The 115,343-nt window shown below is 54.9% G+C and carries 102 protein-coding genes (1 of these 102 cut by a window edge); 51 read left to right on the top strand and 51 right to left on the bottom strand.

Translation table 11 applies throughout. The annotated features are described in order from the left end of the window. Positions 1-61: 61 nt before the first annotated feature. From DBR37_RS13065 to DBR37_RS13035, 7 genes are all read left to right on the top strand, one after another. Complete coding sequence (locus DBR37_RS13065) at positions 62-3,931, top strand: translocation/assembly module TamB domain-containing protein (protein ID WP_233588374.1); 3,870 nt, start codon at positions 62-64, stop codon at positions 3,929-3,931. Between the two features lie 152 nt (positions 3,932-4,083). Then, entirely contained in the window at positions 4,084-5,454 is a 1,371-nt protein-coding gene (locus DBR37_RS13060) for an NAD(P)/FAD-dependent oxidoreductase (RefSeq protein ID WP_124574920.1), read from the top strand. Positions 5,455-5,860: 406 nt separating this feature from the next. Continuing rightward, on the top strand, positions 5,861-7,063 hold the full coding sequence (locus tag DBR37_RS13055; RefSeq protein ID WP_124574919.1) for a cation:proton antiporter: 1,203 nt from the start codon (positions 5,861-5,863) through the stop codon (positions 7,061-7,063). 17 nt (positions 7,064-7,080) lie between these two features. Next, positions 7,081-8,193: a YbdK family carboxylate-amine ligase gene (locus DBR37_RS13050; protein WP_124574918.1), complete on the top strand. Its 1,113-nt coding sequence runs from the start codon at positions 7,081-7,083 to the stop codon at positions 8,191-8,193. Positions 8,194-8,356: 163 nt separating this feature from the next. Beyond that, on the top strand, positions 8,357-9,472 hold the full coding sequence (locus DBR37_RS13045; protein WP_124574917.1) for a sigma-54-dependent Fis family transcriptional regulator: 1,116 nt from the start codon (positions 8,357-8,359) through the stop codon (positions 9,470-9,472). Positions 9,473-9,506: 34 nt separating this feature from the next. Then, complete coding sequence (locus DBR37_RS13040) at positions 9,507-10,139, top strand: response regulator transcription factor (protein ID WP_124574916.1); 633 nt, start codon at positions 9,507-9,509, stop codon at positions 10,137-10,139. A 77-nt stretch (positions 10,140-10,216) separates the two neighbouring features. Continuing rightward, entirely contained in the window at positions 10,217-10,639 is a 423-nt protein-coding gene (locus DBR37_RS13035) for a response regulator (RefSeq protein ID WP_233588373.1), read from the top strand. A 24-nt stretch (positions 10,640-10,663) separates the two neighbouring features. On the opposite strand, the gene DBR37_RS13030 is transcribed toward DBR37_RS13035, so the two are convergent. Beyond that, positions 10,664-12,700, bottom strand: coding sequence for a PAS domain-containing protein (locus DBR37_RS13030; RefSeq protein WP_124574914.1), 2,037 nt, complete (start codon positions 12,698-12,700; stop codon positions 10,664-10,666). A 494-nt stretch (positions 12,701-13,194) separates the two neighbouring features. Here DBR37_RS13030 and DBR37_RS13025 point away from each other — a divergent pair, with 494 nt between their 5' ends. Together DBR37_RS13025 and DBR37_RS13020 are read left to right on the top strand one after the other, a co-directional pair. Continuing rightward, complete coding sequence (locus tag DBR37_RS13025; protein ID WP_124574913.1) at positions 13,195-13,413, top strand: CsbD family protein; 219 nt, start codon at positions 13,195-13,197, stop codon at positions 13,411-13,413. Positions 13,414-13,481: 68 nt separating this feature from the next. Continuing rightward, a complete protein-coding gene (locus DBR37_RS13020; RefSeq protein ID WP_124574912.1) occupies positions 13,482-14,024 on the top strand; it encodes a hypothetical protein in 543 nt (180 codons plus the stop codon). A 118-nt stretch (positions 14,025-14,142) separates the two neighbouring features. Here the strand turns inward: DBR37_RS13020 and fumC are convergent, their stop codons facing one another. Then, complete coding sequence (gene fumC / locus DBR37_RS13015) at positions 14,143-15,531, bottom strand: class II fumarate hydratase (RefSeq protein WP_124574911.1); 1,389 nt, start codon at positions 15,529-15,531, stop codon at positions 14,143-14,145. An 84-nt stretch (positions 15,532-15,615) separates the two neighbouring features. After that, the gene (locus DBR37_RS13010; protein WP_124574910.1) at positions 15,616-16,284 is read right to left on the bottom strand and encodes a DUF599 domain-containing protein; all 669 of its coding nucleotides are present in this window, start codon (positions 16,282-16,284) and stop codon (positions 15,616-15,618) included. A gap of 230 nt (positions 16,285-16,514) precedes the next feature. Here DBR37_RS13010 and DBR37_RS13005 point away from each other — a divergent pair, with 230 nt between their 5' ends. The 6 genes from DBR37_RS13005 to DBR37_RS12980 all read left to right on the top strand — a co-directional run bounded on the left by DBR37_RS13005 (position 16,515) and on the right by DBR37_RS12980 (position 24,502). Further along, positions 16,515-19,247 (top strand): EAL domain-containing protein, encoded by a 2,733-nt coding sequence (locus DBR37_RS13005; protein WP_124574909.1) that lies wholly within the window; start codon positions 16,515-16,517, stop codon positions 19,245-19,247. Positions 19,248-19,547: 300 nt separating this feature from the next. Then, the gene (locus tag DBR37_RS13000) at positions 19,548-20,546 is read left to right on the top strand and encodes an aliphatic sulfonate ABC transporter substrate-binding protein (RefSeq protein ID WP_124574908.1); all 999 of its coding nucleotides are present in this window, start codon (positions 19,548-19,550) and stop codon (positions 20,544-20,546) included. A gap of 20 nt (positions 20,547-20,566) precedes the next feature. Next, positions 20,567-21,454 (top strand): ABC transporter permease, encoded by an 888-nt coding sequence (locus DBR37_RS12995; protein ID WP_124574907.1) that lies wholly within the window; start codon positions 20,567-20,569, stop codon positions 21,452-21,454. Positions 21,455-21,464: 10 nt separating this feature from the next. Beyond that, complete coding sequence (locus DBR37_RS12990; protein WP_124574906.1) at positions 21,465-22,229, top strand: ABC transporter ATP-binding protein; 765 nt, start codon at positions 21,465-21,467, stop codon at positions 22,227-22,229. A 32-nt stretch (positions 22,230-22,261) separates the two neighbouring features. Next, positions 22,262-23,215: an aliphatic sulfonate ABC transporter substrate-binding protein gene (locus DBR37_RS12985; RefSeq protein WP_124574905.1), complete on the top strand. Its 954-nt coding sequence runs from the start codon at positions 22,262-22,264 to the stop codon at positions 23,213-23,215. A gap of 33 nt (positions 23,216-23,248) precedes the next feature. Next, entirely contained in the window at positions 23,249-24,502 is a 1,254-nt protein-coding gene (locus DBR37_RS12980; protein WP_124574904.1) for an acyl-CoA dehydrogenase family protein, read from the top strand. Between the two features lie 10 nt (positions 24,503-24,512). Here the strand turns inward: DBR37_RS12980 and DBR37_RS12975 are convergent, their stop codons facing one another. From DBR37_RS12975 to DBR37_RS12945, 7 genes are all read right to left on the bottom strand, one after another. Then, entirely contained in the window at positions 24,513-25,307 is a 795-nt protein-coding gene (locus DBR37_RS12975; protein WP_233588372.1) for a hypothetical protein, read from the bottom strand. A 182-nt stretch (positions 25,308-25,489) separates the two neighbouring features. Further along, the gene (locus DBR37_RS12970) at positions 25,490-28,018 is read right to left on the bottom strand and encodes a bacteriophage N4 adsorption protein A (RefSeq protein WP_124574902.1); all 2,529 of its coding nucleotides are present in this window, start codon (positions 28,016-28,018) and stop codon (positions 25,490-25,492) included. Further along, on the bottom strand, positions 28,018-30,162 hold the full coding sequence (locus DBR37_RS12965) for a glycosyl transferase family protein (RefSeq protein WP_124574901.1): 2,145 nt from the start codon (positions 30,160-30,162) through the stop codon (positions 28,018-28,020). Before DBR37_RS12965 ends, DBR37_RS12970 begins: the two co-directional genes overlap by 1 nt. A 1-nt stretch (position 30,163) precedes the next feature. Beyond that, on the bottom strand, positions 30,164-31,288 hold the full coding sequence (locus DBR37_RS12960) for a hypothetical protein (protein WP_124574900.1): 1,125 nt from the start codon (positions 31,286-31,288) through the stop codon (positions 30,164-30,166). After that, positions 31,261-32,418: a cellulose biosynthesis cyclic di-GMP-binding regulatory protein BcsB gene (locus DBR37_RS12955; RefSeq protein ID WP_158610250.1), complete on the bottom strand. Its 1,158-nt coding sequence runs from the start codon at positions 32,416-32,418 to the stop codon at positions 31,261-31,263. Before DBR37_RS12955 ends, DBR37_RS12960 begins: the two co-directional genes overlap by 28 nt. Continuing rightward, positions 32,405-33,592, bottom strand: coding sequence for a non-hydrolyzing UDP-N-acetylglucosamine 2-epimerase (gene wecB / locus DBR37_RS12950; RefSeq protein ID WP_124574898.1), 1,188 nt, complete (start codon positions 33,590-33,592; stop codon positions 32,405-32,407). Before wecB ends, DBR37_RS12955 begins: the two co-directional genes overlap by 14 nt. A 432-nt stretch (positions 33,593-34,024) precedes the next feature. Continuing rightward, positions 34,025-34,924, bottom strand: coding sequence for a LysR family transcriptional regulator (locus DBR37_RS12945; protein WP_124574897.1), 900 nt, complete (start codon positions 34,922-34,924; stop codon positions 34,025-34,027). A gap of 102 nt (positions 34,925-35,026) precedes the next feature. Between DBR37_RS12945 and DBR37_RS12940 the strand changes: the two genes are divergently transcribed. Both DBR37_RS12940 and DBR37_RS12935 read left to right on the top strand, forming a co-directional pair. Beyond that, entirely contained in the window at positions 35,027-35,653 is a 627-nt protein-coding gene (locus DBR37_RS12940) for a glutathione S-transferase family protein (RefSeq protein ID WP_124574896.1), read from the top strand. Continuing rightward, positions 35,650-36,585 carry a pyridoxamine 5'-phosphate oxidase family protein gene (locus tag DBR37_RS12935; RefSeq protein ID WP_233588371.1) on the top strand — a complete coding sequence of 312 codons (936 nt, stop codon included), beginning with the start codon at positions 35,650-35,652 and terminating at the stop codon, positions 36,583-36,585. Before DBR37_RS12940 ends, DBR37_RS12935 begins: the two co-directional genes overlap by 4 nt. A 10-nt stretch (positions 36,586-36,595) precedes the next feature. Here the strand turns inward: DBR37_RS12935 and DBR37_RS12930 are convergent, their stop codons facing one another. From DBR37_RS12930 to cyoA, 9 genes are all read right to left on the bottom strand, one after another. After that, the gene (locus DBR37_RS12930; RefSeq protein ID WP_124574894.1) at positions 36,596-37,060 is read right to left on the bottom strand and encodes an acetyltransferase; all 465 of its coding nucleotides are present in this window, start codon (positions 37,058-37,060) and stop codon (positions 36,596-36,598) included. Then, positions 37,057-38,286 (bottom strand): MFS transporter, encoded by a 1,230-nt coding sequence (locus DBR37_RS12925; protein WP_124574893.1) that lies wholly within the window; start codon positions 38,284-38,286, stop codon positions 37,057-37,059. Before DBR37_RS12925 ends, DBR37_RS12930 begins: the two co-directional genes overlap by 4 nt. Before the next feature lie 102 nt (positions 38,287-38,388). Then, positions 38,389-38,928, bottom strand: coding sequence for a response regulator transcription factor (locus DBR37_RS12920; protein ID WP_124574892.1), 540 nt, complete (start codon positions 38,926-38,928; stop codon positions 38,389-38,391). After that, positions 38,918-40,270, bottom strand: a complete 1,353-nt coding sequence (locus DBR37_RS12915) for an ATP-binding protein (RefSeq protein ID WP_124574891.1) — start codon at positions 40,268-40,270, stop codon at positions 38,918-38,920. Before DBR37_RS12915 ends, DBR37_RS12920 begins: the two co-directional genes overlap by 11 nt. Then, positions 40,239-41,099 (bottom strand): SURF1 family protein, encoded by an 861-nt coding sequence (locus DBR37_RS12910; RefSeq protein ID WP_124574890.1) that lies wholly within the window; start codon positions 41,097-41,099, stop codon positions 40,239-40,241. Before DBR37_RS12910 ends, DBR37_RS12915 begins: the two co-directional genes overlap by 32 nt. Beyond that, complete coding sequence (gene cyoD / locus DBR37_RS12905) at positions 41,099-41,551, bottom strand: cytochrome o ubiquinol oxidase subunit IV (protein ID WP_124574889.1); 453 nt, start codon at positions 41,549-41,551, stop codon at positions 41,099-41,101. The genes DBR37_RS12910 and cyoD overlap by 1 nt, the downstream gene beginning before the upstream one ends. Then, on the bottom strand, positions 41,548-42,180 hold the full coding sequence (gene cyoC, locus DBR37_RS12900) for a cytochrome o ubiquinol oxidase subunit III (protein ID WP_124574888.1): 633 nt from the start codon (positions 42,178-42,180) through the stop codon (positions 41,548-41,550). Before cyoC ends, cyoD begins: the two co-directional genes overlap by 4 nt. Beyond that, on the bottom strand, positions 42,173-44,176 hold the full coding sequence (cyoB, locus tag DBR37_RS12895; RefSeq protein WP_124574887.1) for a cytochrome o ubiquinol oxidase subunit I: 2,004 nt from the start codon (positions 44,174-44,176) through the stop codon (positions 42,173-42,175). The genes cyoC and cyoB overlap by 8 nt, the downstream gene beginning before the upstream one ends. Then, positions 44,176-45,192: a ubiquinol oxidase subunit II gene (gene cyoA, locus DBR37_RS12890; protein WP_124574886.1), complete on the bottom strand. Its 1,017-nt coding sequence runs from the start codon at positions 45,190-45,192 to the stop codon at positions 44,176-44,178. The genes cyoB and cyoA overlap by 1 nt, the downstream gene beginning before the upstream one ends. 148 nt (positions 45,193-45,340) lie before the next feature. On the opposite strand from cyoA, the gene DBR37_RS12885 reads away from it, so the two are divergent. The 8 genes from DBR37_RS12885 to DBR37_RS12850 all read left to right on the top strand — a co-directional run bounded on the left by DBR37_RS12885 (position 45,341) and on the right by DBR37_RS12850 (position 54,263). Continuing rightward, on the top strand, positions 45,341-46,684 hold the full coding sequence (locus tag DBR37_RS12885; protein WP_124574885.1) for an MFS transporter: 1,344 nt from the start codon (positions 45,341-45,343) through the stop codon (positions 46,682-46,684). Between the two features lie 251 nt (positions 46,685-46,935). Next, positions 46,936-47,289 (top strand): hypothetical protein, encoded by a 354-nt coding sequence (locus DBR37_RS12880; protein WP_124574884.1) that lies wholly within the window; start codon positions 46,936-46,938, stop codon positions 47,287-47,289. 103 nt (positions 47,290-47,392) lie between these two features. Continuing rightward, a complete protein-coding gene (locus DBR37_RS12875) occupies positions 47,393-48,613 on the top strand; it encodes a TolC family protein (RefSeq protein WP_124574883.1) in 1,221 nt (406 codons plus the stop codon). Further along, complete coding sequence (locus tag DBR37_RS12870) at positions 48,610-49,179, top strand: hypothetical protein (protein WP_124574882.1); 570 nt, start codon at positions 48,610-48,612, stop codon at positions 49,177-49,179. The genes DBR37_RS12875 and DBR37_RS12870 overlap by 4 nt, the downstream gene beginning before the upstream one ends. 2 nt (positions 49,180-49,181) lie before the next feature. Then, positions 49,182-50,300 (top strand): efflux RND transporter periplasmic adaptor subunit, encoded by a 1,119-nt coding sequence (locus tag DBR37_RS12865; RefSeq protein ID WP_199739113.1) that lies wholly within the window; start codon positions 49,182-49,184, stop codon positions 50,298-50,300. 10 nt (positions 50,301-50,310) lie between these two features. Further along, entirely contained in the window at positions 50,311-53,415 is a 3,105-nt protein-coding gene (locus tag DBR37_RS12860) for an efflux RND transporter permease subunit (protein ID WP_124574881.1), read from the top strand. Positions 53,416-53,472: 57 nt separating this feature from the next. Further along, complete coding sequence (locus tag DBR37_RS12855; RefSeq protein WP_124574880.1) at positions 53,473-53,847, top strand: hypothetical protein; 375 nt, start codon at positions 53,473-53,475, stop codon at positions 53,845-53,847. A gap of 65 nt (positions 53,848-53,912) precedes the next feature. Then, entirely contained in the window at positions 53,913-54,263 is a 351-nt protein-coding gene (locus DBR37_RS12850; protein ID WP_124574879.1) for a DUF3147 family protein, read from the top strand. Positions 54,264-54,453: 190 nt separating this feature from the next. Here the strand turns inward: DBR37_RS12850 and DBR37_RS12845 are convergent, their stop codons facing one another. The 5 genes from DBR37_RS12845 to DBR37_RS12825 form a co-directional block, all read right to left on the bottom strand. After that, positions 54,454-55,419: a tripartite tricarboxylate transporter substrate binding protein gene (locus DBR37_RS12845; RefSeq protein WP_124574878.1), complete on the bottom strand. Its 966-nt coding sequence runs from the start codon at positions 55,417-55,419 to the stop codon at positions 54,454-54,456. A 288-nt stretch (positions 55,420-55,707) separates the two neighbouring features. Further along, positions 55,708-56,901 carry a PLP-dependent aminotransferase family protein gene (locus tag DBR37_RS12840; protein ID WP_124574877.1) on the bottom strand — a complete coding sequence of 398 codons (1,194 nt, stop codon included), beginning with the start codon at positions 56,899-56,901 and terminating at the stop codon, positions 55,708-55,710. A gap of 58 nt (positions 56,902-56,959) precedes the next feature. Continuing rightward, complete coding sequence (locus tag DBR37_RS12835) at positions 56,960-57,418, bottom strand: RidA family protein (RefSeq protein ID WP_124574876.1); 459 nt, start codon at positions 57,416-57,418, stop codon at positions 56,960-56,962. A 202-nt stretch (positions 57,419-57,620) separates the two neighbouring features. After that, positions 57,621-58,496, bottom strand: a complete 876-nt coding sequence (locus tag DBR37_RS12830; protein ID WP_233588370.1) for a DMT family transporter — start codon at positions 58,494-58,496, stop codon at positions 57,621-57,623. A gap of 35 nt (positions 58,497-58,531) precedes the next feature. After that, complete coding sequence (locus DBR37_RS12825; RefSeq protein WP_124574874.1) at positions 58,532-59,122, bottom strand: LysE family translocator; 591 nt, start codon at positions 59,120-59,122, stop codon at positions 58,532-58,534. 130 nt (positions 59,123-59,252) lie between these two features. Here DBR37_RS12825 and DBR37_RS12820 point away from each other — a divergent pair, with 130 nt between their 5' ends. The 5 genes from DBR37_RS12820 (at position 59,253) to DBR37_RS12800 (ending at position 65,067) form a co-directional block, all read left to right on the top strand. After that, positions 59,253-60,719: a PLP-dependent aminotransferase family protein gene (locus tag DBR37_RS12820; RefSeq protein ID WP_124574873.1), complete on the top strand. Its 1,467-nt coding sequence runs from the start codon at positions 59,253-59,255 to the stop codon at positions 60,717-60,719. A gap of 154 nt (positions 60,720-60,873) precedes the next feature. Then, on the top strand, positions 60,874-62,790 hold the full coding sequence (gene htpG / locus DBR37_RS12815; protein WP_124574872.1) for a molecular chaperone HtpG: 1,917 nt from the start codon (positions 60,874-60,876) through the stop codon (positions 62,788-62,790). 290 nt (positions 62,791-63,080) lie between these two features. Beyond that, positions 63,081-63,971: a CsgG/HfaB family protein gene (locus DBR37_RS12810; protein ID WP_124574871.1), complete on the top strand. Its 891-nt coding sequence runs from the start codon at positions 63,081-63,083 to the stop codon at positions 63,969-63,971. A 159-nt stretch (positions 63,972-64,130) separates the two neighbouring features. Then, positions 64,131-64,520 (top strand): DUF1090 domain-containing protein, encoded by a 390-nt coding sequence (locus DBR37_RS12805; protein ID WP_124574870.1) that lies wholly within the window; start codon positions 64,131-64,133, stop codon positions 64,518-64,520. A gap of 40 nt (positions 64,521-64,560) precedes the next feature. Beyond that, positions 64,561-65,067: an FUSC family protein gene (locus DBR37_RS12800; RefSeq protein WP_124574869.1), complete on the top strand. Its 507-nt coding sequence runs from the start codon at positions 64,561-64,563 to the stop codon at positions 65,065-65,067. Positions 65,068-65,181: 114 nt separating this feature from the next. Here the strand turns inward: DBR37_RS12800 and DBR37_RS12795 are convergent, their stop codons facing one another. The 3 genes from DBR37_RS12795 to DBR37_RS12785 all read right to left on the bottom strand — a co-directional run bounded on the left by DBR37_RS12795 (position 65,182) and on the right by DBR37_RS12785 (position 67,142). Then, positions 65,182-65,763 carry a hypothetical protein gene (locus tag DBR37_RS12795; RefSeq protein ID WP_124574868.1) on the bottom strand — a complete coding sequence of 194 codons (582 nt, stop codon included), beginning with the start codon at positions 65,761-65,763 and terminating at the stop codon, positions 65,182-65,184. A gap of 47 nt (positions 65,764-65,810) precedes the next feature. Beyond that, a complete protein-coding gene (locus DBR37_RS12790; protein ID WP_124574867.1) occupies positions 65,811-66,287 on the bottom strand; it encodes an ecotin in 477 nt (158 codons plus the stop codon). Positions 66,288-66,392: 105 nt separating this feature from the next. Further along, positions 66,393-67,142 carry an SDR family oxidoreductase gene (locus tag DBR37_RS12785; protein ID WP_124574866.1) on the bottom strand — a complete coding sequence of 250 codons (750 nt, stop codon included), beginning with the start codon at positions 67,140-67,142 and terminating at the stop codon, positions 66,393-66,395. 66 nt (positions 67,143-67,208) lie between these two features. Here DBR37_RS12785 and DBR37_RS12780 point away from each other — a divergent pair, with 66 nt between their 5' ends. The 4 genes from DBR37_RS12780 to DBR37_RS12765 are packed head-to-tail and all read left to right on the top strand — an operon-like array spanning position 67,209 to position 71,272. Next, positions 67,209-67,706 (top strand): DNA-deoxyinosine glycosylase, encoded by a 498-nt coding sequence (locus tag DBR37_RS12780; RefSeq protein WP_124574865.1) that lies wholly within the window; start codon positions 67,209-67,211, stop codon positions 67,704-67,706. 24 nt (positions 67,707-67,730) lie between these two features. After that, entirely contained in the window at positions 67,731-68,561 is an 831-nt protein-coding gene (locus tag DBR37_RS12775; protein WP_124574864.1) for a methyltransferase domain-containing protein, read from the top strand. A gap of 55 nt (positions 68,562-68,616) precedes the next feature. Beyond that, the gene (locus DBR37_RS12770) at positions 68,617-70,431 is read left to right on the top strand and encodes a GspE/PulE family protein (protein WP_124574863.1); all 1,815 of its coding nucleotides are present in this window, start codon (positions 68,617-68,619) and stop codon (positions 70,429-70,431) included. 49 nt (positions 70,432-70,480) lie between these two features. Next, positions 70,481-71,272, top strand: coding sequence for an alpha/beta hydrolase (locus DBR37_RS12765; protein WP_124574862.1), 792 nt, complete (start codon positions 70,481-70,483; stop codon positions 71,270-71,272). Between the two features lie 113 nt (positions 71,273-71,385). Here DBR37_RS12765 and DBR37_RS12760 read toward each other — a convergent pair whose 3' ends face one another. Then, on the bottom strand, positions 71,386-72,159 hold the full coding sequence (locus tag DBR37_RS12760) for a TerC family protein (protein ID WP_124574861.1): 774 nt from the start codon (positions 72,157-72,159) through the stop codon (positions 71,386-71,388). Between the two features lie 483 nt (positions 72,160-72,642). Further along, complete coding sequence (locus DBR37_RS12755; RefSeq protein ID WP_124574860.1) at positions 72,643-73,545, bottom strand: SDR family oxidoreductase; 903 nt, start codon at positions 73,543-73,545, stop codon at positions 72,643-72,645. Between the two features lie 12 nt (positions 73,546-73,557). Between DBR37_RS12755 and DBR37_RS12750 the strand changes: the two genes are divergently transcribed. The 4 genes from DBR37_RS12750 (at position 73,558) to DBR37_RS12735 (ending at position 77,217) form a co-directional block, all read left to right on the top strand. Then, positions 73,558-74,586 carry a CDP-6-deoxy-delta-3,4-glucoseen reductase gene (locus DBR37_RS12750; protein WP_124574859.1) on the top strand — a complete coding sequence of 343 codons (1,029 nt, stop codon included), beginning with the start codon at positions 73,558-73,560 and terminating at the stop codon, positions 74,584-74,586. A gap of 257 nt (positions 74,587-74,843) precedes the next feature. Beyond that, complete coding sequence (locus DBR37_RS12745) at positions 74,844-76,046, top strand: acetylornithine transaminase (RefSeq protein ID WP_124574858.1); 1,203 nt, start codon at positions 74,844-74,846, stop codon at positions 76,044-76,046. Positions 76,047-76,051: 5 nt separating this feature from the next. Beyond that, on the top strand, positions 76,052-76,582 hold the full coding sequence (locus DBR37_RS12740; protein WP_370454254.1) for a C40 family peptidase: 531 nt from the start codon (positions 76,052-76,054) through the stop codon (positions 76,580-76,582). Positions 76,583-76,602: 20 nt separating this feature from the next. Beyond that, the gene (locus tag DBR37_RS12735) at positions 76,603-77,217 is read left to right on the top strand and encodes a GDSL-type esterase/lipase family protein (RefSeq protein WP_124574857.1); all 615 of its coding nucleotides are present in this window, start codon (positions 76,603-76,605) and stop codon (positions 77,215-77,217) included. 76 nt (positions 77,218-77,293) lie between these two features. Here the strand turns inward: DBR37_RS12735 and DBR37_RS12730 are convergent, their stop codons facing one another. After that, a complete protein-coding gene (locus DBR37_RS12730; RefSeq protein WP_124574856.1) occupies positions 77,294-77,953 on the bottom strand; it encodes a hypothetical protein in 660 nt (219 codons plus the stop codon). Positions 77,954-78,293: 340 nt separating this feature from the next. Between DBR37_RS12730 and DBR37_RS12725 the strand changes: the two genes are divergently transcribed. Continuing rightward, positions 78,294-78,542, top strand: coding sequence for a DUF3297 family protein (locus DBR37_RS12725; protein WP_124574855.1), 249 nt, complete (start codon positions 78,294-78,296; stop codon positions 78,540-78,542). A 53-nt stretch (positions 78,543-78,595) separates the two neighbouring features. On the opposite strand, the gene DBR37_RS12720 is transcribed toward DBR37_RS12725, so the two are convergent. From DBR37_RS12720 to aceE, 5 genes are all read right to left on the bottom strand, one after another. Continuing rightward, a complete protein-coding gene (locus DBR37_RS12720; protein ID WP_124574854.1) occupies positions 78,596-79,144 on the bottom strand; it encodes a hypothetical protein in 549 nt (182 codons plus the stop codon). Positions 79,145-79,262: 118 nt separating this feature from the next. Further along, on the bottom strand, positions 79,263-81,044 hold the full coding sequence (gene lpdA / locus DBR37_RS12715; RefSeq protein WP_124574853.1) for a dihydrolipoyl dehydrogenase: 1,782 nt from the start codon (positions 81,042-81,044) through the stop codon (positions 79,263-79,265). Between the two features lie 83 nt (positions 81,045-81,127). Further along, positions 81,128-81,697 (bottom strand): MFS transporter, encoded by a 570-nt coding sequence (locus tag DBR37_RS12710; protein WP_124574852.1) that lies wholly within the window; start codon positions 81,695-81,697, stop codon positions 81,128-81,130. 16 nt (positions 81,698-81,713) lie between these two features. Beyond that, positions 81,714-83,087, bottom strand: a complete 1,374-nt coding sequence (aceF, locus tag DBR37_RS12705) for a dihydrolipoyllysine-residue acetyltransferase (protein WP_124574851.1) — start codon at positions 83,085-83,087, stop codon at positions 81,714-81,716. Positions 83,088-83,198: 111 nt separating this feature from the next. Continuing rightward, positions 83,199-85,895, bottom strand: a complete 2,697-nt coding sequence (gene aceE, locus DBR37_RS12700; protein WP_124574850.1) for a pyruvate dehydrogenase (acetyl-transferring), homodimeric type — start codon at positions 85,893-85,895, stop codon at positions 83,199-83,201. Positions 85,896-86,199: 304 nt separating this feature from the next. Between aceE and folD the strand changes: the two genes are divergently transcribed. The 6 genes from folD to DBR37_RS12670 all read left to right on the top strand — a co-directional run bounded on the left by folD (position 86,200) and on the right by DBR37_RS12670 (position 92,118). Then, positions 86,200-87,051 carry a bifunctional methylenetetrahydrofolate dehydrogenase/methenyltetrahydrofolate cyclohydrolase FolD gene (gene folD, locus DBR37_RS12695; RefSeq protein ID WP_124574849.1) on the top strand — a complete coding sequence of 284 codons (852 nt, stop codon included), beginning with the start codon at positions 86,200-86,202 and terminating at the stop codon, positions 87,049-87,051. Further along, positions 87,051-89,126 carry a M3 family metallopeptidase gene (locus DBR37_RS12690; protein ID WP_124574848.1) on the top strand — a complete coding sequence of 692 codons (2,076 nt, stop codon included), beginning with the start codon at positions 87,051-87,053 and terminating at the stop codon, positions 89,124-89,126. The genes folD and DBR37_RS12690 overlap by 1 nt, the downstream gene beginning before the upstream one ends. Before the next feature lie 40 nt (positions 89,127-89,166). Continuing rightward, positions 89,167-89,772, top strand: coding sequence for a glutaredoxin family protein (locus DBR37_RS12685; protein WP_124574847.1), 606 nt, complete (start codon positions 89,167-89,169; stop codon positions 89,770-89,772). A gap of 42 nt (positions 89,773-89,814) precedes the next feature. Further along, positions 89,815-90,240: a DNA polymerase III subunit chi gene (locus tag DBR37_RS12680; RefSeq protein ID WP_124574846.1), complete on the top strand. Its 426-nt coding sequence runs from the start codon at positions 89,815-89,817 to the stop codon at positions 90,238-90,240. Further along, the gene (locus DBR37_RS12675; RefSeq protein ID WP_124574845.1) at positions 90,237-90,662 is read left to right on the top strand and encodes a hypothetical protein; all 426 of its coding nucleotides are present in this window, start codon (positions 90,237-90,239) and stop codon (positions 90,660-90,662) included. Before DBR37_RS12680 ends, DBR37_RS12675 begins: the two co-directional genes overlap by 4 nt. 139 nt (positions 90,663-90,801) lie before the next feature. Beyond that, a complete protein-coding gene (locus DBR37_RS12670; protein ID WP_124574844.1) occupies positions 90,802-92,118 on the top strand; it encodes a D-amino acid dehydrogenase in 1,317 nt (438 codons plus the stop codon). 90 nt (positions 92,119-92,208) lie between these two features. Here the strand turns inward: DBR37_RS12670 and DBR37_RS12665 are convergent, their stop codons facing one another. Beyond that, positions 92,209-92,718, bottom strand: a complete 510-nt coding sequence (locus DBR37_RS12665; protein WP_012078530.1) for an Lrp/AsnC family transcriptional regulator — start codon at positions 92,716-92,718, stop codon at positions 92,209-92,211. A 140-nt stretch (positions 92,719-92,858) separates the two neighbouring features. Between DBR37_RS12665 and DBR37_RS12660 the strand changes: the two genes are divergently transcribed. Continuing rightward, the gene (locus DBR37_RS12660; protein WP_124574843.1) at positions 92,859-94,010 is read left to right on the top strand and encodes a branched-chain amino acid ABC transporter substrate-binding protein; all 1,152 of its coding nucleotides are present in this window, start codon (positions 92,859-92,861) and stop codon (positions 94,008-94,010) included. 66 nt (positions 94,011-94,076) lie between these two features. On the opposite strand, the gene DBR37_RS12655 is transcribed toward DBR37_RS12660, so the two are convergent. From DBR37_RS12655 to DBR37_RS12615, 9 genes are all read right to left on the bottom strand, one after another. Then, on the bottom strand, positions 94,077-94,673 hold the full coding sequence (locus DBR37_RS12655) for a helix-turn-helix domain-containing protein (protein ID WP_124574842.1): 597 nt from the start codon (positions 94,671-94,673) through the stop codon (positions 94,077-94,079). A 58-nt stretch (positions 94,674-94,731) separates the two neighbouring features. After that, on the bottom strand, positions 94,732-96,021 hold the full coding sequence (locus DBR37_RS12650; RefSeq protein ID WP_124574841.1) for a M20 family metallo-hydrolase: 1,290 nt from the start codon (positions 96,019-96,021) through the stop codon (positions 94,732-94,734). 14 nt (positions 96,022-96,035) lie between these two features. Then, positions 96,036-97,334: an amidase gene (locus DBR37_RS12645; protein ID WP_124574840.1), complete on the bottom strand. Its 1,299-nt coding sequence runs from the start codon at positions 97,332-97,334 to the stop codon at positions 96,036-96,038. A gap of 13 nt (positions 97,335-97,347) precedes the next feature. After that, positions 97,348-98,055 carry an ABC transporter ATP-binding protein gene (locus DBR37_RS12640; protein ID WP_124574839.1) on the bottom strand — a complete coding sequence of 236 codons (708 nt, stop codon included), beginning with the start codon at positions 98,053-98,055 and terminating at the stop codon, positions 97,348-97,350. After that, positions 98,052-98,876, bottom strand: a complete 825-nt coding sequence (locus DBR37_RS12635; RefSeq protein WP_370454253.1) for an ABC transporter ATP-binding protein — start codon at positions 98,874-98,876, stop codon at positions 98,052-98,054. The genes DBR37_RS12640 and DBR37_RS12635 overlap by 4 nt, the downstream gene beginning before the upstream one ends. Next, entirely contained in the window at positions 98,876-100,039 is a 1,164-nt protein-coding gene (locus DBR37_RS12630; RefSeq protein ID WP_199739112.1) for a branched-chain amino acid ABC transporter permease, read from the bottom strand. Before DBR37_RS12630 ends, DBR37_RS12635 begins: the two co-directional genes overlap by 1 nt. A 1-nt stretch (position 100,040) precedes the next feature. Then, positions 100,041-100,970, bottom strand: coding sequence for a branched-chain amino acid ABC transporter permease (locus DBR37_RS12625; protein ID WP_124574838.1), 930 nt, complete (start codon positions 100,968-100,970; stop codon positions 100,041-100,043). Between the two features lie 91 nt (positions 100,971-101,061). Then, a complete protein-coding gene (locus DBR37_RS12620; protein ID WP_124574837.1) occupies positions 101,062-102,237 on the bottom strand; it encodes a branched-chain amino acid ABC transporter substrate-binding protein in 1,176 nt (391 codons plus the stop codon). Positions 102,238-102,679: 442 nt separating this feature from the next. Beyond that, positions 102,680-102,988 carry a c-type cytochrome gene (locus DBR37_RS12615; RefSeq protein WP_124574836.1) on the bottom strand — a complete coding sequence of 103 codons (309 nt, stop codon included), beginning with the start codon at positions 102,986-102,988 and terminating at the stop codon, positions 102,680-102,682. 158 nt (positions 102,989-103,146) lie between these two features. Between DBR37_RS12615 and DBR37_RS12610 the strand changes: the two genes are divergently transcribed. After that, positions 103,147-103,362, top strand: coding sequence for a TIGR04438 family Trp-rich protein (locus tag DBR37_RS12610; RefSeq protein WP_124574835.1), 216 nt, complete (start codon positions 103,147-103,149; stop codon positions 103,360-103,362). A gap of 174 nt (positions 103,363-103,536) precedes the next feature. Next, a complete protein-coding gene (locus DBR37_RS12605) occupies positions 103,537-104,916 on the top strand; it encodes a sensor domain-containing diguanylate cyclase (RefSeq protein ID WP_124574834.1) in 1,380 nt (459 codons plus the stop codon). A gap of 201 nt (positions 104,917-105,117) precedes the next feature. On the opposite strand, the gene ilvD is transcribed toward DBR37_RS12605, so the two are convergent. Beyond that, a complete protein-coding gene (gene ilvD, locus DBR37_RS12600) occupies positions 105,118-106,791 on the bottom strand; it encodes a dihydroxy-acid dehydratase (RefSeq protein ID WP_124574833.1) in 1,674 nt (557 codons plus the stop codon). A 204-nt stretch (positions 106,792-106,995) separates the two neighbouring features. On the opposite strand from ilvD, the gene DBR37_RS12595 reads away from it, so the two are divergent. From DBR37_RS12595 to DBR37_RS12585, 3 genes are read left to right on the top strand one after another with little or no spacing between them, the layout of a single operon-like run. Next, positions 106,996-107,889: a LysR substrate-binding domain-containing protein gene (locus tag DBR37_RS12595; RefSeq protein WP_124574832.1), complete on the top strand. Its 894-nt coding sequence runs from the start codon at positions 106,996-106,998 to the stop codon at positions 107,887-107,889. A gap of 4 nt (positions 107,890-107,893) precedes the next feature. Beyond that, positions 107,894-108,691 carry a prolipoprotein diacylglyceryl transferase gene (gene lgt / locus DBR37_RS12590; RefSeq protein ID WP_124574831.1) on the top strand — a complete coding sequence of 266 codons (798 nt, stop codon included), beginning with the start codon at positions 107,894-107,896 and terminating at the stop codon, positions 108,689-108,691. A 34-nt stretch (positions 108,692-108,725) separates the two neighbouring features. Continuing rightward, positions 108,726-109,334 carry a phosphatase PAP2 family protein gene (locus DBR37_RS12585; protein WP_124574830.1) on the top strand — a complete coding sequence of 203 codons (609 nt, stop codon included), beginning with the start codon at positions 108,726-108,728 and terminating at the stop codon, positions 109,332-109,334. Here the strand turns inward: DBR37_RS12585 and DBR37_RS12580 are convergent. The 5 genes in view from DBR37_RS12580 to galE are tightly spaced (at most 44 nt apart) and all read right to left on the bottom strand, a layout consistent with a single transcriptional unit that may run on beyond the window. Next, complete coding sequence (locus tag DBR37_RS12580) at positions 109,331-110,779, bottom strand: lipopolysaccharide biosynthesis protein (protein WP_233588369.1); 1,449 nt, start codon at positions 110,777-110,779, stop codon at positions 109,331-109,333. The genes DBR37_RS12585 and DBR37_RS12580 overlap by 4 nt on opposite strands. Beyond that, on the bottom strand, positions 110,776-112,005 hold the full coding sequence (locus tag DBR37_RS12575; RefSeq protein ID WP_124574829.1) for a hypothetical protein: 1,230 nt from the start codon (positions 112,003-112,005) through the stop codon (positions 110,776-110,778). Before DBR37_RS12575 ends, DBR37_RS12580 begins: the two co-directional genes overlap by 4 nt. Continuing rightward, a complete protein-coding gene (locus tag DBR37_RS12570) occupies positions 112,005-113,423 on the bottom strand; it encodes a mannose-1-phosphate guanylyltransferase/mannose-6-phosphate isomerase (protein ID WP_124574828.1) in 1,419 nt (472 codons plus the stop codon). The genes DBR37_RS12575 and DBR37_RS12570 overlap by 1 nt, the downstream gene beginning before the upstream one ends. 11 nt (positions 113,424-113,434) lie before the next feature. Then, a complete protein-coding gene (locus tag DBR37_RS12565) occupies positions 113,435-114,622 on the bottom strand; it encodes a sugar phosphate nucleotidyltransferase (protein ID WP_199739111.1) in 1,188 nt (395 codons plus the stop codon). Positions 114,623-114,666: 44 nt separating this feature from the next. Next, positions 114,667-115,343: the 3' portion of a UDP-glucose 4-epimerase GalE gene (gene galE / locus DBR37_RS12560; RefSeq protein ID WP_124574827.1), read on the bottom strand. 355 nt of this gene lie beyond the right edge of the window; only the last 677 of its 1,032 coding nucleotides appear in the window; its start codon lies off the right edge, out of view; its stop codon occupies positions 114,667-114,669.

Genomic DNA, 115,343 nt, shown 5'->3' with positions numbered 1-115,343 from the left:
AACAACTCCGCCTCCACCACGCAGGCGCAGATGGCGCATATGGCTATTCTGTCTGCTTGCGTTGCTCATCACCGTGCTGGCGGCGGGTGGCTGGCTGCTGAAAACCGAAAGCGGTGCTCAGTTTGCCTTTGGTCTGGTCGACAAATTAAGTGCTGGCATAGTGCAAAGCCGTGACGTCAGCGGACAACTGAGCGGCTCCCTGCAACTCAAACAGCTCAATATCAAACTGGAAAATCAAACCATCACACTCGATGATGTGCTGATCGAAACCCGACTCTCCGCCTTGCTGGCTGGCAAAGTGCACATTCCGCTGCTGCAGGTCGGCAAACTGGGCATCATCAGCAAGATAGACCAGAGCAAGGAACCATCCACACTGCCGGACAGCATAGGCTTGCCAGTCAAACTGAAAGTAGACCAGCTACAAGTCAATGGCGGCAGCGTGGCCTGGGGTCCGGTCGATGTGGTGACGCTGGGTGCGTTCGCCGTCAAGCTGGATTTCGATGGCAAGCGTTATCTGCTCGACCTTGATCAGCTGGCAGCGCGATCGTCTTCCGGCACCAACAGCTACAGCGGCAAGATCAATGGCCATGCTTCGCTCTCCACGACCAAGCCCTATCCGTTGCAGGCCAGCCTGGTCAGCAGCACCGAAGCCATGCTCGATGAGCAGCATTTCGGCGCCAACGCGCGCATAGACCTGGATGGCTCGCTGGCAGAAATCGCAACCTCCATCGACGCCCAAGTGAACAAAGCCCTCATCAAGGGCCAGGTCGTGCTCAAGCCATTTTCCGACAACATGCTGGGTGCGGCTGACCTGGCTGCAACAGCACTCAACCTGAGCGAACTGGGCAAGGATTTACCGCAAACCAATATCAACCTGCAACTGCACGCCACTGAAGAAGGTGCCGGGACGCTGGACATCAACAACACTGCCGCCGGTACTTATGATGCAGGCCGGATTCCATTGACAGACCTGTCGCTCAGCTTCAAGCCCAAGGATGATGCTTTCCTGCTGGAGTCCCTGCTCATCAGGCTCGGCAGCGCACAACGCCCGGCTGGCAGCATCAAAGGCAGCGGTCGCTACGCTGATGGCGCATTGAATATCACACTCAATACCGATGCCCTCGACCTGAAAAAGCTCGATCAGCGCATGCGTGCCACCAGACTGGCGATCAAGCTGGATGTTGCACATACCGAAGGTCGGCAAGTCATCACACTGGCAGCCACCGAAGCCCTCAAGAAAGGCAAGCTCAGCCTGAATGCACACGGTGTCGTTGCGGACGAAGCACTGATCGTGGATAAGCTGGAGCTGCGTGCCGATGCCAGCGCCATCGATGCGAGTGCGCATATCGCCTTCAGCGGCAAACAGGCATTCAGCGCGAAAGGCGTGATCCGCCAATTCAATCCACGTGTACTCGGCGACTTTGCACAACTCCCGACACTCAACCTGAATGGTAATTTCTCCGTCAGTGGCACACGTCAACCACGTCTGGAAAGCGACCTCTCCTTCCGCATCCATGACAGCCAGCTTGCGGGCAATCCTTTGAGCGGCGAAGGTGAAGTACGTTTACGTGCACAAACACTGGACATCCCCAAGCTGCTGCTGGTCGCCGGCAAAAACCGCCTGAGCGCAAACGGCAGGCTGGATGAAAACAACTCACGCCTCAGCTTCGACCTGCAGGCACCGGCACTGGCGCAGCTGGGATCAGAGTTTGGCGGCGAACTGCAAGTTAATGGCGAAGTACGCGGCAAGCTGCAGCAACCACGCATTAGCGCTGACTGGAAAGGCAATCAGGTACGCGTACCCGGCCAGACCCGGATCGGTACTGTCACCGGCAAGGCCGACCTGACACTGAACCTGAATGACAAAGCCTTCCTGCTCAGCAATGTCACGCTGAATACGAATGCCACAGCCGTGCAATCCAGCGGCCAGCAATTCGCCAAACTGGATGCACAGGCGCAATTTGCCGCACAGGACAGCGCACCCCTCTCCATCCTCGTGCATGCGGAAAATCTGAGCGGACAACTGCGCGCGGATAACTTTGATCTCAAAGTCAGTGGCAGCACAGGTCAACATACGCTGGTCAGCAACCTCAACGAGCGTGAACAAAAATGGAAGCTGAACGCAACAGGCGGCTTGAAAGACCTGGCACGTGCACCGCGTTGGGAAGGCAGCATCAACAACCTCGACACCAGCGGTCGCTTCAACGCAAAACTGGAAGCACCTGCACCGCTATTAATTTCGCAAAAACAGGTACAACTGGATCAGTTCAAGATCACTGCCAACAACGCCAGCATCCAGATCGAACAGTTCCTGCGCACCGAGCGCAGCATCAGCACACGCGGTAATTTCAAACGCGTGCGACCGGGTGAAATCCTGCATGCGCTGAATCAGGCGCCTATCGCAACCGGCGACCTCACGCTGGGCGGCGAATGGAACCTGGTCATGAAGGATAAGCTCGATGGCAATCTCAGCATACGGCGTGAAAGCGGCGATATCGCAATCCACGGCAGCGCATCAACTGCGCTGGGCCTGAATACCTTCGAAGTGAACGCAACTGCCAATAAGGGCCAGCTCACAGCACAACTACTGGCTGACGGCAAACGTACCGGTCGTATCGAAGGCAGGCTAGCCACCACCATAGGCGGTGACGGACGCTTCTCGATCGCACCGAATGCGCCGCTGTCCGGCAACCTCAAAATGAATACGCCCACTCTCGCATGGCTGGGCCCATTGATTTCTCCGTCATTAGTCATGGAAGGGAATGTGCAGGCCGATATCGTACTGGATGGCAGCTTTGCCAAACCGCGCCTGCAAGGACCGGTCAATGCGGATGGTTTGCGCCTGTTATTTACCGATACCGGCATAGAACTGAAACAAGGCGTATTGCGCAGCAGCTTCCAGACTGATCAGCTGATGATCAACCAGCTCAGTTTTAAAAACGATGGCGACCTGCTGATCTCCGGGCCCATCAGTTTGCTGCGTGAGCAACTGGCGCTGGAACTGAAAGTCAAAGTAACGCGTTATAAATTGATAGATCGCAGCGACCGCAAGCTGGTTATCAGTGGTGACAGCGTGGTCGGCTGGCAAGCAGGTGTAGCCAAGGCGAACGGACAATTCGAAGTCAATTCCGGCCTGGTTGATATCGGCGTGTCCGGCACCCCAGAACTATCGGATGACGTCATCATCGTCGGTCAGAGTGAAGATGGCGGCAAGAAGACCGCCATCGCACTGGACGTCAGCATCAGCCTCGGTGATGGCATCAAACTGCAAGGTCGCGGTCTGGATGCGACGCTGGTCGGCCAGGTACGCTTGCAGGCAAATGCCGGTGATACCTTGCGCGCGCAAGGCACACTGCGCGTCTCATCCGGCACCTTCAAAGCCTATCAGCGTGAATTGAAAATCGAACAAGGTTCCGTCCTGTTCAGCGGTCCGCTCAACAATCCGGCACTGGATATACGCGCGATGCGACGCGGCCAGGAAGTCGAAGCCGGGGTATCGATACGCGGCACAGCCCTCGCGCCACGCATCACGCTGGTGTCGGAACCGAATGTCACCGACGCGGAAAAACTGTCGTGGCTGGTACTGGGACGCGGCTTGTCCGGCACCGGTGATGCAGACCGCGATGCGCTGCAAAGTGCTGCCACCTCGCTGCTGTCCGGTACGGCGGCAGCCGGTTTGCAGTCGCAAATTGCCAGTGCTTTCGGCTTTGACGACGTCAGCATAGGCAAAGGCGGCACAGATCTGCAGGATCGCATCATCACCCTGGGCAAACGTATCTCGTCGCGCCTTTATCTCAGCTTCAAGCAAAGCCTGGATACCGTCGGCAGCGTCCTGCTGCTGCGCTATACACTGACGCCACGCATTACGCTGGAAGGCGAAGCCGGTACCAGTAGCGCGCTATCTGTGTTCTATAACTTTGCTTTCGACTGACTATGCACGACGGGCCCGAACCTGATATAACAACACTATTGCGCATGATTTCTTGTTGAAACCGTGCTGAATACCCGCCGTTTCCAGGAAAGGCATGCATCGCGGGGCTGATCGCCCTGCCGCTCACGATTTTCAACAATTGGAGAGTAGCTATGTCTAACGATCTTGATGGAGAAGTAAACCAGAGCAGCCAGACCAACACTGAATTACAAACCTTGACCGACAACGCTGCGGCAATACACCGCATCGTTATCGTCGGTGGTGGTGCCGGCGGCCTTGAACTGGCCACCGCGCTCGGTGACAAGCTCGTCAAGAGCGGACGCATCAGTGTCGTGCTGGTCGACCGTTCGTCTACCCACATCTGGAAGCCTTTGCTGCATGAAGTTGCAGCTGGCAGCATGGATGCCAACTCACACCAACTCGAATACGCGGCGCAGGCACGCTGGCACCGCTTTGTCTATCAGCCGGGCGAACTGCAAGGACTGGATCGTGCACGCAAGACGATTACGATAGGCAGCGTGAACGACGATGACGGTGTCGAGTTACTGCCACGTCGCGATATTCCTTACGATACCCTGGTCTTGTCGATAGGTAGTGTGACCAACTTCTTTAATGTGCAGGGCGCGGAAAAGAATGCGATCTCGATCGATACCATGCATCAGGCCGAGCACTTCCGTCGTCGCATGATAGGACTGTGTGTGCGTGCCGACCAGGCACAAAGCAAACTGAATATCGCGATCATCGGCGGTGGTGCAACCGGCGTTGAGTTATCAGCAGAGCTACGCAATACCGCAGAGATACTCGGTGCTTACGGCTTGCATCACCTTGATCCGCACCGCGATATCCGCATCAGCGTGATCGAAGCCGCACCACGCATTCTGTCGGCACTGCCGGAACGTGTATCCAGCAAAACTACCGAACTGCTGAATCATATGGAAATCGATGTGCTCATCGACGCCAAGGTTTCTGAAGTACAGGAGCACGCAGTCATGCTCGCGAATGGCGAAAGTGTGCCGGCCGACCTGACCGTATGGGCAGCAGGCATACGTGCACCACAAATCCTCAGCGAACTCGGCTTACCGGTAAATCGTCTCGGCCAGGTAGTCGTGACGCAAAGCCTGCAAACTGAAGTCGATCCGAATATTTTTGCGTTCGGTGATTGCGCTGCGTGTCCATGGCCGGAGAAAAACAGTACAGTGCCACCGCGTGCACAGGCGGCCCATCAACAGGCCAGCTTCCTGTTCAATGCCATCAAGAAACGCCTCGACAATGAAGAGCTGCCGCTGTTCCAGTATCGTGATCTCGGCTCACTAGTGTCACTCGGTCGCTTCGATGCAGTCGGCAATCTGATGGGGCCATTGCTTGGTCGTGCGATGTTTATTGAAGGCGTGCTGGCACGCCTGCTTTACATCTCCTTGTACCGCATGCATCTGGTTGCATTACACGGTGTGATACGTACTTGCGCTGATACGGTGGGGCACTGGTTAAGGCGCAAAACATCACCCCGCGTAAAATTGCACTAAACACACCTTAATCGTGTCTTGATGTAGAAAAAAAAGAATTGCACTATAATTCGCCGCTGTCTGTATATCAGACATGCGGCGTATTTCGTAATATGCATCGCAGAAAAATGTATACGGCCTTTTGCTATAACTGCTGCTACACTTTCGCAGTCAAATTAATAAAACGGTATCTCCGTTAAGAACCTAACAGTCTTATTCGCTCACGTGTCGTTAGTATCACGGCACAACAAACCGGGTGACACCTGCAATGAGTGCAGGCAGTAGCATCCGAAAACAATCTGTGAGTAAAGTTGCTCGACCTAAACACATGGTCGCCGCTGTACTGTCTGCAGAATAGACAAGGCGTCCTGCTACACAAGTCGTTTCATCTTGCGTGAAACACTTACTTTAAATTGCCGGGAACAACATGACATCACATAGTTTTTTTCCGTCCATGCCGCACGCTTTGAATGTGCTTACCGCCACCGGCCTGATCCTCATCGTCGGCATACTCGGTTCGCATTTTCTGCGTCGTTTTTTTCCGCAAATACCTGCTATCACCTGTTACGTGTTGACTGGCTTATTAATAGGACCATCGGTACTGAACCTGATCGATGCACCGATGCTGGAAGAAATCAGCATCATGGTCGATCTTGCACTGGGACTGGTACTGTTTGAACTTGGCCGCCGGGTTGATTACAAATGGTTGCTGCGCGAACGCGGCTTGCTGATTACCGGCGTACTGCTGAGTCTGGTGACCTTCTTCGCACTGTTCCTGCTGCTGACGCAATTCGGCGTCAGCAAGCTGGTCGCCAGCATGGTCGCTGCACTCGGCATGGCCACCTCGCCTGCCGTCATCCTGAACGTGGTGCGTGAAGTCAAAGCCGAAGGACAACTGACCGAGCGGATGCTCAACATCGTCGTTATCGGCAATGCGCTGGCCTTTATTATTTTTTCAATGGGACTGGCTGCGGTGCACGTTGAATACGCGGCCGGCTGGCAGAGCTACATCCTGCATCCGCTCTACCTGCTGCTCGGTTCCGCTGCCCTCGGCTGGATCATCAGCCGCCTCCTGGTATGGATAGGGCAATGGCTGGGACGCGATACCCAGTCGCAACTGATAATGGTGCTGGCACTGATTGCAGCGACGGTAGGCATCTCGGTCATGTTCAATCTGTCCGCGCTGATTGCGCTGCTGGTATTCGGTATCGCCAGCCGCAGCTACGATGCGCGCCACGCAATTGTTGAGCCTGACCTGAGCCAGTTCAGCGGCCTGTTTTACGTCGCTCTGTTCGTTTTTGCCGGCGCCAAGCTGGAACTGTCACACCTGTTGACCTTGTGGCCGGCAGTACTTGCTTTCATCGTTTTGCGCCTCGCCATCGCGATGACTACCACCACGGCCATGGCACGCATCAATGGCGTGACCCTGCGCAAAGGTGCATTGCTCGGTATCGGCCTGATGCCGCTGTCCGGCTTCAACATCATCATGGTGCAGCATGCGGTCGGTTACTATCCGCAGTTCGGCTCGCAACTCGCGGCACTGGTCGTATCGATACTCGTCATCCTGGAAATCATAGGCCCGGTCTGCACCCGCTATGCACTTGTTGCATCCGGTGAAGCCAAGCAATAAGCAAACAAGGAAACCCTATGCTGGAATTCAATAATTCGACTCCGCTGACGATGGGCGTAGAGCTCGAGCTGCAAATCGTTAACCGCCGCGACTACAACCTCACACGCGGCTCCAGCGATTTGCTCGTCATCATCGACAAGACTGATCACGGCTATGACATCAAGCCGGAAATCACCGAGAGCATGATCGAGATTGCGACTTCCGTGCACACCGATCACAAGGAAATGCTGGCCGAGCTGACCGCCATGCGTACGCTGCTGGTCAGCGCTGCCGACAAACTCAACCTCGGCCTCGCCGGTGGCGGTGCGCATCCGTTCCAGCACTGGGAAGACCAGCGCATTTATCCGACTGATCGTTATCGCCTGGTCTCCGAGTTATACGGTTATCTGGCCAAGCAATTCACCGTGTACGGCCAACACATACACATAGGCTGTGCGACCGGCGATGAAGCGATACGCCTTGCGCATATGCTGGCGCGCTACATCCCGCACTTCATCACGCTGTCGGCGTCGTCGCCGTTTTACCAGGGCGTGGATACCACCTTCCAGTCATCACGCCTAACCAGCATCAACGCCTTCCCGCTGAGTGGCTACATGCCCTTCGTGACCGACTGGGATGCGTTCAATGCTTACTTCGACAAAATGTCCAGCCTCGGCATCGTCGCCAGCATGAAAGACTTTTACTGGGACATCCGGCCCAAGCCGGAATACGGCACAGTTGAAATCCGTGTCTGCGACACACCGCTGTCGATAGAAGTCGCCGTCGCACTGGCCGGTTACGCGCAAACGCTCAGCAAGTTCTTCTTTGCGCAGCAGGAACTGAAACCGGCGCAAGATACTTACCTGACCTACTCCTACAATCGCTTCCAGGCATGCCGCTTCGGCATGAACGGCACCATCATCAATCCTATCAACGGGACCCAGACTTCGATCAAGGAAGACATTCTGCAGACCTTCGATATGCTGGCCGATATTGCCCAGGAACTAGGTACCACTGAGGCCATAGAGTTGTTGCGTCAGCGCATACAGGCCGGACAATCCGACGCCGACTGGCTGCGTGCCTGCTACGAGAAATCAGGCTCACTTAGCGATGTCGTACGTCAACAAAGTGCAGTCTGGATGGCGCGCTAGACAAGTTTCCCTGCTGCACTGCACCGTAAACTCTCCCTCTATTGCTTGCAGATGTAAGCGCTTTCCCACAGCAGAATCGGATAAGCACCGATTCTGCGATGTTATCAACTACTTCACAATTCACTCTGTAAAAGTCGTAGCCGTCCTAACAGAGGAGAAGTGAATGTCGAACGGATTGAATGGTAGTGCTGAAATCGCAGATTTATCGATTCCCGGCGCCCATGACATGGCCGTATTGCAAGCCCGAAATAACTCCCACACCCATACGCTCAAGCAGCTTGCGCGTTGCGGCGACCTGTATGGTGCGTCCGCTCCGATGCAGCAGTTGTTCGAGATGATAGGCAAAGTGGCGCCGACCACTGCCAACGTCCTGATCGCAGGCGAAAGCGGCACCGGTAAGGAATTGGTCGCACAAGCCATCCATCAACTGAGCCGCGAACAGGATCAGCCTTTCGTCGCCCTGAACTGTAGTGCCGTATCGCCACAATTGATCGAGGCCGAATTGTTTGGCCATGAACGCGGCAGCTTTACCGGTGCGATCCGCATGCAAAAAGGCTGCTTCGAACGTGCGAATGGCGGCACGCTCTTCCTCGATGAAGTGACGGAAATGTCGCTCGATATGCAGGTCAAGCTGCTGCGCGTGCTGGAGAGTAGCCGCTTCTGCCGTATCGGCGCGGAAGAAGAAACCGAAGTCAAAGTCCGCGTCATCGCCGCAACCAATCGCGATCCGCTGGAGGCAATGAAGAGTGGCATCCTGCGCAGCGATCTCTTTTATCGCCTGGCAGTATTCCCACTGGACTTGCCGCCGCTGCGCGAGCGCAGCGAAGATATCCGCCTGCTGGCCAGCCTGTTCCTTGATCAGCTCAATGAGGAAGACGGTCGTGACCGGGTCTTTTCCAAAGCGTCGTGGCGCCTGTTGAATGAATACACCTGGCCGGGCAATGTGCGTGAATTGAAAAACGTTGTGCACCGTGCCTACATCATGGCCGACCATGAGCTGGAGCTGTTACCACTCGTAAACCCGAACAAAGGTATGGTCAGCGAGCAAATCGGCGATTGCGTCACCGTGCAGCTGGGCAGCAAGCTGGCCGATGCCGAACAACGCCTGATTTATGCCACTTTAGGGCACTGTGGCGGTAATAAGACTCTGACCGCCGAGGTGTTAGGTGTGAGCCTGAAAACCCTTTACAATCGTTTGAATGAATACCAGGCCAAGCTATTCCTGGGCGATGTCATTCCGCATGTGCGGCCCTATGGCGCGCAAAGCCGGAATCAGTGATCGGCGAGTACTCATTTAAACGCCCATACTCATAATGATAAAAATTTTAGTAGTCGATGACCATGCAGTAGTACGCGCCGGCGTGCAGTATTTCATTGCGCAAGTACCGGACATGAAAATCGAAGGTGAAGCCGCTACTGCGCAGGAAGCTATCCGCCTGGTGCGCTCCCAGGATTGGGACATCGTTTTGCTCGACATTAATATGCCGGATAAAAGCGGGGTCGAAGTACTGAAGCAAATCAAGCGCGAGAAGCCGGATCTGCCGGTACTGATCCTGAGCATGCACCCGGAAAGCCGCTATGCGGTACAGATATTACGCAGCGGTGCCAGTGGTTATGTGCAGAAGGAAGCGCTGGCAGAAGAATTGGTCAATGCGATTCAGACCATCCTGCGCGGCCACAAGTACATCAGCCATACCGTTGCGGAACTACTGACGACAGAACTCGATACCAGTACCGAAAAGCCTTTGCACGAAACCCTGTCGAAACGTGAGTACGAAATTTTCTACAAGCTGTGCCAGGGTCATGGCGTTACCAAGATCGCAGAAGAACTATGCCTGAGCGTGAAAACAGTCAGTACCTATCGGGCACGTGTATTGCAAAAGATGAATATGGAAAATAACGCCGGCATCATTTACTACGCAATCAAGCAAAACCTGATTGACTAATGGCAGCCGGAAGCAGCAACAGGTATGCAAGTTCAGTAATCGATATTCTTAACCGTGGTTGAAATATGACTCAAGCGATGACTTTTGAAAACACAGTGAGCCAGCCCTTACGGGTCTTCCTCGTAGAAGATTCGCTGGACGTACGTGAACTGATGATAGAAAACCTGGCGATGATTCCCGGCGTCGTGGTTGCTGGTGTGTCCGAGTCCGAAGGCGATGCACTGAACCAGCTGAATGCGCTGCCGTGCGATGTACTGATAGTTGATATCCAGCTCAAAAAAGGTAACGGCATCAACCTGCTGCGTCAGATATCTGAAAAAGCCAGGGCAGCAAATGCATTGAAAATCATCTGCAGCAATAACGCCACCGAAGTGTTCCGCCGCGTTGGCCGTCAATATGGCGTCAACCACTTCTTCGACAAGACGTCCGAGTTTCCACAGTTATTTGAATTGGTGAAAAGCCTGAGTTCCGCCAATCTGCAATACCATGCACGCGGTTAAACCCCAGCTTCCTCGCACTACAGGCTAACGCGCTTTCTCGGCTTCATTCCCCTCTTCGCTTTCGTCGTCCACTTCTATCCGCATATTCTCTGCCGTCTTCGGTATGCTGATCGCAATCGTCGTCCCGCTTCCCGCGCTGCTGCTCACCCGCACCGAACCACCCAGATAACCGGCACGCTCACGCATCCCACGCAAACCATGTGTAATCACGCCTGATTGTGCAATCGGTATGCCGACACCGTTGTCACGTATGGTCAGCATGATCTCGTCATCCGCATCATCCAGCACCACATCGACATGCGTCGCTTGCGCATGCTTGGCAATATTGTTCAGTGACTCCTGCACCATGCGGAACAAGGCGATATCCACGCGCGGCGCGTAAATCAACCTATCGTCAGGCAAGCTCGCATTACAGGTGACACCTGTGTACTTTTCAAACTCGGCTGCCTGCTCCGCTATCGCGATCTTGATGCCGAACACATCCAGCTTATCAGGCCGCAAACCATTCTGGATGCGGCGCGTGGCGTCGGTAATCGAACTCAGCAAAGCCTTGATTTTGAGCGAACGCTCGGTAAATTTCGGCTCCACCGGTATTTGCTGGAACAGCAGCGACAAATGCATATTCAGCGCGGTCAGTGCAGAACCGAGATCGTCATGCAACTCACGGGCGATCGCATGCTTCTCTTCTTCGCGCGTCGTTTCCAGATGGCCGATCAATTCACTGACTTCGGCGGTCCGCGCGGCGACCAGCGCTTCCAGCTGCGTTTCATGTGCTTTCAGTGAGTCTTCCATACGCTTGCGTTCGGTAATGTCGGTACTGATGCCGACCAGTCCCATTACCTCGCCATTCGCGTTCAGCCACGGTGCCTTGGTAGAGTGCATGGTGTGCACACCGTTGACGAACTGTATCGTCGTTTCAAATACCTTGGGAACACCATCATCAAGCACACTCTGATCTTCCAGCTGAACCTGCTCCGCATCTTCCCGCAGCGGATAGAGATCTATGCTGCGGTAGCCTATAACCTCATCACGCTGCTTGCCGAGCAGCCGCAGCTTGGCCGGATTTGCAAACACCATGCGACCACTGCTGTCCTTGACGAAGATCGCATCCGGCGTGTTATCGCTGACTGCCCGCAACAGGGCATTACTCTCTGCCAGCGCCGCCTCACCTTGTTGCCGTCCCTCGTATTCACGATTAAGCAAGGCAGCAGTTCGGCAAAACATAATGAAGAGCAGCGAACTGCTCAGCAGGATCAGCAAGGGCGACGCCTTATCTGCATCATAGTAGCGATTCTGCACCCCCCACTTGATGGCGAAATCAAGAATCACCAGCAGTATCAGGCTATTCGGCAACAAACGTCGCAATAACGGGCCGCCAGGCGAAGTACTGTTCCACAGGCTCATCAGCCTGTGTTCCGGACGCGCCGACAAAATACCGAGCGCCAGGATGAAGAAGATGATCGAAATGAATGGCGTCACAGTATGTGCCGCATTCAATTCATCGACCGACATCACGTTGTATAAGTGACCGATCAGCGGTATACCCATCACACCCGCGAGAATGAACGCACCGTACTCAGAAGGATAGTGATCGCGTGTGGTACGGTAATCCAGCATGAGCAAACTCAGCCCGGCCAGCGTGAAACCCAACGCCGGCAACGGTGCCATGCGTTCCAGATAGGCTTTGTATTCAGTTGTCGCCAGTGTCGGGAATACACGCTCGATACCGACATGCACACCGAACATGAATTGCAGCAGTGTCGACAGGCCGAGCAAGGCAACACAAAGTGCAACGATAGAAGCCAGTACGGAAAATACAGTGCGCGCACGCGGTGTAGAGATTTTGAAGGAACGCAGTATCAGCGCCAGGCCAGCCAGCACAAAAGCCAGTGCGGTATTCGCCAGGATAGGCACCAGGTCGAACAGGCGGTAATCCAATACCCACAGGTCTTGCCGCACATTGACCATGGCCAGCACGCCCACGCCCACCATCAGCAACGCAGCCAATAGCGGCGCCCACAAAGGTGTGAACGTGGTACGTACTGGCGGGCTAGTCAGCATAAAAATTCCTGTGTAAGTAATGGGTGAAGCAAGTTAAGCAAAGCCACTATCCAGACTAAGGCAACAAGCAACGCGACATAGCGACTGCAGGTGTTACGACTGTATACAGATGTGATCGAAATCAGAATAGCAGTATGCGTGGGCACTGCAAATGTCTGACAACTTATGCGGCTCTTTCCTGCGATTTTAGCAGCGCCCTGGCAAGCAGCTGTTCAGATGCTGCTCCAGTGAAATGGTTCCAAAAAGCCAACAAATTTTAACGCTCGATTTAACATTTCCCCGGCTTAGCCTGCTTGCCGCCAGACAAGGAAACTCCTCTTTTCCCACATGTAGCGGGTTCAAGCTACCCGGTAATTTTTACAAAAATATCAAAAAATAAACATAAGTCCTTGATTCGTATAGGCGCACAAGCTGGCCTGCGGCTTGCGTAGTAAAAGGCAGGCACTTTGCCTTACCGCGATTTACTCGCGAGCAACCTGAACAAGGAGAATGCTATGAATTGGGACGTTATTGAAGGTAACTGGAAACAACTCAAAGGCAATATCAAAGAGCAATGGGGCAAGCTCACCGATGATCATCTCGACACGATCGCGGGCAAGCGCGACCAGCTCGCCGGCAAGATACAGGAAGCTTACGGCGTCAACAAGGATGAAGCCGAGAAACAGATCAAGGCTTTCGAAGACCGCAACCGCAACGATAAGCGCTATCTGTAAGTGCTTTGTAGTGCGGGCCCAGGGCTCGCCGGCAGCAAGACATTCTAAATAAGCATAAAGGATACAAAATGAAAAAATCCCTCTCTATGATAGTCATGGCTGCAGCCAGCTTCGGTTTTATGAGCGCTTCTTACGCAGCACCATCTGAAGCCAAGGCTAACTACGACGCGGCCAAAACCCGCGCCGAAGCCGATTACAAAGTCGCACGTGCAGCCTGCGACAATATGAAAGGCAATGCCAAGGATATCTGCCAGGAAGAAGCCAAGGCTGGCGAAGTAAAAGCCAAGGCCGAAGCGGAAGCCGCCTATAAAGGCACTCCTGCCGCACAGAAGAAAGCACGCACCGACATTGCCGATGCCAACTATAAAGTGGCCAAGGAAAAATGCGATGACTTTAGCGGCAACAAAAAAGATGTCTGCGTAAAAGAAGCGAAAGCGACGCACGACTCCGCTGTTGCTGACGCCAAAGCGTCAAAAGAAGTGAGCGATGCACGTAAAGATGCACGCGACGAAAAGAAAGATGCACACGTAGCAGTGCAAAAAGAGAAGTGTGAAGCATTGGCCGGCGATGAAAAATCGCGTTGTATCGCCGCTGCTAACGCTGGCAAATAAGCACTGATAGCAAATAAGGCGGTATAGCCTTTTCTATCCTGACTCCTGGCAAGACAACGGCCCCGGTATCACTACCGGGGCCGTTTTTATATTCCTGCCTGATGACTGTGGAGCGTTTTCAGCCCGGATGTATCATGTCCTGCGGCTGAACCCACAAGTCAAATTCCTCACTCGTCACATAGCCGAGCGCCACCGCCGTTTCCTTCAGATTGGCACCCTGCTGATGTGCCTGCTTGGCTATCTTCGCCGCCTTGTCGTAACCGATATGCGGCGCCAGCGCTGTCACCAGCATGAGTGAACGTTCCATCAAATCCGAGATGCGATCACGATTGGCCACGATGCCGTGCGCACAATGTTCATCGAAGCTATGGATGCCGTCGGCCAGCAAGCGCACGCTTTGCAGGAAGTTATGTGCCAGCAGCGGCTTGAACACATTCAATTCAAAGTTGCCGGACGCGCCACCGAAATTGAGTGCGACATCGTTGCCAAACACCTGGCAACACAACATCGTCACCGCTTCGCTCTGCGTCGGATTGACCTTACCCGGCATGATGGAACTGCCCGGTTCGTTTTCCGGAATGCTGATTTCACCGAGGCCGGAACGCGGACCGGAAGCCAGCCAGCGCACATCATTGGCGATCTTCATCATGCTGGCGGCCAGCGTCTTCAGACCACCATGTACGCTCACCATCGCATCATGTGCGGCCAGCGCGGCGAACTTATTATTTGCGCTTTTAAACGTCACACCAGTGCGACGCGTCAGCTCGGCTGCTACGCGGACGCCGAATTCCGGATGCGTATTCAGGCCGGTACCCACTGCAGTACCGCCCACTGCGAGGTCTTGCAGCGGCGGCAGCAAGCTCGTGATGGCAGCGGCAGACTGCGCCAGTTGTGCGACATAGCCCGAGAACTCCTGACCCAGCGTCAGCGGCGTCGCATCCTGCAAATGGGTACGGCCTATCTTGACGATGTCGGCAAACTCTTCGGCTTTGCCGTTCAATGTTGTTTGCAATGCCTGCGTCGCCGGCAGCAGCGTCTGCACCACGGCCACGGCGGCAGCCACATACATCGCGGTCGGGAAGATATCGTTGGAGGACTGGCCGAGGTTAACATCGTCATTCGGATGCACCAGACGCTTCTCGCCGCGTTCGCCGCCGAGCAATTCAGAAGCGCGATTTGCCAGCACCTCATTCATATTCATATTGCTTTGCGTGCCGGAGCCGGTCTGCCACACCGCCAGCGGAAATTCATGCGGATGCTGACCACCGATCACTTCCTCGGCAGCCTGGGCGATGGCTTGCGCCTTGTCTTTGGCCAACTTGCCGAGATCCTGGTTGACGATGGCAGCGGCACGTTTGACTTCAGCCAGTGCCACAATCAATTCCTGCGGCATCTTTTCGGTAGATATCTTGAAATGCTCAAGCGAGCGCTGCGTTTGCGCGCCCCACAAGCGTTCACTATTCACTTCTATCGGGCCGAATGTGTCGCGTTCTGTACGGGTCGTCATGGGCTGATCCTGATTGAGCTGTGAGAAGTAAAGACTACTGCAAAGCGCGCTTATTTGCAGGAGACTGCTCCGAAAGCAGCATGCCTAATTGTTTTCCGCCAGCGGACTGCGATCCAGGTGATACAGCGCCACGATCAGGCCCAGGGTCGATAAAAACAGGAACAGCGGGCCAAACAACCAGAAGGTCAACGGCACCGCTACGAAGAATGCGCGCATACCCAGCGTATAAAAAACCCCGGCGCTGTTCAGGCGCTGCCCGACCCGCTCGGGTGACAGCGAACCCTGTGCATCGGTTTGCGACAGATTGACCATAAACACCACATGGTTCAGCAGGCGCAGCGACATCGCGAAGGCAAAGAACGCCACCAGCAATACAGTTAGCAGGCAAATAATCTTGATTACCCACCATTCGGCCGCACGCGAACCGCCGGCAAAGTCGAGCACATGCCAGGTGCGCGCCAGACTCTCGGCCTGACCGGACAGGGTCAAGGTGCCGAGAATAAGCAGAATGGAAGAAGAAGCCTTGAAGGTTGCGGTCATGCCAAAGTTGCGCAGCGTCTGTACCGCCATCACATCTTTCTTGCCGCCGCTGGCCATCACATCCTTGACCCATAATGCGCGGGCGCGATGATTAACCGAGTGCACGGAAAAATCAGGATTACGCCGCACCCGCATCATCAGGTACACGTAATAAGCCATTAACAACACACCACTCGCGCATAGCGCCATGACATCGACGTCGATCACGCCCATATTCCCCTCTATATAAATAATCCAGGCAGACTTGTCCTGCCCCCGGTAGCTACGATAGCAGACCTCAGCAAACGTATATTGATATTCAGAAAAATTAGACTGAATTCATTTTTACTTATCTTAGAATCCTATTGCAGTAAATCAACTCTCAACTACCCGCTGCAGTCACTACCTGCCCCCCGCATGCAGCATCTCTTGCCTGCCTACCAGGCAAGGAAAATCGAATACGTATGGAACGCATTATCCGTAAAGAGCCTGGCACCAACCTGAACTTTCTGCAAGGCTGCGTGTACGCATTCGCCTCGCTGTTGAAGAAGAGCTGGCGTCGTTATACGGTACGCAAGCATGCAGGCTATCTGGTCGATCCGGCCACCGAAAGCCTGCTAGCGACCGACAAGATAGTCTGGGTCTTGCGCATCCCGGATGGCCAGGTGATCTATGCCAGCAAAACGGTAGAAGCGCTATACGGCAGCTCACCGGAGCGCTTTTATGCCAACTCACGCCTGTGGCTGGAGAATATCGCCCCGGCAGATCGCGAGCAGGCACGTGATCTCTTGCATAGCATCCAGCACGAACCACAGCAAACACTGCGCCTGCGCATCAATCGTCCTGACGGCAGTCCGCGCTGGATCGAATATCAGGCGCGCTTTATCCCGGATAGCGACGAGCATAGCGGCCATATCAAATTAATCGGTACCGACATCACGACCCGGCACCATCTGGAAATCGCCCTCGCGCGTAGCAATCGTGCGCTGCGCGCGATCCATGATTGCGAGGACGTCATCTCCGAAGCAACAGATGAAAACGCACTGCTGCAAGGCATATGTGATGTGGTGACTGCGACCGGCTATCGGATGGCCTGGGTCGGCCTGATGGCAGCCGACGGTGCGATCATCCCGGTCGGCCTGACGCAGGAACACCAGGGTTATCTGGATGCATTGAAAGTACCGCTGCAGGCTGGTGGCGTCGGCACCCGGGCCATCAATACGGCTTTGCAAACCAGACGTCCGGCGGTCGCCAATTACTTCGCGAATGATATGAGCCCGACACCGTGGCGCGAAGAAGCGATGCGACGCGGCTTTTACTCCAAGCTGGTCTTGCCTATGGGCGATGACCAGGAAATCATCGGCGTCTTCAATGTCTATGCTTCCGAACCGGATGCCTTCGACGCGCAGGAAGTCGCATTGCTGGTCAGCCTGGCGCAAAGGGTGACCGTAGAAATACGCGCACACCGTGACCGCAATGGCCGCCAGGCGGCAGAGGCAGCACTGCGCCTGCGCGAACGTGCGATTGAATGCAGCGCGAATGCGGTCATTATCTCCAGCGCGCAGGCACCGGATTTCGCCATCGAATATGTAAATCCTGCGTTTGAACGTATCACCGGTTACACCGCTGCCGAAGCCATCGGTCGCAGCAGCAGCTTCCTGCTCGGCAACGACCATGACCAGGCGGACTTGTATGAAATCCGCGCAGCCTTGTCTGAAAAACGTGAAGGCAAAGGCGTGCTGCGCAACTATCGCAAGGACGGCTCGCTGTTCTGGAACGATCTCTACATCGCACCGGTCAAGGACGACCAGGGTAAAACCACACACTTCGTAGCGGCGATGAGCGACATCACGCCGATGAAGCAATACGAAACCACACTGCACCGCATGGCCAGCCATGACGTGCTGACCGGTTTGCCAAATCGTGCACTACTGCAGGACAGGCTGGAAAACGCCATCGCCTACTCCTCCCGTAACGGACACGCTGTCTGGGTCGTGCTGGTCGATCTCGACCGCTTTAAATTCGTCAACGACACGATGGGACATCAGGCCGGCGACGTCTTGCTGAAAATTATTTCGGATCGCTTGCAGGCATCGGTACGTGAATCCGATACCGTGGCGCGCCTCGGTGGCGATGAATTCGTGCTGGTCTTGCCGGAGTGCGGTGACGGTCCTTCCGGTTACTCATCCGATGTCATCCAGCGCATCATGGAAGCAGTAGTGAAACCACTGACCATACAAGGCAGTGAATTCTTCCTCAGCTGCAGCATGGGCATCGCGGTTTATCCCAACGACGGCGCCGATCCGACCACGCTGCTGGCACATGCCGACGTGGCGATGTATCGCTCCAAGGAATTGGGCCGCAACAATTTCCAGTTCTATACAGCGGCAATGAATGATCAGGCACTTGCCCGCCTGCGCATAGAAGGCGAGCTGCGCCATGCGGTCGAACTGAATGAACTGGTGCTGCACTACCAGCCGCAGGTCGATTTGCATACCGGCGCCATCGTCGGCCTGGAAGCATTGGTGCGCTGGAATCATCCTATACTCGGCATGGTGCAACCGGGCAGCTTCATCAGCCTGGCAGAAGAAACCGGCCTCATCATTCCTATCGGTGCCTGGGTCCTGCAAACCGCCTGCCGCCAGGCCAGGGCCTGGCAAGACATGGGTTGCACGCAACTGCGAATCGCAGTCAATCTGTCGGCACGCCAATTCACGCAAGCCAGCCTGCTGGCATCCATCCAGCAAACCTTGCAAGAAACCGGACTTGAAGCGCACTTCCTTGAAATCGAACTGACCGAGAGTTCGGTCATGGCTGATATAGAACGCAACATCATGACCTTGCGTGATCTCAAGTCATTAGGCGTGCAACTCTCGGTGGATGATTTCGGTACCGGCCATTCCAGTCTCGCCTATCTGAAGCGCTTTCCTATCGATACACTGAAGATAGATCGCTCCTTCGTGCGCGACATTGCAATCAACCAGGATGACGCCTCCATCGTCTCATCCATCATCTCGCTCGCACATAATCTCAAGCTGAATGTGATTGCAGAAGGCGTGGAAACGGCCAGCCAGATGGAAATCCTGCGTCATCAGGGTTGCGATGAAATGCAGGGTTATTACTTCTGCAAACCATTGCCATCTGATCAGATAGAAACACTGCTATTGAATGAACGCAGCGCAGCACTGGTTGATTAAGTACACATCGTCTGCAATCCAGCTTGCACATTCATCCGCAGTTTTCGCATGTGCTTATGACTAAAACGGCTTATGCGAAAACCGATGATGCATCAACGAAGAGATTCGTTCCGTTAATTTGCACCTGTCGTTAATCTTATTCCCAACAACGATAACGATTGAGTGAAAACTGATTTGGCCTTCCTCCTGCATAGCAAACGCAGGTAACCATTCCAGCAGCCGTCTCCGGCGATCTCACATCCGACACGATACGATAAACCGGGCACTGGCTAGTGCCTGCCTCACTATTCAAGGTAGAACATGGATCGCAGATTTTTTATCAAAAATACCGCATTGCTGACCCTGGCTGGCCTGGGTTCAGGTCTTACACTTTCGGCACGCGCTGCTGCAACCCCCGATGAAATTCGTCTCGACTATGCTTACTACTCACCGACCAGTCTGGTACTGAAACACTTCGGCTGGCTCGAAGAACAAGTTAAATCCAGCGGCATCAAAGTCAAATGGACGCTGTCGCAAGGCAGTAACCGCGCGCTGGAGTATCTGAGCGCCAACAGCATCGACTTCGGCAGCACTGCTGGCCTCGCCGCTGTCCTGTCGCGCGCCAATGGCAATCCTATCAAGAGCGTGTACGTGTACTCGCGTCCGGAATGGACCGCGCTGCTGGTACCCAAAGATTCACCGATCAAAACCGTGGCCGACCTCAAAGGTAAAAAAATCGCCGCCACCAAAGGTACCGATCCTTACCTCTTCCTGTTGCGCACACTGAAAGTCAACGGGCTGAAAAAATCCGATGTCGAAATCGTCCACCTGCAACACGCGGATGGCCGTGCAGCACTGGAAAGTGGTCGCATCGATGCGTGGGCTGGCCTCGATCCGCACATGGCTTCCAGTGAATTGCAAGCCGGTTCGCGCCTGCTGTATCGCAATGTTGCCTTCAACACCTATGGCTTCCTGAACGTAACCGAAGATTTCGCGAAGAAGTATCCGGATCAGGTAAAACAAGTATTGCAAGCGTACGAACGCGCACGTCTGTGGATACTCGCCAATCCGCGTGAAGCATCGCAGATCCAGGCCGATGAAGCAAAGATCTCGCTGGCCGTGGCCAAAGTGCAATTGAACCGCACCGATTTCTCGAATCCGTACATCGGTCGTGAACATCGTGAAGCCTTGCAGGCTGCCGCACCTATCCTGCTGCAGGAAGACCTGGTCAAGAAAGGTACTGACCTGAATAAAGTCATTAATGATCTGATCGACCCGAGCTTCGTGCAAACACTGGCACCGAAGAAATCGGCGACCTGATCGCAACGGATACCGACCTCATGGACAACAGTCGCAGCGCCAGCTTTATACCTGTCAACACCAGCCCGATCCGGCCGTCGCATGCGCCTGTGAACAAGCACGCTGCGGTAAAGGATGTGCCGGTTGCCAGTAGCAAGCCAGCCAGCCGCAGTCTCGGCTGGCTGGGGTGGATACTGCCGCTGGCGGCGCTGGGCCTGATCGAAGTCTCGGCACACCTGGGCTGGATCCAGGCACGCCTGCTGCCGCCGCCATCCGAAGTCGTGCAAACCCTCTCTGCGTTGCTCGAACAAGGCTTGCTGACACACATCAGTGCCAGCGTTGCGCGCGTGTTCTCCGGTTATGCCATCGGTGCCGGACTGGCCGTCCTGTTCGGTTTATTCGTCGGCCTCAGCAAGCATGCGGAAGCTTTCTTTGAACCGACCTTCCAGGCTTTGCGTGCCATACCCAGCCTGGCCTGGGTACCGCTGCTCCTGCTGTGGTTCGGCATAGATGAAACACCGAAGATCACGCTGATTGCTATCGGCGCTTTCTTCCCTATCTATCTCGGCCTGGTATCCGGCATCCGCAACGTGGATCGCAAGCTGATCGAACTCGGCGAAATCTATGGCTTGTCAGCTCCGGCACTGGCCCGCCGCATCGTGCTGCCTGCCGCATTACCCAGCCTGTTCACCGGCTTGCGTAACGGCTTGTCGCTGGCATGGATGTTCCTGGTTGCAGCAGAGCTGATTGCCGCCACCAAGGGCATCGGCTATCTGCTGACCGACGGTCGCGAAACCAGCCGGCCGGATGTCGTGCTGGCAGCGATCTTCCTGCTGGCCCTACTCGGCAAGCTGACTGATGGCTTATTGAAATGGCTGGAAACGCGCAAGCTGGCATGGTCAGACTCGCTCGCTACACGTTCAGTCTGAGGTTGCACACATGAGCATTGCACTCGTCCCACCACCCAAGCCTTTACTCGAACTGCATGTACGCGCAAAGAATTTCGGCGACCATACCGTTCTGGACAACGTTACGCTGACGCTCGCCGCGGGCGAAGTCGTCAGTCTGGTCGGTAAATCAGGTTGCGGTAAAAGTACGCTGCTGCGTCTGATCGCAGGTCTCGACAAAAACTATAGCGGTGAAATTTCACTGGCTGGCGTGCCGCTCAAAGGCGTCACACCAGATATCGGCCTGATCTTCCAGGAACCGCGTTTGCTGCCCTGGCTCAGCGTGGCAGAGAACGTCGGCTTCAACCGTCCGGATCAGGATCGCACGCGCGCGCATGACAATCCGCAAGTACTAGCCTTGCTGCATGAAGTCGGCCTGAGTGCGGCTATCGATTATTTACCCAAGCAATTATCAGGCGGCATGGCACAACGCGCGGCCATCGCCCGCGGACTATTCAATCAGCCACGCCTGTTATTACTGGATGAACCATTCTCTGCAGTCGATGCCTTTACCCGCATGCGCTTGCAGGACTTGCTGCTGACGCTGGCCGCCGAACATGGCTTTGCCGTGCTGCTGGTGACACACGATATCGATGAAGCGGCGTATCTCAGTGATCGCGTCCTGACCATGGGACAAGGCGAAATCATAGAAGACACCCGCGTCGACCTGCCACGTCCACGCAATCGACATACACCTGAGCTGGCGACTGCGCGCGACAACATCCTCAGGGTACTGGAAGAAATCCATGCCATTTGAATTAACTAGAAATCCAACATCGGGAGTAAATAATGAAAACCAATTCCAAACTACGCCGCACGCTACTGACGCTGCTCGCATTCAGTCCATTGTTCGCCTTGCCGGCACATGCACAAAAAGCCGGCGATACGGTACGCATCGGCTATCAAAAGTCATCGACCCTGATCACCGTACTGAAAACCCGCGGCACGCTGGAACAGCGACTCGGCGCATTGGGTGTGAAAGTGACCTGGCATGAATTTGCCAGCGGCCTGCCGCTGCTGGAAGCACTGAATGTCGGCGCCATTGATGTCTCCGCCGACGTTGCAGATACCGTACCTGTGTTCGCACAGGCAGCAGGTGCGCAACTGACCTATATCGCACAGGAATCGCCATCGCCGAGCGCTCAGGCTATCGTCGTCAAGGCTGACTCCAATATCAAAACCCTGGCTGACCTGCGCGGCAAACGTGTGGGCTTCGCCAAGGCTGCGGGTGCACATTATCTGCTGATCGCTGCACTGGAAAAAGCCGGTCTCTCGCTGAAGGATATTCAGCTCGCCTACCTGGCTCCGGCCGATGGTCGCGCCGCCTTCGAACGTGAAGCAATCGACGCATGGGTGATCTGGGATCCGTTCCTGGCTGCCGTACAACGTCAATCGCAAGTACGCGTGCTGACTGATGGTCGTGGCCTGGCTGATTACCAGCGCTACTACCTGGCTTCGACACCATATGCCAAAGCACGTCCTGACGTGGTGAAAGTCATCGTTGACTCCCTGTCCGAAACCGGCAAATGGGTCAAACAATCACCGAAAGACGCTGCCGCCCTGCTGGCACCGGTATGGGGCCTGGACGTAGCAACGGTTGAACAGGCCAACGCACGCCGCAGCTATGAAGTACGTGCCGTGTTGCCGGAACGCCTGGGCGAACAGCAAAAAATCGCCGACGCATTCCTGGCTGAAGGCTTGCTGCCGAAAAAGGTTAACGCGACTGCCGTACCCGTTTTTTAAATCACGCATCACCAGCATTGGAATAATCAGATCATGGGTCAAATACTGAAGCTCGATGAACAAGCGGCAGCACGCTATACACCGGATCATCTGGTCACACGCGATTTCGGCACGTTGACAGATGCGGTCGAGCAAACCGCAGCTGCACTGGCGCTCACCGCAACCGAGCGCGATCGCAGCGGCGGTACCGCATGGACCGAACGCCAGGTATTACGTGACAGTGGTTTGCTGAAGCTGGCGGTACCTGCTGCCTTTGGCGGACCGGAAACCCCATGGCCGACTATTTACAAAATCATCCGTCGCTTTGCTGAAGTCGACAGCTCGCTGGCACATCTGTTTGGCTTCCAGCACTTGCAGGTTGCCAGCGTCACGCTGTTCGGCAATCCGGAGCAGAAAGCACTGTACCTTGGCAAAACCGTCAGTGAAAACTGGTTCTGGGGTAACGCGACGAATGGCCTCGATACACGTGCCACCCTGGTCTGGCGTGAAGGCAAGGATAGCGCCGATGGTTACTACGAACTCAATGGCATCAAGTCATTCTGCTCGGGCGCGACTGGTTCCGATATGCTCAACATCACCGCGCCACGTTCTGCTGATCCGGCAGATCGCGTCTTCCTGTCCATCCCGACAGCCAGAGACGGCGTCAAGGTGCTGGATGACTGGGACAATCTGGGTCAGCGCCAGACAGACAGCGGCTCAGTCACCTTCGATAAAGTGCGGGTGGAAGCACATGAGGTACTCGGGCCACCGGGCACTTCCGGCACGCCACGCGCGACTTTGCGTACGTTGGTATCGCAATTGATTCTGATAGAAATTTATATCGGCAATGCCCAAGGTGCGTTGCTGAACGCATGGAAGTACACACATGAACAAGGCCGCCCGTGGTTCACGTCCGGCGTCGCGCGGGCGATAGACGATCCGTTTACGCAGCAACACTACGGTGATTTGCGCATTGCCTTGCGCGGAGCAATTGCGCTGGCAGAAGATGCTGCCGCCAAATTACAAACGGCCTGGGAACGCGGTGATGCACTGACCGCCGAAGAACGCGGCGCATTGGCAGTAGCTATCTATGAAACCAAAATCGCGGCAGCACGCGCAGCGCTGGATATTACTGCAAAGATATTTGAAGTCATGGGTGCGCGTGCTACTGCCGCCAAGTATGGCTTCGATCGCTACTGGCGCAATGTACGGGTGCACACTTTGCACGACTCCCTGGACTACAAACTCAAGGATGTCGGCCAGTGGGTGCTGACCGGAGAAGTACCTGCACCTTCGATTTATTCGTGATCCGAGTCGCTCAAGGCTGCTTGCTATCTTGCGCAAAGCCAGCCTTGAGTTCATCCACCAGCGTGTCCGGCACGTAATGCGGACCGTCAAATAAATATACCTGACGCGCACCGTAGGTTTTGAGTTGCGGCATCAGTTCAGCCGCAGTCGCAGCGCGGAAGCCGCCACCGACTTGCGGCCGGAATGCTTCGACGATCACGCGCACACGATTCTTACCCAGACGCTTTTCCATCGCGGTCACATAATCAAGTGCGACGCTGGCCTCACGCGCATGCACGCCGACGCCATCCTGAAAAAACACACCGACATCTTTCGGCAACCAGACTTCCAGCCACTTCGCCACATCATCCGGCCCGACATTCGCACTGTCATAGACACTGATCCACAAAGGACGCGGCAACTTGTTCAGGACGGCTGCCAGCTTGGGCGCGTCACCCCAGGTCGGGTCTATCTCTACCGGGAAATACCAGCCGACCACATTCAACGGCGTCGGCAGCCTGGCCAGGCGCTCGGACAATGCGCCCAGCTCATCCAGCTTGGTACGTGCCCTGGTCTCGTCAAAATATCCGGCCAGGCCCAGTATGACTTCCTTGGCCCACGGTTCGGCGGCGATGCGCGGCCAGTCCGGCAACCTGGGCGCCGTCGGTATCCCGGCACCGCTGACGAATGCGATGTTGTCGACAGCTGTCCACTGGATCAATAACTGACGCGCGCCTATCTGATCCCATTTCCCTTTGGGATCGATGAGTGCATTTTCAGGCTGCCATACGACGCCGCTGATGGTCGATGCGCAAGCAGTGAGCATGCTGACGCCACCTAATAATGCGGAAAGCAGCAAACAGCGAACGAGGAAAGGTCGTACGGAGGGAAAGAAGCTGGTTTCAACTGCGGACGGCATGGCGATCCCTGACGATAAAGTAGTTCATTGTGCACTCTTTAAGCATCAGGGGGAAATCGACACGCGCTTCATATCCACGCAGCAAGATGTCAGTAAGCAAGCGTGGTACGGAAGACCACGCCTTCTGCCCTGTCATCACCGGACAATTTGAAGCGATACTGCAGCGAGAAATCGACATACGACTGCGGCGCCTTGTAGTGATCTTCGCGGAACCAGTAACGCATGCTGACACCTGGCCCCATACCGATGGCCGTTTTATCCGCCGGCAGTCTTAAGCTCGAATTGAAATCAGAACCCAGGGCTACGTGTGGTGTGACCGTCAGTTTCGGATTGATATTATCCAGTCGGTAGGTACGTCCCAGCTGCCCCTCAAACACCGAATACGTTTGCTTGTTGTCTATATAGCGGCCAACCTCACCAAAGATCTGACCAGTCCACCAGCCAGGCTGATCGACACGCAAGTCGGTACCGAAGGAATTTGAGTACGCCAGACGTGCCACCCAGTCACCATCACCAGATGCCGAACCGATCTTGATCTGGCGTTGCAGGGCCATGATGAAATTGGTTTCACTGAATGGCTTCCAGCGAATACCGATACCACCTTGTGCGGTAGGTGCACCGGTTACTGCATTACTTTTGTTATACACAGACTCAAACAGGCTCGCATAAATCTCGATCGGCCGTCCGCTGCGATAACCGAATGGCCGCCAATATACTTCGCCACCTATCTGTGCACTGTTATTCGTACCGCCAGGTGTGATACCGGAACCTGGCTGCAGGCTGGCACCACGATAATTCAGTGACGCAGTCGCACCCCAGGTACGTTCTATGTCGGCAATCGCGCGACGGGTTTCAAACAGTTGTTGCGGCGTGAGCGCAATATCGCCCTTATCCACCGCATCCACGGTACGACGGAAATACTTCGAAGCATCCGGATCACGTCGTGCACTCAAGGCCGCATACGCGGTATCCGGTATCGCCGCCGGTGGCAGGCTGCCTTCCCGGTCAGCCTGGTCAAACAGGGTAAAGGCACGCGCACTCTCGCCGGCTGATGTTGCTACGTAAGCTTGTTCAACTTTGGGCATGCCATCGAACACGCCTGCTTCTTCAGCGGCATGGTAACGACGACTTGCCTCCTTGCGCTCATGCAGGAGGGACAGCATATTGATCTGCAGCGGTACCGAGGCAGTACCCAGCTGCAAAACATCTTTATAGTCTTGCTCGGCCAGTTCCTTTTTACCCAGCGCTTCGCGTACGCGTCCGCGTTGCGCCAGCATTTCAGGATCGCGGTTACCATTGTTGATCGCCAGCGTCGCTTCACGTTCGGCGGCTTCCAGTTGCTTGTCGCGACTGAGGATATTCACCAGCAATAATTGATAGGCGGGATTGCCCGGCGACTTCTGCAAAGCTGCCCTTGTATTGCTCAATGCCTGCGGATAATCGTTGCTGGCCAATGCCTTGTACGCAGCATCAGCGCTGGCATATGCAGGGTCCAGCGGTGCGCTGCCCGGTACCAGGCCGCACACTTCTGCATTCGCAGCGCCGCGGCAACGCAAGGCTGGCGGAGGCATGGTCTGGGTACTCGCTATGTTTTGCTGGCTGGCCTGCCACAGACGCAATTCCGCAGCACTGCGTTTGCGGGCGGCAACGGCAGCGTTACCATCCAGCGACTCCAGCACTTGCAAGGCTGCATCCGGATCACCTGCCTGCAGACCTGCATCGGCAATGATGAGGCGCAAATTGACCATGTCTTCAGTCGACATACTGCCGCGCATGGACAAGGCTTGCGCAAAATCGGCAGTTGCCATCTGACGCTGGCCCAGACGCTGCCTGACATAAGCCCGCCAGGTCAGTGCGACCGGATCATTTCCTTGTTGCAGCAAGGGCTCCAGCGCCTGCGACGCTTCATCCAGTCGATTCGCACCCAGCAACGATTGCACCAGCAGCAAGCGATACACGCGGCGTTCCGGCGCGTACTTCACTGCACGTTGCGCCGCATCCACTGCCTTGGCGTAGTCCTGTTGCTCGAGCGCCTGATAAATCTGTGCACCGGCTGCGCCAGCCAGGTTCTGATTCACCACTACACGTTCATGCGCAAAAGCAGAACGCGGACCAAAACGTTGCAGTGCCTCTGTCACACTCTGATCCGCATCATTAAATCTCTGCGCCGCCAATTGGGAATTAATCAGCAAAGTCCAGTACGCTGCATTAGACGGTGCCAGCCGCACTGCATTCTGTGCATGGCTGATCGCTGTGGCGTAATCCTTTTTGTCATAGGCCTTATAGCCTTTGTCAGCGGCCAGGTAGGCCGGATTACTGGCAGGCGCTGCGGCCTTCGGTACTGCCTTCGCCGCAGCTGCAGCCTGTTGCTTGTTCTTTTGCGCCGCTTCCGCCTGTGCCTGTAATTGCTTCAGACGCGCCACATCCGGACGTAAGCGTGCGGCTTCCTTAGCCTGCTCTGCAGCCTTCGCATAATCACCCTTTGCGTAGGACTTGTAAGCAGCGTCCGCCATTTCATAAGCGGGCCCGCTCAATGGCACATCAGTTTCTTCCGCAGCGACATGCGTCAGCATGCCTGCATTCATCAACAGCAATAAAAGAAGATTTGTTTTTTTCATTAATGGCTCTCTTGTGCTGCACGCAGACGACGTTGTTCTTCCACTACCTGTTCTATGACATGACGTTCGATGACACCGCTGGCAACCAGATAATCACCAATGCGCCCATGTTCTTCCGGCCGGTAAGCATCCATCGCAGCATCGAATGCTTCCCTCCGTACCAGGCCGCGCTCTATCAGCAAATCGCCCAGCAGAGGTACACCGGTAGCGCCTTCCGGCAGCGGCCGGAAGGCATCGGTTTCACCACGCAGGAAACGCAAGCCGGCGGCGATTTCACTATCACGCGCAATGCGCAGCGCCGGGTCCTGGCCAAACACAATGGATACTTCCTGCATCTCTTCCTGTGTCAGCGGTGCCGCCACCACGACCAACGGGCGATTGTGCATATCATTCCCGATGTACAGCATGCGCAGGCGCACACACAGCTCCAGCGGTAAATAACCGGCATACTTCTCTATCAGTTCCGCATCCAGATTGGCACGCGGCAGATCGGACTGGAAGGCGATCGCTTCAGCCAGCGTTTCTTCATCCAGCCAGCCGTTCGAAATCAGGATACGGCCCAGTGGCCGATGCGTTTTTTCGCGTTCTTCCAGGGCATTGTTCATCTTGTCAGCATCAACCGCTTGCCATGCCGTCAGCACTTCACCCAGCAACTGGCGCTTCTGCACCAATTGCGAAGTAGTCGGGAAATCGTGCATGGTCTTGTCCCAGACCATCTTTTTCCCCATCAGCATATGGCCGGAAAACAGTTTCCATGCGCGGCATACCGCCATGAAGTTGATGACGTTGCCCACTACCATGCGCGGGATAGACATCAGGCCATGTTCCCAACCGTACAGGCGCGCCACGAAGTAAAACCGCTGGATTACACGCAAGGCCAGTGCAAACAGAATGAACTGAGCCACCCACTGCAACCAGCTACCCTCGACAAAGATACTGGGAAATTCCATCGTCCAGATACCAGCCAGATGCGCCAGATAAAACAGAATGAACTGGAAGAACAGCACATACGCCACCACACTGACGATGGAGGTCACTATCCCTTTGCGATCACGGAACAACAGATATTTATGCGCGAACGAACCACGCCAGCCCATCTGTTCCCAGTTCTGCATACTGATACCCAGCACCCAGCGGGCCTTTTGCCGGTACGAAGTGCGGAATGTATCGGGGAAGAATTCGCGTACACATAAAGGCATGCGTATGACGCGCTCCTGGTCCGGGCCGAGGCCAAACCAGCGCCGCCCGCGGGTGACGAAATCAACCGGGAACACGGCAAAGATGGCTTTCATGCCCATCGCTGCCAGACGATTACCGACGTCGTAATCTTCGGTCAGGCTTTCCGTATTGAACGGTTGGTTATCGGTAATCGCAGCCAGTGCCAGCAAGGCACGGCGCGAGAAACAGGTGCCTACACCGGCCGATGGCACAGTACCTGTTACGCTTTCACGCACCACCAGATCCTTGGCATGCCATTCGGCAAACTCATCCATGTAAACACCTGCCACCAATTCATACCACTCGCGCTCCAGCGAGGCGACCGGCAACTGGATCATGTCTTTACGCGGCAACAGATAATTGAAAAACTTCAGTTCCAGCGGATGCAACACGTCTTCACTATCGTGCAGGATGACGCCGGCAAATTCGATCCCGGCTTGCTGCTCGTGCAGGAAAATCGCCTGTATCACCCAGTTCAGGCAATCGGCCTTGCAGGTAGGACCGTCATGCGGCACTTCGACACGGCGCAATTGCTTATAGCGACGTCGCATGCGTTCCACTTCTTCTATCGTTCTGTGATCATTGACGTAAGTACCGACGAACACGGTGTAGTTACGATAATCAAGCGTCGCCACCATGCTTTCTATCATCTGCGCGATCACGTCATACTCAAGCCAGGCTGGCACCATGATCGCCAGATGTTGCTCTTCGCGCTCCTTGATTTGTTCCGGCGTCAACGGACGATAGCTGTCATTATTCCGGAACCTGAATTTCCGGATAATCTCACGCGTCCAGTACCAGCCATCGATAAACAAATCATCAAAACTGGAGATCATGATGAGCACCGCCACTACGACACCAATGCTCTCCAGTACGCTGTAATACTGCGCAAAGAATATCGGCCAGAATAGAGAATCGGCACTCAAATCACAGACCCTGTTGCGATCCCGCCGCTTTACGCTTGTTGCGGCGAACTTGTGCCACGCGTGCAGAGATCAGGATAAAGATAATCACTGCAATCGCAGCCAGCCACCATTCCATATGACGCTGCCATATGGATTGGGGATTATCTTCCTTCGCAAACCGGCTATCGGTCGGATCGTTCTTGTCAATTTGCAGTACTGGCCCGGCATCGGTAATCACCGCCAGATTGCCATGTGCCAGACGGAAGGAACTGCTGAGGACCGGCATGTTTTTACCCACACTATAGAAACGGATGCCGCTCTGACCGTTGACTTCGACCACTTCCGCCACACCGATGCGATCCAGTCCTTTCAATTGCAGGATAGGTTTTTTCTCCGCACCGTTCAGCACCAGCATACCGTTATGCTCTTCAGCCGCAGCCTTGCCTTCCGGCGGCGCATCCAGCGCCAGGAATGGCGTGCTCGGCTTCAGGGCTTCGCCCTGCTTCAGTACAGAGAATTGACTATGTATAGAAGACAAACCCGCGGCGTCCGCCATACGTACCGTCATCGGCAACATCACCGGCGCATCCTGCAGCCATGCGTCCTTGACGATGAGCGTACTTTCTTTCGCATAGCGTGCCGCAATACCGACGAAGTTATCGCCAGGTGCCATTTGCTTCAGTTTCAAATGACTGCCCGGAAAAATCGCGACCGGGAATGAAGTCGTCGTGTCATGGCAATGCTGCTTGGAAGACTGACGTATGAAAACAATACGTATGATGTTGCGTGCCGCCAGTGTGTAGTACGGGATATCCACCGCGACACGATGCGGCTTGCCGTCCGCCGTCATCACGTGCGCACCAAGCAAATAGTCATTCATGAAAATGGAAGCAACCGGCGCTTCGCCATTGGTACCGGGAGCCGCGGACAGATCAAACACGACCTGGCTAGGCAGGCGGCCACTGCCCACCAGCTCGCCAATTTCGAATGAGACTGCACGTTCGGCTTTTTCCGACACTTCCATCGTACCGTTGATACCGCCGAACTGACTGAGCAATACAGTGGACGCTTTGGCGCGCAACGCTTCAGCTGACTCGACCGTCAGATCTTTGGAAGCGGCTATCGGGCGCCACAAGGTATCGAACAAAGCGGCGCATTCTTGCCGCCTTTGGCCGCTACCATGATGACCGGGCTGCCGACGAAGGAAGCCAGGCGAACCTGGTCAGCTTGATTGGGTTGATCCAGGATGGCCACATCGGTTTTCAGCCAGTTCTGGAAGATTGCACCGGAATCCGGTGAACTCGCCTGAATTTCCGCCCCCAGCGCATTCATCGCATTGCGCAGATTGGTATTCATCGCCGCATCAGCCACCACCAGATCAGCGCGGAACTGTCCCTGGTTACCAAGAATGAACAAGGCTGCGATTTCCGCATTGTTCTTGATCTTGTATTGCGCATCACCATTCATTAAAGAAGCAAATGAAGGGACGACACGCAACTCGGGAGGTACGCTGATCGCGGAAAGATTGACGGTGTCACCCACTGCCGGCAACGCCATCCAGCGCGGCCGTTTGCCGGCACGCTTCAGGGTCAGGCCCATACGCCATGCAGTATCGTAAGCGTCCGGAGTAAGGTTGCGGCCGGATACCAGCAAGACCGGATTCGGTGGTAAGGCGCTCCACGCAGTGGCGATTGATTTGATCGCGCTCCGATCATAGCTATAAGTAAACCGTGAGCTGGGCTCTACCCTCAAGGCATTACCCGGAGCGCGCTGGTCGCTACACACAGTCTCCGATATCACCGAAGACCAGGTGATACCAAACTTTACAAAACCATCGTTGCGCGCTTGTCCGGGAATCGCAATCCCCTGGCTGAGGTCGCCCTGATCTTCCGCCAGCCTGCGCGCAACCGTCGGATAACCATCGATCGACAAAGCCATCGAAGTACGACCACCGTCAGCGCGCAGATAACTCGCATTGAATTGCAGGGAAGCATTCATCACCGGCACACCGGCAGGGACCGGCAGGAATAATTCGCGCTGACTTTCAGCACCGGTAAAGATTATAGGATTGGTGATGCCCAGCTCTTTCAATGTCACCTGACGCATCACCGACTGATCCGACGCCATTTGCAGGAAATGACGCCCTACGCCGTCTGCTGACCAGGCGCTGGCAGTAACAGCGGACAACAGGACTGTAGCCAGTAGCGGCCTGAACAAGGATGAACGGGATGGCATCCGGCTATGTGATGGCTCAGAGATGCGATTAAGTACGCGCATAATTTCCTCGGGAGATAAATTCGCTGAGGGCTGCATCAGCGTCGGTATTGAATTCTTCGAAATCCTTGCCCAGCAGGGCGCGCACGATGCGCGACGAAGCGTGGCCGTCGCCGTAAGGATTCACAACATTGGAAAACTGACGGTATTTTTTCTCATCATCGAACAGGAGATCGACTCCATCGACAATGCGTTTCTTGCTGGTTCCTATCAGTTGTACTGTTCCGGCGGCTACCGCTTCCGGACGCTCAGTGACATCGCGCATGACCAGTACCGGTTTACCCAATGACGGCGCTTCTTCCTGCACACCGCCGGAATCCGTCAGTACCACGTGCGACAACTGCATCAGGCGCACAAACTCGAGGTAATCCAGTGGTTCTATCAAATGCACGCGCGGCAGGTTCGACAGCAACTGCTGAACCGGGCCGCGCACATTGGGATTGAGGTGTACCGGATAGACGATATCGATGTCGGGACGCCTGGCCAGCTCTGCTAATGCTTCGCAGATATGCGCAAAACCGTCACCGAAGTTTTCACGCCTGTGACCGGTAACCAGCAAGATGCGGCGTTCCGGTGTAATGAAGGGAAACCTGGCATCCAGTTTCGCGCGCAGGTTCGTATCCTTATTCAGGCGCTGCGCTGTCAATTGCAAGGCGTCGATCACCGTATTACCGGTTACGACAACACGACCACCGAGATTCTCGCGCAGCAGGTTATCGCGTGAACTGACGGTCGGCGCAAACAGGAAATCGCTCATGACGTCAATCACGCGCCGGTTCATTTCCTCCGGCCATGGCTGGCTCAGGTCGCCGGTGCGTAAACCCGCTTCCACATGGCCCACCGGGATGCGCCGGTGAAATGCTGCAGTCGCTGCCACCATTGCTGTTGAGGTATCTCCATGCACCAGTACACGATCCGGCCGTTCGCTTTCCAGAATAGGATCAAGCTTGGCAAAAATGCGGGAACACAGGGAATTCAGGGATTGGTTCGGCACCATCACATCGAGATCGTGATGAGCCTTGATGTCGAACAGGTTCATTACCTGTTCCAGCATGGTTCTGTGCTGCCCCGTAATACAAACCACCGAGTCGATGCTGGCGGCCTGTTCCAGGGTGCGTACCAATGGGGCCATTTTGATGGCTTCGGGACGCGTGCCAAAAATTGAAAGTATTTTCATGCGCCTATTGTCCTTTCTATAAAAATTGTCGTTTGCCAACAAACTCGACAACTTATTGATTGGTTTCTTAGATTTGCAGCGCTTGATGCCGGGTATGCCTCTCCTGTCTCTTGCAAACAAAACAGCCCTTAGAGCAAAGTATTAAATTCTCGTTATCAACATTTATAACATGAGTCACAAATGGCGCATAAGTTCATTTACATTTGTCAACTTTAATACCAAGTACTTTACACAGCGTTCGTTGACAAATAGAAACTGATTCGTCATGGATACTTATACGGAAGAAATGAAAAAACGGATTCAGCAAAACTCGTACACGCTGAATAAAAAGATGGGATTAAAACAGACGTAACCTTGACGCGCCTGTTCCCGGCAAGAAGCGATAAAAACCTCGGGTGATGTCGAATGTTAAGCGAACTTAAACGCAAAACATCAGGAAGTCTGGATAACGTTTAATGTACCTAATTTGCTGATGGCAAGATCAAGGAAAGCTCTTGATTTGGCTGCCAGCAGGCGCGCGCTGGGTACGATCAGTTGTACCGGTAACATCGGTGATTCGATTTCAGGCAACACGCGCAACAAGGTGCCGGCGCGCAACTCATCTGCAACCTGATACGACAACACGCGCGCCAGGCCACGGCCAGCTTTGGCTGCCAGTAATACCGCATCAATTTCATTCACGATCAAACGTGGTGCGAGGGCCACAATGTGTTCACGTCCGTTATGGCGGAAGCGCCATTCAGGAGCTTTTTCACGTATCGCCGTAAAAATTACATCATGCGCGGCAATGTCAGCTATCGATTCCGGCTTGCCCTTGCGCGCAATATAGTCCGGACTGGCGACCAGCAAGCTTTGTACTTGCCCGACCCGACGCGCCACCATGCTGGTATCTGCCAGCGTACCGATGCGCACGCCGACATCTATCCCTTCCTCTATCAAATCCAGATTGCGATCATTGGTTACCAGCTCTACCCGCATCTCCGGATACTGATCAAGATAGCTATTAACGATGGGCGCAATATGCCGCCGCCCGAACACAACTGGCGCGGTTACCCGCAACACGCCGCGTAAAGGCGCGGACGCATCTTCCTGCACGGTCTCCTCGTAATCAGCCAGTACACGTCGCGCATGTTGCGCCAGGCGCGAGCCCGCTTCAGTCGCCACCAGACGACGCGTTGTGCGCTCAAACAGACGGGTGCCGACACGCTCTTCCAGCGAGCCCAGGGCCCGCGTAATAGCTGGCGGCGAACGCCGGAGTTTACGGCTGGCAGCGATCAGGCTGCCGCTATCCAGGATGGCGATAAAGACTTCCAGCTCGTCCAGTCTATCCATATGACTATTCCTATTTGTGAAACAGTAAATTTCAATTTCACCTAATTTACATCAATTTAAGGAATACATAAGATCTAGTCACCAAAACTGAAGGAGTAAATCATGAGTACCCCCGGTATCAAACTCTATGGCGTCACCCTGTCCGGCCACTGCCATCGCGTCGCCCTGTTCCTGAACCTGCTCAATATCCCATTTGAAGCAGTGAATGCGGATGCGGCGCTGCGCGCCTCTGCTGATTTCCGCCAACTCAATCCACTCGGCCAGATTCCGGTGCTGTGTGACGGCGACCTGGTCCTGAGCGACAGCAATGCCATTCTGGTGTATCTGGCCAAACGTTACGCTGCGGGTAGTCTGTGGTTGCCGGAAGATGCCATCGGTGCTGCACAGGTTCAGCGCTGGCTATCGATAGCAGCAGGCGAATTGCGTTACGGCCCGGCCAATGCGCGCATCTACCGTTTATGGAAAATGGGTAAGGATGATCCGGTCCGTGCAGCCGAAATCGGCCATGATTTGCTCGCCTTTATGGAGCAGCATCTCGCCACGCGCCACTACCTTGCGACCGATCATCCGAGCATCGCCGACCTGGCTTGCCATTCGTATGTGGCACATGCACCGGAAGGCGGCATTCCGCTGGATCAGTATCCGGCCGTACGTGCATGGCTGGCACGCATAGAGCAGTTGCCTGGCTTTGTGGCAATGCCACGTTCAGCGATACCGGAAGCAGCATGAACATCCAGCCGGAGCTCTTTCATACTGGAGAAGTGCAAGCGCATGCATTGGCAGGCAGCGGTACGCCTGCTGCTGCCATCCGTAACTTCATGCCGGAACAGCACCGGCTATTCTTCCCATTGCTGCCTTATCTGATGCTCGCCACGACTGACGACAGCGGCTGGCCGGTCGCCACCATCGTGACCGGCGCGGCAGGCTTCGTCTCGTCACCGGATCCCATGCACTTGCACATCGCGGCAGATGCGCATTGGCCCGGCATCAGCAAGGAGCAATTTGTCACTGGTCAGCAAGTAGGTATGCTCGGCATAGACTTCAACACGCGCAGACGCAACCGCGCGAACGGCGTGATTCAGGACGCGGGCGACAATGGCGTGCATATCAGCGTGACGCAATCGTTCGGCAACTGCCCGCGATATATACAACTGCGTGATGTACAAACCGCGCCGTCGGGCGAGATTGCACTGCCTGCGCAAAGTTTTACCGAACTGGACGCAGCTGCACGCGAGCTGATCCATCACGCAGATAGTCTTTTTGTGGCGACCACTTCAGGCGCGCATGAAACGAATATGGGCGGGCCGGATATCTCGCACCGAGGTGGCATGCCGGGCTTCATCCGTATTGATGGCAACACGCTGACGATACCGGACTTCAACGGCAACAAGTATTTCAATACGCTCGGCAATATGTTGCTGGAACCGCGCGCCGCCCTGCTCTTCATAGACTACGCCAGCGGTAGCTTATTGCATCTGCAAGGCAGAACCGAAGTCCTGTGGCAATCGAAAGAAGCGGCGGCATTGACTGGTGCGGAACGCCTGTGGCGCTTCCACATCACTGGTGGCTGGTGGCAGGCACATGCAATCCCGTTGCGCTGGAGCTTGCGCGAGATAGCACCGACTACCGCACGTACCGGTATCTGGGCAGCAACGTATTGAGCAGGAAAGTTTAAGCGGGGGCAGTCGCTAAGGTCATATGCAACAAGGGAAAAGGATGGCCCTGCCCGTCTGCCGCCGAACGCCCTGTCACCTGAAACCCCATGCGCTGATAAAAACCCAGCGCTTGCGGGTTTTGTTCATTCACATCGAGCGCATGCGCGCCCATGATGTCGACTGCATAGCGCACCAGCGCCTTGCCTATGCCGCGACCGCGACTATCGGGTGCGATGAACAGCATCTCTATCTTGCCATTCAATGCGCCTATGAATCCCTGCAGATTTCCATCGTCATCACGATACGCACGCAAAGCCATCAGCGGTAAATAGTCGTTCAATACTTTCGGTTTGAGATCCTGAATATCTGCTTCGCTCAGGAAGTCGTGCGTCGCGCGTACTGACTGTTCCCAGATCTCTGTCAGCAATGCGAACTCGCCGACTTCGACGGTGGACAGATGTTGGTCTGGATAAGTACTCATGTTGCTTTTAATTCTGCGCGTGCCAGTTTGCGGTCATACAAGAACACTACACCGGCCAGCAGAGTCAGCAAGACACCGGCTATACAGATCGCATGCCAGCCCCCCAGACGCCATGCCAATGAACCCAGCGCGGAACCGGAAGCTGCGCCGATAAAATAACTCGTCATATACACTGCATTCAGGCGTGAACGTGCTTGCGGTTCCAGTTGCAGCACCACACTCTGATTCGTAATGTGCAAACCTTGCAGCGCCAGATCGATCACCAGCATACCGACCAGGAACCACATCAGGCTGGTGCTGCCCAGCCAGAAACAAACCCAGGCCAGCAAGAGCAACAACAGGCAAGTGATACTGGTCGTCACACCAAAGCCTTTGTCTGCCAGACGTCCGGCCACGCTCGCCATCAAGGCACCGGCAATGCCGACCAGCCCCACCAAACCGATGCCAGCGTCGCTCAAACCGTGGTTCGGCCCCGACAATAACAAAGCCATGGTGGAGAACAGCACACTCACCGAAGCGAAAGTTAAAGCGCCCATTAACGAGCGACTGCGCAAACGCGGATAACGTCCTATCAGGGTCGTCATCGAACGCAGGACTTGCAGATAACTCACGCGTGCCGGATTACGTGAAGGCGGCAACAAATGCCACAAGGCCAGTGCCACCAGCAACATGACGACACCTGCAACCCGATACACCGTGGTCCAGCCACCCAGCTCCGACAACAAACCAGCCAGGCTGCGTGCCGTCAGGATACCGATCAGCAAACCACTCATCACCAGCCCGACCGCACGACCACTGCGCCCCGGATCAGACAAGGTCGCCGCCATCGGCACCATGATTTGCGCAGCGACCGAAAACAAACCCGACATGATGATGCCGACAAACAGCATCGCGATACTGAAAGAAAAGCCGCTGATGAATTGCCCGGTCGCCGCCAGCAACATCAGCGTGACCGCCAGGCCACGCCGTTCCAGCTTATCGCCCAGCGGCACCAGTAACAACAAGCCCAATGCATACGATACCTGCGCCATCGTTACCGTCAACGCTGCCGTTGTTTCACTGACGTCAAAACTGAGCGCGATCGAACGCAATAAAGGTTGATTGAAATAATTGCCGCCTGCGCACAGGCCCGAAGCCAGTGCCATCAGGAGCAAGGCGGAGGTATTTAAATATTTGGGCGGAACAGCGGAAACTGCGGCGGGAATAGGAGAATCTGGCGATGACATAGCAGAAGCTTAAAGGAAATCCGCAAAGCATGTCAGCGCCTGCAAATAAGCTGTCATACAGACAAGTCCTCGCTGTGTACATACGAGGGCGATAGGAAGCAACTATTTGATACGCTGCTTTTCCAGCTTGCGTGCCAGCGTACGTCGGTGCATGCCCAGCCTGCGTGCCGCTTCAGAGATATTGAAATCGGTTTCCACCAGCACTTCATGTATGCGCTCCCACTCCAGCGTCTTGATCGAAGTCGAACGATTACTTACTTCGATCTCGACCACACCTGCTACATGACCGAAGGCCGCTTCGATGTCATCGGTATTCGATGGTTTGGCGAGGTACTGGCAGGCACCCAGCTTGATCGCTTCCACTGCGGTATTGAGGCTGGCAAAACCGGTCAGTACTACGATCAGCATCGTCGGGTCATGCTTGTGCAGCATCTGTACGCACGCGAGGCCGGAAGTATTTCCCTCCAGCTTGAGATCGACTACTGCGTAACCGGGATTGTGCTCGCGCAAGAAGGCGCTCGCTGCTTCCAGGTTGGCAGCGAGTAGCACCGTGTAGCCGCGTCGTTCGAAGGAACGACCCAGCGTGCGGGCAAACGCCGCGTCATCTTCAATAATCAGCAATAAGCGGTTATCAGCCGACATGTTCATCATCCTCGTCGAGACTGATAGCAGAGAGCGGCAAGGTCAGCTCAACGACTGCGCCTCCCTCTTTACGGTTACGGGCGGCGACGGTGCCACCCAGTTTGCGTGCAACATTCACGACCAGGAACAAACCCAGGCCGCTGCCCGGACGTCCTTTGGTCGATTGATAAGGCTTGCCTATCTGCGACAACATACCCGGTGCGAAACCAGGGCCTGCATCGGTAATCAGCAAGGTCAGCACATCTTCCTTACTTGATACTTCCAGCCGAACCCAATGCGGCGACGCTTCGACCGCATTATCCAATACATTGCAGATCATTTGTTTCAACACCGAATCGAATACCACAGGTATGTCCTGTTCTATGCGGTTCTTATATTCAAAGTGGGTAATCGCACGGCTGCTGCGCCACTCTGCCGCCAGATCATCGAGGAAAGTATTGAGCGTGGTTTTCACCGACGATTCACCGCGCGCTTCCCCTGCCGACAGCAGGATGCTGCTGACGATGGACTTGCAGCGTTTCAGCTGCGTTTCCATCTCGACGATTTCATCCTGCAGCTCAGGATTATTCGTGAACTCGGGCATACGACGCCAGTCACCCAGAATCACCGACAGCGTTGCCAGTGGCGTACCCAGTTCATGTGCGGCACCGGAAGCCAGCAAACCCATGCGCACTATGTTTTCTTCTTCGGTTGCACGCTTGCGCAAGTCAGCCAATTGCGTCGCCCCTACGCGCAGATTGCGCTTAATCCGCGTAATAAAGAAAGCCAGCAGGATGGCGTTCAGCGAAAAACATATCAGCACGCCTTGCACATACATGCTGAAGACAAGATATTCGTGATCGTAAGGCAGCGTCAGCGGGCTGGAGAGTATCGACAAGGCAACCAGGCAGGCACTGGTGATTGCCACGATGAGCCAGGTCGACCACGCTTCCAGCAATACGGCGCTGAGGATGACCTGCAACAGGTACAGGAAGATAAAAGGATTGGTGGTGCCGCCGCTGAGGTAGAGCTGTGCAGTCAGAATAGCGACGTCAACCAGCAATGCCAGGAATAACTCGCTATTGGAAACCCTGGGACGTTCGTGCCAGCGCAGGTGACTGGCAATATTGAAAGCAACCAGGCAAACCAGCACTTCCAGCATATGCCGTACCGGCAGCTCAATACCCAGGCCCAGAGTGACCACAGCTATCGTTGTAATTTGTCCAACGACAGCGATCCAGCGCAGCTGGATCAACTGCTGCATATTCTTGTGGCCTACGGAGTTTTCGCTATCCGTGGTTGCCCAGCGATCCCGCTCTTTGACGGCGTCCTTACTCGCTGGAGCTTCGGTTTTTCCCAACATCTTCGGTTTCTCGGTCTATACGGTCAGCATGGGTGCCGGTAGCGCGCGCTTTGCGCTCTTCGCGCCTGAGCCAAAAAGCTGCGCCCGCCACCATCAAGGCAAGAGCATACCAAGTAAGTGCATAAACGAGATGGTTATTGTGAAATGAGATGATGGTTAAACCACCGACCGGCTCTGCTACAGCCGGATCTGCGGCTGAACTGGCGGGTACTGGCTTGCCCGCTTCCGCATCGATGAAATAAGGCGCCACCGGAGTCAGCTGGTGCTGTGTAGCGATCGCCTGCACGTCGCGCGAATACCAGCGATTGCCTGCCGGATCGTTATGACGCAGGAAACCACCGCCCGGCTCGCTGATGCGCAACAGTCCGCTGACGCTGACGACTTGCTGCGGATCGCCTGCTGCCGGCGTACTACGTTCCGGTATGTAACCGCGATTGATCAGGAAGATGTTGCCGTCTGCCGTACGCAACGGTGTTAACACCCAGAAACCCGCACCCAGCTCGGTCACCGCCTGTACTTTCACCGACTGCTCATACAGGAAATTGCCGCTGACGCTGACATGCCGATATTCATCATTGGCAGCACTGATTTGCGGCCATAACTCAGGTCCCGGCGCCGGCGTCGCGGCAGCATGTACGCGCTGTTCAACACGCTCGATCAGCGCCAGCTTCCATTGCAGGCGATAGACCTGCCAGGTGCCGAGAGCGACCAGGCCAGTGAACAAGATGAGCGCTATCACGGCCAGCACCGTCAGGACGGTGGTCGAACGTGAAAGCGGCCCGGCTTCCTTCGAAACCGGGCCGCTAGTCTGTGCAGACTGATCAGTCATTACCGATGATTCATTTGTTGTGCTGCACCCGACATCGCGTTGGATGACGAAGTGTGCAGCTCATTGGTAGGATCGCTTAGGTGCGGCATCATGTTGTGGTTCATGTGGTACATGACCCAGATCGAACCAGCCAGCATGATCACGACGACCATGATGGTGAAGATCAGACCCAGCATCGACCAGCCACCTTCCGACTTGGTGTTCATGTGCAGGAAATAAATCATGTGCACGACAACTTGTACCGCAGCAAAACCAAGGATAACAAATGCTGTAGTGCTGGAGCTATCGATTACCTTGCCCATGACCAGCCAGAACGGAATCGCTGTCAGGATGACCGACAGGATGAAACCGATGGTGTAGCTTTTCAGGCTGCCGTGGGCATGACCGTCGTCGTGACCATGACCATGGCCGTGGTCGGCGCCATGCGCGCCGTGTGCGTGATGATCGCTCATGGCAACACTCCCATCAGATAAACAAAGGTAAATACACCGATCCAGATCACGTCCAGGAAGTGCCAGAACATCGACAGGCACATCAGGCGACGACCGTTTTCAGGAATCAAACCGTGACGTTTCAATTGGAACATCAGGGTCACCAGCCAGACGATACCGAAGGTCACGTGCAGACCGTGGGTAGCAACCAGGGCAAAGAAGGCAGTCAGGAAGCCACTGCGTTGCGGGCCTGCACCTTCATGCAGCAGGTGGCTGAACTCATACAGTTCAAGTGCCAGGAAGGCTGCACCGAGCAAACCGGTGACGGCCAGCCAGATCATGGTGGCTTTCAAGCGCTTACGTTGCGCTTCCAGCATGGCGAAGCCGTAGGTAATCGACGACAACAGCAGGAACGCCGTATTCATCGCTACCAGTGGCAGATCAAACAGGTCAGCACCGGTAGGACCGCCTGCGTAGTTGCGACCCAATACTGCGTAGGTTGCGAACAGACACGCGAAAATCAGGCAGTCGCTCATCAGGTACAACCAGAAACCCAGCAAGGTGCCGTTTTCCGGATGATGCTCTTGCACGTAATAACGCGCGCTTGGGTCAGCGCTCATGGCGCTGGAATTTGCGGTAATTTCAGACATGGCTTTCCAACAAGCGAGTGCGAAGATTTTCGGTACGGGCTACTTCTTCCGCCGGGATATAAAAATCGCGTTTGTAATTAAAGGTATGGATGATGATCGCTGCCAGCAGGACCACAAAGGTCACGCTTGCCAGCAACCACATTTGCCAGATCAGGCAGAAACCAATCGCCGCGCTGATCGCCGAAATGATGAAGCCGGCGCCAGTGTTTTTCGGCATATGGATAGCGGTGAAGCCTGTCAGCGGACGCTTGTAACCATTCTTCTTCATGTCAGCCCAGGTATCGTTATCGTAGACCTTAGGTGTGAACGCGAAGTTGTAGTCTGGTGGTGGCGACGAAGTCGACCATTCCAGCGTACGGCCATCCCATGGATCACCAGTCACATCGCGCAATTCATGACGACGACGGAAGCTGACGTAGAACTGGATCAGCATCGAACCGATACCGAGCGCGATCAGAACCGCACCGAACGCAGCAACCTGGAACCAGATTTGCAGCGAAGGATCCTGGAACTGGCTCATACGACGGGTGACACCCATCAGGCCGAGTACGTACAACGGCATGAAGGCCATCCAGAAACCGACGATCCAGAACCAGAACGAGCATTTACCCCAGAACACGTCCAGCTTGTAGCCGAATGCTTTCGGGAACCAGTAGTTGATACCTGCAAACAGGCCGAACAACACACCACCGATAATCACGTTATGGAAGTGAGCGATCAGGAACAGGCTGTTATGCAATACGAAGTCAGCTGGTGGTACTGCCAGCAAGACGCCGGTCATACCGCCAATCACGAAAGTGATCATGAAGCCGATGGTCCACATCATAGGCAGTTCGAAACGGATACGACCGCGATACATCGTGAACAACCAGTTGAAAATCTTCGCGCCGGTAGGGATCGAGATAATCATCGTGGTGATACCGAAGAACGAGTTGACGCTGGCCCCTGAACCCATGGTGAAGAAGTGATGCAGCCACACCAGGTAAGACAGGATGGTAATAACCACGGTCGCGTACACCATCGAGGTGTAACCGAACAGACGCTTGGCCGAGAAGGTCGATACCACTTCCGAGAACACGCCAAACAATGGCAGGATCAGAATGTAGACTTCAGGATGTCCCCAGATCCAGATCAGGTTGACATACATCATCGCGTTGCCGCCCAGATCGTTCGTGAAGAAGTTGGTGCCAAAGATACGATCCAGCGACAACATCGCCAGTACTGCGGTCAGTACTGGGAACGCAGCAACGATCAGAACGTTGGTACACAAAGCGGTCCAGCTGAACACTGGCATCTTCATCATGTCCATGCCAGGCGCACGCATCTTGACGATGGTGACGATCAGGTTGACACCTGACAGCAGCGTGCCGACACCGGCAATCTGTAATGACCAGATGTAGTAATCAACCCCGACATCCGGACTCGCCAAAATACCCGACAGCGGCGGATATGCCAGCCAGCCGGTTTTTGCGAATTCACCAACGAACAACGAAGCCATCACCAGGACAGCACCGAAGGTGGTCATCCAGAAGCTGAAGTTATTCAGGAACGGGAAAGCAACGTCACGCGCACCGATTTGCAGCGGCACGACGTAGTTCATCAGGCCGGTAACCAATGGCATCGCCACGAAGAAAATCATGATCACGCCGTGCGCGGTGAAAATCTGGTCGTAGTGATGTGGTGGCAGGAAACCTGGATTGTCGCCGAAAGCAATCGCTTGCTGGGCGCGCATCATCAATGCATCGGCAAAGCCGCGCATCAGCATGATCAAACCGAGGATCATGTACATGATGCCGATTTTCTTGTGATCGATACTGGTGATCCAGTCACGCCACAAAGTACCCCACAGACGGAAGTAGGTAAGTCCGCCCAGCACAGCGATGCCGCCAAGAACCACCATCGCAAAGGTTCCCAGCAGGATAGGATCGTGAAACGGAATCGCGTCCCAGCTCAGACGGCCGAAGATAAGCTTCGTCAGATCAGTATGGTCTTGCATTAGTTACTCTTCAATAAATTGGTGGACGGAGTACATACCGCTGCGTCGATTTCAGCAAGGGCTGTTTTGTCGTCTCGGAGGAAATTCTTCGCTGCCGCCTGAACCTTCATGCGGTTCATATCGTCGTGCATGATTTTGTTCATGCAGACGGTACCTTCAGCAACGCAACGATTCAGGACAGCGTGATACAGATCCGGCGCAACTTTACCGAAGTGACGCACCGGCTCACGTTCGCTAGGCTGTTCGAGTTCGGTGTAGACCGCACGATCCAGAGTCTGGCCGTTTTTCTTCGCGTCTTTTACCCATTGATCAAAGTCAGCCACATCCATGCCGTGATACTTAAAGCGCATGTGCGAGAAACCCGGACCGCTGAAGTTAGCCGAGAAGCCGTCAAACGTACCTGGCTTATTAATAACCGCGTTCAGTTGGGTTTCCATGCCTGGCATCGCGTAGATCTGGCCAGCCAGTGCAGGAATGTAGAACGAGTTCATGACTGTCGATGCCGTGATCTTGAAGCGGATAGGCACGTCTACAGGTGTCGCCAACTCATTAATAGTTGCAATACCTTGTTCCGGATAGATGAACAACCACTTCCAGTCCAGCGCCACAACTTCAATCGTCAGCGGTTCAGCCGCAGCCGAAATCGGACGGTTGGCATCCAGGCGGTCGAGCGGACGATATGGATCCAGCTTGTGGGTGCTAATCCAGGTGATCAGGCCCAATGCGATAATGATCAGCAGCGGAGCGCCCCAGATCACCAATTCGAGTTGTGTAGAATGATCCCAGTCTGGGTCGTATTTAGCTTCGGTGTTGCTCTTGCGGTAGCGCCAGGCGAATAAAATCGTCAGGGCGATGACAGGAACAATAATCAACAACATAAGTAGCGTGGAAACAACGATTAGTTGTCCCTGCTGAGCGGCAATGTCACCTGATGGATTTAATACTACCCAGTCACATCCGGCCAGCAATGTGAGTGGTAACAGCATTAATCCGCGACGAGTTATCAAAGAAGTCATTCAATGCATTACGGAGGTTGGGAGATCGTGATAATGTAATACAAACAGCGCGCGTTGCCGATTGGACGTTTTGTCCCACCCTACGGGTAAGGGACTTGTGGTGTGGGACGGCGTCAGCGCGGTGTTCAACATGATTGGAGACATAATTATGGCTAACACGTATGACACCGTACTTCCAGATGACTCCAAACTTGCCTCGCCTGGTAATGGTCCTAGACTGATCAACACCCGCGGCGGTCACATTGCCCCGGGGGAAATTGCCATTGGCGTTGTTATTGGTCGCGCATCAGAGTATTTCGACTTCTTTGTGTACGCCATCGCTTCGGTGTTGGTATTCCCAGCTGTTTTCTTTCCATTTGCACAACCCCTAGAAGCTACGCTGTATTCATTTACCGTGTTTGCCTTCGCCTTCCTGGCACGACCGATAGGGACTGTTATCTTTATGGCAATCCAACGCCGGTTTAGCCGCGAAGCCAAACTAACGCTTGCGCTCTTCCTGCTCGGCTTCTCCACGGCCGGTATTGCCTTCCTGCCAAATTATGCGCAACTGGGTGCCAGCGCCATCCTGGCTCTGTCGCTGTTGCGCATAGGCCAAGGCATAGCGCTGGGCGGCTCATGGGACGGTTTGCCTTCACTGCTGGCGCTGAACGCACCGCAAAACCGTCGCGGCTGGTATGCGATGCTGGGTCAGCTCGGTGCACCGGTTGGTTTCGCAATTGCTGCCGGACTGTTCTCCTACCTCTTGTCCGAGCTGTCGCGTGCCGACTTCCTCGACTGGGGCTGGCGCTATCCGTTCTATGTAGCGTTTGCGATCAACGTGGTGGCGCTGTTCGCCCGTCTGCGTCTGGTGTCTACACCTGAATACTCGCACCTGCTGGATGAACAAGAACTGGAACCGGTCAGCGCGACTGAAATCGTACAAAAGCAAGGCCGCAACCTGATCATCGGCGCATTGGCAGCATTGGCCAGCTATGCATTGTTCCATCTGGTGACAGTATTCCCGTTGTCGTGGATCAGCCTCTACTCGGATCGCTCCATCAGTGCCTTCCTGCACGTACAAATGATGGGCGCGGCGCTGGCAGCGGTCGGTATCGTCATCTCCGGCGTGGTAGCGGATCGCTTCGGACGTCGTACCACGCTCGGCACCCTGGCGTGCCTGATCGCGATCTTCAGCGGCTTCGTTCCTATGCTGCTCAATGGCGGTACCCGCGGTGAAGACCTCTTCATCCTGATCGGCTTCGCGCTGCTCGGTTTGTCGTATGGTCAGGCTGCTGGTGCGGTATCGGCGAACTTCCATGCCAAATACCGCTACACCGGCGCTGCCCTCACCTCGGATCTGGCATGGCTGGTCGGTGCTGCATTCGCACCGCTGGTCGCATTGGGCCTGTCGGCACACTTCGGCCTCGGTTACGTCAGCCTCTACCTGCTCTCCGGCGCAGTTGGTTCGCTGGCAGCACTGAGCCTGAACAGGGCGCTGGAAATCAGGAACTAGCTTTAAGCCTGGCGCTTAATGCGCCATAAGTAAAAAGGGCAGACATATAAATGTCTGCCCTTTTTTATTTATATGAACATCAAGAACGCCAACACTGCCACTCAATCACGAGCTAACTAACAGAGAATGTCTGCTTTCGACCCATAGCAGACATCCATATACCCCTCAAAAGGATAGGGTTTAAGATTCGCTTTCGCATACACTACGGAGTATGTTGCTATAATTCAGCGCATCAATCTCATGGTGTAATCATGCGTCGCCTTATCTGTGTTTTCCTGTTGATGCTGCTTCCTTTGCAAAGTTTTGCTTTGCAAAGCGCACCTGCGCAGGTCAACCATGGATTCGATATCCAGCATGAAATCGAGCATTTGCACGGCATCAATCACCACCACAGCGAAGATGGTGTTGCTCACTACGATGATTCTGGCGAGTCGACCCAACATCTGTCCGACAATGCTTGTGCGCATACCCCCGTAGCGCTGTTACTGGACTTTGCTTTACAGTTGTCTTTCGCTGTTCCCCTCGAGTCTTCCCTGGAAATGCGGGACTACATTCCCCATCCTCATCTGGAGCGTCCGCAGCGACCTCCCGCCTCCATCGGTTAATCGCCGAGGGTTTCTGCACATTTAGCTACTAGCCCACATGCATTGAGCATGTGGAATGCAGTCGCCTTCGGCCAGTCTTTTCTGCTTACCGAACGGAGATAGCATGTGCATACGTAATTTTTTAATACGCCATTTTGGCGTTTGGGCTTTGATTGCCCTGATATCCCCTATTGGATACGCGCAGTCCAATCAGGTTGACTTAAAAACGGCCATAGAGGGTGCCTGGCAGAGATTGCCGCAGGCTCGTGCTCTCGAAGCCAAGCGAGACGAAGCATCAGCTGGTCAAGAAGCCTCCAGAAGCTGGATTGCGGGTTCGCCATCCATTGGACTGATGCAACGTAGTGACCGTTGGCATGAGCAGACTGGCGTTCGAGAAAGCGAAGTCTCGATGGCGGCGCCAATCTGGCTTCCGGAACAAAGAGCTGTTCGTCAAACATTGGCGGACAGCAGCGCCAACGCGCTCGAAGGTCAGATTGCCGATTCACGTCTCACGGTGGCTGGAGAGGTTCGGGAGCTCCTGTGGAGCGTCGCAAGTGCACGCCAAGCACTTGAAGAAGCAAAGGGGCACCAGCGCTATCTCGAAGCGTTGGCAAAGGACGTTGGCAAACGCGTCAAGGCCGGCGACCTTGCACGGACTGACGAGCTTCTCGCTCAGCAAGAAGCGTTAGCAGCGGAAGGTCGCGTTGTAGCCTTTTTTAACCGTGAACAGGCTGAGCTGGCACGCTTCAAAAATCTGACCGGTTTACTGGATATTCCCTCACTGGTTGTAGAAAGGACTCCGGCATCCGTTCCTGAGCTTCATCCCAGAATGCAGGCGGCTCGCACTTCACTGGAACGCGCACAAGCCGCTATGAAGGTTGTTTCAACGGTGCGTAGCGACCCGCCTACCGTAGGACTGTTGATGCGCCACGACCAAGGTCGTGCGATGCAAGAAAGCAGTCGCACTATTGGTATTGCATTGCAAATTCCAATCGGAACACGTTCTCGCAATCGCCCCCTGGAAACTGCTGCCATTACTGAGCTTGAAACGGCAACCGCCGAGGTTGCAAGAACGGAAAGCGTGTTGGGTTCGGATATCGCGCTCGCACGGCAGCAGTTGCAAGCTTCGGAGCAAAGCCTTACAGCAGCGATTCGGCGTAACGAACTAGCCAAAGAACATACCCGGCACATCGAAAAAGCCTTCCGACTAGGAGAACGCAGTTTGTTTGAACTGCTGCGCTCGCGTACTTCGTTGCACGAAGCCGAAATGGCTGAAAGACAACAGCACGTTGTTGTTGGCTTATCCCACGCTCGCCTCAATCAAGCATTAGGAATCATCCCATGAAGATACTCAGCACATTCGCCATTTGTTTGTTTACCTGGTCGACCGCGATTGCAGCCCCTGGTAGTCATGGCCCAAACGGTGAACACCTTGATGCGCCTGGAGGAACTGCACGACTCGTGGGCGGTACCGGCCCAAGAATCGACACATTCACCGAGGCATTCGAACTTGTCGGCTATGTGAAAGAAGACGAACTCTCCATTCTCATAGACAGGTATGAAACAAACGAGCCCGTCCTCAACGGAAAACTCGAGGTCGAGTATGCAGGCCAAACAGCGACGGCGACCTTCCACGCGGACCATGGCGACTATGCAATCGATACGCCCGAGTTGCTTGCAGCATTACGCATACCCGGCAAGCACGCGCTGTTGTTCACATTTTCGGTCGGAGAAGAGACCGACCTCCTTGAGGCAACGTTGGAAGTAGTCGGGGACAGCCACGCCGATGAGCATTCTCATGAGCATAAGAGCTTCATCACAGGATGGCTCTTAGCAGGACTTTTGATTGCCACGCTGCTGTTGCTGGCTGTAGTTGCGTTAATTCGCCGTCGCTCCCACAAAGAGAAATAATCATGTCTATCAAATTTTTCATTTGTACATCACTGCTTGCTTTAAGTGCTTACGCCTCAAATACCGATGCAGCACCAGGTTCCCATGGGCCGAACGGCGAACACCTTGACGCGCCAGCTTCTGGTAGCTCTTCTGGCCTGGCTCGTCTCCCAGATGGCAGCGTCAACATCTCCAAGCAGGTGCAACGTCGCTTGGCCATTCGAACCGTCATGGTTGTAACTGGCGAACATGCACACACCGTTGAGTTAAACGGCCGAGTGGGAATTGACCCCAACGCAGGCGGTCGTGTTCAGGCTTCCTTTGCTGGGCGCATCGAAGCGGCTAAATCTGGTCTGCCTGCCATCGGGCAGAAAGTTAAAAAGGGAGAAATCCTTGCGTACTTACATCCGGTCGCAACAGCTATTGACCGCGGTAACCAACAAGCGCAATTAGCCGAGATTCGCGCCAGCACGACGCTGGCTGAGCAACGTATTCAGCGCCTGGAAGCATTGGAAGGTTCGGTGCCGTTAAAGGAATTGCAGGCCGCACGTGCTGAGCTTATCAGCCTCAAGGGCCGTGAGAAGGCAATTTCCGGAAGTATTGCCGGTATGGAGGCGATTACGGCATCAGCCTCCGGGAACATCGCCTCGGCAAGCGTGTTGAGTGGTCAGATTGTGGAGGCACGTGACGTGCTGTTCGACATCGTTGACGCAAACCGTATGGTCATTGAAGCGACAACGGCCGATATAAAACTGGCTAGCCAGGTGACCGGTGCCAGCCTCAATGGTTTTCCTGACGTGAAGCTATCTCTCATTGGTTTCGGCCGCGCTCTGCGTGATGGTGCCTTACCGTTGAGTTTCAGAGCCAGTACGGCCTCATCTGCGCTAGCGGCTGGACTACCTGTAACAGTGACTGTTCAATTGAAAGACAAGGTAGACGGCATCTCCTTGCCTGCGGAAGCCGTGGTCCGCAACGCAAACAATGAGCCGGTCGTTTGGATAAAAGCCGGCAGCGAGCGATTCATTGCCATGCCCATCCAATATCAGACTCTCGATGCGACCACCATTGTTGCGACCAAAGGGCTGGCACCCGAGAACCGCGTGGTCGTATCCGGTGCGGCGCTCATCAATCAGATTCGATAAAGGATGAGCCATGTTTAATTGGATAGTGAGGTTCAGCCTCCACAACCGTGTACTTGTTCTCGCTGCGGCGTTCATCCTGCTGGTCTATGGCGCGATGACGGCCATGCGAACACCTGTCGACGTTTTTCCTGACCTGAACAAGCCACTTGTCACCGTGTTGACCGAAGCTGGAGGCATGGCACCAGAAGAAGTGGAGCAGCTGGTGTCCTTTCCATTGGAAACTGCATTGAACGGCATGCCAGGTGTCACACGGGTACGCTCGGTATCTGGTGTTGGCCTGTCAATTGTTTATGCGGAGTTTGACTGGGGTACCGACGTCTACCGCAATCGCCAGCTCGTTTCTGAAAGGTTAGCACTGGTCAAAGAGCAACTGCCAGCGGACATAACACCCATCATGGGTCCGGTCTCATCCATCATGGGTGAAATTATGCTAGTTGCCTTACCTATCGACGTTACCAAGGCAAGCCCAATGCAGGCGCGCGAGTACGCAGATTTCGTACTTCGACCACGCTTACTCTCCATTCCTGGTGTCTCTCAAGTCATTCCGATTGGCGGAGAGGTTCGTCAATTACGTGTCGAACCGGATACCGCTCGTATGGCGCAATTCAATATCTCTCTCGACCAGGTCAAAGAAGCGGTGCGTGGTTTTGCAGCCAATACGAGTGGTGGCTTTATCGACCTGAACAGTCGCGAGTATTTGATTCGCAACCTAGGCAGAACCATACGGCTGGATGACTTGCGAGGACTGGCAGTCGTGTTCCGCAATGGCAGCCCAATTCTGTTGGAACAAGTTGCAACTGTACGCCATGCACCGGCATTCAAACGTGGTGACGCAGGGATGAACGGTAAGCCAGCTGTCATTGTCAGCGTGCAGAAGCAGCCAGCGGCCGATACCGTCAAGCTTACCGGCGAGATTGAAAAAGCATTGGCCGAATTGCAGCAAGGCCTTCCTTCTGGGCTATCCTCACCAGAGGTCTTGTTCAGGCAAGCCAACTTCATCAATGCCTCCATCAATAACGTGACGGAAGCACTACGGGATGGCGCCATCCTAGTTGCCATCATTCTGTTTGCCTTCTTGCTCAATGTTCGTACGACAGCAATCTCGTTGATTGCTATTCCGCTGTCATTGGCTGTCACAGCCGTCGTGTTCAAGATGCTGGGACAGTCTATCAATGTGATGACGCTGGGTGGCTTGGCAATTGCGATTGGCGAGCTCGTTGATGATGCAGTGGTTGATATTGAAAACATCCTTCGTCGCCTTAAACAGCGTGCAGCCGAAGGCAGTACGCAATCGACACTGGAAGTCATCTGGCGTGCATCAGTAGAGGTGCGTTCAGGGATTGTCTATGCCACGGCCATCGTGGTCCTGGTCTTTGTGCCGTTGTTTGCATTGCCGGGCATCGAAGGAAAACTGTTCGCTCCTCTGGGCATAGCCTACATTGCGTCGATTCTGGCCTCGATGTTCGTCTCGATGACTGTTACACCTGTACTTGCACATTACTGGTTACCTAGCATGAAGCAACTCGCGCACCGCGATAGCCCGCTGGTCCGTAAACTCAAAGAGTGGGACACGCGCTTACTTGCATGGTCGTTCCCGCGTGCGAAGGCAATTGTCATCACGGCGGTAGTCACCGTAGTAGTTGCGGCGGCTACTGTGCCATTGTTCCCGCGCTCTTTCCTACCCGCCTTCAATGAAGGCTCCCTAGTCATGGGAATGACCTTCGCACCAGGCACCTCGCTTGCCGAATCGAATCGTATGGGCGCGCTGGCAGAGACGCTCATCAGAAGCGTACCAGAGGTTCTCAAGGTGGGACGCCGGACTGGTCGGGCCGAAATGGATGAGCATGCCGAAGGCGTTCACTCTTCTGAAATCGACGTAGATCTGAAACCGTCGGAACGCGACCGCGATGAAGTACTGCGTGACATTCGCAGTAAATTAGCAGTCATTCCTGCATCGGTTGCTATTGGGCAGCCGATATCGCATCGACTGGACCATCTGTTGTCAGGCGTTCGTGCACAAGTTGCACTCAAAATTTATGGTGATGACCTGGATTCGCTCCGGGGATTGGCTGAGACCTTACGTGTGCGACTGTCGACTGTCGAAGGACTGGTGGATTTGTCTGTCGAACGACAGGTGCTCATCCCTCAAATCAAGATACGGCTGGACTATCGAAAAGCAGCGCAATACGGTTTAACGCCAGGCCAGGTCTTGAGTGCGATGCAAACGCTGTCTGAGGGAGAACGCATTACGCAGGTTGTCGACGGCCCGCGCCGCTTCGACCTTGTGGTGCGTTTGAAAGACGATGGCCGTACCCCGCAGGATTTGTCTCGTGTCATGCTAGATAGTCCAAGCGGACGTATTCCATTGTCTGCAGTGGCTTCTATTGAAGAAGGCGATGGGCCGAACCAGATTGGCCGAGAAAACAGTCGCCGGCGCATCGTCGTATATGCCAATACCGATGGTTCGGACATGTCTCGCGTGATTGCGGATGTTCGCAAAGCTGTCTCAGAAACCAAGCTTCCTGACAGCTACTTCATCAGCATTGAGGGGCAATTCCAGGCACAAGAGCAAGCGATGAAGCTTATCGTGGGACTGTCGTTTGTATCACTCGCGTTGATTTTTCTGGTTCTATACACGCGCTACAAGTCCAGCATCCTTGCGCTCATCGTCATGGGGAATATTCCGCTTGCACTTATTGGCAGCGTCGTCGCAATGTGGATTGCAGGCGTGTCGTTATCAGTGGCATCCATGGTCGGCTTCATCACCTTGGCCGGTATTTCGACCAGAAACAGCATCCTCAAGGTCAGCCATTACATCAACCTATGCAAGTTTGAAAACGAGGTATTCGGTATCCCGATGATTGTGCGCGGTTCTCTGGAACGATTGACACCGGTGTTGATGACTGCACTGGTCGCTGCGTTTGCGCTTATCCCGCTGTTGTTGGCGGCAGATGCTCCGGGCAAGGAAATTTTGCATCCAGTCGCCGTAGTCATCTTTGGTGGACTGGTCAGTGCGACGATATTGGATACCTTGATTACCCCGGTAGTGTTTTGGCTGGCAGGGCGTAAGCCTTTAGAGGCATTACTAGCGCAAGAGGATAGCGAAGCGTACTAGATATGGGCTTTATGCAGCAGCGCCCATTTCAAGCTGCTGCTCCTTTGGAGAATCTAAATGAAAAAACTGTTGAGCTACGTAGTCATGACATTTGCAATTGCGGCTTCCGGCGCTGTACTGGCACATGGCGACAAGCCAAAACATGGTGGCATCACAAGCTCGGCTAGCGATTTGGCATTTGAGTTAGTGAACAAAGAAGGCCAAGCGACACTGTATGTTGAGGACCATGGCCAGGAAGTCTCAACTGCTGGCGCTGTGGCAAAACTTACTGTGCTTAACGGAACGGAAAAGACTGAAGTTGCTCTCGAGCCAGCCCCGTACAATATGCTGATATCGAAAGGCGATGCAAAACTGAAGAAAGGCTCGAAAGTCGTTGCCTCAATTACCTTCGCGGACAAGAGCACGGCAAACGTTCGCTTTTCTCTGAAGTGATGCCGATTTAGCCGATGTGACACATACATCGGCTCAACATCAAAATTCGATGAGTCGGAGGTTATATGGCCTGGATTATCACTAAATACTTGCTGACGGCTGGCATGGTCGTACTTGTTTCTGAATTTGCGAAGCGGAGTGACAAGCTCGGTGGCTTTATCGCCGCGCTTCCGTTAATTACTCTACTTACGCTCATCTGGCTGTATGTGGAGAAGCAGCCGGCAGAGAAAATCGCCAATCATGCGTTTTACACATTCTGGTACGTGATTCCCACGCTGCCAATGTTTTTGGCGTTTCCATACCTACTGGGCAAACTGGGATTCTGGTCAGCACTACTAGCATGTGCGGTCATCACTACTGCGTGTTTCGCGCTATTTGCAATAACACTCCGTCGATTCGGGATTGAGTTGCTTTGAAAGATGACACGGTTCTTTGAAAAAAACTAACCGCCGAAAGGCGGTTTTTTCTTTTGGCTAGTACGTACTTGTAGAGTTTTTTATTTATAAGACTCCACTATCCGCTTTTGATAGCGGACGTCTGCCTCCGACCCAAAGCGAGCTTATCCATATAAGAAAACAGCCGCCAAGTGGCGGCTGTTTTACTCATCTATTCCAGCTTGACGCCGGAGCTCTTGACCACCGCACCCCAGCGCGCTATTTCGGACGCGATCATCGTAGTGAATTCCGCCTGTGACATGTTCGGAATATCCGAGCCTGCACTCGTCCAGTTATGCTGGATTTCCGGTGATGCCAGCGCTTTCTTGACTTCTTCCGTCATACGCTCGACCACCTCTGGTGGAGTGCCCTTGATTGCCCACAGACCATACCAGGTAGATACTTCATAGCCAGGTACACCGGCTTCTGCAGCTGTAGGAACGTCAGGAAAGCCCGGTGCGCGCTTGGCCGATGCAACGGCAAGTGCCTTGATGCGGCCGCTCTTCACATGGCTGGCCGATGAACCGAGTCCGTCAAACATCATATCGAGCTGCCCGCCGATCAAGTCCTGTAGCGCCGGACCTGCGCCACGGTATGGAATATGGGTAATGAAGGTCTTGGTCTGGATCTTAAACAGCTCACCCGCCAAATGATGCGAGGTACCGTTACCGGCCGAGCCGAAGTTCAGCTTACCTGGGTTCTTTCTTACGTAATCCAGCAAGCCTTTCAGATCCTGCACCGGAACGCGCTGTGTGTTGACCACGATTACCTGTGGTGGCGTGGCTATCACGGTAATCGGGATGAAATCTTTTTGCAGATCGTAAGCGAGCTTGGGATACAGCGCCGGTGCAATTGCATGATGCGCTGCGCCTATGAAAAATGTGTATCCATCAGGCGGGGACTTCGCTGCGACCCCTGCACCAAGCGTGCCACCTGCACCCCCACGATTATCGATGATGACCGTCTTGCCGAGCTGTTTGGTCAGTTGCGCCGCCAGCGGACGGGCAAAGGCATCGGTTCCGCCACCCGGAGGGAACGGTACGATTAAGGTCACCGGCCTGGTAGGCCAGGACTGCGCAAACGCACTGACAGATAAGCAAAGTCCGGCGACCAACAAAAGGGGGATTCTAAGTTTCATGATCTTGTCTCCAAAATTGTATTTTTTATATTAAGAAGTCACTTGCATACAAGAATATCAAATCATGTATACAATCGCACATGCTTGCGGAAGATTATATCTATGGATTTTTTTGTCAAGACAATTATCTTATTATCGAAATCACATGTCTCAAAGTAAGGTGAAAGCCAGGAATCAGCGAAAGAACGCACGACAAGCGGTAGCCCACGTAGTGCCAGGTCGACTGTGCTAACAAACAATAAAAAAGCCGCTCTATATAGAGCGGCTTTTTAAATGCCAAGCAACAAATCAAATCTTCGCGGCTATCAACTTAGCCAAAGTAGCCACGCCTTCACGTATCTTCTCCGGCGGCACAGTCACAAAGCTCAGACGCAAAGTATTCTTCTCCGGCTCATTCGCATAGAAAGGCGCGCCCGGTACGAATGCCACTTTCTGCGCAATCGCCTCTTCCAGCAACTGCATGCAATCAATATGCTTAGGCAACGTGACCCAGATAAACATGCCACCTTCCGGCTTGTTCCACTTCACGCCTTCCGGCGCAAATTCAGCCAGGGCATCCAGCATCACCTGACACTGGTTCGCGTACAAAGTGCGTATCGATGGGATGTGTTCAGCGAGGAAGCCATCCTTGATGGCTTCGTACACCACCATTTGTATCAGTTGTGAAGTATGCAGATCAGCTGCCTGTTTCGCCTGCTCCAGTTTGCGGATCAATGGTGTCGGGCCGACGACGTAACCAAGGCGTATGCCCGGTGTCAGTACCTTGGAGAACGAACCCATGTAAATCACGCCGCTCGGATTCATGGTCAGCATCTTCGGCAACGGATCAGCGCGATAGCTGAGTGCACCGTACGGATCATCTTCGATCAGCGGCAAGCCATGGCGCGCACAGGTTTCCACCAATGCCATCCGACGTTCCACCGACATGGTGCGTCCGGTCGGATTGTGGAAGTTAGGCAAGGCGTACAGCAGGCGTGCACCGTCGGCGATGCCATCGACTGCTTCCGGCAACAAACCGTAGTCATCGGTAGGAACCGAGACAAATTGCGGCTGGTACACGGAGAACGCTTGCAAGGCCCCGAGGTAGCTCGGGGTTTCGACCAGCACTTTGCTGTTTTCTTCGATCAATACTTTGCCGAGTAAATCCAGCGCCTGCTGCGAACCGGATACCATCAAGACCTGATCCGGCGTAATCACCGAACCCGGGATCGACAGCGAATTCGCGATCCATTCACGCAACGGTGCATAACCATCGCTCGGTCCGTATTGCAGCGCAATCTTGCCCTGCTGTGACAACACCTTATCGAACGCCGCTTTCATGTGCTCGACCGGGAAGGTTGCCGGTGACGGCAAACCGCCGGCAAAGGAGATGATGTCCGGGCGCATCGTGATTTTCAGGATTTCGCGGATGACCGAGCTTTGCAGTTGTTCTGCACGTTTGGCGAATTGCCAGTTGATCGGCGTTGGATGTTCGATTTTCATGATTACTTCACGGTATATACAAGGCTCATGCCCCGGTATTCCGGGGCATGGGTACTACTTAGATCACTTCAGCGATCAATTCGATTTCGACGCATGCGCCGAGCGGGATTTGCGCTACGCCAAATGCGGAACGGGCATGCAGGCCTTGCGGGCCGAATACTTCAGCCAGCAATTCGGATGCGCCGTTGGTGACCAGGTGCTGCTCGGTGTAATCACCGGTGGAGTTCACCAGGCCCATGATTTTGACAATGCGTTTGACACGATTCAGGTCGCCGCCGCATGCTGCCTGCAAGGTGGCGATCAGGTCGATCGCCACGCCGCGTGCTGCCAGCTTGGCTTCGTCGGTCGTGATGTTCTTACCCAATTGGCCTACCCATGGCTTGCCGTCTTTTTTTGCGATATGGCCGGACAGGAAAACCGTGTTACCCGTTTGCGCGTGCATGACGTAGGCTGCGACTGGCGCCGCGACAGCTGGCAATTCGATGTTCAAGGCTTTCAGCTTGTCGTAAACAGACATAAGTACTCCAAAAAAATTGATGCCACTCCGTGCAAAGCAGGAATGGCAATGAACAGAAGTCCGTGGCTGCATTGATGGCAAATTGCCATCGCAGTGATCTGGCTCACGGAAGGAATCCAGCGATTATCTCAAATCCGCGGCTTTCCTTCCGAACTATCGTCACAAAATCACAGCTAAAACTGAATTCTCATAGCAATTGACATCAACTTAGTCGTCGGATCGGCATCTTTCTTCCTATTGCCACCACAGCAATAATGGCAAGTGCAAACAAAAAGGTACGCAGTTCCAGCAATTCACCGAGGATTACAGCCGCGCCCAGCAAGGTCAGGAACGGTTGTATCAGTTGCACCTGTCCGACCCGTGCGATACCGCCCAGTGCCAGACCCTTGTACCAAAAGAAGAAACCGATAAACATCGAAAACAGCGACACATAGGCAAAACCTACCCAGGCTGCAGGCGACGCGGTCACGCCGTGCTTCCAGCCCAGCCACACCGTAACCGGCAAGACCACCGGCATCGACAACACCAGCGCCCATGAAATCACTTGCTGGCCGCCCATGGTTTGCGACAAACGTCCGCCTTCGGCATAACCCATGGCCGCTGCCAGCACCGCTATAAACAATGCGAGGTCGGCAATGTGCAACTCACCGCCGCCCTGCTGCAAAGCGAAGCCGACTACCAGCGCACTGCCGATCACCGCCGCGATCCAGAAACCGGGTGAAGGCCGCTCACCAAAACGCAAGGCACCGAACAATGCAGTCGCCAGCGGCAGGATGCCGAGAATGATGGCGCCATGTGACGCCGGCACATAGTGCATCGCGATCGATGAAAACACCGGAAAGCCGACCACCACGCCCAGCGCTGTGATGAACAAGGATTTCATCTGCGCTTTGGTCGGACGTACTGCACCGCTCCACCACAACAACACAGCCGAGCATGCCGCTGCCACTACGGCACGCCCGAGTGCAACGAATACAGGATGCAGTTCAGCAACGGCAATACGGGTAAACGGCAAAGTCAGGCTGAACATCGCAACGCCGATAGCGCCCAGCAACATACCTTTGGTTTCTTGTGTCATTACAGATGACCTTGTCATTATTTTTGATTGAATATTCATAACCAGATTGCTAAGGCAGAGTACAGGGTGAGGATGATCATGACGGCACAAAACACGCGGCGCCATTTAGCCTGCGTCAGATAACGTCGCAGCACTGCGCCGGTGCCGGCCCAGATGCTGATGCACGGAAAATTGATGATGCCGAAAATGACGCAATACACGGTGATCGCCAGCCACACCGGTTGCATCGGCGGCAAAAAAGCAGAAGCACCAGTCACTGCCATCACCCAGGCTTTCGGATTGGCAAACTGGAACAGCGAAGCACCAATGAAAGACATAGGTCGCACATCAACATCCACTTCCTGCGTGAACGCCATGCTGCGCAACTGCCAGGCCAGGTAGACCAGATAAGTCGAACCTATCGTTTTCAAGACGATATGCAAAGTCGGCATCGCGACGATGAGGCTGCCGATACCTGCCGCGCACAGTGCGAGGATCACACTGAAACCAAACACCACACCAAACATATGCGGCAGCGAACGCACAAAACCAAAGCGTATGCCGGATGAAGTCAGCATGATGTTATTCGGCCCCGGCGTAATCGACGATACGAAGGCGAACAGTGACAGAGGCAGCAGGGATTCCATAGTCTTCCACGGGTATGGCAAAACACTTAACAAGTGTTGATTACCGATTTTTCAGGAAAACATCGTAATCGACAAAACCAATACAGTACCAGTACACTTAAGGAATTAATTTACTCACTGTCATGGCAAAATGACCAATACAGCCAAATCACAGTCGGCCTCTGCCGCTAACGCCGAAGCACAGCGCCCACTCCTGTCACGCACGTCCGGCAGCTCGCTGATAGAGCAAATCGTGCAGCTCATCACCAGCCGCATCGACGACAAAATCCTGCGCACCGGTGCACGCATGCCATCGATACGCCAGTTCTCGGATCAGCATCAGGTCTCACGCTTTACTGTAGTCGAAGCCTACGATCGCCTGGTCGCCGGCGGCTTGCTGGAATCACGACGCGGCTCCGGTTTTTACGTCCGTGATCGCTCCCCCATGCTGACACCGCGCGCGCAAGGCACTCCGTCCTCAACACCACAACCAGTCGATGTCGTCTGGCTGGTGCGCAATATGTTCCGTCAATTGCCACCGCAAAAAATGCCAGGTGTAGGCTTGCTGCCGAACGAATGGCTGGATGGCGACCTGGTCGCGAATGCCTTGCGCGCAGTCAGTCGGCAAAACCCCAGCCTGCTGCTGCAATATGGCATCCCGCAAGGCTTCCTGCCGCTGCGCCAGCAACTGCAATTGAAAATGGCGGAGCTGGAAATCGCCGCGACGCCGGAGCAATTCGTCACCACCGCCGGCGTGACGCAAGGGCTGGATCTGGTGGCGCGCCATTACATACAACCGGGCGACACCATCTTTGTCGATGACCCGGGCTGGTTCCTGATGTTTGGTTCTTTCGCTGCACTGGGTGCCAAGGTGGTCGGCATTCCACGTCTGGCGGACGGCCCGGATATCGTGCAACTGGCCGAGCTGGCAGCACTGCACCGCCCCAAGCTGTTCATCATCAACTCCATCCTGCACAATCCGACCTCGACTTCGCTATCAGCGGCCAAGGCCTTTCAGGTACTCAGGATCGCGGAACAATACGACTTCATGATCGTGGAAGACGATATCTACTGCGATATGCATCCCGGCACCGCAGTCCAGGCCGCGACCCGCATCGCTGCGCTGGATCAGTTAAATCGTGTGATTTATCTCGGTGGCTTTTCCAAAACACTGGCCGCCAACCTGCGTGTCGGCTTCATCGCCACGTCGCCGGAGATCGCGCGACAACTGGCCGATCGCAAGATGCTGACTGCATTAACGACAACCGAAATCACCGAGCGCGTGGTGTATCGCATCCTGTCCGAAGGACATTACCGCAAGCATGCGGACCGGCTGCGCACCAAGTTAACCGCGGTACGCGACAAGACCATACGGCAGATGGAACGCATAGGCATCAAGGTCCATTTCCACACTCCGGCCGGGATGTTTGCCTGGACCGACATAGGCTGCGATGCCAACATCCTGACCGAGAAAGCGATGGAGCAAGGTTACCTGCTGGCACCCGGCAGCCTGTTTTCACCGCACCAGCTGCCGTCCACCAATATGCGCTTCAACGTCGCCGCCATGGCCGATCCGGGCATCCTGCGCTTCCTGGAACGTGAGCTGGGCAAGGCTTGAAATCGGGGCTGACAGCCCCATTTGCTGCCCAGGCTTTTGAAAGTCCGGATTGACCTGCCCGCAACGAGGCAACATCATAGCGGCTTGCAAAACACTGCCGCACTGACAGGCTTTCAAGCGCAATTCCCCTAATTCTTTGATTCTTGAGGTAAAAATGGCTGTTTCAGAACAAAAACAAACCCTGGGTTTCCAGGCTGAAGTCAAACAACTGCTGCAACTGATGATCCATTCCTTGTACTCGAACAAGGAAATCTTCCTGCGCGAACTGATCTCGAATGCTTCCGATGCTGCAGACAAATTGCGCTTTGAAGCCATCAACAACGGCGCCTTGTTTGAAAACGACCCCGACCTGAAAATCAAAGTCAGCTTCGACAAGGAAGCACGCACCATCACCATTTCGGACAACGGTATCGGCATGAACCGCGACGACGCGGTTGAGCATCTGGGCACCATCGCCAAATCCGGCACCAAGGAATTCTTCTCTAAACTGTCCGGCGACCAGCAAAAAGACGCGGCCCTGATCGGTCAGTTCGGCGTCGGCTTCTACTCCGGCTTCATCATCGCTGACCGTATCACGGTTGAAACACGTCGCGCCGGCACTGATGCCAGCACAGGCGTGCGCTGGGAATCGGAAGGCGCAGGCGACTTCACGGTAGAAGCAATCGACAAGCCAAATCGCGGCACTGACATCATCCTGCACCTGCGCGAAGGTGAAGATGAATTCCTCTCGTCATGGAAACTGAAATCCATCATCCGTAAATACTCGGACCACATCTCGCTGCCTATCATGATGCAGAAAGAAGAATGGGACGAAGAGAAAAAAGAAACCGTCGTGCGCGACGAATGGGAAACCATTAACCAGGCCAGCGCCTTGTGGGCACGCAGCAAAAACGAAATCACGCCGGAGCAATACACCGAGTTCTACAAACACGTATCGCATGACTTCGGCGAGCCGCTGACCTATACGCATAATCGCGTCGAAGGCCGCAGCGAATACACACAATTACTCTACATCCCTACCCAGGCGCCATTCGACCTGTGGGACCGCAACAAGCGTGGCGGTATCAAGCTCTACGTCAAACGCGTCTTCATCATGGACGACGCCGAACAACTGATGCCGGTCTACCTGCGCTTCGTCAAAGGCGTAATCGACTCGGCTGATTTGCCACTCAACGTATCGCGTGAAATTCTGCAAGAGTCGCGTGACGTCAAAGTCATACGTGAAGGCTCGACCAAGCGCGTTCTGTCCATGCTGGAAGAACTGGCCAACAGCGATGAGCAAGCGGACAAGGATAAATACGTCACTTTCTGGAATGCTTTCGGCCAGGTATTGAAAGAAGGCATAGGCGAAGATGCAGCGAACAAGGAACGCATCGCCAAACTGCTGCGCTTTGCATCCACACATAACGATAGCGATGCGCAAACCGTTTCCTTCGCCGACTACGTAGCGCGCATGAAGGAAGGTCAAAGCAAGATTTACTACGCGACTGGCGAATCCTACAACGCAGCGAAGAACAGCCCGCACCTGGAAATCTTCCGCAAGAAAGGTATCGAAGTCCTGTTGCTGACAGACCGCGTCGATGAATGGATGCTGTCCTTCCTCGAAGAATTCGACGGCAAGGAATTGTCATCAGTCGCCAAAGGTGACCTCGACCTCGGCCAGCTGGAAGACGAAGCAGAGAAGAAGCAGCACCAGGAAACCGAAGATCAGTACAAGGATCTGGTCGCGAAGATGCAAGCTGCATTGGCAGACAAAGCCAAGGAAGTGCGCATCACCTTCCGCCTGACCGATTCACCAGCCTGCCTGGTTGCAGGCGAAAACGAATTGTCCGGCAACCTGATGCGCATGCTGAAAGCGGCAGGACAAGATGCGCCGGACGCCAAGCCAACGCTGGAAATCAATCCTGACCACCCGCTGGTGCAACGCCTGAAATACGAAGAAACCAAATTCGACGATTGGTCAAATATCCTGTTCGACCAGGCTTTGCTGGCTGAAGGTGGCAACCTCAACGATCCGGCTGGCTTCGTGAAGCGCCTGAATGAAATGCTGCTGGGACTGGCCAGCAAGTAAAGCAAGCTGCAGCCTGCAAACACCTGAAAAGCCGCGTGTATCTCACGCGGCTTTTTCATTTCCACAGCGAAATTTCCGTTCGATCATCCCGCAAGAGGAGTCTTGTTAGAGAGGTAAATATCTGGCTATACGAGACTTTTCCATGTCTCCAGAGCAATTTTCACAAAAAAATCGCGTAATATTTCACATTCGCAACTCCGATATACCGGGGATTAGTTATAAGAATTAGATTTTTGCTTATTTAATTTGTTTGATTTGCTTATTGATTAATTAATTAGGGGAAGAAAGAAATGTCGAAACGTTTAATGCGTATCTTGCCGCTCTGTCTGACCGGCGTTCTGCTGAGTGCATGCTCCACCATGGATATGGGTAACAGCGGTGCTAAAACAGCAGCGACCGGTTCCGCCGGTGGTGCCAATGCACAAAATGCCAACGCTACGCTGGAACGTTGCGATGCTCCTCTGGGTACTATCGCGATCATCGAAGATACCAGCGCGCCTTGGTATGGCGTCCTGACCGGCCAATACAAACTCGGTTCGACCGTCCCTGTCCTCAAACTGCTGGTACAACAATCAAACTGCTTCGTCGTGGTTGAACGCGGCCGCGGCATGAATGCCATCATGGGCGAACGTGCGCTGGAACAATCCGGTGAGCTGCGCAAAAAATCGAATTTCGGCAAAGGCAAAATGGTTTCCGCCGACTATGGCCTGGTGCCATCGATCACCTTCAGCAACAACAATGCCGGCGGCATGGGCGGCAGCGTAGCCGGCTTGCTGGGTGGCGGTCTGGGTAGTGCGGTCGCAGGCCTGGCAGCTAACGTCAACAGCAAGGAAGCCAGCACACTGCTGAGCGTGGTCGACAATCGCTCAAGCGTACAAATTGCAGCAGCCGAAGGCAGCGCAAAAAGCATGGACTTCGGTGCAATGGGCCAACTGTTCGGCTCCAGCGCAAGTGGCAGCATGGGTGGTTACTCCAACACAGCTGAAGGTAAAGTCATCGTCGCCGCTTTCACCGACTCGTATAACAACGTGGTGCGCGCTGTGAAAAACTACCGTCAACAAACCGTCAAAGGTGGCCTGGGTACCGGCGGTCAGCTCAAAGTGCAGGATGACGATGGCCAGCCAGCACCTAAAAAGAAAAAAGCGCCAGCCAAAGCAGCAGCTAAACCAGCTGCACAGTAATCACTGAGGCTGTACCGGCAAGCATCAAAACTTGCCAGTCCTCACACTACGGCGACCATCACGGTCGCCGTAGTCATTTCTGGCGCGCTATTTGTGTTGCCTGTTCTTACCTTGTTCCTATACAGTGAAGCGACTTCCCACCTAGCAAGGAGTTGCGTAATGAAGATCATCACGACCAGCTGTTTGTCCGGCCTGCTGTTGGCAACCGTCATCACCACAGCACACGCCGCCGAGCCCTTGACCGGCTGCGCCGCCAAACGACAGGAAGTAGAAACCCAGATCGAGCACGCACGCGCACATGGCAACAAGGCGCAAGAAAAGAAACTGAACATCGCGCTCAAACAAATCGTCGATCACTGCACCGATGAAGGTCTGCGTAAGGAACGCGAAGCCGACATCAAGAAAAAAGAAAACAATGTAGCCGAACGCAAAGCGGAACTGGAAAAAGCCCAGGCCAGTGGCAAAACCCAAAAAATCGCCAAGCAGCAAAAGAAACTGCAGGAAGCCGAAACCGAACTGCAAAAAGCCAAAAACAAACTGACGCAGTAATGCCTGAACTGCCGGGCCGCTCGCAGGTCTGATACAGACCATGGAATTCAACTTCATCAGCCCCAGGAAAAACGCGCTGGTCTACATCATCAAGATCCTCTCCGGATCTGTGATCCTATGGTACGGGCTACGCGCACTTGGCTTGCAAGAGCCTTACTGGGCGATGATTTCCCTCATCATCGTGACCGAGCCGGATATGACCGTGGCAAAGGCCAACTTTAAGGCACGTCTGGTCAATACCATTTCCGGTTGCATCATCGCTTGTCTGTCGCTGGTGCTGTTCGGCACCAGCTTCTTTGCGATGCTGATAGCAATGACACTGGCCGTCATCGTCGCCATGTTGTGGCAAAACTATCCGAGCAACTGGCGACTCGGCCCGGTGACAGTTGTCATCCTGATGTCTGCCGCTTTTTCCGGCGGCGGTATGGATGAAGAATTACACTTGGCCTTCCTGCGCGTATCCGAAGTGATGGCAGGTAGCATCGTCGCCCTGCTGCAGACCGTGATCTATATTCAGATACAGAAGCGGCTGCAAAGTGTTGACTGAAGCTTGATGCATTGAGTGCCCAATAAAAAACATGCCAACTCAAACTAAAAGTCGGCATGTTTTATTCTTCAGGCAAGCTGATCATTCGTTCTCGTCCCGCGAGGATTTCAGCAATCAAGGACTCAGGGCTGTTTTACATAGCTCAGGTGTTTTCTTGAATCGGAACGATTCATTTACATGTCCGGCAATCGGCACCACCAGAAAAACCGTACCAAGCATGGTGCCTGAATCCTGCAATTTCCCATCTCCATTCTTATCAATACCGAGATAGGTGGAACCTTGCGCTACACCGAGAAAAACGCTTCCAGACTGCGTCGGTGCAGTAGCACCCCCATCACTGCGGATTCTTATTTTTCCTGATTCAAAATTAAAATCCCGCCCTTCCACAAACACTTGTTCCTGCAAGACTTTTCCCTGAGATTCTGCACTTACTTTAATCGAACGTTCCCCCATCGATGTCACACGTATATAGTGCGCTTGCCTGACATCTGGTTTGATCGGATTAAAAATATAACTGGCAAGGTATCTGTAGGAGTTCGCTTTCCCTCCATCACCCCGATTCTCATAACACCCCTCCAATTCTTTCAAATCGGTCTGTTCTGAAAATGCGGCCTCATTCTTCGGCCCATTCAAAATGACACATCCGGCAATCGAGCTGAGAAAAAAAAGCGATGCTGTTATTTTCAAATAATTCATAAGTTTCTTATTGTTTTAATTGGGTAAGGAAGAATGGCGTATTTTACTTACCCTTGCTCTATCTTCTTCACTTCGTCCCCTGCGCGCCAGATTTTATAGCGCACTTCCACGCCTTGCGGCACATAGACCACCACCGGCAGGCGGCTGTTATACCGGATCAGATAAGGGCCGCCACTGAGGGATATAAAGCGCGTCACTTTGGGCGCATTCGGATCAATCGCCATCATAGTGCCGGCCATCGGCCCCAGCTTGGGCACGACATAGCGCGTATAACCCCAGCCTTCGATATTCTTTTCTTCGATCACGCCACCAAAGAAGTAACGATTACGCTCATCGGTCGCCACCTCCTTGCCCACAATCAGTTCAACCTTGTAAGCCGACTCATCGCTTTGCGCAGGCAGTTGCAGCACATGACGCGTCATGCCCTTTTCCGCAACCGGAAAGGCTTTCATGTTATCGGCCGCATGTGCCAGCGGCAAAGCCAGCATCAATGCAAAGAATGAAGTTATCCAAGTTGCTTTCATTTTTTCTCCTGTTTAAAGGTCTATGGCATGTTGCCGCTTATGGCACGGTATTACCGACTACTGCATGAAGAAAGATGTCAGTTACTTTAGCATTGACAGAGTGAGCTATCTCCCGCCGGTCACATCCAGAAAACTACCCGTTGTGTAGGACGCATGTTCCGACAACAACCAGATCGCAGCCTGTGCCACTTCCCGAGCTTCGCCACCGCGTTGCATGGGCACGTTACCTTTGACGCGATCCACGCGTCCGGGTTCACCACCGCTGGCATGTATCTCGGTGTAGATCACGCCAGGCCGCACTGCATTGACGCGTATGCCCTCGGTCGCTACTTCTTTCGCCAGACCGATAGTCAGGGTATCCACCGCACCCTTGGAAGCAGCATAGTCGACATACTCGCCGGGCCCGCCGGCACGCGCTGCCACCGATGAGATATTCACGATGGCGCCGCCTGCGCCACCATATTTGGTAGACATGCGCTTGACCGCCTCTCTCGCGCAAACAAAGGTACCAACGATATTGGTGTTGAAGATACGCTGCATGCGTGCCACATCCATCTGATCCACGCGCATCTGTGTTTCCAGGATGCCGGCATTGTTGACCAGCGCCGTCAGGGTGCCCAATTCTTGATCCACAGTTGCGAACAGGCGCAGGATATCCGCTTCCACCGCCATATCCGCAGCGACTGCAATAGCGGTGCCGCCTGCTTCACGGATGGCGGCAACGACCGCGTCGGCTGCACCCTTATTCTTCACATAGCTGATACATACCGCGTAACCATCGGCCGCACCCAGGGTTGCGATCTCCGCCCCTATGCCGCGGCTACCACCGGTCACGATCATTATTTTTTTAGTCATTCAGTCTCTCCTGATAGTTCGGCAGTCCATGTCGTACCATGACACGACCTGCATTAAAATACCAGCATGCCCGCCACGCGACTACCCCCACTCCTGACCGGCTTTCCGCCCGTTATCGACCAGCATACCGAAATCCTGATTCTCGGCAGTTTCCCGGGTGTAGCGTCATTGGATGCACAGCAATACTATGCGCACCCGCGCAACCAGTTCTGGAAGCTGACTGGCGCCGTGATCGGTGCAGACCTGGCCGGCTTGCCCTACGCAGAACGCCTGCTCAGATTGCAAACGCATCGCATAGGTATATGGGATGTCATAGACGTCTGTGCACGTGAAGGCAGCCTGGACAGCGCCATCCGTCAGGCCCGGCATAATGACTTCGCCATGCTGAAACAGGAGTGCCCAGGACTGCGTCGTGTTTGCTTTAATGGCAAGACCTCCGGCAAGCAGGAAAGCATATTCGCCGCAGCCGGTTTTGATACCCTGGTGCTGCCCTCCTCCTCTCCTGCCTATGCCCTGATGACATTTGAGCAGAAACTGACGGTCTGGCGCGGTATCATGCTGTAAGTAAAAAATCCCACTAAAGAATTCATGCTGATCAAACGTAAATCCATAGAAGCCGATGCCAACCTGAAAAGCGGCCCGGGCAAGAAAGCACCACCAGCGGCCAAAGCCAAACCCGTGCGCAAGGTCAAATTCGCACCAGTCACGCTGTCCGAGCAATTCGGCATCCGCTACCTGCACTTCGGTACCGAATGGGTACAGGGCGCGATGCGTATCAGCAAACCCGACTGGATAGAACTGGAATACGCGCAGCAAATGATGGCGTGGATGCTGTTCAATGACAAACCGCAGCACATCGTGCAACTGGGCCTGGGCACAGGCGCATTGACCAAATTCAGCTACAAGCGTTTTCCGGAAGCGCGCGTCACCGCGGTCGATCTGAATCCGTCGGTCATCGCTATCTGTGCCTCCATGTTCAAGCTGCCGCCGAATGACGAACGCCTGACCGTGATCGAGATGGATGCGCTGGAATACGTCAATGACCCGGCCAACCTCGGCCGCATCGATGCGCTGCAGGTTGACCTGTACGACGCCACTGCGCGCGGCCCGGTGCTGGACACACCCGAGTTTTACCAGGCATGCGCCGCCTGCCTGACGCCGGACGGCATCATGACGGTCAACCTGTTTGGCGACCATCCAAGCTATGCGCGCAACCTGAGCGCCATGCACTTTGCGTTCGACACCATTATCTCGTTGCCGGAAGTACATGAAGGCAACGTCATTGCGATCGCTTTCAACCGCAAACCTGAATTGGATATCGCCGCACTCTATGAGCGCGCAGCCCAGATCACCGCCGCTACCAAACTCCCGGCCAAATCGTGGGTAAATGGCATCAAGGCATGGCAGGCACAGCAATAATTGACTTGCCCTGTGTTAACATCAATCCCACTGTTCCATCTTACGGGTCACGGTCATGCCAACTGCTGCATCTACTGCCACCACCAAGGCCACCGCTCCGGCTAGTCCCAGGAAACTGGATTTACAGCAGATTTTCACCTGGCTGCTGGCCGATGGCATCGTCACCAAGGAAGGCGTCAAAGTCTTCTATAACCAGGCGCAGGGCATATTCAAGAATGCATCGATAGCGATGCACCCGCTGGTGGCCGTCGCACAGTGCAAAATTCTCTCTGCCAACGAACCACATCGCCCGGTCACACTGGACTGGCTGGCCGAATGGCTGGCAGGCAAAGTCAAACTGCCGTTCTTCCGCATCGACCCACTGAAGATCGATTTCACCCGCGTGGCGGATGTGATGTCGGCCTCGTACGCGACCCGCTTCCACATCCTGCCGGTTGAACTCACACCGAGTGAACTAATAGTCGCCACCACGGAACCATTCAACACCGAGTGGGAAGCCGAGATCGCCAAGATCACGCGCCGCAACGTCAAACTGGTGATCGCCAATCCGCTCGACATCGCGCAATACACGACGCAATTCTTTGCGCTCGCCAAATCGATCAAGGGCGCGAAGAAGCTGAACGGCCAGGACCTCACGCTGCGCAACAACTTCGAGCAACTGGTCGAACTCGGCAATCACAAACAAGTCGATGCGAATGACCAGCACATCATCAACATCGTAGACTGGCTGTGGCAATACGCATTTGAACAACGGGCTTCCGACATCCATCTCGAACCCAAGCGCGATTTATGTGCGATCCGTTTCCGTATCGATGGCGTGCTGCACCAGGTCTACCAGGTACCGCCTACCGTCATGATTGCGATGACGGCGCGCATCAAACTGCTGGGCCGGATGGACGTGATCGAAAAACGCCGGCCGCAAGATGGCCGCATCAAAACACGCACCAACGACGGCCAGGAAATCGAGCTGCGTTTATCCACCATGCCGACCGCCTTTGGCGAAAAGCTGGTCATGCGTATTTTCGATCCGGATGTCGTGGTCAAATCGTTGCCGGAACTCGGCTTCCCGCCCGATGATGCACAGCGTTGGGACAAGCTGACCACGCGTCCGCACGGCATCATCCTCGTCACCGGTCCGACCGGCTCCGGCAAGACCACTACGCTCTACACCACGCTCAAGGCGCTGGCGACCAGTGAAGTGAATGTCTGTACCGTTGAAGACCCTATCGAGATGGTCGAAGGATCATTCAATCAAATGCAGGTCCAGCACGGCATCGACCTGTCGTTTGCGGACGGCGTACGTTCGCTGATGCGACAGGATCCTGACATCATCATGATCGGTGAGATCCGCGATCTGGAAACCGCAGAAATGGCAATCCAGGCCGCCCTCACAGGCCATCTGGTGCTCTCCACCCTGCACACGAATGACGCTCCGTCCGCCGTCATGCGCTTGCTGGAACTGGGCGTGCCTTACTACCTGCTGGAATCGACACTGATAGGCATCATGGCGCAACGCCTGACGCGTACCTTGTGCGGTCATTGCAAATCAGCTGATGGTGAAATGCTGGATGAAATCTGGGCCAGCCTGAGTGAAGGTTCCGACCTGGCGAAACCAGCCGTCATCTATCGCCCGGTCGGTTGTCCGGAATGTCGCCAGACCGGTTATCGCGGCCGTACCGGTTTGTACGAATTGCTGACGGTCACGCAAACCTTCTCCAAGATGATCCAGGCAGAGACCGATATCCATGCCCTGAAACAACAAAGTATTAGCGATGGCATGAAACCTTTGCGCCTGGCTGGTGCCTTAAAAATCATCGAAGGCACGACCACCGCCGAAGAAGTATTGAAAGTCACCGCAGCACTGACCTGAAGCAACGCAGATACAGCCCGGCCTTTCATCATTTCCATTGGGAGCAGACATGAAGCATTTGATGAAAACCAGCCTGGGCCTGATCCTCGCTTGCAGCCTGCAACTTGCGCAGGCACAGACCGCCCCCAAAGTAGTCGACCTCACCAGCCGGCCCGGCGTCATCCAGCGCATGCTGGTGCTCTCCCCGGCCCAACCGAAAGCTGCCGTCATCCTGCTGGCAGGTGGACATGGTGGTTTGCAAATCAGTCCGGATGGCAAGATCAATTGGGGCAAGGATAATTTCCTGGTCCGCGCACGGCAACTCTTCGTCGATCAGGGTTTCCTGGTCGTGCTCACCGATGCGCCGTCAGATCGCCTGTCACCGCCTTTCCTGCGCGAATTTCGCGAAACCCCTGAGCATGTGACCGACATCAAGGCGGCCATCACATGGGTACGTAGTCAAACCAAAACCCCGGTATGGCTGGCCGGCACCAGCCGGGGTACGCAATCCGCCGCCTACATCGCCACCCAGCTTGCACCACCGGACGGGCCGGACGGCATCGCACTCAGTTCCAGCATCCTGATCGATAGTGAAGGCGCTTCAGTCCTCTCCATGCCGCTGGAAAAACTACAGATACCGGTACTCATCGTGCACCATGAACAGGATGGCTGCCGCCTCTGCCCCTACACCTTGATACCCAAGCTCATGAACAAACTGACAGATGCGCCACGCAAGCAATTGCTGAGCTTTACCGGCGGTGAAAACATCGGTAATGCCTGCAACGCGGCGGCGCATCACGGCTACAACGGACTTGATAATGAAGTGGTCGGCAAGATGTCGGACTGGATGCTGAACAAGTAAGCGATATCGCCCACAAACGCCACCCATAAAAAAAGGAACCCGACAGGGTTCCTTTTTCATTTCAGCCATCTGATCAGTGATGCAGCACCGGAGTGCCGCATCACTTTACGTCATTAAGCTGTGATGCCGTGTGGCTGTACCGACTCCGGTGCATCACATGCAGCCATGTGATGGTTGCGACGCATGCGGATGTTGAACAGTTCAACAATCAGCGAGAAGCCCATTGCACCGTAGATGTAGCCTTTCGGGATATGAATCTCGAAGCTCTCAGCCACCAGTACCGCACCGACGATGACCAGGAAGCAGAGTGCCAGCATCTTGATGCTTGGGTACTCGTTGACGAAATCGCCAATTGCTTTCGCCGAGAACATCATCACACCGACTGCGATCACGATAGCGACGATCATGATTTCAACCTGGCTGACCATACCGACTGCGGTAATGACCGAATCCAGCGAGAACACGATGTCGATCACAGCGATCTGCGCCAGGGTCATGGCGAAGCTGGCTTTCTTCACGGTAGCTTGCGCTTCCTCTTCTTCGTGAGCGTTCATCAGTTCCTTGATCTCGGACGAAGCCTTGTACAAGAGGAACAGGCCACCGAAGAACAGGATCAGATCACGTCCGGAGAAGCCTTGACCGAATGCGGTAAAGATCGGCTCGACCAGTCCCATCATCCACGACAGACTCAGCAACAAGAGGATACGTGTACCCATCGCCAGGCCCAGACCGATGATGCGGCCCTTTTGTTGTTGATGCTTAGGCAGTCGGTCTACCAGGACCGAAATGAAAATGATGTTATCGACGCCGAGCACGATTTCCAGCATCGCCAGCGTTGCCAGTGCAATCCATGCTTCCGGCGTCGTAAATACTTGTAAGAATTCCATATTAGTCTCAGATAGTTGGTTAGTGACGAACGATGTATCAGCCTCAGGGGGTGTCGAGCGCAGATCTCGTTACGGCAATTTTTTATCGTTAAAGCCAATCCCTTTGCTGGTAATCGGCGCCGGTGCTTCTACATCGGCCATCTCCCTTAAATCCCTTGTTGATCGCTGCATTTAGCAGATGGGCAGACTTTAACGGAATCCTAACATTCTTGGAAATCGAATTTCACATGATTTATATACGGAAAAACCGAACAATTAAATTATTAGGCGGAGAAAAACTGAAGTTAAACCATGCCTTTTGACAACTTAACTGCGCTGTAATGGGGATTTTTCAGAGGAAAGAGTAAAAAATAGCGCCAGAAGCACCCGATTTGGGCATTTTGAAACTCGTGGAAATGCATGAAGTGAAGCATGCACCGAAAAAGGCATAAAAAATGGCGTAAAACGCCATTTTTTTATTAACACTATCTTCACGAAACCTCATTACTGCCCGCCTTGCCCCTTCAGCCTGGCCAGCGCATCGCCTACTCTGGCATAACGCAGCCTGAAGCCCAGCTCGGCCTTAATACGCTGATTCGACAAGCGGCGCGACTCGGACATGAATGACAACATCATGGGCGACACCTGCTTCTCCAGTTCCGCACGCGGCAGGCGTGGCGGACGCGGCAACTGCAGCGCGTCGGCCACAGCATCGAAGTAATCCCCCATCCTGAGGTCGGTATCGTCCACCGCGTGATAAACACGACCAGGCTGCCCGCGGAATAATGCCAACGCAATCATCCTGGCCAGATCGTCAGCGTGGATATGGTTGGTATAGACATCCTCGGCCTCCAGCAAGGCTGGCAAGCCCTTTTGCAAACGCTCGACCGGCAACCTGTCATCAGCGTAAATACCGGGCACCCGCAAGATGCTCAGGCGCGCCCGGGCACGCCGAGCCCACGCACGCAGCACCTGCTCGGCATCCACCCGGCGCCGGGCGCGCAAATTATGCGGACGGACAGCACGTGTCTCATCGATCCACTCCCCACCGCAATCGCCATACACGCCGGAGGTGCTGACATAAACCAGAGTCGCGTGGTCGGGTAAAATGGCGGTCAGATTGCGCGTGCGCTTATCCAGCTTGCCGTCCGAAGGCGGCGGCGCCAGATGGATGATAGTCGATGCCAATCTTGCCAAACGGGCCAGCGTAAGCGGTTCGTCCAGGCTGGCAATAATCGGAATCGCGCCAGCGGCACGCAACTCTTCCTGTCTGGATACCTGCGTAGTGACGGCAAAAATGCGGAAACGGTCGCGTAACAGCGGCAGCAGACGCATGCCTACATCACCGCATCCGAGTATCAGCAGGCGTGGTTTGCCGAAGTGTTTGTTTGCAGATTTTATTTTCATGATTGAGATTGTATGACGTTCCAAGTAACTGTTAAGCCTAGCGGTCGCCAATTTAGCTGCGATGCGGATGAAACCATATTGAATGCAGCGATCCGCGCCAATGTCGGCCTGCCCTACGGCTGCAAAAACGGCGCTTGCAGCAGTTGCAAGGGCATGGTTCTGTCCGGCTCGGTCACACACGGCCCGCATCAGGCACGCGCGCTGTCGGCAGCCGACGAAGAAATCGGTTTCTCATTATTCTGCTGCGCGCGTCCGAATAGCGATGTCGTGATCGAAGCACGCGAAGTATTGGGCTTAGGTGAATTCCCGATCAAAAAACTGCCAGTGCGCGTCGCCAAAGTAGAAAAGCTGGGCGACGACGTCATGCTGATCGCCTTGCAATTGCCTGCCAGTGAACGCCTGCAATACCGCGCCGGCCAATACATCGAATTCCTGCTGAAAGACGGCAAGCGCCGCAGCTACAGTCTGGGCAATGCGCCGCATCTGGGTGAACACCTGACGCTGCACATCCGCCACATGCCGGGCGGCTTGTTTACCGATCACGTCTTCACCACGCTGAAGGAACGCGACATCCTTCGCTTCGAAGGTCCGCAAGGAACTTTCTTCCTGCGTGAAGATTCGAAAAAGCCGATGGTCCTGCTGGCGTCCGGCACCGGCTTTGCACCTATCAAGGCCATCGTCGAGCAAGCACTGCATGACAAGAGTGAACGCCCGATGACACTGTACTGGGGCGGGCGCCGTCCGAAGGATTTGTACATGCACGCACTGTGTGAAGAATGGGCACGCGAGATACCGCACTTCAATTATGTTCCGGTAATCTCGCACGCCACCGACGACGACCAGTGGCAGGGTCGTACCGGCTTTGTGCACAAGGCCGTGATGGAAGATTTGCCCGACCTGTCGAATTATCAGGTCTATGCCTGTGGTGCGCCGCTGATGGTAGAAGCAGCGCAAAGCGAATTCAGCATCAGCTGCAAATTGCCGGAAGATGAGTTCTACGCCGACGCTTTCACCTCGGAAGCTGATCTGGCGCAGGGTTAAGCGCCCGGCTTGCTTGTTTAACTACGTCGAGAGAGCAAGGCGAAAAACGTTTTGACGCACTGCGCAAAACGTCATAATATTCTTCACATGAATATGACCGCCAAACTCTTGCGACGCCGTAACCAGCTGCCCCAGCCTTGGATGCCGTGCGTGTAAGCGTAAGCCGATCACTCAGCCACAGGCAAATCCTGTGGCTTTTTTTTTAGTTGTTCCGTACCAGACATTTTTTCAATTATTTGCGCTCAGGAGTAGCCGAAATGGAATTCAGCCAGTACCCCGTCAATTCTCTGCTCTACATCACCAATCGTCCTGAACTGGTCTTCACCGAAGGCGACGGCATGTGGCTGACGGACCATAAGGGCAAACGCTATCTCGACTACCTGCAAGGCTGGGCGGTCAACTGCCTCGGCCACTCGCCACTATGCATACAGGAAGCCCTGAATGCTCAGGCGAAAAAACTCATCAATCCATCGCCGGCCTTCTACAACGAACCGTCGATCGCACTGGCAGCATTGCTGACGGAGAACTCGTGCTTCGATCGCGTCTTCTTCGCCAACAGCGGTGCTGAAGCCAATGAAAGTGCGGTCAAACTGGCGCGCAAATGGGGCAAACTGAACAAAAACGCAGCTGGCGAAAACCGCTACGAAATCATCACCTTCGACCATAGCTTCCACGGTCGCACACTGGCCACCATGTCGGCCAGCGGCAAAGCGGGCTGGGACACCATCTATGCACCGCAAGTACCTGGCTTCTTCAAAGCCACCCTGAACGACCTCGACAGCGTCAAGAAACTCATCACCGACAAAACCATCGCCGTGATGCTGGAACCGGTACAAGGTGAAGGCGGCGTCATCCCGGCCACACGCGAATTCATGCAGGGCCTGCGCGCATTGACCAAAGAACACGGCGTCTTGCTGATCGTCGATGAAGTACAAACCGGCATGGGCCGTACCGGCGAACTGTTCGGCTATCAACTGTCCGGCATCACGCCAGACATCATGACGCTGGGTAAAGGCATAGGCGGCGGCGTACCGCTGGCAGCGATGTTGTGCCGTGAAGAAATCGCCTGCTTCGAACCAGGTGACCAGGGCGGTACCTACAACGGCAACCCGTTGATGACAGCTGTCGGCAACGCTGTGGCGCAGGCATTGCTGGCGCCAGGCTTCCTGCAGTCAGTCAAAGACAAAGGCGCTTACCTCAGCGCAGCCTTGCTCAAACTCACCGAGAAGCACGGACTGGCCGGTGAACGTGGCGATGGCTTGTTGCGTGCATTGAAACTGGGTTCGGACATTGGTCCGCAAATCGTGGAAAAAGCGCGCGACCTGGAACCGGTCGGCTTGTTGCTGAACTCGCCGCGCCCTGACCTGCTACGCTTCATGCCTGCACTGAACGTCACGTATGAAGAGCTGGACCAGATGATAGACATGTTGTCTGGCGTATTGAGCGAACTCAAACGCTAAGCACAATGATGCTAAGCGGCATACGCCTCACGATCTCCGGCATGCGCGGGCTGTTGCTCGCGCTGCTGGCAGCAGCGCTGCTCGCTGCCTGCGGCACATCCACACCTGTCAAACGTCCGAGCGCGCACGCCATCCTGTACGAACCACAACCCGTCAGCGAAAAAGGCAACGAAATCGCGCTCTATGCGATGGGCATGATAGACACTGGTTACCAGTTCGGCGGCAAGAACCCGGAAGCCGGCCTCGACTGCAGCGGCATGGTCTCTTACATCTATCGCCAGGCACTCGACATGAATGTCAGCGGCAGTGCCGCAGACATCGCACGGCGCGGCAAGGAAATCGATCCGCGCACCTTGCGCCCCGGCGACCTGGTCTTCTTCAACACGCTGAACCGTCCGTTTTCGCATGTAGGCGTCTACATAGGCGACGGCCGTTTCATCCACGCGCCTTCCAGCAAAGGCAAAGTACGCATAGAGCGCATGGACAATGTCTACTTCGCGCCCCGCTTTGAAATGGCGCGTACTTACTTCGATTGACTATTCTTCGGCCACCCAACGTGAGCGACTACAAGCCAAACGCCGGCACCGATCATCGCATCTGCTTTGTCGGTGACTCCTTCGTACAAGGCACCAGCGACCAGCTCTGCCTGGGTTGGGCTGGTCGCCTGATACAGACTGCCGTAGCACGTGGCAACAACATCACCCATTACAACCTCGGCATACGCCGAGACACCAGCCGCGACATCGCAGCGCGCTGGGAAAGTGAATGCGCAGCACGTCTGCCTGCAGACTGCGGGCAACTGGTCGTGTTTTCCTTCGGCGTCAACGATACTTCGATCTACGAAGGCAGCCTGCGTGTACCGGAACAGGAAAGCCTGGCCAACTGCCAGTCCATCCTGAGCACAGCGACAGCACGCTACAAAACACTGATGATAGGGCCACCACCGATGCCGGATGCACCGCATAACCGCCGTGTTGCACAACTGGATCAGCAGTTTGCCGACATCGCGGCAGGTTTAAACGTGCCTTATCTGTCTGTATTTGAAGTGCTGCGTAAAGATGAGCACTGGCTGAAAGAAGCGATAGCGAATGACTTTGCGCATCCGCGTCAGCAGGGATATGACCGTCTGGCCGGGCTGGTGCAGGACTGGTCTGGGTGGTGGTTTAACTAAGCAGACTATCTTCTGTTTTCAATAGTATTAAAAAAGCCCGGGACACCGGGCTTTTTGATTCAGGTTGATGCTCCTGTCAGTCTTCAGACATGTAATAGAACTCAAATACCTCCTCATCCGGCTCATACACGCAGGGAATGCCTGTTTGCCTGACAGAAAGCAGTTCACCTTCTCCGTAAAGCCGCAACCCCAAACGTTTAAACAGCACTTGCGCGTCCACTGGCACTGCGAGTGACTCCCCTTCATTAAAGGCACGAATCTCTCCCTGTACGGTGTATCTCAACTCTTCAGGAATTTCATTTTCAGCCACGTGAGGATCTGTTGATAAAGTGCGCCGCCCATCTGCCATACCGATGGCCTGCCAAATCGCAACAACATCTTCATGATGCTCATCTTCGAACGTCAGACGAGCGGCTGAACCCATCGTATGCATATCGATCAGCCATAAACCACCGCTTATGCCGCTGGGACTTAAAGTCATTTCGACTTCGCGCCACTGGTCCCCGGTCACATCAAAACCAATTCCATGCGCGCGATCAATTGCACCCTGCGAATCGATAATCACGTACTTGCATGAACCGTTCAACACATTCAGATCATGGGTACATAGCGATGCATAAGTACGATGTCCTAGCCACGCAGCCATACATTCGCGAGCGTGACTAAGTTTCAGTTTGGGATGAGATGTGGATAGAACTTTATGGGCGAGGCCGACCCACTGTGAGAATTTATTCATGGTTATCCTATATTGGGCAGTCGTTGAGCGTTTAGCGACCACCGCAGATTAACCATGCGAGGTGTGGTGTGATGATGTTAGCAATACCCATTTAAGCCGCTCAAAACTTGGGCCGGGAGCCCGGGTAAAGAATTACCGTGGCTAAATTGTGACCTCAAGTTTTGGTTTTGCCAAGAGAAAAATATGTGCTGTGCGGCTCCAGCCGCAACAATGAGACGTGGACACGAGGATGCTGGCGCAGGCTATCCCAAGTAAAGCAAAGGCGATAACAGGTGTTTAATATCTGGCAAAAACTATCAAAAACTTGTTTTGCGCATTCCAGTAGTTGATAATTGTCGCCATGAACGATACTACACAACGCCCAGCCCTCCCGGATCAACTCTCGGTCGATCCTCGTAGCCCACACCACGTCGCTGCGATTTTTGAACACGATATCGGCATCAAATTTAACGACAAAGAGCGTTTTGATGTGAACGAATACTGCATCAGCGAAGGATGGATTAAAGTCCCTGCCGGTAAGTCGCTGGATCGCAAAGGGAATCCTTTGCTGATTAAGGTAAAAGGCAAGGTAGAGGCTTTTTACAAGTAAGACTCAGTCCACTTAGGCCGAAAGCGGAGTGTTTGCTTTCGGCTAATCAAACTTCAGGTAGCTGCCTGCTCCAGACGTGGCGGTACTGTCTTTGTCCCTTCTATCAAACCATAGACTGCGACATTCAACGCCGTCTCGGCACCTATCGCTCCACTGCACTCCGCAACGATAAAAGCAGCTGCCAAGGTCGCAGCCTGTGCCGCCTGCTCCAGCGACAACTTGTTTTCTTGCGCGATCTGCAGCGCGTCGTCTTGCGTCAACACGAGAGACTCTGCAAAAGAAAGATGCGGCTCTTCGCCCCGCAAGGACTGATCGCCACCCAGCTTTTCCTTATCCAGAAGGATGCCTCTGCTGCTCAACGCAGAAGATAGGAGACCTAATAATTCAGGGCCTTGCTCATTGGCCTCTGCCGACAGCACGATAGCGCCCGGCTCCAGCTTGGCCAGATCAAAATTAAATGAGCGCAGGAGCAGACTGCCGGATAAACGGGCAGCGACTGCGATCACTGTTTCCGGATGGATCGCGCGATTTTTACCGAGGCGTGCGGCCAGCAGATCGACTATCTGTCCTGCTGCATTGTTCTGTTCATTTGATACGTTCACGCATGCTCCTGATGTTTACTGCTCCTGATGTAGGGCGATGGCACAGTTGGCGACTATAAAAAATAGCGAATAAAAAAGCGACGCATAGCGTCGCTTTTTGTTTATGCCTGACAGCAGCTTATTTCTTGCGTGCCGGTGGCAGGTCGGTACAAACACCTTTATACACTTCCGCCGCCATACCGATCGACTCACCCAGGGTTGGATGTGGGTGGATGGTTTTGCCGATATCAACTGCATCTGCACCCATTTCGATGGCCAGCGCGATTTCACCGATCATGTCGCCAGCGTGGGTACCGACGATGCCGCCACCGACGATGCGATGGGTTTCAGCATCGAACAACAGCTTGGTGAAGCCTTCGTCACGACCGTTAGCAACCGCACGACCCGATGCTGCCCAAGGGAAGTGACCTTTTTCCAGCTTGATGCCTTTGGCCTTGGCTTCGTCTTCGGTGATGCCGACCCATGCCACTTCCGGATCGGTGTAGGCCACCGAAGGAATGACGCGGGCGTCGAAGTAGGCTTTTTCACCAGCGGCCGCTTCAGCGGCAACGTGTGCTTCGTGCACTGCTTTGTGTGCCAGCATAGGTTGGCCAACCAGATCGCCGATTGCAAAGATGTGCGGCACATTGGTACGCATTTGCGCATCGACTTCGATGAAGCCGCGATCCGTCACTGCAACGCCGGCCTTGTCGGCGGCGATTTTCTTGCCGTTCGGGCTGCGGCCTACTGCGACCAGCACCATGTCGTAGAGCTGCGGTTCTGGTGCGGTCACGCCTGCTTCGGCTGCTTCAAACGAAACTTTGATGCCTTCTTTCAACGCTTCGACGGCAACGGTTTTGGTCTTCAACATGATTTTGTCGAAGCGCTTCTCGTTGAATTTTTGCCAGACCTTGACCATGTCGCGGTCCGCACCTTGCATCAGGCCGTCCATCATTTCGACCACGTCTATGCGTGCACCCAATGTGGAGTAGACAGTTGCCATTTCCAGGCCGATGATGCCGCCGCCGATGACCAGCATGCGTTTAGGTACGCTGCGCAGTTCGAGCGCGCCAGTCGAGTCTACGATGCGTGGATCCTGCGGTACGAACGGCAGGTTCACGACCGAAGAGCCGGCAGCGATGATCGCTTGCTTGAACTGGATGGTTTTTTTGCTGCCGTCAGCTGCAGTCACTTCGATATGGTGTGGACCGACGAACTGGCCTACGCCTTGCACGACATTGACTTTGCGTGCTTTCGCCATACCGGCCAGACCGGTAGTCATTTTGCCGATGACTTGTTCTTTGTAGCCGCGCAGTTTGTCGATATCGATCTGCGGTTTGCCGAAAGTGACACCGTGCGCCGCCATCGATGCTGTTTCATCGATGACTGCTGCGACGTGCAACAAGGCTTTGGACGGGATGCAACCAACGTTGAGGCAGACACCGCCCAGTGTCGAGTAACGCTCAACCAGCACGGTAGACATACCCAGATCGGCAGAACGGAATGCAGCAGAGTAACCGCCAGGGCCTGCGCCGAGGACCATCATGTCGCATTCGATATCTGCACTGCCGCCGAAGCTGGCAGCCGCTGGTGCCGGTGTAGGTGCCGGAGCTGCTGCAGGTGCCGCGGCCTGAACCGGCGCTGGTGCAGCAGCCGGAGCGGCCACAGGCGCAGCCACATCCGCCGCTACTTCGAGTACCAGCAGCAAGGAACCTTCTGCAACCTTGTCGCCCAGTTTGACTTTCAATTCCTTGATGACGCCTGCATGGCTGGATGGAATTTCCATGCTGGCTTTATCGGACTCAACCGTGATCAGCGATTGATCGATCTTGATCGTATCGCCCACATTGACCAGCAATTCAATAATTTCAACTTCCTTGAAATCGCCGATATCGGGGACTTTCACTTCAATCATGCTCATCGCTTTAGCTCCGTATTTTTTATCCTGCCCGCTGCGCCTGGTGCGTCGCGTCCGGATTGATATTTTTTAGTAACCCTGAAACATTATCCCTGCATGGGAAAGCTGAGGATCTGAAACGGTCCTGCCGTACTCTTGTCGAACTCGGCACCTGCATGCACGCCGATTTCTGCAATTTCGCGTGCAGTGGCCGGGCCGTCATACGCTGCATACATCGCACCGAGTGCGAAATTGCGACCGCTGCCTATGCCCCAGAAGCGATCAAAACTGAATACTTCACGATACGAATAAATACCGAAGATGCCGTAAGGATTGGCTACCAGCGTCGCAATTTGCGAGGACTCGTAGGGATCGTCTTCCTCTTCCTTGGTGTTGAGGAAGTATTGATCCTTCAGAATCTGGTGCGCTTTGGTGAACGTATCGAATACTTCATCGCGGCTGTTCAGCTTGCAGTCTTCGCCCATGCCTGTCAGCAGCTTACGCATGACCGGGAAGTGCGCTGCGGTACCTGCCAGCGTGACGTAGGACGCGCCGATCTGAAACATCTTGTTGTTCTCTTCGTACGCATGCGACAAACGCGTGTCGCCAAAGGTCACCAGGGAATCGCAGGCAATCGCGATTTCCCGGTTTTTTTTGACGACGACGCAGGTAGTCATGCTGGCACTCAGTCGATTACAGCAGGGACTTGCGCAGATCGTTCAGTACTTCGCTCAGGTAAGTCACGAAGCGTGCACCCTGCGCGCCGTCGATCACGCGGTGATCGTAGGACAGCGACAATGGCATGATCAGACGCGGTACGAATTGCTTGCCGTCCCAGACTGGTTTCATCGAAGTTTTCGACAAGCCGATGATCGCAACTTCCGGTGCATTAATCAGCGGTGTGAAGTAAGTACCACCGATGCCGCCCAACGACGAGATCGTGAAGGTCGCGCCTTGCATGTCTGCAGGTTTCAGCTTGCCTTCGCGCGCCTGTGCCGACAACTCGCCCATTTCCTGTGCGATTTGCGTAACTGATTTTTGATCCACGCCCTTGACGACAGGAACCACCAGACCTTGCGGCGTATCGGCAGCGAAGCCGATGTTGTAGTACTGCTTGAGAATCAGGTTTTCACCCGCTGCGTCGAGCGAGGAATTGAACTCAGGGTATTTCTTCAGCGCGGCAACGCAAGCCTTGATGACAAATGCCAGCATCGTCAGTTTGACGCCGGATTTAGCCAATGCGGTATTGCTCGATTTGCGCAGTTCTTCCAGTTCGGTGACGTCGGCTTCGTCGTATTGCGTGACGTGCGGAATCATGACCCAGTTGCGATGCAGATTCGGGCCGCTGATTTTCTTGATGCGCGACAATGGTTGCAAGGTCGTGGTACCAAACTTGCTGAAGTCCAGCGATGGCCATGGCAGCAGATCCAGACCTGCACCGCCGCCAGCTTTTACTGGTGCAGCAGCGGCAGCCGTAACCGGACCGGCAGCGATCACGCCCTTCACATAGTTCTGTACGTCTTCCTGCGTGATACGCCCTTTCGGACCGGAACCGGCAACCTTGCCGAGATCCACGCCGAGTTCGCGTGCGAACTTGCGTATCGATGGTGATGCATGTGCCTTGCTGTTGGCAGCAGTGGCAGGCGCGGCCGCAACAGGTGCTGCTGGCGCTGGTGCCGGAGCTGCAACAGGTTCTGGCGCAGGCGCAGGTGCGGCGACCGGAGCCGGAGCCGGTACAGGAGCCGGTACAGGAGCCGCTACCGGAGCAGCAGCTGCAGGTGCTTCGGCTTTCGCCGGTTCTGCTGCCGGTGCCGGCGCAGCTGCAGCGCCGGATTCTTCCAGCAACAAGACCAGCGCGCCTTCCGCGATCTTGTCACCGAGTTTGACTTTGACTTCTTTGACTACGCCAGCGTGGCTGGATGGAATTTCCATACTGGCTTTGTCGGACTCAACCGTGATCAGGGACTGATCGACCTTGATCGTATCGCCCGCCTTGACCAGCAGTTCAATGACTTCGACTTCCTTGAAGTCGCCGATATCCGGGACTTTGACTTCGACCATGCTCATCTTTTATCTCCGCTTGTTTGCGTGTCCACCATCACGACAGCGGGGAAGCAAATGGTGAATCCATTTGCATCCCCGTCGCCTCAGTGATGAGGAAGGATTTTTGTATGTAGATTACAGCGTTACCGGATTAACTTTTTCTGGATTGATGCCGTACTTCTTGATCGCATCTGCAACCACGGAAGTAGCAATCGCACCTTCATCTGCCAATGCCTTGAGCGCCGCAACCGTGACGAAATAGCGGTTGACCTCGAAGAACTCACGCAGTTTTGCGCGGCTGTCGGAACGGCCAAAGCCATCGGTACCGAGCACTTTGTAGGTACGATCTTTCGGTACGAACGCACGAACCTGTTCTGCGAAGGTGCGCATGTAATCGGTTGCAACCACGATAGGACCAGCGGTGTCTTGCAGCGACGAAGTGATGTGCGCCTGACGCGGTTTGTCGGTCGGGTGCAGCATGTTCCAGCGCTCTACGTCCTGGCCATCGCGCGCCAGCAGTGTGAACGATGGAGCAGACCAGACATCGGCGGTAACACCCCAGTCGTCTTTCAGCAAATCAGCAGCAGCGATAACTTCGCGCAGGATGGTGCCGGAGCCCATCAGTTGTACGCGGTTCTTCGCTTTTTTCGCGCCTTCCTGCAACAGGTACAGACCTTTGAGGATGCCCTCTTCCTGACCTGGTTTCAGGCCTGGTTGTGCATAGTTTTCGTTCATCAGGGTGATGTAATAGAACACATCTTCCTGGTTTTCGATCATGCGCTTCAGGCCGTCATGCATGATGACTGCGACTTCGTGTGCGAAGGTCGGATCGTAAGGAATACAGTTCGGGATGGTCGACGCCAGGATGTGGCTGTGACCGTCTTCGTGTTGCAAGCCTTCACCGTTCAGTGTGGTACGACCAGCGGTACCGCCGAGCAGGAAGCCGCGTGCGCGCATGTCGCCCGCTGCCCATGCCAGGTCGCCGATACGTTGCAGACCGAACATCGAGTAGAAGGTGTAGAACGGCACCATGATGCGGTTGTTGGTCGAGTACGAGGTCGCCGCAGCAATCCACGACGCCATCGCGCCTGCTTCGTTAATACCTTCCTGCAGGATCTGACCGGCTTTGTCTTCACGGTAGAAGCTGACCTGGTCTTTATCGACTGGCTCGTATAACTGGCCTTCACGGTTGTAAATACCGATTTGACGGAACAAGCCTTCCATACCGAAGGTACGGGATTCATCCACCAGGATAGGTACCAGGCGTTGACCCAGGTTCGCATCGCGCAGCAGGATGGAAATGATGCGCACGTATGCTTGCGTGGTCGAGATTTCACGGCCTTCCGCAGTCGCATCCAGCACGGCCTTGAATGCAGCCAGTTCAGGAACCGGCAACTTCTCGTCCGCTTGTTGACGACGTTGTGGCAGGTAGCCACCCAGTGCCGCACGGCGTTCGTGCAGGTACTTCATCTCTGGCGCATCATCAGCCGGTTTGAAGAATGGAATGTCGGCCAGATGTTCGTCAGCGATAGGCAGATTGAAACGATCGCGCATTTCGCGGACTGCTTCGTCGTCCAGTTTTTTGGTTTGATGCGCAGTGTTGCGCGCTTCACCTGATTTGCCCATGCCATAACCTTTGACGGTTTTGACCAGCAGAACGGTAGGTTGGCCTTTGTGTTCCTGCGCTTGCTTGAAGCCAGCGTAGACCTTGTGTGGATCATGACCGCCGCGCAGCAGGTGCCAGATGTCGTCGTCCGACATGCGCGAAACCATTTCCAGCAATTTTGGATGCTTGCCGAAGAAGTGTTTGCGCACGTAAGCGCCATCCTTGGCTTTGTAGTTCTGGTATTCGCCGTCCAGCGTTTCCATCATGACGCGCTGCAGAATGCCTTCTTTGTCTTTGGCCAGCAGTGGGTCCCAGTTGGAACCCCAGATGATCTTGATGACGTTCCAGCCGGCACCGCGGAATTCGCCTTCGAGTTCCTGGATGATTTTGCCGTTGCCGCGTACCGGGCCGTCCAGACGCTGCAGGTTACAGTTGACGACCATGACCAGGTTGTCGAGTTGTTCGCGACCGGCTACACCGATAGCGCCCATCGATTCGACTTCATCCATCTCGCCGTCGCCGCAGAATACCCAGACTTTACGGTTGTCGGTTTTTGCGATGTCGCGTGCTTGCAGATACTTCAGGAAGCGCGCCTGATAAATCGCCATCAATGGGCCCAGGCCCATTGATACGGTAGGGAATTGCCAGAAGTCCGGCATCAGCTTCGGATGCGGATAGGAAGACAGGCCTTTGCCATCAACTTCACGACGGAAGTTGATCAATTGTTCTTCGCTCAGGCGGCCTTCGAGGAAAGCGCGAGCATAAACGCCAGGCGACGAGTGACCCTGGATGTACAACAGATCGCCACCGTGATCTTCGGTCGGTGCGTGCCAGAAGTGATTAAAACCGGTACCCAGCATGTTCGCGAGCGATGCGAAGCTGGAAATATGACCACCCAGGTCGCCATCAACGCGGTTGGCTTTGACGACCATCGCCATCGCATTCCAGCGCATCCATGAACGCAGGCGCTCTTCGTATTCCTGATTGCCCGGCGAGTTGTCGCCCAGGTCAGCAGGGATGGTGTTGACATATGCGGTAGTGCTGGAGAACGGAACTTGCGCGCCACGACGGCGGGACAGATCGATCAGACGCTCCACCAGGTAGTGAGCGCGGTCAGGGCCCTCGTTTTCGATAACCGCTTCGAGGGCATCAAGCCACTCTTGCGTTTCCATTACATCGGGATCGTTGGCGGCTTGCGCCAATATCTGGTCGAGCTGGGCTGACATAATTTGTCTCCTGATTTGTCTTTAGTACCGTTCTTTGTAAGAACGATCCGTCATTTTTAAAACTGATAACACGTATAGTCGTGTAGTTTGCGCTGAGTTTAACAGCAGTTTTTGTTATTTTCAAATGGCGATATCATTTCTCATAATGCGAAATTATGCGGCATAGCAGCATTTTTACAGGCTTTTAACGGCATTTTAAGAGCATGTAAACTTGCGTCATAAGCACCTTACAGAGTTGTTCCGATAAGCCTTTATAATCTGGGACTTACCTCTTCATTCACCCCCTATCACCGATATTCAACCCATGACCGCACAAATCATTGATGGAAATTTGCTTTCTCAACAACTCCGCAAAGACGTCGCCGTTCGCGCCGCTGCCCTGACAGCCAAGGGCAAGCAACCGGGCCTGGCCGTGATCCTGGTCGGTGCCGATCCGGCCTCCCAGGTCTATGTGCGCAACAAGGTCAAGGCTTGCGAAGACAACGGTCTGTATTCATTACTTGAAAAATATGACGCCGATATGACCGAGGAGGCGCTGCTGGCGCGCATCGCAGCGCTGAATGCAGATCCGCAGATCCACGGCATCCTGGTGCAAATGCCTTTGCCCAAGCATATCGATGCCAACAAGGTGATAGAAGCGATTTCCCCACGCAAGGACGTCGATGGTTACTCGGTATTGAGCGCTGGCGAGCTGTTGACCGGCCTGCCCGGCTTCCGCCCGTGTACCCCTTATGGCTGCATGAAACTGATCGAAAGCACCGGCACCAAACTGGCTGGCAAGCATGCTGTCGTCATCGGTCGCAGCAATACCGTAGGCAAACCCATGGCATTATTGCTCTTGCAAGCGAACGCAACCGTCACCATCTGTCATAGTGGCACCGCGGATCTTGCTTATCACACACGTCAGGCTGATGTGGTCGTTGCCGCTACCGGCCGCCGCAACACACTGACGGCAGAGATGATCAAACCGGGCGCCATCGTGATCGACGTTGGCATCAACCGCGACGATAACGGCAAACTGTGCGGCGACGTCGACTTCGCTAACGCCAAGGAAGTCGCCAGCTACATTACCCCGGTGCCAGGCGGCGTCGGCCCCATGACTATCACCATGCTTTTGGTTAACACCATCGAAGCAGCAGAGAGAGAAACCAACTGATGAATATTGCCCTGAACCCGCTGCTGGATTTTTCCGATCTCCCACAATTCGAAGCCATCAAACCCGAGCACATAGGCTCGGCCATCGATAGCCTGCTCGACCAGTGCCGCACCGTCGTCATTGAACTCGAAGGCCAGAGCGCCCAGGTAACCTGGGAAAACTTCGTCGAACCACTGGAAAACGTCACGGAAAAACTCAGCCGGGCCTGGGGCATAGTCGGTCACCTGAATTCGGTCGTCGATACGCCTGAACTGCGCGCCGCCTACAACGAGAACCAGCCCAAGATCACTGAATTCTGGACCGCGCTGGCGCAAAACCTGACGCTGTTCACCAAATACAAGGCGCTGCAACTGGGTCCGGATTACTCGGGCTTCTCGGCTGCACGCAAGAAGATCATCGAAAACGCGGTACGTGATTTCCGCCTCGGCGGCGCCGAGCTGGCGGAAGAAGACAAGCCACGCTTTGCCGAAATCCAGGAAAAGCACGCAGCGCTGACGACCAAGTTTTCAGAAAACATCCTCGACGCCACGAATGAATACGCACTCTATATAGAGAACGAAGCGGAATTGTCCGGCCTGCCGGATGATGCGAAGCAGGCGGCGCGTGCCGCTGCCGAGAAGGACGAGAAGCCGGGTTATAAATTCACGCTGCACTTCCCGTCCTACTTCCCGGTGCTGCAGTACGCCGACAACCGCGAGCTGCGTGCGACGATTTATCGCGCCAATGCGACCAAAGCGTCCGAGCTCGGCGGCCAGCCAGCCTGGGACAATACGCAAAACATCGTCGACATCCTGAAACTGCGCGATGAAGAAGCCAAGCTGCTCGGCTACAAAAACTTCGCCGAAGTCTCGCTGGTATCCAAAATGGCGCAAACGCCGGACCAGGTCATCAGCTTCCTGCAAGACCTGGCTCAACGCGCACGTCCATTCGCCGAGAAAGACCTGGCTGAATTGCGCAGCTTCGCAAAGAAGGAACTGGGCATCGATCAACTGGAAGCCTGGGACGTCACCTACGCTTCGGAAAAACTGCGTGAACAACGCTACGCTTTCTCGGAACAGGAAGTGAAGCAATACTTCCCTGAGCCTCAAGTCGTGGCCGGTTTGTTCCGCACCATCGAAAGCCTGTTCTCGGTTTCCATCAAACCGGACGCAGCACCGGTCTGGCATCCGGACGTGAAATTCTTCCGCATCGAAAAAGACGGCGCGCTGGTCGGCCAGTTCTATCTCGACCTGTATGCACGCCAGGGCAAACGTGGCGGCGCATGGATGGATGATGCACGTGGTCGCCGTCGCATTGCTGAAGGCAAGGATGGCATACAGACGCCTATCGCCTACCTCACCTGCAACTTCACCGAGCCTGCCGTCGTCAATGGCCAGACCAGGCCGTCGCTGTTCACGCACGATGAAGTCATCACGCTGTTCCACGAATTCGGCCACGGCCTGCATCATATGTTGACGCGTGTTGAAGAGCTGGGCGTGTCCGGCATCTCCGGCGTGGAATGGGATGCAGTCGAACTGCCATCGCAGTTCATGGAAAACTTCTGCTGGGAATGGGACGTGTTGTCGCACATGACGGCACACGCCGACACCGGTGCCAGCCTGCCGCGCGCACTGTACGACAAAATGATCGCGGCCAAGAACTTCCAGTCCGGCCTGCAAACCCTGCGTCAGGTGGAATTCTCGCTATTCGATATGCACCTGCATTACGACTACAATCCGGACGGCAGCAAAACCGTGCAGGACGTGCTCAATGAAGTGCGTGCACAAGTCTCTGTCATGACGCCGCCAGCCTTCAATCGCTTCCAGCATTCGTTCTCGCATATATTCGCCGGCGGCTACGCAGCCGGGTACTATAGCTACAAATGGGCGGAAGTCTTGTCGGCCGATGCGTATGGCGCATTTGAAGAAGCCAGCAAAAGCAGCGGCAATGTCTTGTCCAGCGATACCGGTGCCCGCTTCCTGCGCGAAATCCTGGCGATGGGCGGCTCGCGTCCGGCCATCGATTCCTTTAAGGCTTTCCGCGGACGTGAACCGACTATCGATGCCCTGCTGCGCCACAGCGGGATGGCTGCCTGACAGATATGAGTGCGGGCAGCCAGCTTACGGAGAAAATGAAATGAATAAGCGCTGGTCCTGGCTGCTGCTCTCTTTACTGTTTTCGGTGAATGCGCATGCCCAGCTATATAAATGGGTAGGCCAGGACGGCAAAGTGACGTATAGCGATACGCCACCGCCTTCTTCTGTCAAAAAAGTGGAAGAGAAAGCCATCACCGCGGCGCCTGTTACCGCCAACCTGCCCTTCGAGCTGACCAAGGCCATGAAGGCGCAGCCTGTCACGCTCTATACCACCAACAAATGCAATGCCTGTGACAGCGCGCGCAGCCTGTTGAATACACGCGGCATTCCGTATGCGGAAAAAACCGTCAACAGCAATGAAGACATCGCGCGCCTGCAGCAAGTCGGCGGCGACAAGCAACTGCCTTTCCTCACTGTAGGCCGCAACAAATTATCCGCCTTCGAAGCCGAAACCTGGAATACCCTGCTGAGCAATGCCGGCTATCCGGAGAGTAGCCTGCTACCGGCCAGCTATCGCAATCCGCCGGTGCAGGCAGCGGCACCGAAGAAAGTAGCCGAACCCCAGACCAGCGCCGCGCCGGCAAAAGAAGCGCCGAGCGACAGCCTGCCTGCGGCCGGTAATGCACCACCGGGCTTTCGCTTCTGACGCCAGACCTGTAGCTCATCCGTTTTCAACTATTTAGCTCCTATGACCCGTATCGACTTTCACAGCAACGTGCCCGATAAAATCAACTATGCGTGCCGCCTGGCACGCAAGGCACGCAATGCCAATTTCCAGATCGTGATCCTGGCGCAGGATCGGGCGCAACTGATGCAGCTGGATGAATTGCTATGGACGTTTTCCGAGCAGGACTTCCTCCCGCACGTGATGCTGGACGATGCGCTGGCAGCGCAAACACCGATACTGTTGACTGCAGACCGCGCGATGGAATCACCGCATACGCAAATCCTGATCAATCTGTCCGATACCTCGCCGACCCACTTTGCGCGTTTCGAGCGCATGTTTGAAGTCATCTCCACCGAAGACGCCGACAAATCGGCCGGACGCGAGCGCTACAGTTTCTACAAGCAGCGCGGCTACCCACTCACCCATTTCGTGGCTGAACCGACATGAGCAACTCCTCATCGCAAGATTTCGGCATCCCGGTCCTGACCGAAGTCATCCCCACTCCAGCCCGTACCGTAAATATTGAAACGCCGAGCGAACCGATAGCCGCCGCGCCTGCTGACGCCGCCGCGCTGGCTGCAGACAGCAAAACCGTCGATCCCACTGCACACCAACCTATCGACAGCTGGCTCGATGAAGAGTGGACGCGCATGGAGCAAAAGATCAGTGAGCGTGTACTTACACAACTGCTGGAGCGTATAGAGCCGGTGCTGGAGCAGCGGATCCGGGACAGCCTGGCGCAAGTCATGCAGGTGGCGGCTGAAGGCATCAGGCAGGATTTTCATCAAACCCTGGCCGACGCCATCAGTGATGCCGTGGCACAAGAAGTGGATAAAATTCATTTTTCGAATAAACAAAATAATCTCTGATTTCTTTGTTTTTAAAACAAAAATCAACTTCTTTTGTTTTTTCACATAAATTAAAGCCTCGATAATGAACGCCTAAAAAACAAATAACTTTCTACAATTTAGCCATTAGACAAACACCTGATTGGTTGGAGAGATAGAGATGAAAGTTATCGTTTTGGGTTCTGGAATTATCGGTACCTCTTCTGCGTGGTTCTTGAACAAACAAGGCCACGAGGTCACCGTAATCGAGCGCCAACCCGGCGCCGCACAAGAAACCAGTTTTGCCAACGGCTGCCAGATTTCGGTTTCGCACGCTGAACCCTGGGCCAATCCTGCAGCGCCGATGAAAGTGCTGAAATGGCTGGGCAAGGAAGATGCGCCGCTGCTATATCGCTTCCGTCCGGAATGGCTGCAATGGAAATGGGCGCTGAACTTCCTGCGTGAATGTACGCCGGCCCGCACCAACGACAACATCCGTCAGATCGTCGCCATCTGCGAATACAGCCGCCAGACCCTGCAGGCGGTACGTGCAGAAACCGGCATCAACTACGACCAGTTGACCAGCGGCATCCTGCATTTCTATACCGATCAAAAAGAATTCGACGATTCGCTGCCAGCCGCCAAGCTGATGCGCGACCTCGGCTGCCCGCGTGATTCGATCAGCGCCGACGAAGTCGTGCGTATCGAACCGGCACTGGCCAGCATACGTAACAAGATCGTCGGCGGTGACTTTACTGCCACCGATGAATCCGGCGACGTCTATAAATTCACCAGCGGCCTGGCTGCCAAAGCGGCAGAAGCAGGCGTCAACTTCCGATACAGCACTTCCGTCACGCGCCTGCTGACCGAAGGCAGCGGTGCCAACGCCAAAATCACCGGCGTCGAAGTGATCGGTCCTGACGGGCGTCATCAGGTACTGCATGCCGATGCTTACGTCATGGCGATGGGCAGTTTCTCGGCAGAACTGGTCAGGCCGCTCGGCATAGACCTGATGATCTATCCAGGCAAAGGTTATTCGGCCACTTACAAAGTGACCGACCCAGCCGCCGCTCCGACAGTATCCCTGACGGACGACGGCTACAAATTAGTGGTATCGCGCCTCGGCGACCGTCTGCGGGTCGCAGGTACTTGCGAGTTGAATGGTTATACCCGTGATCTCAACACCGCACGTTGCGAAGCCATCACGCGCCGTACCAAAGAGCTGTTCCCGGACGCATGTGACTACGAAAATCCGGTGTACTGGACTGGTTTGCGTCCGTTGACGCCGTCGAATGTGCCTTACATCGGCAAAACCAAGTACAGCAACCTCTACCTCAATACCGGCCACGGCACACTCGGCTGGACTATGGGTTGCGGTTCGGGTCGTGCACTGGCAGAAATCGTCTCCGGCCTGCAGCCCGATCTGGACTTCAAATTCACCGGCATGCCTTACCGTCCGTCGAAACGGATCGTGACCAGCGTGACGCAACCTGCGTAATCCAGCCGGGGCTTAAATAGCCTGTCCCATAAAAAAACGCTGCATGTGTAAACATGCAGCGTTTTTTATTAGCTGTACGGCTGGTTTGCGCTACTTCTCTATCCTGACCTGCACCGCGGCCGACTTTTCATCGAAGGCGATACGAGTGTCAAACTTCGCCCGTTTCATCGGGAAACGCGACTGGAAATGGCGCACATTGCCCGAGCCCGAAATCGCACGGCGTACGAACTGGTAATACGCATCCATATCGACCACATGCACCACCAGGAAGTAATCGTAGTCACCGGACACGAAGTAACACTGCATCACTTCCGCTTCCTTGCCCATGCGCACTTCAAACTCTTGCATGTGTTCGTCAGATTGGTTGCCCAGCGATACTTCCAGGAAAGCCAGCATGCCGTAACCCAGTGCAAACGGGTCTATCATCGCCACATCTGCACTGATAATGCCGGCATCCCGCATGTCACGGATACGACGCAAACAAGTCGGCTGCGAGATATGCACCTTGTCGGCCAGCGTGCGCGTCGGTGTCTGGTTATCCTTCTGCAGCAGATTCAGCAGCTTGCGGTCTACTTTATCCAGGGTATGAAGTTTGCTCATATAAAAGTGGGAAGCTCGTAAATTGCACCAAAAAACACTTTGCGTCGCATTTTCTTATGTTGTAAGGTCATTGTCTTGCAAGGCAAGCGTGCCCAGTGTTGCAGCTACTCTGTATTTTTACAATCCTCAGGAGAAAATATATGCAGTTCAAGACAAAAATGATTCCTTTGGCAGGCGCAGTCGCAGTCGCCTTCGCACTGGCTGGCAACGCCTATGCGCAAGAACAGATTGTGAAAATCGGCCACGTCGGTCCGGTCACCGGCACCGATGCACACATGGGCAAGGACAATGAAAACGGCGCACGCCTGGCGGTTGAAGAACTCAATGCCAAGGGCGTCGTCATCAACGGCAAGAAAGTCAAACTGCAATACATGCCGGAAGACGATGCAGCCGATCCCAAGCAAGCTACCGCCGCAGCGACCAAGCTGGTCGACTCCAATGTCGCCGTCGTCATCGGCCACCTGAATTCGGGCGCCACCATCCCTGCTTCGCGCATCTATGCCAATGCCGGTATCGTCCAGATCTCGCCGTCCTCCACCAATCCGAAGTACACACAACAAGGCTTTAAAACAGCCTTCCGCGTAGTCGCCAATGATGCGCAACTGGGTCGTGTACTGGGCCAGTACGCAGTCAAAACCCTGGCTGCCAAAAACGTTGCTGTAATCGATGACCGTACCGCATACGGCCAGGGTGTGGCAGAAGAATTTGCCAAAGGCGTCAAGGCAGCCGGCGGCACAGTGGTCGCCAGCCAATATACGAACAACAAGGCAACCGACTTCAACGCCATCCTGACGGCGATCAAGGCGAAGAAACCGGACGTCATTTTCTTTGGCGGCATGGATGCAGTCGGCGGCCCTATGCTGCAACAAATGAAACAACTGGGCATCAACGCCAAATTCATGGGTGGTGATGGTATTTGTACCGGCTCCCTGCCGGGTCTGGCAGGCGCAGGCCTCGGTGAGAATCAGGTCTACTGCGCAGAAGCTGGCGGCGTGGAAGATGCACGTAAAGCAGGGCTGGATAAATTCCGCGCAGCCTACAAAAAACGCTTTGGCATCGACGTCGTCTACACCGCAGCCTATGCCTACGATGCGACCTATGCAGTGGTCGATGCGATGCAAAAAGCCAAGTCATGGGACTCCGCCAAGTACCTGCCTGAGCTGACAAAAATCAGCTATCCAGGCGTGACCGGCACCATCGCGTTCGATGCGAAAGGCGATATCAAGGACGGCACATTGACGCTGTACACCTACCGTGGCGGCAAACGCACGGAGCTGGCAGTCGTGAAGTAAGTATCTGCCCGGCCATAAAAAAAGCGCCTCTCAGGCGCTTTTTTTCATTCCGCCAAATGTAATGCACTAAAAAGTGGCAGGCGAATTCACCCACAAGACCTTGGCGACTGTCTTGCCGATATTGCTGTAACCATGTGGGACATTGCTGGCAAAGGTAAACACGTCACCGGTCGTGATCTGATAACGGTCGTCACCCAGGCGCAGCTCCAGCGTACCTTCCAGCACGTAGCCAACTTCCTCGCCCACATGCTCGATCTGGCCATCGCTCTCGGCACCCGGCTCGACGATATGTATATTCGCCTGCAACAAGCCGCCACGTGTAGGCAAAACCAGACGTTCCAGCGATATGCCGCCAGTCTTGATGACTGGCCGTTCACCGACGCGCAACACCGGACCAACTACCGGCATCTCTTCCGACATCAGCGTCGAAATATTGGTATCCAATGCCACTGCCAGCCTATGCAGCATCACCAGTGAAGGTGTGGCCGAACCGCGCTCTATCTTGGAAATCAGACTCTCCGAACACTCTGCCTTCTTCGCCAGTTGAATCAGGGTCAAACCCGCTACCAGGCGAGTATGGCGCAAACGCACCCCTAGCCCGGATACCGAGGTTTTTTTTTCGACAGCTTCAACGCTGGCAGCAGTACTGCGTTTGCTCTTCAATTTCTTGATCCGTAAAAAAGGGCCGATCGAATACCGCAGCCCGAAACACTAAGGTCTTTTACCTATTTGCCAGCTCGACTACCGTATAAGCCAGTGCCTGCACACCCAGATACAAATCTTCCGGCGCAGTTTCCTCGGCGGCATTGTGACTGATTCCGCCCTTGCTTGGCACAAAAATCATCGCGGTCGGGCAATATTCCGCCAGATACATGGCGTCATGGAAGGCGCCTGAAGTCAGGTGTTGCGGCTCGCCGCGCTTGGCCAGACTACCGGCCCGCACACATGCCTTTTCTATCAGGCTCAACATGTCTTGCGGGAAAATCGTCGGCGGACGCGAGAAGAAGCATTCGAAGCCTGTCTTGCCGCGCCATTGATGGGCAGCAATTGTCTGAGTCAGGAACTGCTCAAAACGTTCCAATACGGCAGCATCAACGCAACGCACGTCTATGGTGAATTCCACATTGCCGGGAATGGTGTTGACCGAATTCGGCCCGACCTGCCAGCGTCCCAGCGTCAGGCGCAAATTATGTGCCGCTTCTGCCGCGGCATAGGTATACAGCTGTTGCGCCAGCGCGACTGCCGCTTTCATCGCATCCGCGCGCTCATCCATAGGCGTGGTACCGGCATGCCCCGCCATGCCCACACAGTCAACACGATACCAGCGCACACTCTGGATGCCAGTCACCACACCCAGTGCCGCATTTGCGCGTTCCAGCACCGGGCCTTGTTCAATATGCAGCTCGACGCAGGATGCAATCGGCTGGCGCAAACCACGATGTTTGACATCGGCGGCCGCCTGCAATGCGGTATCGACTGCCGCACCAAAAGTAATATTGTCAGCATCCTTCACTTCACGATAAGCCGCCAGACGCGACGGATCGACGAAAGCGCTGGAACCCATCGCGCCGGGGCCAAAGCGGCTGCCCTCTTCATTGGTCCATGCCACGACTTCAATCGCACGTTGTGTCTGGATGCCGGCATCGTTCAAGGCCGCGATCACTTCGAGTCCGGCCAGTACGCCGTACGCACCATCCAGCTTGCCGCCTACCGGTTGTGTATCGGCATGACTGCCGGTCAGTACCGGTGGCAAATCAGTCGTGCCGGGACGACGGAAAAACAGATTGGCGCAATCATCGATCTCGACTTCGCAACCCAGTGCGCGCGCCGAAGTAATCAGGTGACGACGCGCTTCCAGATCGATTGCCGTCAATGTTTCGCGTGCCACACCGCCGTCGTCGCGGCCGCCAAAGGCAGCGAGTGCTGCGATCGCATCCTGCAGGCGATTGCTATTGACGTGGTCCTGTGCATTTTCTGCGGCGCTGGTCGCCGCCTGTGCTTGCTGAGTCATGCTATTCCTGTCCTTCAGTTGAGCGAAGCAAAAGTGCCTTCGAGTAAATTGGCTGCGGCCAACGTGCTGGCATCTGCCCAGCGCGGACCGATCAGCGTCACGCCTATCGGCATACCGCCCGGGCCCATGCCCTGCGGCACATGCACGCAAGGATTGCCGAGCAGCGACCACATGCGGTTAAAAATCGGATCTCCGGTTGCATCCAGTCCGGCCGGTGCTTCACCTTCGGTACTCGGCGCGAGCAGGATATCGACGTGTTCAAATACGTCTGCCACCATCTGGCGCGATGCAGCAGCCAGCGCTTGCGCCGCGACATAGCTGCTGCCGTCTATCGCCTGCCCTGCTGCCAGCACAGCAGCAAACGCCTTGCTGAAACCATCCGCATGGGTACGCGCTTCCGGTGCAAACGCAGCCGCTGCTTCATAAGACATGATGCGTATCTGCGCATCCGTCAGGCCACCGCAAGGTGCGGGCAAATCTATATCGCTGAGTACCGCGCCACCACGTTCCAGCAAGCGTGCTGCCTGCTCGATGGCGGTACGGGTCGCCGCACTGGCGCGCTCCCAGTTCGGTGTACGGCAGATGCCTACGCGCAAACGTGGGGGTTGTGCTTCCGGTGCCAACAGCGCAGAAAGAGGCAGACGCGCCAGTGCACCGATAAAGAAAGCGGCGTCGGCCACATTGCGCGTCAGCACGCCTACCGTATCCAGGCTGGGCGACAAGGATTTGATTCCTGCCAGCGGCAAAGTGCCGAAGGTCGGTTTGTAACCGACCACGCCGCAATACGCAGCAGGCCGCACGATAGAGCCTGCGGTTTGTGTCGCAAAGGCAGCCGGCACCATGCCACTCGCCACTGCTGCAGCCGAGCCGCTGGATGAACCACCCGGCGTGTGATCAGTTGCACCAAGCGGATTGCGGGTCGGCCCAGGCTGGAAAGTCGCGAACTCGGTGGTGACGGTTTTACCCATCAGTACTGCACCGGCGCTGCGGCTGGCAGCAACACAAGCTGCATCTACCAATGGGCGGTAATTTTCATAAATCGGTGAGCCATAGGTGGTCGGCATATCTGCCGTATCCATCAAGTCCTTCACACCTATCGGCAAACCGTACAGCAAACCCTGATGCGGCAATGCATCGAGCAGGCGCGCCTGCTCGATCACATGTTGCGGATCGAAGTACTGCCATGCGTGCACGGCAGGTTCGTACTCCTCTATATGCGTGATACCGGCACGTGCCACCTGCTCCACCGATACTTCACGTCGCGCAATGCTTGCAGCCAATTGCTTCAGCGATGCGCTGGCGTAATCTTTCATACAGCGCTCCCAATCAACCGAAGTAAGCCGAACGCACGTCGTCATTGCTGGCCAGCGCTTCCGCCGTGCCCTGCGCCATCACGCGACCTTGCGACAGCACATAGCCGTAGTGCGAAATAGCCAGCGTCTGGCGTGCATTCTGCTCGACCAGCAAGACCGTGATACCAAGTGCATTGATCTGCTTGATGACCTTGAAGTTTTCTTTCACGTACAGCGGCGACAAGCCGAGTGAAGGTTCATCGATCACCAGCAACTTCGGTTCTGCCATCAGGCCGCGACCTATCGAAACCATCGCCTGCTCACCACCGGACATGGTGCCCGCCAGTTGCGCAGCCCGTTCCTTCAGGCGCGGGAAAATTTCATACACACGTGCCAGTCGATCACGCACCACATTGCTGCTGCTTTCAAGGAAAGCGCCGAGCGCGAGGTTTTCTGCCACTGTCATGCGCGGGAAAACCTTGCGGCCCTCCGGGATGCACGAGATACCACTGGCGATGATGTTGTGGGTTTTTTCACCAGCGAGGTTCTTGCCGCCCCACAGGATTTCGCCCTGGCGTGGCGGCGTCAAACCCAGTATCGAGCGGATCAGCGTACTCTTGCCGGCGCCGTTGGCGCCGAGGATGCAGGTGATCTTGCCCGGTGCGACTTCGATGGAGACATCGTGCAATACATTGACCTTGTCGTAGCCGGTGGTCAGTCCTTTGACGATCAGATTACTCATTCGGCTTCTCCCAGGTAAGCGGTTTGCACATTAGGATCAGCGGTGATTTCTGCGTAAGTGCCTTCGGCAATTTTCTTGCCGTAGTTGAATACGATGCAGCGATCGGTAATGCGCTCGATCACATTCATTTCATGTTCGATCAGCACGATGGTGAGGTTTTCCAGCTTGCCGCGTACCTGCAGGATGTCATCCATCAGGGCTTCGGTTTCGTCATGCGTCATACCCGCCGAAGGCTCATCCAGCAGCAGCAGGCGCGGCTGGCTCAGCAAAGCGCGACAGACTTCAATGCGGCGACGATCGATCATGGTGAACGTACCGACCGGCTCGAACATACGTGCCACCAGAGGCGGGCTGAAAATATTCAGCAGCGCTTCTACCTTGCTCACATAGGAATCGTATTCAGCACGGAAGGCTTTGCGCTGGAACAGATTGAAGAACAGGCCATGGTTCATGTGCTGGTAATCGCCGATCACGATGTTGTCGAACACCGTCAATGGCAATGACAGGCGTGAACGCTGGAAGGTACGTGCCACGCCGCTACGATAAATCTCCTGCGGTGTCTGGCCGATGACTTCCTGGCCTTTGTAAATAATCGAACCGCTGCTGGCTTTATACAAGCCAGTCAGCACGTTGAAGAAGGTGGTCTTACCGGAACCGTTAGGCCCGAGTAAGCCCAGCACTTCGCCTTCGTTGATATGCATATTCAACTGATCAAGCGCGGTCAGACCACCGAAGCGCATCGTCAGGTCGGTAACACCGACCAGCTTGCCGCCGATAGTATGTGCAGGGCGCTCTACGTGATTCATGGTTGTGGCGTTCATTAGGCGTCCTTTCTGCTAAAGAACAGGCGTGTCTTGCGTGGCAACAAGCCTTCAGGACGGAACAGCAGGATCGCGATCACCAATGCTGCGTACAGCAAGACGCGATATTCCTGGATGAACTGCAGCTTCTCCGGCAGCATCAGCACGATGATGGCGGCAGGGATCAGACCAACCGGATTGCCGAGGCCGCCAAGGATGGCGATCGATACCAGCAACAGCGAATCGGAGAAGGTAAAGTTGTTCGGTGCGATGAAGCCCACCATCATGCCGTACACGCTACCGGCGATACCGGCGAACAAATTACCCATGGTGAATGCAATCACCTTCCAGCGTGCGATATGCAGACCGAAAGTGGCCGCAGCAGTTTCATCGGTACGCACCACGTCCATGCTCAAGCCTACCCAAGACCGTTCCAGTGCTTTCACCAGTACAAAAGCACCAGCGCAGATCACCAGACTCAGCAGCACGTAGGACACATAGAAGGAGAACTCGATACCAAACAGTTTGAAGCCGTCATTGAAGGCATGACCGAACAATTGCATGCCCGGCACTTGCAAACCTTGCGGACCGCCGAGCACGTCATTGACCTCAATAAAGGTTTTGAACAGGATGCCGAATGCAATCGTGACCAAAGCCGCATAGTGACCACGCGTACGCAGCACCGGCAGGATCAGCACCGAACCGATGATGGCAGCAACCACACCGGAGATCGCTATATTGGCCAATTGCGGCAAGCCGGTATGCGTCGCCAGCACCGCAGTGGTGTAGCTACCGATACCGAAGAAAGCGGCACCCGCAAAGTTGGCCACACCGACAAAGCCGAATTGCAAGGTCAGTCCCATGCATGCAGTCGAATACAACAGGACTGCGCAAATCATCATCAGTACGAAGTGGCTGTCATAGAACGCTGCTACCAGAGCCAGCAAGCCCATGACGGTCCACAGACGCGCCAGCCCGGGACGGCTGGCAGCCGCCTGCTCTACCTTTTGCGTGGTGCCGGTTTTCTTGCCGACGATAGCCAGCACCAGCGCCAGCACGATCAGGACGCCGATGGCGAGCTGCGATTCTGCGTGCAGGAACAACCACATATATGCTGTCACCAGAACGGTGGCCAGCGCCAATACCAGCTTGGCTGAATTTGTTTTCAATTTGATGTCGCTCATATCAGACTCGCTCGCTTGATTTTTCGGCAATCAGCCCGGTTGGTTTCCACGCCATCAAAATAATGACGACAGCAAAGGCGAAGACGTCTTTGTATGCGCTAGGGATATTCGGTATCAGGGCTGGCAACAAGGCGCTGCCCAGTACCTGCAATGCAGCGAACAGGAAGCCGCCGAGAATCGCACCGTAGATATTGCCCAGTCCGCCCAGAATCGCAGCCGAGAAGCCGATCACGCCGAGCAACAAGCCCACGTTGAAGTTGATCTCGTTGTAGTACAGGCCGTTCATCACACCAGCCAGCGCGGCCATGCCGGAGCCCAGTGCAAACGTCAGCAAGACCACTGCTTCAAAATTAATACCCATCAGGCGTGCGGTTTCACCGTCCTGCGCCACCGCACGGATCGCCATACCGAGGCGGGTGCGGGTAATCAGGAAGTGCACGCCGGCGATAATCGCCAGCCCGCTGATCAGCAGGATCACGTTATCCGCTCGTAGCGCCAGCGTACCGATATCGACCGAGCCGGTAGGCAGCAAGGAAGGGAAAGGTTTGGAATTCGAACCGTCCGGATAAAACAGACGCACCGATTCACGCATCACCGTACCCAGCATCAGGGTCGCCAGCAAAGTATTCAGCGGCGGTGCCTTATGCAAGGGAAGAATCAGGAATTTGGCGATCGCCGCACCGAGCAAACCGGTCACGCACACCGCACTAATCACGACAGCCAGCAAACGTATCCAGGGTGAACTGATATCCAGCATCAATACACCAGTGGAAGCCGTCAGGCCTGCGAACGCACCGACCATCAAGGTATCGCCATGCGAAAACTTGATGACGTCCAGTACGCCAAAAAACAAGGTAAAACCGACCGCCACCATGGCATAGATCATGCCCAGCATCAGTCCGTTAAACACATATTGACCGATTTCACTCATCGTTTGCTCCGTTCCAAATTCTCTCAGGCAGCAGGTCCCCGCACAGGGGCGGGGCCTGCGTTCTCATGCCTGTCTTATGATTGCTTAGAGCTTAGAGCCCGGACAACTTGCGCTTGCCAGTGGCATAGCTGCTGTCTTCCCAAATCACCCACTTGCCATCTTCAACCACATACTTGGTTACCAATGGCACGATGTTTTGGCGATGGTCATCGAACGTCACTTTACCGATCAGGGTATCGGCGTCCTTGGTCTGGTTCAGCACATCACGCACCTTCTTGCGATCCGGGCCGACTTTTTCAACTGCATCCATGATCAGGTTGGCAGCTGCGTATGCGAATGGACCGTAGGCTTCAGGTGGTTCGCTGTATTTTTGCAACTGGTACTTGGCGGTGAAGAACAAGCCGCCCGGGATTTTTTCCCAAGGTGCGCCTTCGATGAAGGACAGGGAGCCTTCAGCCACTTTCTCGCCTACACCCTGGATATATGCATCCGACTTGATACCGGAGGTGCCTTCAAACTGCGCCTTGATACCGAGTTTTTCCATCTGGGTGCGGATACGGACGCCGAGCGGTGTCAGGCCACCGAAGTAGACGACATCAGGTTTCAGTTCGCGGATCTTGGTCAGTTCGGTGGTGAAATCCTGCTGGTCGGCAGTCACACCAAAAGTGGACAGCACGGAGCCGCCATTCTTCTTCACGAACTCGGAGAAATACTTGTTATGGCCTTTGCCGTAATCGGTGGTGTCATGAATGATCGCCCACTTCTTATAGCCCTTGCTGATCATGAACTTGGCCGCCACTTCGCTCTGGTTAATCATCGTGCCATTGACGCGATGGACTTCCTTGAAGTCATTGCCGTATGTGATCTCAGGCAGCACTGCGCCCCACACGATGACCGGCAAACCGAAGCGATTATAAACAGCGACCGTACCCATCGCCACTGCGGAACAGAAATGGGTTACGCCAGCAATGATGCTCTTATCAGCAGCAACTTTGGTAGCAACCTGCACGCCGACGTTAGGACGACACTCATCATCCTGCGTCACGAGTTGATAGGTGTACTTGGATTTCGGGTCTGCATTGCGCAAGCGCACTGCGAGGTCGGCTGAATTACGCCCGCCCAGACCGATAGAGGAGACACCGCCAGTCAACGGCCCAACAAATGCAATCTTCACGACATCCTTGGCCGATGCCGTCATGCTCAATAAACCCATGCCCACAGCAGCACAGACAACCGCCGCCTTTAATACAGTGTTGGTCTTGCTCACTTTTATCTCCTTTGAAAACGATCGACGGGAACAATTCAAGTTGCTTGAATGACAGTAACAATAAAAACTTATTTATTCAAGTAGCTTGAATTATGTTCAGCAACAAGCGTGCCAATCGGAAAGCGAGAGGGGCTTCCCTCTATGGGGAAGGGGTAAATTGGGTGTGGTAAAGCGGATACAAACAGCTGTAATCAAATGTGCGGCAGGCAAGAATGTGCGCCGAAATGGAGAGGGGGTGCACTTAATGGGGGCGATTATGTGCTTGTCTGGTTTTGTGTTGATGTTGCTAATTCGGTTTTCTCTCCGTAGAGAGGTGCGTTGCCGGGAGTGGCCCGGCAACGCACTTCTCCACGAAGAGAGAAAAGTATAAGTAACATGAAACACAAACCAAATAATAAAAAAGCACGCATATAGCGTGCTTTTCATATCCAACCAACCTCGATTACTTCAAAGTCATAATCCAAGAAACCAGCGTCCGGGCCTCAGCCTCACTAACCTGAGCATTAGCCGGCATAGGCACAGCACCCCAGGTGCCGCTACCGCCCTTCAATACCTTTTGCACAAGTTTATCTTCTGCGCCTTTTTGGCCAGAATACTTTGCTGCGATGTCTTTAAAGGAAGGACCCACCACCTTGTTGGTCACCGAGTGGCAAGCCATACAATTCTTTGCCTTCGCCAAATCAGCATTCGCCAGCGCGACATTCGACACGCCTGCAGCCAGAACCAAACCAAGCAACAAAGTACGTTTCATGCTTTTCTCCACAAGATTGATCGCCGCCATTCTACCGTGTTTTGCGCATCGCGATAGCGCACACCCATACTGCTATAACGTCAAGCTAACACGCAAGTTGACGCCTGCAATTGACCGTTACTCTTTTTCACAATATGCTCCGGCGTAAGGGAGAATTCATGATACTCATCATCGCGATCGTACTGTTGACCGTTTTGAAATACTTTGAAGTCGGTCCACTCGCAGACCTGTCATGGTGGTGGATCGCGGGCTTGTTCGCGCTGGCCTTTATCTGGTTTGAGTTCATCGAACGCATGCTCGGCCTCGACAAGCGCAAAGCACACGAGCAATTGGAAAAAGCGCGCCAGGAACGCGTGAAGAAAACCTTCAAATAGCCGCCAACTGATCGCTCGCTGCCCTCATCGACCAGACTTTTCCTACACCAGCTCTAGTCCTACATCGAGTAAACATTTCTAAACAAAACTCGCACATCCTTGACCCTGTCCGGCAGAGCGGTTCTACTAGGAACAGCAAAGCCTGCTCAATAAATTTTAAAGTGAGGCCACATCATGCGCCTACCTTTAATGTTTCCCGCGCACCCTACTCGCCATGGCTGGCGACTTCCCATCATCGTATTCCTGCTGACCGCTATGGTCGGTGGCTGGATTTACTTCAAGACCGAATCCAACCGGCGCGAGATCGAGATGGCGCGTGCGAATCAACTGGTCTCCAGTTATGCCACCGCGATTACCCGTCAATTCGACCATGCGCTGTCCGCTGCCAATGCGCTGGCGGTCATGGTGCATCAGGGTAAAGGCCGCGTCGCTGAATTCTCGCGTCTTTCGAAATACATGCTGAGTATGTATAAAGGCGCGTATGCCCTGGCCCTGGCACCTGAGGGCGTGGTGCAGCAAATCGAACCGGCTGCCAGCAACTCCTGCGTTAACGGTCAAGACATCCTGGCAGGGCTGGACCGCGCCACACTGATACCAGCCATGAATCAGAATATCGTCGAGTTCTACGGCCCTATCCGTTTACTGCAAGGGCCTATGGGAGCCATCGGCAAGCTCCCTGTGTTTCTGAAAACGGCAGAAGGTAAAACTTATTTCTGGGGCTATACCATGGTGACCCTGAAGTTTCCTGATGCCTTCAGCGAAGCGCGCCTGGAAAATATGGAAAGCCGTGGCTACGCCTATCGCCTGAGCGGCAGAAATCCGCAGACAGCCAGAGTTGAACTGATTGCAGCTTCGCGCAAACCCATGCAAGGTCGCATCTATACACGCGAGGTGAAGGTCGGCAATGAAGAATGGACCCTGGAAGTCAGCAAAAAGGACGACTGGCAAAACGGCACACGCCTGCTCATTGCAACCGTCATCATTCTCATCAGCAGTCTTTGCATGGGCTGGTTCGCTTATATCCTGGCTGGCGTCATCCGCAGCCGCAAGGAATTACAAAGCATCGCGCAGTACGATGCCTTGACCGGCCTGCCGAATCGTCGCCTGCTGGAAAGCCATCTGAAACAAGCTATTGCAAGTGCCGCGAATGGCGAGCACCAGGTCGCCGTCTGCTTCATCGACCTTGACGGCTTCAAGGAAGTCAACGATAGCCTCGGTCATGCCACCGGTGATTATCTGCTGCAACAAATGTCGCTGCGCCTGCACAACTGCATGCGTGCGAGCGATATGCTGGCACGCTTTGGCGGCGACGAATTCGTCGTCGTCCTGAACGAACTGCATACGATAGAGGAATGCGAAAGAATCCTGGCACGCATGATCAAAGCCGCTCAGGAAGCAGTAGAAATCGACGGCAAACAAGTCGTGGTCTCAGCCAGCATAGGCGTCGCCATGTATCAGCCCGGATTCGGGCATGAAGAGCTCATGCAGCGTGCCGACGCGGCGATGTACCGGGCCAAGCAGCTCGGCAAAAATAAATTCGTGTTTGCCGACTGACTTTCCTATTGCGCAAAAGCATCAGCGGATAGGCAATTTATATCGATGCCAATAGCAGCAAGGCTATGCGCATTGCGACCATGAGTTTCCCCCAGAGTTATCCACAGAAAATGTGGATAAAGGAAACAAAAACCGCAATTCCATACACACATAAAAAAAGCCGGCATCAGCCGGCTTTTTTACGCGTACAGCAAGCAACTATCAGCCAGTGACTGCGCCTTTGCTGGCGGTCGAAGCCAGAGCAGCGAACTTCGACAAGACACCGCGTGTGTAACGTGGCGCAGGTTGCTTCCAGTTCGCGCGACGACGTGCGATTTCTTCTTCCGGTACGTTCAACTGGATCAGCAGATTGTGTGCATCGATGGTGACCGAATCACCCTCTTCTACCAGACCAATCAGGCCACCCACGAAAGCTTCCGGCGACACGTGACCAACCACCATGCCCCAGGTACCGCCAGAGAAACGACCATCGGTAATCAAGCCGACGGACTCGCCCAGGCCCTGACCAACCAGCGCCGAGGTCGGTGCCAGCATCTCAGGCATACCAGGACCGCCTTTAGGGCCGAGGTAACGCAAGACCAGTACGTCGCCAGCGACGATTTTCTTCGCCATGATCGCATCCATCGCCGAGTACTCGTCGTCGAATACGCGTGCAGGACCGGTGATCACAGGATTTTTCAGGCCGGTGATTTTTGCTACGCAACCTTCAGGCGACAGATTGCCTTTCAGGATAGCCAGATGGCCTTGTTCGTACAGCGCATCCTTGATCGGATGGATGACCTTTTGCTCTGCGCTCGGTACCGATGGTATGTTCGCCAGCGCTTCCGCTACGGTCTGACCAGTGATGGTCATGCAATCACCGTGCAGCAAGCCAGCATCCAGCAAGACTTTCATGACTTGTGGAATGCCACCAGCCTTGTGCAAATCAGTAGCCACGTATTGACCCGATGGTTTCAGATCGCAGATGACAGGTACTTTCTTGCGCATACGTTCGAAGTCGTCGATGGTCCATTCAACTTCAGCAGCGTGTGCAATCGCGAGGAAGTGCAAGACCGCATTGGTCGAACCGCCGGTAGCCATGATGACCGCAACTGCATTTTCGATTGCCTTGCGGGTCACGATATCGCGTGGCTTCAGGTCTTTCTTGATGGCTTCGATCAGCACGCGTGCGGATTCTGCAGCGGAGCCGACTTTTTCATCGTCAGGGTTAGCCATGGTCGACGAGTATGGCAAGGCCAGGCCCAGTGCTTCAAATGCCGACGACATGGTGTTGGCAGTGTACATACCGCCGCAGGAACCAGCCGATGGGCAGGCATTGCGTTCGATACCGTCGAAGTCTTCTTGCGACATGCGACCAGCGGTGAATTCACCGACAGCTTCAAACGCGGAAACGATGGTCAGGTCTTTACCTTTCCAGTGGCCTGGTTTGATGGTGCCGCCGTATACATAAATACTTGGTACGTTGGTGCGCAGCATCGCGATCATGCCGCCTGGCATATTCTTGTCGCAACCACCGATGACCAGCACGCCGTCCATCCATTGGCCGTTAACAGCTGTTTCGATACAGTCGGCGATGACTTCGCGCGAAATCAGCGAGTACTTCATGCCTTCGGTACCCATGGACATACCGTCGGAAATCGTCGGTGTGCCGAATACTTGCGGGTTGCCACCCGAGTCCTTGACGGTCTTGATGGCGATGTCAGCCAGCTTTTGCAGGCCGGAGTTACATGGTGTGATCGTCGAGTGACCGTTGGCGATACCAACCATAGGTTTGTCGAAATCTTCCTTTTCGTAGCCCATTGCGTAGTACATGGAACGATTCGGGCTGCGGGAGATACCTTGTGTAATATTTTTCGAACGGCGATTGAATGCCATGATGACTCCAGAAGAAAATAAGCTATCGGTAGTACGTCGCACTTAACCAAGGCTGCTTAATAGAGGCTGCGACGCTTGCCTGCCCGGTAACAGGGCAAATCCTTGAAAAGACGCCTAGATTGCCTTGCGCCGTGCCATGTGTCAAATATATGATTCCATCATGATCAATATGCAAAATATATTGATATGAGGTAAATTAAGGCCATGAATATAGAACTCCGGCAGTTACGCCACTTCGTCACGGTCGCCGAGGAGATGCACTTCGGCCGCGCCGCCCAGCGCCTGCACATGACGCAGCCGCCGCTGTCGCAATCGATCCAGGCGCTGGAAGCCTTGCTCGGCGTACAGCTGTTCCGTCGCACCAGCCGTAGCGTGGCATTGACTCCGGCGGGCATAGCCCTGTTGCCGGAAGCGCAACGCATCCTGCAGCAAACCGCTGCGCTGCCGGATCTGATGCGGCGCGCGGCGTCCGGTGCTTCGGGGCGACTCTCGCTGGCCTTTGTGTCGACAGCTGACTACAGCGTGCTGCCGCACTTCCTGCGCGAATTCCGTGAAGCCTACCCGCAAGTCGAGATTGATTTGCGTGAAGCCACCACCGACGTGCAGCTCGACGAACTGACGCAGGGACGCATAGACGTCGGCCTGCTGATCCCGCCGCTACCGGACAAAGCCAGGCTGCAACTGGATTATTTGCCGGTTTTATCTGAACCTTTGATCCTGGCTGTACCTAAGGGATTGAACGCGGTGCGTGGCAAGCAGACGGTAGCCTTGCAGGCAGTCGCTGAACTGCCGCTGATTATCTTCCCGCGCCGGATCGCTCCGGCCTTCCATGATGCGATCCTCGCCTGTTATCGCGACGCCGGCCTGACACCGCATATCGGACAGGAAGCGATACAGATGCAAACCATCATAGGACTGGTATCTGCGGGCATGGGCATCGCGCTTGTGCCACAATCCGTATCAAACTTAAAACGCCCCGGCGTCGACTACAAGGCACTGGCAGATAAAACGCCACTGGTCGAAACCGGTATGGCATGGCGACGGGATAACACCTCGCCGGTATTAAACGCTTTTCTGGAATTACTGAGAAAGAAATAGAAATATGTGGATACACCCTATGCCCGACCCGATTGCACTCGAAATCGGTCCCCTCGCCATCCGCTGGTACGGCCTTATGTACCTGGCAGCATTCGCACAATTCATCTGGCTGGCGCGGGTACGCATCAAGCAGCCACATATCGCACGTGCCGGCTGGAAGAAGGAAGACATAGACGACATGCTGTTCTACGGTGTGCTCGGCGTCATCATCGGTGGTCGCCTTGGTGAAGTCCTGTTCTACGATCCGAGCTACTACTTCTCCAATCCGCTCGAAATCTTCAAGGTATGGAAAGGCGGCATGTCCTTCCACGGTGGCTTCCTCGGTGTCTTGCTCGCGATGAGCGTGTGGGCCAACCGTCAACGTCGCAACGTGCTGGACGTGTGGGATTTCATCGCACCTATGGTGCCGCTCGGTTATGCCTTTGGTCGCCTCGGCAACTTCATCAATGCCGAACTGCCGGGCCGCATCGCCGACGCCTCGCTGCCTTGGGCCATGATCTGGCCTAACGTCGATAACCTGCCGCGTCACCCTTCGCCTTTGTACCAGGCACTGGTCGATGGCTTGCTGATGTTTATCCTGCTCTGGCTGTTCGCACGCAAGGAACGTCCACGCATGGCAGTCGGCGGCATGTTCTGTTTGCTGTACGGTTCGGCGCGCTTCTTCACCGAATACTTCCGTATGCCGGATTACGAAGTGCACTTCGCCAATATCACCATCTCTGCCGGACAGATGTTATCGGTACCGCTGATCGTGCTGGGCATCGTCATGCTGCTGATTGCTTATCGCAAAAAGCCTGCGTGAAGATTCCCTTTAATCGATTAGAGATAACCCATAGATGACAGCCTGGCTCGCCTTTACCAAACTCGCCGATACCAACTTCACGATGCCGCTGGCCGCACTGCTTGCAGTGTGGCTGGCAGCAGCACGCGCCTGGCGTCCGGCGCTGTGCTGGTGTTTGCTATTCGGCTTCGGCATCTTCCTGGTTGCGGCAACCAAGATCGCTTATGTCGGCTGGGGCATAGGTATCGCCGCGATTGATTTCAAAGGCTTCAGCGGTCATGCGATGCGGGCGATGTCGGTTGCACCTGCATTCCTGTATGTGTTGTTGCAGGATCAGGGCAAGCGCAAGCTGACGTTGGGAGTAATCGCAGGCCTGCTGTTCGGCCTCATGATCGGTATCTCGCGCCTGGCGCTGGGCGTGCACTCGGTTTCTGAAGTCATTACCGGTTTGCTGCTGGGCGCTGTCATCAGCCTGGGTTTCATCTGGTATTGCCGCGGATGGACGACCATCGTCTTTGATCGCAAGCTGCTCATCATAGGCGCTATCGCCCTGTTCCCGATACTCACCCTCAAACCGGCGCCGACCGAAGGCTGGATAGAGCGCATAGCGATCTACCTGTCCGGCAACGAGAACTTGCATCGCCATCCGGCAGAGCCGAACTAAGGGCTTTGCTTCAATTCCCCGCCGCGCCAGTTCGCCCATAATCCTGACAAATGCTCACGGTGCAGCAAAAGCACCGCGAGCGCATAGCTCAGCGCCCCCACAGCCATCGAGATAAACAGCATCGCCAGCAAAGGCAGCGACAGATGCTGCAAGCCGCGTTGCGCCGCATAGACGCAGGCCGCCATGAAAGTGACGCACATAACAGGCGACAGCAAAGGCTGCAATTGCGTACGCATAGGAATCGCTGCGTACTTGCGTAACAGGTGCAAACCCAGCGGATACGTTACTGCCACCCGGCACGACCACGCAGCGATGATGTAAATCGCAGACTGCTGCGCCGTCAGGAACACGGCAGCGATGGTACAGGCCCCCGCACACACCGCCGGTAACAGCAAGGCACGCGGATGACCCAGCGCCCGCAAATAAGGACTGACGAAGATACGGGTGAAGCTGATCGCCCACACAAAGCACAGGATCACGATCATCGGTATCGCTTCCGCCCATTTATTCCCCAGTAGCAGCGGCACCCATTGCGCAGTGGTCAGTGCGAGACCGACGAAGATAGGCGTGGAAACGAAAGCCATCACCTGTGTGGTTTGCAGGAAGGAACGCTGCAAGCGCTCCTTGTCCTGCTGCATAGAAGAGAACAGCGGCAAGCCTATGCGTCCCGCCACACTACCGACGATATTCGACAAGGCATCGGTCGCCTTGAACGCAACGCTGACAAAACCCAGCATGCTCATGCCGTGTATCGTACCGATCAGCAAGCTGAACACGCGCGTCAGGAAAGCCCACAACGCACCTTCCAGCATCACCGGGAAACCAAACACAATCAATTGCTTTGCATGCGGCCAGGAAAAGCGACGCTGCGGCCACCGTAGCTGGCCACGCCAGAAAATCACCGTCAGTAAAATGTTTTGCACGATACCGGCGATGACGATGCTCCACACGCCGAACTGCGACAGCGCCAGCGTGATCGCGACGATGCCGTAACTCAGCTTGCCGGCAACCGTACGTCGTGCAATCGCCTTGGTGCGCAGCTTGCGATCCAGCATCGCAGACGGCAACAGGTTCAGGCCGGTGAACAGACAGGCCGTCCCTTCGGCCAGCAGGATGGTACCGACCAGACTCTCCTGCAAATAGAAAATGAAGTAAAGACCGATGCCGACGCAAAACAGGAAGCCGGACAAGCCAAGCGCGACCGCCATCCAGAACGCACTGTCCAGATGCAGCATGTCGATGGGCCGCCGCTGGATCAGCGCTTCATTGATACCGAGGCCTATCACCAGTTGTGTCAGCAGGACGATGGATTGCGCGAAGGCGACACTACCGAAGTCAGTGGGCGTCAGCACCCGCGTCATGATGGCCAGCGTGAGGAAACCGAGCAGCCCTACTCCCAGGCTATCGACGATGGCCCACGGCACCACCCGTCGCATATTTTTCATCTGGCCACCAGCCTGCGTTTAACGGAACCCAGCAAGCGCCTGATCCGGCCAAAGATGGAGAAGGTATTCAGGAAACGGTTCTTCTTGATCGCCCACTTCAGCATGCGCAACCATGATTCGGTGATCTGGCGCTGCTCCGCAATCAGCACGATCTCTTCCAGCAAGACCAGTTGCGCATGATTCCCCGCGCGCAAACGCAGGATCTGCGCATCCGTCGGACGACCCGCCAGCGACTCTGGCAAGACCGCACCGACCGCCATGAAGTTGAGTTTGGTACGCATGCATTTCTCGCAGCGACCACAATTGCGCCCGGTAGTCGGGCCTTCCCAGCACACGCGCAGATTGCGCAAACCTACCGGCCAGTCGAGTATGCCTTCGGCTTTTTCAGTACGGGCGAATTCACCACCGTCATACACAATCTGGAAATCGCGACTGGATAGCATCGCATAGGTAATCGGATTGCCACCCCAGGGCAGAACCAGCCGGGCGTAGTCTTCATCGGAACCAACCAGGCCCGCATTCGCACTGCCCTGCCAGTTGCGCAAACAGGTGGCAACACCATTACCGAATTCCATTTCCCAGTTCACGCAGGCGACGGTGCGCCAGTTGGTCTTCAGCGTCACCATCGGCACACTGATCGAATGCAGGGTATCAGCCGCAGAAGCGATGGTGGTATCGAAAGCAGCCTTTGCATCCAGCGCGATATCGAAGCCCTGTATCAGCACGCCTGCATGCAAGGGATAGCTGCGTCGCCCGGCGCGTCCGGTAACGTGACGCCATGCAGTAAATGATGCATCCAGGCCGCCGGAGAACGCCGCCACTGCGCGCGTCGCATACGGAGCCGGGATCGCGCTATCCGGCAACTCCTGTGCCGCACCTACGCGTATAGCTCGGTACAGATCCGGTCGCCAGGCGACCCAGCACGCGATCAGGTCCTCCATGTTTTTCAACAGGGAATACGTCACCGGGCCATCGATATATAAATCCTGGCCGCGATGCATCGCGACAAAAATCAAGGCGGTCGCCGCCATATCGTGTGCCACCAGCGGCGCGGGCAAACTGTGTTCGGGTCCGGCCAGATCCCACCAGACTTGCTGGTTGCCAAAGCTCGCGCTGCGGATGACGCGACCTTCGCTGCGCTTTTCCGTCAGTCGTACGATCAGCGGACGCGTCGCGTTTTGTATGAAAGGATGCTCTTGCAAATTCGGATGGTCAGACAGGTTCATCAGGCGCGTTGATACACATCGTCGAAACGCACGATGTCATCTTCTCCCAGGTAAGCCCCCGATTGCACTTCGATCAGATGGAGCGGCATCTTGCCCGGATTCTCCAGCCTGTGTGTCGTACCTATCGGGATGTAGATGGATTCGTTTTCAGTCAGCAGCCTGACTGTCTCGCCGCAAGTGATACGGGCAGTACCCGTCACGACTACCCAGTGTTCGGCGCGATGGTGGTGCATCTGCAGTGAAAGTTTTTCACCCGGATCAACGGTGATGCGTTTGACCTGGAAGCGCTCACCTGCATCTATCCCTTCGTAGCAACCCCACGGGCGATACACGCGTGTATGGTTCAGATGTTCGCTGCGTTGTTCCAGCTGCAGATGTTCGACCACCTGTTTGACGCGTTGCACCTGGTCCTTTGCGACTATCAGTACCGCATCCTTGGTTTCCACCACGATCAGCTTATCGACGCCTATCGCGGCGACGAAGCGGCTGCCGGAACGGATCAGCGTATCGGTCACGCCATCCGTGTACACATCACCGTGCAGAATGTTGCCGTCCTTGTCGCCAGGCTTGATTTCTGCCAGCGCCGACCACGAGCCGACGTCGCTCCAGCCTATATCAACCGGGATCACCAGCGCATGCGCAGTGTGCTCCATCACCGCAAAATCGATAGACTCGGCCGGGCATGCCGCATAGGCGGTTTCATCAAGGCGGCAGAATGACAAATCGCTATACGCATCATGTACTGCCAATGCACAGCACTGCGCCATCTCTGGTTGCAGGCGCTGCAGTTCTGACAGGTAAGCGGTAGCGCGGAACATGAACATGCCGCTATTCCACGAATAATTTTTATCGGCGAGGAATTTCTCTGCGGTGGCCAGATCGGGTTTTTCCACAAAGCGTTCCACCGCGAAACAGGTTTCCGATGCATCTAATGCCGCACCGCGACGGATATAGCCGTAACCGGTTTCAGCCGCAGTCGGCACGATGCCGAAAGTGGCCAGCGCAGTCGTACCTATCGCATCGGCAGCCAGCATCACCGCGACATGGAAGGCATCTTCATCCGCAATCATATGATCCGCTGGCAGCACCAGCATCACTGCATCCGGCTCCAGCGCGCTCAGGTAATTCGCTGCCGCCGCCACGGCAGGTGCCGTATTGCGCCCCTGCGCTTCCAGCAGGATGGCGGTCGGTGTGATGCCGATCTGGCGTAATTGCTCGGCGACCAGGAAGCGATGATCATCACCACAGACGACCAGCGGCGGCTCCACGCCTTTCCAGTTAGCGACACGCAACACGGTGTCCTGCAACATCGTGCGCTCGGATACCAGCGGCAGTAATTGCTTGGGCAAGGCGGCACGCGACAAGGGCCATAAACGGCTGCCTGAACCACCGGACAAAATAACGGGATAAATTTTCATGCAAGCTCGCGTCAGGCCACATTCGCCAGCTTGCGCGGCTTGACTTCCTGCGGTGGCAAGCCCGCAGCTTCCGCTTCAGGTGTGCGCGTTTTGCCGCGACGATCACGCGCATCACGCCAGTAATCTTCGACACAATCCGAGACGTGCTGCATCTGGCCGATGCGACTGACACAGTAATCCTTGCACACGACAAGCTCCGACATATGGGAGTTCGGCGAGACGCGCGTGTATTCGAACAGTACGCTGCGTGTGACTTCCGAACCGCTGCAGATCTGGCTGCCATGCCCTATCCAGGTCGGGCCTATGATGGTGCTGCCCGCTTCCACCGTCGAACCGGAACCTATATACACCGGTCCTTCTATCGTCGTTCCTTCCCAGTCTATGCGTGTGTTCAGGCCGACCCACACACCATCGGCGATCTGTGTACCGGGCATGGTCATATGCGCGAGCTCGCCCTTCAGCACATTTTGCGAAACCTGCCAGTAGTCTTTGACGTTGCCGATATCGATCCAGTTGAAGAAACGCTTTTGAGCAAAGAAAGGCACGCCCTTCTCCACCAGCAAAGGGAACAGCTGTGAACCGATATCAAACTCGGTATCGGATGGAATCAGGTCCAGCACTTCCGGCTCGAAAATATAAATACCAGTGCTGGCCAGGTTCGACAGCGCCTCTTCCGGTTTCGGTTTTTCCTGGAAGGACAAAACACGTCCTTCCTCATCGGTCACCACCATGCCGTAATCAGATGCCTTATCCAGCGGCACTTCCTTGGTAATGATGCTGACCATCGCGCCTTTGCGCTTGTGTTCAAACAAGGCTGATTTGATATCGAGGTCGATCAGCGCATCACCGCATATGACCAATGTTGTTTCATCAAAGAAACCACCGAACTCCTGTATCTTCTTCAGACCGCCGGCGGAACCTATGGGCTTGGGCATGACTTCACCTTCGTCGGTCATATAGCCTTCGAAGGAATAACCTATCTGTGCACCAAAACGCTGCCCTTCACCAAAATAGTCTTCTATCTTTTGGTGCAGGTAACTGACGTTGACCATAATCTCCTGGATACCGTACTTCACCAGATGCTCGACCAGGTACTCCATCACCGGCTTACCCAGTATCGGTATCATTGGCTTCGGCAATTCATAAGTCAGGGGCTGGACGCGTGTTCCTTTGCCTGCGGCAAGTATCATTGCTTTCATGGTTCCCTCGGATTCTTCAGTGTTAACTCAATGTGGATGTGACTTCAGGCATAGGCCAGCTTTTCTTCCGACATCGCCTGCCAGCGCCAGGAATCAGCGCACATTTGCTCTATGCTGCGGATCGCGCGCCAGCCGAGTTCGCGTTGCGCCAGTGAAGCATCGGCGTAACACACGGCGATATCGCCGGGACGGCGTGCAACGATGCGATACGGAATCTTGCGCCCGCTCGCTTTTTCAAATGCACTGATCATTTGCAATACGCTGCTGCCGCAACCGGTACCCAGGTTGTAGGCCAGCACGCCTGCATCGGCATTCATTTCCGCACTCAATAAGCGTGCCAGCGTCTTCACATGGCCAAGTGCGAGATCAACTACATGGATGTAGTCACGCACGCCGGTACCATCCGAAGTCGGATAATCGGAACCGTAGACCGAGAGCAACTCGCGCCGCCCCGACGCAACCTGCGCCACATACGGAAACAGGTTATTCGGTACATCATTCGGGTCTTCGCCGATCAGGCCGCTCTCATGCGCACCGGCGGGATTGAAGTAGCGCAACAAAGCGATGCGCCATGACGGATCAGAAGTCGCCACATCGCGCAGCATCTCTTCTATCATCAGCTTGCTGCGACCATAAGGATTGGTGGCCGCCAATGGAAAATCTTCGACAATAGGCACAGTGGCCGGGTCACCGTAGACCGTGGCGGAAGAACTGAAGACCA

It is taken from the genome of Herminiimonas sp. KBW02 (assembly GCF_003852535.1).
Taxonomy (GTDB): Bacteria; Pseudomonadota; Gammaproteobacteria; order Burkholderiales; family Burkholderiaceae_D; genus Oxalicibacterium.
Note: the sequence above shows the minus strand (reverse complement) of the source record. Positions and strands in the feature narration are given on the sequence as shown.

Bases quoted from the DNA above. Each gene is read 5' to 3' on its own strand.
- DBR37_RS13060 (WP_124574920.1), top strand. From the start codon at position 4,084: ATGTCTAACGATCTTGATGGAGAAGTAAACCAGAGCAGCCAGACCAAC.
- DBR37_RS13055 (WP_124574919.1), top strand. From the start codon at position 5,861: ATGACATCACATAGTTTTTTTCCGTCCATGCCGCACGCTTTGAATGTG.
- DBR37_RS13050 (WP_124574918.1), top strand. From the start codon at position 7,081: ATGCTGGAATTCAATAATTCGACTCCGCTGACGATGGGCGTAGAGCTC.
- DBR37_RS13045 (WP_124574917.1), top strand. From the start codon at position 8,357: ATGTCGAACGGATTGAATGGTAGTGCTGAAATCGCAGATTTATCGATT.
- DBR37_RS13040 (WP_124574916.1), top strand. From the start codon at position 9,507: ATGATAAAAATTTTAGTAGTCGATGACCATGCAGTAGTACGCGCCGGC.
- DBR37_RS13035 (WP_233588373.1), top strand. From the start codon at position 10,217: ATGACTTTTGAAAACACAGTGAGCCAGCCCTTACGGGTCTTCCTCGTA.
- DBR37_RS13030 (WP_124574914.1), bottom strand. From the start codon at position 12,700: ATGCTGACTAGCCCGCCAGTACGTACCACGTTCACACCTTTGTGGGCG.
- DBR37_RS13025 (WP_124574913.1), top strand. From the start codon at position 13,195: ATGAATTGGGACGTTATTGAAGGTAACTGGAAACAACTCAAAGGCAAT.
- DBR37_RS13020 (WP_124574912.1), top strand. From the start codon at position 13,482: ATGAAAAAATCCCTCTCTATGATAGTCATGGCTGCAGCCAGCTTCGGT.
- fumC (WP_124574911.1), bottom strand. From the start codon at position 15,531: ATGACGACCCGTACAGAACGCGACACATTCGGCCCGATAGAAGTGAAT.
- DBR37_RS13010 (WP_124574910.1), bottom strand. From the start codon at position 16,284: ATGGGCGTGATCGACGTCGATGTCATGGCGCTATGCGCGAGTGGTGTG.
- DBR37_RS13005 (WP_124574909.1), top strand. From the start codon at position 16,515: ATGGAACGCATTATCCGTAAAGAGCCTGGCACCAACCTGAACTTTCTG.
- DBR37_RS13000 (WP_124574908.1), top strand. From the start codon at position 19,548: ATGGATCGCAGATTTTTTATCAAAAATACCGCATTGCTGACCCTGGCT.
- DBR37_RS12995 (WP_124574907.1), top strand. From the start codon at position 20,567: ATGGACAACAGTCGCAGCGCCAGCTTTATACCTGTCAACACCAGCCCG.
- DBR37_RS12990 (WP_124574906.1), top strand. From the start codon at position 21,465: ATGAGCATTGCACTCGTCCCACCACCCAAGCCTTTACTCGAACTGCAT.
- DBR37_RS12985 (WP_124574905.1), top strand. From the start codon at position 22,262: ATGAAAACCAATTCCAAACTACGCCGCACGCTACTGACGCTGCTCGCA.
- DBR37_RS12980 (WP_124574904.1), top strand. From the start codon at position 23,249: ATGGGTCAAATACTGAAGCTCGATGAACAAGCGGCAGCACGCTATACA.
- DBR37_RS12975 (WP_233588372.1), bottom strand. From the start codon at position 25,307: ATGCTCACTGCTTGCGCATCGACCATCAGCGGCGTCGTATGGCAGCCT.
- DBR37_RS12970 (WP_124574902.1), bottom strand. From the start codon at position 28,018: ATGAAAAAAACAAATCTTCTTTTATTGCTGTTGATGAATGCAGGCATG.
- DBR37_RS12955 (WP_158610250.1), bottom strand. From the start codon at position 32,418: ATGCGCGTACTTAATCGCATCTCTGAGCCATCACATAGCCGGATGCCA.
- wecB (WP_124574898.1), bottom strand. From the start codon at position 33,592: ATGAAAATACTTTCAATTTTTGGCACGCGTCCCGAAGCCATCAAAATG.
- DBR37_RS12945 (WP_124574897.1), bottom strand. From the start codon at position 34,924: ATGGATAGACTGGACGAGCTGGAAGTCTTTATCGCCATCCTGGATAGC.
- DBR37_RS12940 (WP_124574896.1), top strand. From the start codon at position 35,027: ATGAGTACCCCCGGTATCAAACTCTATGGCGTCACCCTGTCCGGCCAC.
- DBR37_RS12935 (WP_233588371.1), top strand. From the start codon at position 35,650: ATGAACATCCAGCCGGAGCTCTTTCATACTGGAGAAGTGCAAGCGCAT.
- DBR37_RS12930 (WP_124574894.1), bottom strand. From the start codon at position 37,060: ATGAGTACTTATCCAGACCAACATCTGTCCACCGTCGAAGTCGGCGAG.
- DBR37_RS12925 (WP_124574893.1), bottom strand. From the start codon at position 38,286: ATGTCATCGCCAGATTCTCCTATTCCCGCCGCAGTTTCCGCTGTTCCG.
- DBR37_RS12920 (WP_124574892.1), bottom strand. From the start codon at position 38,928: ATGTCGGCTGATAACCGCTTATTGCTGATTATTGAAGATGACGCGGCG.
- DBR37_RS12915 (WP_124574891.1), bottom strand. From the start codon at position 40,270: ATGTTGGGAAAAACCGAAGCTCCAGCGAGTAAGGACGCCGTCAAAGAG.
- DBR37_RS12910 (WP_124574890.1), bottom strand. From the start codon at position 41,099: ATGACTGATCAGTCTGCACAGACTAGCGGCCCGGTTTCGAAGGAAGCC.
- cyoD (WP_124574889.1), bottom strand. From the start codon at position 41,551: ATGAGCGATCATCACGCACACGGCGCGCATGGCGCCGACCACGGCCAT.
- cyoC (WP_124574888.1), bottom strand. From the start codon at position 42,180: ATGTCTGAAATTACCGCAAATTCCAGCGCCATGAGCGCTGACCCAAGC.
- cyoB (WP_124574887.1), bottom strand. From the start codon at position 44,176: ATGCAAGACCATACTGATCTGACGAAGCTTATCTTCGGCCGTCTGAGC.
- cyoA (WP_124574886.1), bottom strand. From the start codon at position 45,192: ATGACTTCTTTGATAACTCGTCGCGGATTAATGCTGTTACCACTCACA.
- DBR37_RS12885 (WP_124574885.1), top strand. From the start codon at position 45,341: ATGGCTAACACGTATGACACCGTACTTCCAGATGACTCCAAACTTGCC.
- DBR37_RS12880 (WP_124574884.1), top strand. From the start codon at position 46,936: ATGCGTCGCCTTATCTGTGTTTTCCTGTTGATGCTGCTTCCTTTGCAA.
- DBR37_RS12875 (WP_124574883.1), top strand. From the start codon at position 47,393: ATGTGCATACGTAATTTTTTAATACGCCATTTTGGCGTTTGGGCTTTG.
- DBR37_RS12870 (WP_124574882.1), top strand. From the start codon at position 48,610: ATGAAGATACTCAGCACATTCGCCATTTGTTTGTTTACCTGGTCGACC.
- DBR37_RS12865 (WP_199739113.1), top strand. From the start codon at position 49,182: ATGTCTATCAAATTTTTCATTTGTACATCACTGCTTGCTTTAAGTGCT.
- DBR37_RS12860 (WP_124574881.1), top strand. From the start codon at position 50,311: ATGTTTAATTGGATAGTGAGGTTCAGCCTCCACAACCGTGTACTTGTT.
- DBR37_RS12855 (WP_124574880.1), top strand. From the start codon at position 53,473: ATGAAAAAACTGTTGAGCTACGTAGTCATGACATTTGCAATTGCGGCT.
- DBR37_RS12850 (WP_124574879.1), top strand. From the start codon at position 53,913: ATGGCCTGGATTATCACTAAATACTTGCTGACGGCTGGCATGGTCGTA.
- DBR37_RS12845 (WP_124574878.1), bottom strand. From the start codon at position 55,419: ATGAAACTTAGAATCCCCCTTTTGTTGGTCGCCGGACTTTGCTTATCT.
- DBR37_RS12840 (WP_124574877.1), bottom strand. From the start codon at position 56,901: ATGAAAATCGAACATCCAACGCCGATCAACTGGCAATTCGCCAAACGT.
- DBR37_RS12835 (WP_124574876.1), bottom strand. From the start codon at position 57,418: ATGTCTGTTTACGACAAGCTGAAAGCCTTGAACATCGAATTGCCAGCT.
- DBR37_RS12830 (WP_233588370.1), bottom strand. From the start codon at position 58,496: ATGACACAAGAAACCAAAGGTATGTTGCTGGGCGCTATCGGCGTTGCG.
- DBR37_RS12825 (WP_124574874.1), bottom strand. From the start codon at position 59,122: ATGGAATCCCTGCTGCCTCTGTCACTGTTCGCCTTCGTATCGTCGATT.
- DBR37_RS12820 (WP_124574873.1), top strand. From the start codon at position 59,253: ATGACCAATACAGCCAAATCACAGTCGGCCTCTGCCGCTAACGCCGAA.
- htpG (WP_124574872.1), top strand. From the start codon at position 60,874: ATGGCTGTTTCAGAACAAAAACAAACCCTGGGTTTCCAGGCTGAAGTC.
- DBR37_RS12810 (WP_124574871.1), top strand. From the start codon at position 63,081: ATGTCGAAACGTTTAATGCGTATCTTGCCGCTCTGTCTGACCGGCGTT.
- DBR37_RS12805 (WP_124574870.1), top strand. From the start codon at position 64,131: ATGAAGATCATCACGACCAGCTGTTTGTCCGGCCTGCTGTTGGCAACC.
- DBR37_RS12800 (WP_124574869.1), top strand. From the start codon at position 64,561: ATGGAATTCAACTTCATCAGCCCCAGGAAAAACGCGCTGGTCTACATC.
- DBR37_RS12795 (WP_124574868.1), bottom strand. From the start codon at position 65,763: ATGAATTATTTGAAAATAACAGCATCGCTTTTTTTTCTCAGCTCGATT.
- DBR37_RS12790 (WP_124574867.1), bottom strand. From the start codon at position 66,287: ATGAAAGCAACTTGGATAACTTCATTCTTTGCATTGATGCTGGCTTTG.
- DBR37_RS12785 (WP_124574866.1), bottom strand. From the start codon at position 67,142: ATGACTAAAAAAATAATGATCGTGACCGGTGGTAGCCGCGGCATAGGG.
- DBR37_RS12780 (WP_124574865.1), top strand. From the start codon at position 67,209: ATGCCCGCCACGCGACTACCCCCACTCCTGACCGGCTTTCCGCCCGTT.
- DBR37_RS12775 (WP_124574864.1), top strand. From the start codon at position 67,731: ATGCTGATCAAACGTAAATCCATAGAAGCCGATGCCAACCTGAAAAGC.
- DBR37_RS12770 (WP_124574863.1), top strand. From the start codon at position 68,617: ATGCCAACTGCTGCATCTACTGCCACCACCAAGGCCACCGCTCCGGCT.
- DBR37_RS12765 (WP_124574862.1), top strand. From the start codon at position 70,481: ATGAAGCATTTGATGAAAACCAGCCTGGGCCTGATCCTCGCTTGCAGC.
- DBR37_RS12760 (WP_124574861.1), bottom strand. From the start codon at position 72,159: ATGGAATTCTTACAAGTATTTACGACGCCGGAAGCATGGATTGCACTG.
- DBR37_RS12755 (WP_124574860.1), bottom strand. From the start codon at position 73,545: ATGAAAATAAAATCTGCAAACAAACACTTCGGCAAACCACGCCTGCTG.
- DBR37_RS12750 (WP_124574859.1), top strand. From the start codon at position 73,558: ATGACGTTCCAAGTAACTGTTAAGCCTAGCGGTCGCCAATTTAGCTGC.
- DBR37_RS12745 (WP_124574858.1), top strand. From the start codon at position 74,844: ATGGAATTCAGCCAGTACCCCGTCAATTCTCTGCTCTACATCACCAAT.
- DBR37_RS12740 (WP_370454254.1), top strand. From the start codon at position 76,052: ATGATGCTAAGCGGCATACGCCTCACGATCTCCGGCATGCGCGGGCTG.
- DBR37_RS12730 (WP_124574856.1), bottom strand. From the start codon at position 77,953: ATGAATAAATTCTCACAGTGGGTCGGCCTCGCCCATAAAGTTCTATCC.
- DBR37_RS12725 (WP_124574855.1), top strand. From the start codon at position 78,294: ATGAACGATACTACACAACGCCCAGCCCTCCCGGATCAACTCTCGGTC.
- lpdA (WP_124574853.1), bottom strand. From the start codon at position 81,044: ATGAGCATGATTGAAGTGAAAGTCCCCGATATCGGCGATTTCAAGGAA.
- DBR37_RS12710 (WP_124574852.1), bottom strand. From the start codon at position 81,697: ATGACTACCTGCGTCGTCGTCAAAAAAAACCGGGAAATCGCGATTGCC.
- aceF (WP_124574851.1), bottom strand. From the start codon at position 83,087: ATGAGCATGGTCGAAGTCAAAGTCCCGGATATCGGCGACTTCAAGGAA.
- aceE (WP_124574850.1), bottom strand. From the start codon at position 85,895: ATGTCAGCCCAGCTCGACCAGATATTGGCGCAAGCCGCCAACGATCCC.
- folD (WP_124574849.1), top strand. From the start codon at position 86,200: ATGACCGCACAAATCATTGATGGAAATTTGCTTTCTCAACAACTCCGC.
- DBR37_RS12690 (WP_124574848.1), top strand. From the start codon at position 87,051: ATGAATATTGCCCTGAACCCGCTGCTGGATTTTTCCGATCTCCCACAA.
- DBR37_RS12685 (WP_124574847.1), top strand. From the start codon at position 89,167: ATGAATAAGCGCTGGTCCTGGCTGCTGCTCTCTTTACTGTTTTCGGTG.
- DBR37_RS12680 (WP_124574846.1), top strand. From the start codon at position 89,815: ATGACCCGTATCGACTTTCACAGCAACGTGCCCGATAAAATCAACTAT.
- DBR37_RS12675 (WP_124574845.1), top strand. From the start codon at position 90,237: ATGAGCAACTCCTCATCGCAAGATTTCGGCATCCCGGTCCTGACCGAA.
- DBR37_RS12670 (WP_124574844.1), top strand. From the start codon at position 90,802: ATGAAAGTTATCGTTTTGGGTTCTGGAATTATCGGTACCTCTTCTGCG.
- DBR37_RS12665 (WP_012078530.1), bottom strand. From the start codon at position 92,718: ATGAGCAAACTTCATACCCTGGATAAAGTAGACCGCAAGCTGCTGAAT.
- DBR37_RS12660 (WP_124574843.1), top strand. From the start codon at position 92,859: ATGCAGTTCAAGACAAAAATGATTCCTTTGGCAGGCGCAGTCGCAGTC.
- DBR37_RS12650 (WP_124574841.1), bottom strand. From the start codon at position 96,021: ATGACTCAGCAAGCACAGGCGGCGACCAGCGCCGCAGAAAATGCACAG.
- DBR37_RS12645 (WP_124574840.1), bottom strand. From the start codon at position 97,334: ATGAAAGATTACGCCAGCGCATCGCTGAAGCAATTGGCTGCAAGCATT.
- DBR37_RS12640 (WP_124574839.1), bottom strand. From the start codon at position 98,055: ATGAGTAATCTGATCGTCAAAGGACTGACCACCGGCTACGACAAGGTC.
- DBR37_RS12635 (WP_370454253.1), bottom strand. From the start codon at position 98,876: ATGAACGCCACAACCATGAATCACGTAGAGCGCCCTGCACATACTATC.
- DBR37_RS12630 (WP_199739112.1), bottom strand. From the start codon at position 100,039: ATGAGCGACATCAAATTGAAAACAAATTCAGCCAAGCTGGTATTGGCG.
- DBR37_RS12625 (WP_124574838.1), bottom strand. From the start codon at position 100,970: ATGAGTGAAATCGGTCAATATGTGTTTAACGGACTGATGCTGGGCATG.
- DBR37_RS12615 (WP_124574836.1), bottom strand. From the start codon at position 102,988: ATGAAACGTACTTTGTTGCTTGGTTTGGTTCTGGCTGCAGGCGTGTCG.
- DBR37_RS12610 (WP_124574835.1), top strand. From the start codon at position 103,147: ATGATACTCATCATCGCGATCGTACTGTTGACCGTTTTGAAATACTTT.
- DBR37_RS12605 (WP_124574834.1), top strand. From the start codon at position 103,537: ATGCGCCTACCTTTAATGTTTCCCGCGCACCCTACTCGCCATGGCTGG.
- ilvD (WP_124574833.1), bottom strand. From the start codon at position 106,791: ATGGCATTCAATCGCCGTTCGAAAAATATTACACAAGGTATCTCCCGC.
- DBR37_RS12595 (WP_124574832.1), top strand. From the start codon at position 106,996: ATGAATATAGAACTCCGGCAGTTACGCCACTTCGTCACGGTCGCCGAG.
- lgt (WP_124574831.1), top strand. From the start codon at position 107,894: ATGTGGATACACCCTATGCCCGACCCGATTGCACTCGAAATCGGTCCC.
- DBR37_RS12585 (WP_124574830.1), top strand. From the start codon at position 108,726: ATGACAGCCTGGCTCGCCTTTACCAAACTCGCCGATACCAACTTCACG.
- DBR37_RS12580 (WP_233588369.1), bottom strand. From the start codon at position 110,779: ATGAAAAATATGCGACGGGTGGTGCCGTGGGCCATCGTCGATAGCCTG.
- DBR37_RS12575 (WP_124574829.1), bottom strand. From the start codon at position 112,005: ATGAACCTGTCTGACCATCCGAATTTGCAAGAGCATCCTTTCATACAA.
- DBR37_RS12570 (WP_124574828.1), bottom strand. From the start codon at position 113,423: ATGAAAATTTATCCCGTTATTTTGTCCGGTGGTTCAGGCAGCCGTTTA.
- DBR37_RS12565 (WP_199739111.1), bottom strand. From the start codon at position 114,622: ATGAAAGCAATGATACTTGCCGCAGGCAAAGGAACACGCGTCCAGCCC.